This is a genomic window from Rhizobium sp. GN54, assembly GCF_021026345.1.
Lineage (GTDB): Bacteria > Pseudomonadota > Alphaproteobacteria > Rhizobiales > Rhizobiaceae > Mycoplana.
The window spans coordinates 1-110,834 of the sequence record NZ_JAJNCZ010000003.1 but is presented as its reverse complement, the minus strand read 5'-3'; the positions used below and the strand labels follow the sequence as shown (position 1 = coordinate 110,834).

Annotated in this window: 108 protein-coding genes, 2 tRNA genes and 1 pseudogene; 54 read left to right on the top strand and 57 right to left on the bottom strand. The window is 65.9% G+C overall.

Annotated elements, in window-relative coordinates; genetic code table 11:
* Positions 1-200: 200 nt before the first annotated feature.
* Entirely contained in the window at positions 201-452 is a 252-nt protein-coding gene (locus LQK81_RS09835) for a glycine zipper domain-containing protein (RefSeq protein WP_230805847.1), read from the bottom strand.
* A 429-nt stretch (positions 453-881) separates the two neighbouring features.
* Here LQK81_RS09835 and LQK81_RS09830 point away from each other — a divergent pair, with 429 nt between their 5' ends.
* The 4 genes from LQK81_RS09830 to hemA all read left to right on the top strand — a co-directional run bounded on the left by LQK81_RS09830 (position 882) and on the right by hemA (position 6,124).
* Positions 882-1,370 carry a (2Fe-2S)-binding protein gene (locus tag LQK81_RS09830; protein WP_230805845.1) on the top strand — a complete coding sequence of 163 codons (489 nt, stop codon included), beginning with the start codon at positions 882-884 and terminating at the stop codon, positions 1,368-1,370.
* A 134-nt stretch (positions 1,371-1,504) separates the two neighbouring features.
* Entirely contained in the window at positions 1,505-3,856 is a 2,352-nt protein-coding gene (locus LQK81_RS09825; RefSeq protein WP_230805843.1) for a xanthine dehydrogenase family protein molybdopterin-binding subunit, read from the top strand.
* A gap of 13 nt (positions 3,857-3,869) precedes the next feature.
* Positions 3,870-4,664, top strand: a complete 795-nt coding sequence (locus LQK81_RS09820; protein ID WP_230805841.1) for an FAD binding domain-containing protein — start codon at positions 3,870-3,872, stop codon at positions 4,662-4,664.
* A gap of 245 nt (positions 4,665-4,909) precedes the next feature.
* Positions 4,910-6,124 carry a 5-aminolevulinate synthase gene (hemA, locus tag LQK81_RS09815; protein WP_230805839.1) on the top strand — a complete coding sequence of 405 codons (1,215 nt, stop codon included), beginning with the start codon at positions 4,910-4,912 and terminating at the stop codon, positions 6,122-6,124.
* A gap of 40 nt (positions 6,125-6,164) precedes the next feature.
* Here hemA and dxr read toward each other — a convergent pair whose 3' ends face one another.
* Positions 6,165-7,358, bottom strand: a complete 1,194-nt coding sequence (dxr, locus tag LQK81_RS09810) for a 1-deoxy-D-xylulose-5-phosphate reductoisomerase (RefSeq protein WP_230805837.1) — start codon at positions 7,356-7,358, stop codon at positions 6,165-6,167.
* Positions 7,359-7,540: 182 nt separating this feature from the next.
* On the opposite strand from dxr, the gene LQK81_RS09805 reads away from it, so the two are divergent.
* The 3 genes from LQK81_RS09805 (at position 7,541) to greA (ending at position 9,267) form a co-directional block, all read left to right on the top strand.
* On the top strand, positions 7,541-8,257 hold the full coding sequence (locus LQK81_RS09805) for an META domain-containing protein (RefSeq protein WP_230805835.1): 717 nt from the start codon (positions 7,541-7,543) through the stop codon (positions 8,255-8,257).
* Between the two features lie 52 nt (positions 8,258-8,309).
* Positions 8,310-8,696, top strand: a complete 387-nt coding sequence (locus tag LQK81_RS09800; protein WP_230805833.1) for a CAP-Gly domain protein — start codon at positions 8,310-8,312, stop codon at positions 8,694-8,696.
* An 88-nt stretch (positions 8,697-8,784) separates the two neighbouring features.
* Entirely contained in the window at positions 8,785-9,267 is a 483-nt protein-coding gene (greA, locus tag LQK81_RS09795) for a transcription elongation factor GreA (RefSeq protein WP_230805832.1), read from the top strand.
* Positions 9,268-9,311: 44 nt separating this feature from the next.
* Here the strand turns inward: greA and LQK81_RS09790 are convergent.
* Both LQK81_RS09790 and LQK81_RS09785 read right to left on the bottom strand, forming a co-directional pair.
* Positions 9,312-9,388 (bottom strand) — tRNA-Arg (locus LQK81_RS09790).
* Between the two features lie 194 nt (positions 9,389-9,582).
* Positions 9,583-10,743, bottom strand: coding sequence for a M20 aminoacylase family protein (locus tag LQK81_RS09785; protein ID WP_230805829.1), 1,161 nt, complete (start codon positions 10,741-10,743; stop codon positions 9,583-9,585).
* Between the two features lie 164 nt (positions 10,744-10,907).
* Between LQK81_RS09785 and LQK81_RS09780 the strand changes: the two genes are divergently transcribed.
* Complete coding sequence (locus LQK81_RS09780) at positions 10,908-12,002, top strand: D-alanyl-D-alanine carboxypeptidase family protein (RefSeq protein ID WP_269064854.1); 1,095 nt, start codon at positions 10,908-10,910, stop codon at positions 12,000-12,002.
* 107 nt (positions 12,003-12,109) lie between these two features.
* The gene (locus LQK81_RS09775) at positions 12,110-13,300 is read left to right on the top strand and encodes a CobW family GTP-binding protein (RefSeq protein WP_230805827.1); all 1,191 of its coding nucleotides are present in this window, start codon (positions 12,110-12,112) and stop codon (positions 13,298-13,300) included.
* A 39-nt stretch (positions 13,301-13,339) separates the two neighbouring features.
* Here the strand turns inward: LQK81_RS09775 and LQK81_RS09770 are convergent, their stop codons facing one another.
* The 8 genes from LQK81_RS09770 to LQK81_RS09735 form a co-directional block, all read right to left on the bottom strand.
* The gene (locus tag LQK81_RS09770) at positions 13,340-14,380 is read right to left on the bottom strand and encodes a histidine kinase dimerization/phosphoacceptor domain -containing protein (RefSeq protein WP_230805825.1); all 1,041 of its coding nucleotides are present in this window, start codon (positions 14,378-14,380) and stop codon (positions 13,340-13,342) included.
* An 8-nt stretch (positions 14,381-14,388) separates the two neighbouring features.
* Positions 14,389-14,826 carry a response regulator gene (locus LQK81_RS09765; RefSeq protein ID WP_230805823.1) on the bottom strand — a complete coding sequence of 146 codons (438 nt, stop codon included), beginning with the start codon at positions 14,824-14,826 and terminating at the stop codon, positions 14,389-14,391.
* Entirely contained in the window at positions 14,823-16,319 is a 1,497-nt protein-coding gene (locus tag LQK81_RS09760; protein ID WP_230805821.1) for a sensor histidine kinase, read from the bottom strand. The genes LQK81_RS09765 and LQK81_RS09760 overlap by 4 nt, the downstream gene beginning before the upstream one ends.
* Positions 16,320-16,410: 91 nt before the next feature.
* Positions 16,411-16,647, bottom strand: a complete 237-nt coding sequence (locus LQK81_RS09755) for a sulfurtransferase TusA family protein (RefSeq protein ID WP_230805818.1) — start codon at positions 16,645-16,647, stop codon at positions 16,411-16,413.
* Entirely contained in the window at positions 16,644-18,197 is a 1,554-nt protein-coding gene (locus LQK81_RS09750) for a L,D-transpeptidase family protein (protein ID WP_230805817.1), read from the bottom strand. The genes LQK81_RS09755 and LQK81_RS09750 overlap by 4 nt, the downstream gene beginning before the upstream one ends.
* Before the next feature lie 209 nt (positions 18,198-18,406).
* Positions 18,407-19,360: an acetyl-CoA carboxylase carboxyltransferase subunit alpha gene (locus LQK81_RS09745; protein WP_230805815.1), complete on the bottom strand. Its 954-nt coding sequence runs from the start codon at positions 19,358-19,360 to the stop codon at positions 18,407-18,409.
* Between the two features lie 75 nt (positions 19,361-19,435).
* Entirely contained in the window at positions 19,436-20,389 is a 954-nt protein-coding gene (xerD, locus tag LQK81_RS09740; RefSeq protein ID WP_230805813.1) for a site-specific tyrosine recombinase XerD, read from the bottom strand.
* Positions 20,386-20,535: a hypothetical protein gene (locus tag LQK81_RS09735; protein WP_183802892.1), complete on the bottom strand. Its 150-nt coding sequence runs from the start codon at positions 20,533-20,535 to the stop codon at positions 20,386-20,388. Before LQK81_RS09735 ends, xerD begins: the two co-directional genes overlap by 4 nt.
* A 123-nt stretch (positions 20,536-20,658) precedes the next feature.
* Here LQK81_RS09735 and LQK81_RS09730 point away from each other — a divergent pair, with 123 nt between their 5' ends.
* The 3 genes and pseudogenes from LQK81_RS09730 to LQK81_RS09720 all read left to right on the top strand — a co-directional run.
* Entirely contained in the window at positions 20,659-21,243 is a 585-nt protein-coding gene (locus LQK81_RS09730) for a shikimate kinase (protein WP_230805811.1), read from the top strand.
* 9 nt (positions 21,244-21,252) lie between these two features.
* Positions 21,253-22,383, top strand: a complete 1,131-nt coding sequence (aroB, locus tag LQK81_RS09725) for a 3-dehydroquinate synthase (protein WP_230805809.1) — start codon at positions 21,253-21,255, stop codon at positions 22,381-22,383.
* Positions 22,384-22,535: 152 nt separating this feature from the next.
* A pseudogene (locus tag LQK81_RS09720) lies at positions 22,536-23,237 on the top strand (transporter associated domain-containing protein); the annotation flags it as partial.
* Here the strand turns inward: LQK81_RS09720 and LQK81_RS09715 are convergent.
* On the bottom strand, positions 23,238-23,519 hold the full coding sequence (locus LQK81_RS09715; RefSeq protein WP_230805807.1) for a BolA family protein: 282 nt from the start codon (positions 23,517-23,519) through the stop codon (positions 23,238-23,240).
* Positions 23,520-23,630: 111 nt separating this feature from the next.
* Here LQK81_RS09715 and LQK81_RS09710 point away from each other — a divergent pair, with 111 nt between their 5' ends.
* From LQK81_RS09710 to LQK81_RS09695, 4 genes are read left to right on the top strand one after another with little or no spacing between them, the layout of a single operon-like run.
* On the top strand, positions 23,631-24,263 hold the full coding sequence (locus tag LQK81_RS09710; protein ID WP_230806525.1) for a J domain-containing protein: 633 nt from the start codon (positions 23,631-23,633) through the stop codon (positions 24,261-24,263).
* Positions 24,264-24,322: 59 nt separating this feature from the next.
* Complete coding sequence (cobS, locus tag LQK81_RS09705) at positions 24,323-25,321, top strand: cobaltochelatase subunit CobS (RefSeq protein ID WP_230805805.1); 999 nt, start codon at positions 24,323-24,325, stop codon at positions 25,319-25,321.
* 17 nt (positions 25,322-25,338) lie between these two features.
* Positions 25,339-27,240 carry a cobaltochelatase subunit CobT gene (gene cobT, locus LQK81_RS09700; protein ID WP_230805803.1) on the top strand — a complete coding sequence of 634 codons (1,902 nt, stop codon included), beginning with the start codon at positions 25,339-25,341 and terminating at the stop codon, positions 27,238-27,240.
* Between the two features lie 51 nt (positions 27,241-27,291).
* Positions 27,292-28,293: an esterase-like activity of phytase family protein gene (locus tag LQK81_RS09695; protein ID WP_230805801.1), complete on the top strand. Its 1,002-nt coding sequence runs from the start codon at positions 27,292-27,294 to the stop codon at positions 28,291-28,293.
* Positions 28,294-28,340: 47 nt separating this feature from the next.
* Here LQK81_RS09695 and LQK81_RS09690 read toward each other — a convergent pair whose 3' ends face one another.
* Positions 28,341-28,982: a VUT family protein gene (locus LQK81_RS09690; RefSeq protein WP_230805800.1), complete on the bottom strand. Its 642-nt coding sequence runs from the start codon at positions 28,980-28,982 to the stop codon at positions 28,341-28,343.
* A 119-nt stretch (positions 28,983-29,101) separates the two neighbouring features.
* On the bottom strand, positions 29,102-29,386 hold the full coding sequence (gene rpmB, locus LQK81_RS09685) for a 50S ribosomal protein L28 (RefSeq protein ID WP_230805798.1): 285 nt from the start codon (positions 29,384-29,386) through the stop codon (positions 29,102-29,104).
* 281 nt (positions 29,387-29,667) lie between these two features.
* Between rpmB and LQK81_RS09680 the strand changes: the two genes are divergently transcribed.
* Entirely contained in the window at positions 29,668-30,438 is a 771-nt protein-coding gene (locus LQK81_RS09680; protein WP_230805796.1) for a DUF3108 domain-containing protein, read from the top strand.
* A 31-nt stretch (positions 30,439-30,469) separates the two neighbouring features.
* On the top strand, positions 30,470-31,366 hold the full coding sequence (gene yddG / locus LQK81_RS09675; RefSeq protein WP_230806524.1) for an aromatic amino acid exporter YddG: 897 nt from the start codon (positions 30,470-30,472) through the stop codon (positions 31,364-31,366).
* Positions 31,367-31,388: 22 nt separating this feature from the next.
* On the opposite strand, the gene LQK81_RS09670 is transcribed toward yddG, so the two are convergent.
* The gene (locus tag LQK81_RS09670) at positions 31,389-31,811 is read right to left on the bottom strand and encodes a cupin domain-containing protein (protein WP_230805794.1); all 423 of its coding nucleotides are present in this window, start codon (positions 31,809-31,811) and stop codon (positions 31,389-31,391) included.
* Positions 31,811-32,581, bottom strand: a complete 771-nt coding sequence (gene gloB, locus LQK81_RS09665; protein ID WP_230805792.1) for a hydroxyacylglutathione hydrolase — start codon at positions 32,579-32,581, stop codon at positions 31,811-31,813. The genes LQK81_RS09670 and gloB overlap by 1 nt, the downstream gene beginning before the upstream one ends.
* Before the next feature lie 92 nt (positions 32,582-32,673).
* Between gloB and LQK81_RS09660 the strand changes: the two genes are divergently transcribed.
* Both LQK81_RS09660 and LQK81_RS09655 read left to right on the top strand, forming a co-directional pair.
* A complete protein-coding gene (locus LQK81_RS09660) occupies positions 32,674-33,453 on the top strand; it encodes a class I SAM-dependent methyltransferase (protein ID WP_230805790.1) in 780 nt (259 codons plus the stop codon).
* A 61-nt stretch (positions 33,454-33,514) separates the two neighbouring features.
* Positions 33,515-34,450, top strand: a complete 936-nt coding sequence (locus LQK81_RS09655; RefSeq protein WP_230805789.1) for a prephenate/arogenate dehydrogenase family protein — start codon at positions 33,515-33,517, stop codon at positions 34,448-34,450.
* A 6-nt stretch (positions 34,451-34,456) separates the two neighbouring features.
* Here the strand turns inward: LQK81_RS09655 and LQK81_RS09650 are convergent, their stop codons facing one another.
* Entirely contained in the window at positions 34,457-35,452 is a 996-nt protein-coding gene (locus tag LQK81_RS09650) for a DUF2125 domain-containing protein (protein ID WP_230805787.1), read from the bottom strand.
* 94 nt (positions 35,453-35,546) lie between these two features.
* Between LQK81_RS09650 and LQK81_RS09645 the strand changes: the two genes are divergently transcribed.
* A complete protein-coding gene (locus tag LQK81_RS09645; RefSeq protein WP_330166543.1) occupies positions 35,547-36,086 on the top strand; it encodes a gamma-glutamylcyclotransferase in 540 nt (179 codons plus the stop codon).
* Between the two features lie 7 nt (positions 36,087-36,093).
* Here LQK81_RS09645 and LQK81_RS09640 read toward each other — a convergent pair whose 3' ends face one another.
* From LQK81_RS09640 to ftsE, 4 genes are all read right to left on the bottom strand, one after another.
* On the bottom strand, positions 36,094-36,912 hold the full coding sequence (locus LQK81_RS09640) for a lysophospholipid acyltransferase family protein (protein ID WP_230805785.1): 819 nt from the start codon (positions 36,910-36,912) through the stop codon (positions 36,094-36,096).
* 79 nt (positions 36,913-36,991) lie between these two features.
* The gene (locus LQK81_RS09635; RefSeq protein WP_230806522.1) at positions 36,992-37,684 is read right to left on the bottom strand and encodes a YdcF family protein; all 693 of its coding nucleotides are present in this window, start codon (positions 37,682-37,684) and stop codon (positions 36,992-36,994) included.
* Positions 37,685-37,785: 101 nt separating this feature from the next.
* Positions 37,786-38,796, bottom strand: a complete 1,011-nt coding sequence (locus LQK81_RS09630; RefSeq protein ID WP_230805783.1) for a cell division protein FtsX — start codon at positions 38,794-38,796, stop codon at positions 37,786-37,788.
* Positions 38,789-39,457 (bottom strand): cell division ATP-binding protein FtsE, encoded by a 669-nt coding sequence (ftsE, locus tag LQK81_RS09625; protein WP_263811725.1) that lies wholly within the window; start codon positions 39,455-39,457, stop codon positions 38,789-38,791. The genes LQK81_RS09630 and ftsE overlap by 8 nt, the downstream gene beginning before the upstream one ends.
* A gap of 189 nt (positions 39,458-39,646) precedes the next feature.
* Between ftsE and LQK81_RS09620 the strand changes: the two genes are divergently transcribed.
* The 3 genes from LQK81_RS09620 (at position 39,647) to LQK81_RS09610 (ending at position 41,472) form a co-directional block, all read left to right on the top strand.
* Positions 39,647-40,345: a hypothetical protein gene (locus LQK81_RS09620; protein ID WP_230805782.1), complete on the top strand. Its 699-nt coding sequence runs from the start codon at positions 39,647-39,649 to the stop codon at positions 40,343-40,345.
* Positions 40,346-40,409: 64 nt separating this feature from the next.
* On the top strand, positions 40,410-40,955 hold the full coding sequence (hpt, locus tag LQK81_RS09615; protein ID WP_230806520.1) for a hypoxanthine phosphoribosyltransferase: 546 nt from the start codon (positions 40,410-40,412) through the stop codon (positions 40,953-40,955).
* Between the two features lie 157 nt (positions 40,956-41,112).
* Positions 41,113-41,472 carry a response regulator gene (locus LQK81_RS09610; RefSeq protein ID WP_230805780.1) on the top strand — a complete coding sequence of 120 codons (360 nt, stop codon included), beginning with the start codon at positions 41,113-41,115 and terminating at the stop codon, positions 41,470-41,472.
* A 110-nt stretch (positions 41,473-41,582) separates the two neighbouring features.
* Here LQK81_RS09610 and LQK81_RS09605 read toward each other — a convergent pair whose 3' ends face one another.
* From LQK81_RS09605 to argH, 4 genes are all read right to left on the bottom strand, one after another.
* Positions 41,583-44,225 (bottom strand): TIGR02302 family protein, encoded by a 2,643-nt coding sequence (locus LQK81_RS09605; RefSeq protein ID WP_230805778.1) that lies wholly within the window; start codon positions 44,223-44,225, stop codon positions 41,583-41,585.
* A 147-nt stretch (positions 44,226-44,372) separates the two neighbouring features.
* Positions 44,373-45,641 (bottom strand): diaminopimelate decarboxylase, encoded by a 1,269-nt coding sequence (lysA, locus tag LQK81_RS09600; RefSeq protein ID WP_230805776.1) that lies wholly within the window; start codon positions 45,639-45,641, stop codon positions 44,373-44,375.
* 12 nt (positions 45,642-45,653) lie between these two features.
* On the bottom strand, positions 45,654-45,836 hold the full coding sequence (gene lptM / locus LQK81_RS09595; protein ID WP_230805774.1) for an LPS translocon maturation chaperone LptM: 183 nt from the start codon (positions 45,834-45,836) through the stop codon (positions 45,654-45,656).
* 118 nt (positions 45,837-45,954) lie between these two features.
* A complete protein-coding gene (gene argH / locus LQK81_RS09590) occupies positions 45,955-47,358 on the bottom strand; it encodes an argininosuccinate lyase (protein ID WP_230805772.1) in 1,404 nt (467 codons plus the stop codon).
* Positions 47,359-47,383: 25 nt separating this feature from the next.
* Here argH and tlpA point away from each other — a divergent pair, with 25 nt between their 5' ends.
* Positions 47,384-48,061, top strand: coding sequence for a thiol:disulfide interchange protein TlpA (tlpA, locus tag LQK81_RS09585; protein ID WP_230805770.1), 678 nt, complete (start codon positions 47,384-47,386; stop codon positions 48,059-48,061).
* Between the two features lie 3 nt (positions 48,062-48,064).
* Here tlpA and LQK81_RS09580 read toward each other — a convergent pair whose 3' ends face one another.
* The 11 genes from LQK81_RS09580 to LQK81_RS09530 form a co-directional block, all read right to left on the bottom strand.
* Positions 48,065-49,093 (bottom strand): sulfate/molybdate ABC transporter ATP-binding protein, encoded by a 1,029-nt coding sequence (locus LQK81_RS09580; RefSeq protein ID WP_230805768.1) that lies wholly within the window; start codon positions 49,091-49,093, stop codon positions 48,065-48,067.
* Positions 49,090-49,986 carry a sulfate ABC transporter permease subunit CysW gene (cysW, locus tag LQK81_RS09575; protein WP_230805766.1) on the bottom strand — a complete coding sequence of 299 codons (897 nt, stop codon included), beginning with the start codon at positions 49,984-49,986 and terminating at the stop codon, positions 49,090-49,092. Before cysW ends, LQK81_RS09580 begins: the two co-directional genes overlap by 4 nt.
* A gap of 4 nt (positions 49,987-49,990) precedes the next feature.
* Positions 49,991-50,812 carry a sulfate ABC transporter permease subunit CysT gene (gene cysT / locus LQK81_RS09570; RefSeq protein WP_230805764.1) on the bottom strand — a complete coding sequence of 274 codons (822 nt, stop codon included), beginning with the start codon at positions 50,810-50,812 and terminating at the stop codon, positions 49,991-49,993.
* 73 nt (positions 50,813-50,885) lie between these two features.
* Positions 50,886-51,869, bottom strand: coding sequence for a thiosulfate ABC transporter substrate-binding protein CysP (gene cysP / locus LQK81_RS09565; RefSeq protein WP_230805762.1), 984 nt, complete (start codon positions 51,867-51,869; stop codon positions 50,886-50,888).
* A gap of 165 nt (positions 51,870-52,034) precedes the next feature.
* Positions 52,035-52,913, bottom strand: coding sequence for a 3-hydroxybutyryl-CoA dehydrogenase (locus LQK81_RS09560; protein ID WP_230805761.1), 879 nt, complete (start codon positions 52,911-52,913; stop codon positions 52,035-52,037).
* 146 nt (positions 52,914-53,059) lie between these two features.
* On the bottom strand, positions 53,060-53,989 hold the full coding sequence (locus LQK81_RS09555) for an electron transfer flavoprotein subunit alpha/FixB family protein (RefSeq protein WP_230805759.1): 930 nt from the start codon (positions 53,987-53,989) through the stop codon (positions 53,060-53,062).
* 31 nt (positions 53,990-54,020) lie between these two features.
* On the bottom strand, positions 54,021-54,770 hold the full coding sequence (locus LQK81_RS09550; RefSeq protein ID WP_230805757.1) for an electron transfer flavoprotein subunit beta/FixA family protein: 750 nt from the start codon (positions 54,768-54,770) through the stop codon (positions 54,021-54,023).
* Positions 54,771-54,933: 163 nt separating this feature from the next.
* A complete protein-coding gene (locus LQK81_RS09545; protein WP_230805755.1) occupies positions 54,934-55,743 on the bottom strand; it encodes a rhomboid family intramembrane serine protease in 810 nt (269 codons plus the stop codon).
* A 31-nt stretch (positions 55,744-55,774) separates the two neighbouring features.
* On the bottom strand, positions 55,775-56,353 hold the full coding sequence (locus tag LQK81_RS09540; protein ID WP_230805753.1) for a cob(I)yrinic acid a,c-diamide adenosyltransferase: 579 nt from the start codon (positions 56,351-56,353) through the stop codon (positions 55,775-55,777).
* 9 nt (positions 56,354-56,362) lie between these two features.
* Entirely contained in the window at positions 56,363-56,566 is a 204-nt protein-coding gene (locus LQK81_RS09535; protein ID WP_183802778.1) for a twin transmembrane helix small protein, read from the bottom strand.
* Between the two features lie 56 nt (positions 56,567-56,622).
* Entirely contained in the window at positions 56,623-57,468 is an 846-nt protein-coding gene (locus LQK81_RS09530) for an SDR family oxidoreductase (protein WP_230805751.1), read from the bottom strand.
* 107 nt (positions 57,469-57,575) lie between these two features.
* Between LQK81_RS09530 and LQK81_RS09525 the strand changes: the two genes are divergently transcribed.
* Positions 57,576-58,529 (top strand): YihY/virulence factor BrkB family protein, encoded by a 954-nt coding sequence (locus LQK81_RS09525; protein ID WP_230805749.1) that lies wholly within the window; start codon positions 57,576-57,578, stop codon positions 58,527-58,529.
* On the opposite strand, the gene gluQRS is transcribed toward LQK81_RS09525, so the two are convergent.
* Positions 58,461-59,399 (bottom strand): tRNA glutamyl-Q(34) synthetase GluQRS, encoded by a 939-nt coding sequence (gluQRS, locus tag LQK81_RS09520; RefSeq protein ID WP_230805747.1) that lies wholly within the window; start codon positions 59,397-59,399, stop codon positions 58,461-58,463. The two genes, LQK81_RS09525 and gluQRS, sit on opposite strands and share 69 nt — an antisense overlap.
* A gap of 86 nt (positions 59,400-59,485) precedes the next feature.
* On the opposite strand from gluQRS, the gene LQK81_RS09515 reads away from it, so the two are divergent.
* Together LQK81_RS09515 and LQK81_RS09510 are read left to right on the top strand one after the other, a co-directional pair.
* Positions 59,486-60,130, top strand: coding sequence for a DNA-3-methyladenine glycosylase family protein (locus LQK81_RS09515; protein WP_230805745.1), 645 nt, complete (start codon positions 59,486-59,488; stop codon positions 60,128-60,130).
* 122 nt (positions 60,131-60,252) lie between these two features.
* A complete protein-coding gene (locus tag LQK81_RS09510; protein WP_230805742.1) occupies positions 60,253-60,810 on the top strand; it encodes an HNH endonuclease in 558 nt (185 codons plus the stop codon).
* 104 nt (positions 60,811-60,914) lie between these two features.
* On the opposite strand, the gene LQK81_RS09505 is transcribed toward LQK81_RS09510, so the two are convergent.
* Positions 60,915-61,424 (bottom strand): disulfide bond formation protein B, encoded by a 510-nt coding sequence (locus LQK81_RS09505; RefSeq protein ID WP_230805740.1) that lies wholly within the window; start codon positions 61,422-61,424, stop codon positions 60,915-60,917.
* A 16-nt stretch (positions 61,425-61,440) separates the two neighbouring features.
* On the bottom strand, positions 61,441-62,031 hold the full coding sequence (locus LQK81_RS09500) for a YqaA family protein (protein WP_230805738.1): 591 nt from the start codon (positions 62,029-62,031) through the stop codon (positions 61,441-61,443).
* A gap of 231 nt (positions 62,032-62,262) precedes the next feature.
* Here LQK81_RS09500 and LQK81_RS09495 point away from each other — a divergent pair.
* Positions 62,263-62,347, top strand: a tRNA-Leu gene (locus LQK81_RS09495).
* A 195-nt stretch (positions 62,348-62,542) separates the two neighbouring features.
* Here LQK81_RS09495 and LQK81_RS09490 read toward each other — a convergent pair.
* Together LQK81_RS09490 and LQK81_RS09485 are read right to left on the bottom strand one after the other, a co-directional pair.
* Positions 62,543-64,972, bottom strand: a complete 2,430-nt coding sequence (locus LQK81_RS09490; protein WP_230805736.1) for a cadherin-like domain-containing protein — start codon at positions 64,970-64,972, stop codon at positions 62,543-62,545.
* A gap of 478 nt (positions 64,973-65,450) precedes the next feature.
* Positions 65,451-66,785, bottom strand: a complete 1,335-nt coding sequence (locus LQK81_RS09485; protein WP_230805734.1) for a dicarboxylate/amino acid:cation symporter — start codon at positions 66,783-66,785, stop codon at positions 65,451-65,453.
* A gap of 248 nt (positions 66,786-67,033) precedes the next feature.
* Here LQK81_RS09485 and LQK81_RS09480 point away from each other — a divergent pair, with 248 nt between their 5' ends.
* Complete coding sequence (locus LQK81_RS09480) at positions 67,034-68,869, top strand: ATP-binding protein (RefSeq protein WP_230805732.1); 1,836 nt, start codon at positions 67,034-67,036, stop codon at positions 68,867-68,869.
* A complete protein-coding gene (locus LQK81_RS09475; protein ID WP_230805730.1) occupies positions 68,866-70,215 on the top strand; it encodes a sigma-54-dependent transcriptional regulator in 1,350 nt (449 codons plus the stop codon). The genes LQK81_RS09480 and LQK81_RS09475 overlap by 4 nt, the downstream gene beginning before the upstream one ends.
* A 15-nt stretch (positions 70,216-70,230) precedes the next feature.
* Here LQK81_RS09475 and LQK81_RS09470 read toward each other — a convergent pair whose 3' ends face one another.
* The 5 genes from LQK81_RS09470 to LQK81_RS09450 form a co-directional block, all read right to left on the bottom strand.
* Entirely contained in the window at positions 70,231-71,034 is an 804-nt protein-coding gene (locus LQK81_RS09470; RefSeq protein WP_230805728.1) for an ABC transporter permease, read from the bottom strand.
* A gap of 13 nt (positions 71,035-71,047) precedes the next feature.
* Positions 71,048-71,872 (bottom strand): ABC transporter permease, encoded by an 825-nt coding sequence (locus LQK81_RS09465; protein WP_230805726.1) that lies wholly within the window; start codon positions 71,870-71,872, stop codon positions 71,048-71,050.
* A 233-nt stretch (positions 71,873-72,105) separates the two neighbouring features.
* Complete coding sequence (locus LQK81_RS09460) at positions 72,106-73,221, bottom strand: ABC transporter substrate-binding protein (RefSeq protein ID WP_230805724.1); 1,116 nt, start codon at positions 73,219-73,221, stop codon at positions 72,106-72,108.
* A gap of 79 nt (positions 73,222-73,300) precedes the next feature.
* The gene (locus LQK81_RS09455) at positions 73,301-74,374 is read right to left on the bottom strand and encodes an ABC transporter ATP-binding protein (protein ID WP_230805722.1); all 1,074 of its coding nucleotides are present in this window, start codon (positions 74,372-74,374) and stop codon (positions 73,301-73,303) included.
* Positions 74,375-74,484: 110 nt separating this feature from the next.
* Positions 74,485-75,390 (bottom strand): LysR substrate-binding domain-containing protein, encoded by a 906-nt coding sequence (locus tag LQK81_RS09450; protein WP_230805720.1) that lies wholly within the window; start codon positions 75,388-75,390, stop codon positions 74,485-74,487.
* 126 nt (positions 75,391-75,516) lie between these two features.
* Between LQK81_RS09450 and LQK81_RS09445 the strand changes: the two genes are divergently transcribed.
* Both LQK81_RS09445 and LQK81_RS09440 read left to right on the top strand, forming a co-directional pair.
* On the top strand, positions 75,517-77,094 hold the full coding sequence (locus LQK81_RS09445; protein WP_230805718.1) for an amidohydrolase: 1,578 nt from the start codon (positions 75,517-75,519) through the stop codon (positions 77,092-77,094).
* A gap of 19 nt (positions 77,095-77,113) precedes the next feature.
* The gene (locus LQK81_RS09440) at positions 77,114-78,037 is read left to right on the top strand and encodes a dimethylarginine dimethylaminohydrolase family protein (protein WP_230805716.1); all 924 of its coding nucleotides are present in this window, start codon (positions 77,114-77,116) and stop codon (positions 78,035-78,037) included.
* Positions 78,038-78,049: 12 nt separating this feature from the next.
* Here the strand turns inward: LQK81_RS09440 and LQK81_RS09435 are convergent, their stop codons facing one another.
* Complete coding sequence (locus LQK81_RS09435) at positions 78,050-79,264, bottom strand: adenylate/guanylate cyclase domain-containing protein (protein ID WP_230805714.1); 1,215 nt, start codon at positions 79,262-79,264, stop codon at positions 78,050-78,052.
* 113 nt (positions 79,265-79,377) lie between these two features.
* On the opposite strand from LQK81_RS09435, the gene LQK81_RS09430 reads away from it, so the two are divergent.
* Together LQK81_RS09430 and LQK81_RS09425 are read left to right on the top strand one after the other, a co-directional pair.
* Positions 79,378-79,641, top strand: coding sequence for a BON domain-containing protein (locus tag LQK81_RS09430; protein WP_230805712.1), 264 nt, complete (start codon positions 79,378-79,380; stop codon positions 79,639-79,641).
* An 84-nt stretch (positions 79,642-79,725) separates the two neighbouring features.
* Positions 79,726-81,375 (top strand): AMP-binding protein, encoded by a 1,650-nt coding sequence (locus LQK81_RS09425; RefSeq protein ID WP_230805710.1) that lies wholly within the window; start codon positions 79,726-79,728, stop codon positions 81,373-81,375.
* 24 nt (positions 81,376-81,399) lie between these two features.
* Here LQK81_RS09425 and LQK81_RS09420 read toward each other — a convergent pair whose 3' ends face one another.
* The 3 genes from LQK81_RS09420 to secA all read right to left on the bottom strand — a co-directional run bounded on the left by LQK81_RS09420 (position 81,400) and on the right by secA (position 87,003).
* Entirely contained in the window at positions 81,400-82,665 is a 1,266-nt protein-coding gene (locus LQK81_RS09420; RefSeq protein WP_230805709.1) for a GNAT family N-acetyltransferase, read from the bottom strand.
* A 1-nt stretch (position 82,666) separates the two neighbouring features.
* Positions 82,667-84,085 (bottom strand): lipopolysaccharide biosynthesis protein, encoded by a 1,419-nt coding sequence (locus LQK81_RS09415; RefSeq protein WP_230805707.1) that lies wholly within the window; start codon positions 84,083-84,085, stop codon positions 82,667-82,669.
* A 200-nt stretch (positions 84,086-84,285) separates the two neighbouring features.
* Positions 84,286-87,003: a preprotein translocase subunit SecA gene (secA, locus tag LQK81_RS09410; protein WP_230805705.1), complete on the bottom strand. Its 2,718-nt coding sequence runs from the start codon at positions 87,001-87,003 to the stop codon at positions 84,286-84,288.
* Between the two features lie 232 nt (positions 87,004-87,235).
* Here secA and LQK81_RS09405 point away from each other — a divergent pair, with 232 nt between their 5' ends.
* The 6 genes from LQK81_RS09405 (at position 87,236) to LQK81_RS09380 (ending at position 91,418) form a co-directional block, all read left to right on the top strand.
* A complete protein-coding gene (locus LQK81_RS09405; protein WP_230805703.1) occupies positions 87,236-88,150 on the top strand; it encodes a peptidylprolyl isomerase in 915 nt (304 codons plus the stop codon).
* A 55-nt stretch (positions 88,151-88,205) separates the two neighbouring features.
* Positions 88,206-89,447 (top strand): bifunctional glutamate N-acetyltransferase/amino-acid acetyltransferase ArgJ, encoded by a 1,242-nt coding sequence (gene argJ, locus LQK81_RS09400; RefSeq protein WP_230805701.1) that lies wholly within the window; start codon positions 88,206-88,208, stop codon positions 89,445-89,447.
* A 62-nt stretch (positions 89,448-89,509) separates the two neighbouring features.
* Positions 89,510-90,277, top strand: coding sequence for a GNAT family N-acetyltransferase (locus tag LQK81_RS09395; protein ID WP_230805699.1), 768 nt, complete (start codon positions 89,510-89,512; stop codon positions 90,275-90,277).
* On the top strand, positions 90,274-90,690 hold the full coding sequence (mutT, locus tag LQK81_RS09390) for an 8-oxo-dGTP diphosphatase MutT (protein ID WP_230805696.1): 417 nt from the start codon (positions 90,274-90,276) through the stop codon (positions 90,688-90,690). Before LQK81_RS09395 ends, mutT begins: the two co-directional genes overlap by 4 nt.
* A gap of 184 nt (positions 90,691-90,874) precedes the next feature.
* Positions 90,875-91,192 (top strand): hypothetical protein, encoded by a 318-nt coding sequence (locus LQK81_RS09385; protein WP_230805694.1) that lies wholly within the window; start codon positions 90,875-90,877, stop codon positions 91,190-91,192.
* A gap of 58 nt (positions 91,193-91,250) precedes the next feature.
* The gene (locus LQK81_RS09380; protein WP_230805692.1) at positions 91,251-91,418 is read left to right on the top strand and encodes a Flp family type IVb pilin; all 168 of its coding nucleotides are present in this window, start codon (positions 91,251-91,253) and stop codon (positions 91,416-91,418) included.
* 48 nt (positions 91,419-91,466) lie between these two features.
* Here LQK81_RS09380 and LQK81_RS09375 read toward each other — a convergent pair whose 3' ends face one another.
* Positions 91,467-92,342, bottom strand: coding sequence for a class I SAM-dependent methyltransferase (locus LQK81_RS09375; RefSeq protein ID WP_230805690.1), 876 nt, complete (start codon positions 92,340-92,342; stop codon positions 91,467-91,469).
* An 84-nt stretch (positions 92,343-92,426) separates the two neighbouring features.
* On the opposite strand from LQK81_RS09375, the gene LQK81_RS09370 reads away from it, so the two are divergent.
* From LQK81_RS09370 to LQK81_RS09350, 5 genes are read left to right on the top strand one after another with little or no spacing between them, the layout of a single operon-like run.
* Positions 92,427-93,203 (top strand): ComF family protein, encoded by a 777-nt coding sequence (locus tag LQK81_RS09370; protein WP_230805688.1) that lies wholly within the window; start codon positions 92,427-92,429, stop codon positions 93,201-93,203.
* A gap of 41 nt (positions 93,204-93,244) precedes the next feature.
* Positions 93,245-93,502 (top strand): glutaredoxin 3, encoded by a 258-nt coding sequence (gene grxC / locus LQK81_RS09365; protein WP_230805686.1) that lies wholly within the window; start codon positions 93,245-93,247, stop codon positions 93,500-93,502.
* A 12-nt stretch (positions 93,503-93,514) separates the two neighbouring features.
* On the top strand, positions 93,515-94,372 hold the full coding sequence (locus LQK81_RS09360) for a carbon-nitrogen hydrolase family protein (RefSeq protein WP_230805683.1): 858 nt from the start codon (positions 93,515-93,517) through the stop codon (positions 94,370-94,372).
* Positions 94,369-94,797: a DUF1178 family protein gene (locus tag LQK81_RS09355; RefSeq protein WP_230805681.1), complete on the top strand. Its 429-nt coding sequence runs from the start codon at positions 94,369-94,371 to the stop codon at positions 94,795-94,797. The genes LQK81_RS09360 and LQK81_RS09355 overlap by 4 nt, the downstream gene beginning before the upstream one ends.
* A 2-nt stretch (positions 94,798-94,799) precedes the next feature.
* Positions 94,800-95,399 (top strand): DUF3291 domain-containing protein, encoded by a 600-nt coding sequence (locus LQK81_RS09350; RefSeq protein WP_230805680.1) that lies wholly within the window; start codon positions 94,800-94,802, stop codon positions 95,397-95,399.
* 38 nt (positions 95,400-95,437) lie between these two features.
* Here LQK81_RS09350 and ubiG read toward each other — a convergent pair whose 3' ends face one another.
* The 3 genes from ubiG to LQK81_RS09335 all read right to left on the bottom strand — a co-directional run bounded on the left by ubiG (position 95,438) and on the right by LQK81_RS09335 (position 97,735).
* Positions 95,438-96,187, bottom strand: a complete 750-nt coding sequence (ubiG, locus tag LQK81_RS09345) for a bifunctional 2-polyprenyl-6-hydroxyphenol methylase/3-demethylubiquinol 3-O-methyltransferase UbiG (protein ID WP_230805679.1) — start codon at positions 96,185-96,187, stop codon at positions 95,438-95,440.
* A 111-nt stretch (positions 96,188-96,298) separates the two neighbouring features.
* Positions 96,299-96,700 (bottom strand): nuclear transport factor 2 family protein, encoded by a 402-nt coding sequence (locus tag LQK81_RS09340; RefSeq protein WP_230805677.1) that lies wholly within the window; start codon positions 96,698-96,700, stop codon positions 96,299-96,301.
* A 168-nt stretch (positions 96,701-96,868) separates the two neighbouring features.
* Positions 96,869-97,735, bottom strand: a complete 867-nt coding sequence (locus tag LQK81_RS09335; protein ID WP_230806519.1) for a LysR family transcriptional regulator — start codon at positions 97,733-97,735, stop codon at positions 96,869-96,871.
* 98 nt (positions 97,736-97,833) lie between these two features.
* On the opposite strand from LQK81_RS09335, the gene LQK81_RS09330 reads away from it, so the two are divergent.
* The 8 genes from LQK81_RS09330 to clpB all read left to right on the top strand — a co-directional run bounded on the left by LQK81_RS09330 (position 97,834) and on the right by clpB (position 108,359).
* Positions 97,834-98,049: a hypothetical protein gene (locus LQK81_RS09330; RefSeq protein ID WP_230805675.1), complete on the top strand. Its 216-nt coding sequence runs from the start codon at positions 97,834-97,836 to the stop codon at positions 98,047-98,049.
* A 126-nt stretch (positions 98,050-98,175) separates the two neighbouring features.
* Positions 98,176-99,450: an aspartate kinase gene (locus LQK81_RS09325; protein WP_230805673.1), complete on the top strand. Its 1,275-nt coding sequence runs from the start codon at positions 98,176-98,178 to the stop codon at positions 99,448-99,450.
* Positions 99,451-99,521: 71 nt separating this feature from the next.
* A complete protein-coding gene (gene ptsP / locus LQK81_RS09320; protein ID WP_230805672.1) occupies positions 99,522-101,789 on the top strand; it encodes a phosphoenolpyruvate--protein phosphotransferase in 2,268 nt (755 codons plus the stop codon).
* Positions 101,790-101,911: 122 nt separating this feature from the next.
* Positions 101,912-102,994, top strand: a complete 1,083-nt coding sequence (gene prfA / locus LQK81_RS09315; RefSeq protein ID WP_230805670.1) for a peptide chain release factor 1 — start codon at positions 101,912-101,914, stop codon at positions 102,992-102,994.
* 2 nt (positions 102,995-102,996) lie between these two features.
* Positions 102,997-103,860, top strand: a complete 864-nt coding sequence (prmC, locus tag LQK81_RS09310; RefSeq protein ID WP_230805668.1) for a peptide chain release factor N(5)-glutamine methyltransferase — start codon at positions 102,997-102,999, stop codon at positions 103,858-103,860.
* A 346-nt stretch (positions 103,861-104,206) separates the two neighbouring features.
* Positions 104,207-104,872, top strand: coding sequence for a DUF4167 domain-containing protein (locus tag LQK81_RS09305; RefSeq protein WP_230805666.1), 666 nt, complete (start codon positions 104,207-104,209; stop codon positions 104,870-104,872).
* 218 nt (positions 104,873-105,090) lie between these two features.
* Positions 105,091-105,540 (top strand): PACE efflux transporter, encoded by a 450-nt coding sequence (locus tag LQK81_RS09300; RefSeq protein ID WP_230805663.1) that lies wholly within the window; start codon positions 105,091-105,093, stop codon positions 105,538-105,540.
* A 215-nt stretch (positions 105,541-105,755) separates the two neighbouring features.
* Positions 105,756-108,359: an ATP-dependent chaperone ClpB gene (gene clpB / locus LQK81_RS09295; protein ID WP_230805661.1), complete on the top strand. Its 2,604-nt coding sequence runs from the start codon at positions 105,756-105,758 to the stop codon at positions 108,357-108,359.
* A gap of 81 nt (positions 108,360-108,440) precedes the next feature.
* Here the strand turns inward: clpB and LQK81_RS09290 are convergent, their stop codons facing one another.
* Both LQK81_RS09290 and LQK81_RS09285 read right to left on the bottom strand, forming a co-directional pair.
* On the bottom strand, positions 108,441-110,381 hold the full coding sequence (locus LQK81_RS09290; protein WP_230806518.1) for a M23 family metallopeptidase: 1,941 nt from the start codon (positions 110,379-110,381) through the stop codon (positions 108,441-108,443).
* Between the two features lie 93 nt (positions 110,382-110,474).
* Positions 110,475-110,834, bottom strand: a 360-nt coding sequence (locus tag LQK81_RS09285; RefSeq protein WP_230805659.1) for a hypothetical protein, incomplete at its 5' end; no start/stop codon positions are given.

Here is a 110,834-nt window from a genome sequence, read left to right as displayed (position 1 = left end):
AACGACGGTCTGACAGGCCACCCAGGCTCGAATTGACTCTAGCCCGTTAGCATTTCCCTAAGATTAACGGCCGTTCTAGCCCGGGAGCGGAAAAAATTGAAGCGTCTTGCGGATTTCCGTCGCGACCGTTGCATCCATGCAAAAGACCCCGGACGAAGCCGGGGTCTTGTTCAAGGTGCGATGCCGTGTTCCGTTTCGGATCAGCAATCGTCGATGTAGCGGCGGCCGTAGCGATCGCGGTAGTAGCACTGGCCCGGCTGATCGGCGACGTGGCCGATCAGGGCGCCGCCGACGCCGCCGATGGCTGCACCGACGGCCGCGCCGCGGACGTTGCCGGTGACCGCGCCGCCGATGATCGCACCGGTCGCCGCGCCGATGCCGGCGCCTTTCTCCGTCTGCGTGCAGCTGGCGACCGACAGGCCGGCCAGCACGAGCGCAATGGCTTTCTTCATCAAAATCTCTCCAGGGTTGAGCGGGGCACGCAGGCCGCCGCTGTCGCACGTCACTTGAAACCAGCCGCGCCGGCTTGTTCCGCAAGCAATGTCACATTTGCGAACAATAAGGCGGAAAATGGGGAAGTCTATGGGTTTAAAGTATTTTTTTGGCTCGTGAATAAAGCGCGCCGGTCTGCCGTCGTGATTCAATTTTGCGACAGATTTCGCCGAAGGGGAAAAGAAGCGGTTGATCGCAAATTGAAAACGTCGAATGATGCGTTCGCTGCCTGGCTGTGACGTCGAGGGTCGTCGCATGTCAGGGCCGTTCGGAGGTTCGGCGCGCAGCAGGAGGAAATCCGCAGGTGTTTCGGGTAAGCGAATTCGCCGCAAAAGCCGCTTTCGGATCCCGAGTACCTCGCGCGTGCATCGTCACGAGGGAGGAAGCGCATGACGAAGGTTACGATGACGGTCAACGGCCGTCAGGTGAGCGGTGATGTCGAGGATCGCACGCTGCTCGTCCATTTCATTCGCGACAGGCTCGGCCTGACCGGCACGCATGTCGGCTGCGACACGTCCCAATGCGGCGCCTGCGTCGTGCACATGGACGGAAAGTCGATCAAGAGCTGTTCCACCCTGGCGGTCCAGGCCGCCGGATCCTCCGTCACCACGATCGAGGGCCTTGCCCAGGGCGGCGAGCTGCATCCGGTTCAGGCGGCCTTCAAGGCCAATCACGGCCTGCAGTGCGGTTTCTGCACGCCCGGCATGGTGATGGCCGCCGTCGACATGATCAACCGCTATGGCGGCACTCTCGACGAGAAGACGGTCCGGGAAAACCTCGAGGGCAACATCTGTCGCTGCACGGGCTACCACAACATCGTCAAGGCCATTCTCGCCGCCGCTTCGGACATGAGCGCGGGGCGGCAGGCCGCGGAATGATGATTTCTGGGCGAATAGCGAATAGTGAGTAGCGAATGGTTGGAGATGCGCTTCCTGGCGCAACCTGCAAACTGCTCGATCCTATTCGCCATTGGCTATTCGCTACTCGCTGTTCTCTCGGGAGGAGATGACTGATGGGCGTTGAAGGCATTGGCGCACGCGTGGCGCGCAAGGAAGACAAGCGGTTTCTGACCGGCAAGGGCCGGTATACGGACGACATGGTCGTGCCGGGCATGAAATATGCGGCGTTCGTGCGCTCTCCGCACGCGCACGCAAAGATCAGGGGCATCGACAGTTCGGCCGCAGAGGGGATGCCGGGCGTCATCGGCGTGCTGAACGGCCAGCAGATGCTCGACGACGGCATCGGCAACCTGATCTGCGGCTGGATGATCCATTCCAAGGACGGCAGCCCGATGAAGATGGGCGCCTGGCGGCCGCTGGCGCACGAGACGGTGCGCTATGTCGGCGATGCCGTGGCGGTCGTCGTCGCCGACAGTGTCGGCGAGGCACGCGACGCGGCCGAGGCCGTGGTGGTCGACTACGAGGAACTTCCGGCCGTGACCGATGCGGCGACGGCGCTGCGGGGCGGCCAGCCGCAGCTCCATCCCGAGGCCGGCGGCAATCTCATCTACGACTGGGCGATCGGAACCGCCGAGGCCGAGACCGATGCGGCGATCGCAGCGGCCGCCCACGTCACCGAGATGACGATCGTCAACAACCGGCTGGCGCCGAACCCGATGGAGCCTCGCGCCGCGCTCGGGATCTACGACGTCGGCGAGGATCACTATACCTGCTACACGACCAGCCAGAACCCGCATGTGGCCCGTCTGGTGATGAGCGCGTTCTACAATGTCGCGCCGGAGAACAAGCTACGCGTGATCGCGCCGGACGTCGGCGGCGGTTTCGGCTCCAAGATCTTCATCTATCCGGAGGAGATCGTCTGTCTGTGGGCGTCCAGGCGCACCGGCGTGCCGGTGAAGTGGACGTCCGACCGCACCGAGGCCTTCCTGACCGACGCGCACGGTCGCGACCACCTGTCGACGGTGAAGATGGCGTTCGACGGCGACAACCGCATCACGGCGCTGAAGGTCGATACCATCGCCAATTTCGGGGCCTACATGTCGCTGTTCTCGTCGGCCGTGCCGACCTATCTCTATGCGACGCTGCTCTCCGGCCAGTACGCGATCCCGGCGATCCACGCCAATGTCCGGGCGGTCTATACGAATACCGCGCCGGTGGATGCCTATCGCGGTGCCGGGCGGCCGGAGGCGACCTATCTCCTCGAGCGCACGATCGAGACGGCGGCACGCGAACTCGGCGTCTCGCCGGCGGAGTTGCGGCGCAAGAACTTCATCCGCTCCTTCCCCCACCAGACGCCGGTGATCATGAACTACGACGCCGGCGACTACGAGGCCTCGCTGGAGGCGGCGATGAAGGAGGCCGACTGGGCGGGCTTCGGGGCGCGCAAGGCCCAAGCCGAGGGACGCGGCATGAAGCGCGGCATCGGCATGAGCTGCTACATCGAAGCCTGCGGTATCGCGCCGTCGGCTGCGGTCGGATCGCTCGGCGCGGGCGTGGGCCTGTGGGAATCGGCGGAGGTGCGGGTGAACGCCGTCGGCACGATCGAGGTGCTGACCGGCTCGCACAGCCATGGCCAGGGCCATGAGACCACCTTCGCCCAGCTTGTCGCCGACCGTTTCGGCGTACCGATCGACAGCGTCTCGATCGTCCATGGCGACACCGACAAGGTGCAGATGGGCATGGGCACCTACGGTTCGCGCTCGGGTGCGGTCGGCATGTCGGCCATCGTCAAGGCGCTCGACAAGGTCGAGGCCAAGGCGAAGAAGATCGCAGCCCACCTGATGGAGGCCGACGAGAGCGACATCGTCATCGAAAACGGCGAGGCGAAGGTCGCCGGCACCGACAAGACGGTGCCCTGGTTCCAGGTGGCGCTGTCCGCCTACACCGCCCACAACCTTCCGGCCGGCATGGAGCCGGGGCTGAAGGAAGGGGCGTTCTACGATCCGTCGAACTTCACCTTCCCGGCCGGCTGCTACATCTGCGAGGTCGAGATCGATCCGGAAACCGGCAAGACCGAGATCGTCCAGTTCGTCGCGGCCGACGACTTCGGCAACATCATCAATCCGATGATCGTCGAGGGACAGGTCCATGGCGGCATCGCCCAGGGCATCGGCCAGGCGCTGCTCGAGGGCGTGCACTACGATCCGCAGACGGGCCAGCTCCTGACCGCCAGCTACATGGACTATGCGATGCCGCGCGCCGACGACCTGCCGTCGTTCAAGGTCTCGCACCAGAATACGCCGTGCCCCAACAATCCGCTCGGGATCAAGGGCTGCGGCGAGGCGGGCGCCATCGGCTCGCCGCCGGCACTGATGAACGCGATCACGGATGCAATCGGCAACAACGACCTGACCATGCCGGCCACGCCCCAGAAGGTGTGGGCGGCGGCGCATGCGGCGCAGTGAGGGGAGAACGGAGATGTATGAAACCAATTACCATCGCGCGTCCTCGGTCGCAGACGCCGTTCGCCTCAAGGGGGCCTCGGAGGAAAGCAAGTATGTTTCGGGCGGGATGACGCTGATCCCGACGATGAAACAGAGACTGGCGGCCCCCACCGATCTCGTCGATCTCAGGCATGTCGCCGAGATGAAGGGGATCACGGTCTCGGGCGGCAGCGTGCGCATCGGTGCGGCGACGACCCATGCCGAGGTCGCGCAGTCTTCCGACATCAAGGCGGCCTGCCCGGCGCTCGCCCATCTCGCCTCGCTGATCGGCGATCCGCATGTGCGCCACATGGGCACGATCGGCGGCTCCATCGCTAACAACGACCCAGCCGCCGACTATCCCTCGGCCATGCTGGCGCTGGGAGCGACGATCGTGACAGACAGGCGCGAGATCGCCGCGGACGATTTCTTCACCGGCCTGTTCGAAACGGCGCTGGCGGACGACGAGATCGTCGTCGCCGTGACCTTCAGGCCGCCGGAGAGGGCCGGATACTGCAAGTTCCCGAACCCGGCTTCGCGCTATGCGATGACGGGGGTGTTCGTGACCAGGGGAGCGGACGGCGTGCGGGTCGGCGTCACCGGCGCGGGCGCGGACGGCGTGTTCCGTCATGCCGCCATGGAGGCCGCACTTGCCGGCAATTTTTCACCGCAGGCACTTGCCGGCGTGACAACCGATCCGTCCGACCTTCTGTCGGATATCCATGGAAGCGCGGAGTATCGGGCCAACCTCGTCGCCGTTATGGCCCGGCGGGCGGTTGCGGCGGCATGAGGCCTGCCGGCTGCGGCTGACGACACATCGAGGACGGCTCCGGCCGTCCTCGCCTTGCGTGATACTTGACATGCATCAAGCAAGAGTGGTTTCTGCCATTGTAACCTATCTTGGAATGTTTCAAAGGTAGGTGCGGTTTTGCCGCAGTGCCTTTGCGTTGCGGCAGTGGCCTTCGGGGTGTAGTTCGAAGGTGAAGCGGGCGCTATCTCGCCCGGGCATGCCGGGGAACCGGTCTGGAGACACAGATGGACTTTGAGGCTTTCTTCAAGAACGAGTTGGACGGGCTGCACCAGGAAGGCCGCTATCGCGTCTTCGCAGAACTGGAGCGGCAGAGCGGCGGGTTTCCCAAGGCGACGCGCTACACCGGTTCGGGCACGCAGGAAGTCACTGTCTGGTGCTCCAACGACTACCTCGGCATGGGACAGCATCCGAAGGTCACCGAGGCAATGAAGCTTGCGATCGACCAGTGTGGCGCGGGTGCTGGCGGCACCCGCAACATCTCGGGCACGAACCATTATCACGTTCTCCTCGAGCGCGAGCTCGCCGACCTGCACGGCAAGGAGGCAGCCCTGCTGTTCACCTCCGGCTATGTCTCCAACTGGGCCGCGCTCGGCACCCTCTGTTCCAAGATCCCCGGCATCGTCATGTTTTCCGACGCCGGCAACCACGCCTCCATGATCGAAGGCATCCGCCATTCGAAGTGCGAGCGGGTGATCTGGAAGCACAACGACCTGAAGGACCTGGAAGCGAAACTCGCCGCAGCCGATCCCAAGGCGCCGAAGATCATTGCCTTCGAATCGGTCTACTCGATGGATGGCGACATCGCGCCGATCAGGGAAATCTGCGACCTCGCCGACAAATACGGCGCCATGACCTATCTCGACGAGGTGCACGCGGTCGGCATGTACGGCCCGCGCGGCGGCGGAATCGCCGAGCGCGAAGGGCTGATGCACCGCCTGACGGTGATCGAAGGCACGCTCGGCAAGGCCTTCGGCGTCATGGGCGGCTACATCGCCGCCTCCACCGCGCTCTGCGACTTCATCCGCTCGTTTGCCTCGGGCTTCATCTTCACGACCGCGCTGCCGCCGACGCTCGCTGCCGGTGCGCTGGCCTCGATCCGGCACCTGAAGGAAAGCCAGCAGGAACGCTTCGCCCATCAGGAACGCGTCCGCCGGCTGCGCTCGCTGCTCGACCGCAACGGCATTCCGCACCTGCCCAACCCCAGCCATATCGTGCCGGTGATTGTCGGCGATGCCGCCAAGTGCAAGTGGATCTCGGACCTGCTGCTCGACAATTTCGGCATCTACGTGCAGCCGATCAACTATCCGACCGTGCCGAAGAAGACCGAGCGCCTGCGCATCACGCCGACGCCGATGCATTCGGATGCCGACATCGATCATCTGGTCGGTGCGCTGCATTCGCTGTGGTCGCGCTGCGCGCTGGCGCGTGCGGTGGCCTGAGCCCGTTCTCTTCGACCCGAGACCTTGCGATGGCCGCGGCTTACGCGGCCATTTCCTTTTGCGCGACGATCTCTCCGGCACGGCGGCGGGCTTCCGAGTCAGCGGCAAAGACCTCGTCCATAGTCCGGGCGGCGGCGAAGCCCGCCATGTCGTCCATCACCTGTTCTGCGATGTCGGCCATGTTGAGAAAGCCGATGCGGCCGTCGCAGAAGGCGTGGAAGGCTGTTTCCTCGGCCGCGTTCATCACCGCACTCTGCACGCCGCCGCGCTCGAGCGCGGTGCGGGCCAGCCGCAGCGCCGGGAAGCGAACCTCGTCCGGCGCCTCGAAATCGAGGCGCGCGAGCTTTGCGAAATCGAGCCGCTCGACGTTCAGTTCCGGCCGGTCGGGATAGGTGAGCGCATAGCCGATCGCGGTGCGCATGTCCGGGCAGCCGAGCTGCGCCAGCACCGAGCCGTCCCGGTAGCCGACCATCGAATGGACGATCGACTGCGGGTGGACGATCACCTCAATCTGGTCGGGCCGGACGTCGAAGAGATGCTTGGCCTCGATCATCTCCAGCGCCTTGTTGAACATCGAGGCGCTGCCGATCGACACCTTCAGGCCCATCGACCAGTTGGGATGGGCCCGGGCGACGGCGGCGGTGACGCCAGCCATCTGCTCGCGCGACCAGGTGCGGAAGGGCCCTCCGGAGGCCGTCAGCACGATCCGCTCAACGGCGTGGCGCTGGTCGTCCTCCAGCGCCTGGAAGATGGCGCTGTGCTCGCTGTCGACCGGGATCAGCCGCCCGCCGCCTTCGCTCACCGCCTGCACGAAGAGATCGCCGGCGGTGACGAGGCATTCCTTGTTGGCGAGCGCGATATCGGCGCCGCGCCTGGCCGCGGCCAGGGTGGGGCCGAGGCCGGCGGTTCCGACGATCGCCGCCATCACCCAGCCGGAGGGGGCGTCTGCCGCCTCCATCAGCGCGCTGCGGCCGGCGCCGACGGCGATGCCGGTGCCGGCCAGCGCCTGCTTCAGGTCCTCGTAGCGGCCTTCATCGGCAGTCACGGCGAAGCTGGCGCCAAACGTCTTCGCCTGCTCGGCCAGAAGTGCGATGTTGCCGTTGCCGGTCAGGGCCGCCACCTCGAAGGTGTCGCGGCCGCCGAGCTGTCCGATCACGTCGAGGGTGCTGGTGCCGATCGAGCCGGTGGAGCCAAGAATCGTGACGCGGCGTCTGTTTGCCTCGCTGGGTGCCATGATTGTTCCGCGATCTTTTTATTGTCTTGATGAGGCTCTACAGCCGATTGACGCGCGCAACAAGCCATTGATGCGCGCGCGGGCGGTTGCGCTGTTGCGCGCGACGCTTGACGTTTTCATCGGAGCGGCCATAACGTCGCCGCTGGCGATCCGTTCGCCTATGACATTTTTGGAGGATGCCCGTGCGGTTATCTTTGAATGCGCTCGCAGCCCTGCTGCTATCCCTCGGTTCCGCCGCGGCCGCTCTCGCCGCCGATGCGCTGCCGCAGGGCCTGAGCGCGACCTGGGTCGTCGAAGACCTCAACGGCAAGGGCGTCATCGATAACCTGCAGACCACGCTGGAGATCCGCACCGACGGATCCTATGGCGGCAATGGCGGCTGCAATACCTATCGCGGCAACCTCAAGTTCGAGGCCGACGGCACGGTGAGCTTCGCCCCGGCGGCGGCGACCCGCAAGATGTGCGCGCCCGCCGTCATGGACCAGGAACAGAAGTTCTTCGACGCGCTCGGCACGGTGCGCTCCTGGCGGCTGGAGAATGGCCTGCTGCACCTGGCCGACAAGGACGGCGGGCATGCGATGCGGCTGGCCCAGCTGAAGAACACCACCGACATCGTGCTGCAGGTGCCGAACACGATCTCGGTCGACCGACAGACCGTGTCCTACAATTGCGACGGCGACCTGAAGCTGAAGGCGGACTATGTGAACGCCGAATCCGTCGCGCTCGCCATCCTCACCTTCGGCGAGAACTTCGTGATCGCCAGCAACGTGTTGTCGGGCTCCGGCGCCCGCTATGCCGGCGGCCAGTTCGAATGGTGGACGAAGGGCGACGAGGGCACGCTGAGAGACCTGACCAAGGGCGAGGACGCAACCGGCATCACCTGCCGCAAGGCGCCCTGACGCCGGCATCGGGGCCCCTTACCGCGACACGGCCAACTGTGCGGAGAAAGCCATGGTTACATTCAACGTCGGCCAGAAGGTCGTCTGCATCGACGACCGCTTCAAGAACGTCTCGATCGACCAGGGCATCCGCAAGGGCCAAGTCTACACGGTGCGCTGGGTCGGCCACTACCGCCACTATGTCGACGGCGACTTCTACGGCATCAAGCTGATGGAACTCTACCGCGGCAACGACGACGGCCCGGAAGGTTACGGCGCCGTCGACATGCCCTTCCGTGCCACCCGCTTCCGCCCGCTCGTCTCCGATCGCATCAAGTCCATGCTCGGTATCAAAGCGCCCGCGCCGAAGAAGGAGGCGAGGCCGTCTGTGGTTCCGTCGGTGAAGCCGAAACCCAGGGTGACGACGCCGGAGAAGGAGCGCGAGGAGGAGAAGGTTTGAGCGGGACGGTCCGAAAGACAGCGAGCCCTCGTGCCATGGCCTTTTCCGCGAGCCTCGGGGTCACCGAGCGCCGGAAAGGGACAACATCATGAGCGTCGCCTTCGTCAAGGAAGAGAGCGCTGAGACAGCCTCGGAAACCTTGCTTCCCGACCGCCCGGTCTCGCCGCATCCGAACCTCGTGACGGAAGCAGGGCTGAAGGCCCTCGAGATGCAATTGCAGGAGGCGCGCGCCGCCTATGATGCGGCCGGCGCCATCGAGGACGTCAACGAGCGCCGCCGGCAGGCTGCCGGCCCGTTGCGCGACCTGCGCTATCTTCGGGAACGGGTGCGCACGGCCCAGCTCGTCCCTCCTCCGACCTCGAACGAGACCGTCGCCTTCGGCAGCACGGTCACCTTCGTGCGCGACGGCGGCCGGGAACAGACCTATCGCATCGTCGGCGAGGACGAGGCCGACCCCAAAACCGGATCGATCTCCTACGTCTCCCCCGTCGCCCGCGGCCTCGCCGGCAAGAGCGTCGGCGACGTCGTCAGTGTCGGCGAGCAGGAACTGGAAATCGTCGCCATCTCCTGATGAGCGGGGTTGGCGAGCGTCAAGAAGTGGCGGGGGGAGAAGAATGGTGATCCCGCCGCGATTCGAACGCGGGACCCCCAGATTAGGAATCTGGTGCTCTATCCTGCTGAGCTACGGGACCACTGACAGAACCCATACAAAAGCCGGGGCTTGAAGCCAAGTGGTTTTCGGCGTGCGGCGAGGCGCTATTTTTCCGAGGCCGCAAGCCGGCCTCGGTGATGCCGTTGCGTCCGGACGGTCGCGCGCGGCATCGCGAAGATGGCGGCCGTTGGTCCCTGTTGCCTGCCCTGTCCGGCACTGCCGTGCCGCTGCCCGTCAGGACGGAAGCCGGGTCTCGACCAGTTTCACCCAGTAGCTGACGCCGTGAGGGATGGCGTCGTCGTTGAAGTCGTAGGCCGGGTGGTGGAGGCCGGCGGTGTCGCCGTTGCCCATGAAGACGAAGGCGCCGGGGCGAGCCTCGAGCATATAGGCGAAGTCCTCGCCGCCCATCATCGGGTCGATCGCCGCATCGACCTTGCCCTTGCCCGCGATCTCCTCGGCAACAGTCACCGCATGGCCAGTCTCGGTCGCATGGTTGACGACGACGGGGTAGTTGCGCTGGTAGCGCACGGTGATCTCGGCGCCGTGGGCGGCGGCGAGGCCGGCGCAGATCTGGCGGATGCGGGCTTCGGCCTCTTCCCGCACGGGCGTGCTCAGCGTGCGCACCGTGCCCGACAGGGTCGCCGTCTCCGGGATGACGTTATAGGCAAAGCCGGCGTTGAACTTCGTCACCGAGACGACGAGCGAGGCGATCGGGTCGGTGTTGCGCGCCACGATCGTCTGCAGCGCGCCGACGATCTGCGAGCCGAGCACGATGGTGTCGGTGGTGCGGTGCGGCTGGGCGGCATGGCCGCCGCGACCCTTGATGTGGATGTCGAACTCGTCGGTCGCCGCCATGATCGCGCCGATACGGGTGCCGAACTGGCCGACCGGCATGCCCGGCATGTTGTGCATGCCGTAGACTTCCGTGATGCCGAAGCGGTCCATCATGCCGTCCCTGACCATCTCGCGGCCGCCGCCGCCGCCTTCCTCGGCCGGCTGGAAGATGACGGCGACGCTGCCGGCGAAGTTGCGCGTCTCGGCCAGGTACTTCGCCGCGCCCAAAAGCATGGCGGTGTGGCCGTCGTGGCCGCAGGCGTGCATCTTGCCGGCCACGGTCGAGGCCCAGGGCTTGCCGCTCTCCTCGTTGATCGGCAGGGCGTCCATGTCGGCGCGCAGGCCGATCGTGTGGCCGGGGGCCTTGCCCCTGATCAGACCGACCACGCCGGTGCGGCCGATGCCGGTCACGATTTCGTCAACGCGGAACGCCTTCAGCTTGTCGGCGACGAAGGCCGCGGTCTTCTCCACGGCGAACATCGTCTCCGGGTGCTGGTGGATCTGCCGGCGCCAGCCGGCGATCTCGTCCTGAAGTTCTGCGGCGCGGTTCAAAACGGGCATGTGACGTTCCTGTCTCGGTCTGGGCGAGGGGACGGGTCAAGAATCGACCGTCGATTCGCCGTGGGGCTTTGCCATCAGCATGCCATATAGGCTAAATAGGCGGAGCGAACGAGACAACTCCCGAATTTCCGAGGAACAGGCCCTTGCAGAAGACTGGACGGTTCATGCGCCGTGCGACGGCATGCGTTGGAGCAGCGACGGTGCTCGCAGCCACCTTCGTGGCGAATGCGGCGCTCGCCGACAGCGGCCCGCGCCTGCTCGTCGACGTCAACACGCTGAAGGTGATCGAGCACAGGGACGCCTTCCGCAAGTGGTATCCTGCCTCGCTGACCAAGCTGATGACGGCCTATACCGTGTTTCGCGCGATCAAGGCCGGCGAAGTGACCTTCGACACGCCGGTGGTGATGACCAAGAACGCCGCCTCCGAGCCGCCGAGCAAGATGTATTTCAAGCCGGGCCAGGCGATGACGCTCGACAGCGCGCTGAAGATCATGCTGATCAAGTCGGCAAACGACGTGGCGGTCGCCGTCGGCGAAACCGTTGGCGGGTCCGAGCAGGCCTTCATCGCGCGGATGAACGCGGAAGCCGCGCGCATCGGCATGAGTTCGTCGCATTTCATCAATCCGCACGGGCTGCCCGGCAAGGGGCAATACACGACGGCGCGCGACCTCGCCGTGCTCGCGGTGATGCTGAAGCGCGAGTTTCCCCAGTACGCCTCCTATTTTGCCATGGAAGGCTTCACCACCGGAAAGAAGCAATATCCGAACTACAACATGCTGATCGGCCGTTTCGACGGCGCCGACGGCATGAAGACGGGTTTCATCTGCGCCTCCGGCTTCAACCAGGTCTCCTCGGCCACCCGCGGCGGCCGCAGCGTGGTTTCGGTCGTTCTCGGCGAGGAGAGCCTCGGGGCGCGCGCGGACGAATCGGCGCGGATGCTGCAGAAGGGCCTGACGGAACGCGGCGGCGGGCCGACGCTCGGCGGCCTTGCGCCCTATGGCGACACCACCACCGTCGTCGACATCTCCAAGGAGATCTGCAGCAAGCATGCCGCCAAGGTGCGCAGCGAGGGTCGCGACGAGGCGGGCCGCCAGAAGCTGCTCTCTCCCTATATCCACGAGATGAACCGGCCGCCGCGCTACGTCTTCGCCGGCCTGATCGCCGGCGGGGCCGCCAAGGCCGGCGCCACCGAGACGGCGACGGCGGACATTGGCGACGGCGGAAACATTCCGATCCCGGTCCCGCGCCCGACCTTCTAGAGCGCGTGGCGAGTTCCCGCGCTTTGGCCCTTTGATTTTGCGCATGTCGTCGTCGCAAGGACGCTGCACCTCCTTGCGCGGCATGCCTTGAGAAACAGGAATTGCCCATGTCCGCTGCCGATCGCACCGTACCGGTCTCGATCCTGACCGGCTTTCTCGGCGCGGGAAAGACGACCCTGCTGAACCGGCTGCTGAAGCATCCGGACCTGACGGACACGGCCGTCATCATCAACGAGTTCGGCGAGGTGGGGATCGACCATCTCCTGGTCGAACGCTCGGGCGACGGCGTCATCGAGCTTGCCGACGGCTGCTTGTGCTGCACCGTGCGCGGCGAACTCGTCGATACGCTGGCCGACCTGATGGACCGCATGCAGACCGGCAAGATCAGGCCGCTGAAGCGGGTGGTGATCGAGACGACGGGGCTGGCCGACCCCGCGCCGGTGATCCAGGCGGTGATCGGCAATCCGGTGCTGGCGCATTCCTTCCGCCTCGACGGGGTCATCACGCTGGTCGATGCCGTGAACGGGCTTTCGACGCTTGCCGGCCATCCCGAATCGGTCAAGCAGGCCGCCGTTGCCGACCGCCTGGTGCTGACCAAGACGGCGATGGCGGGCGATGTGGCGCTGGGAGCCCTGCGGAAGGCGCTCTCCGATCTCAATCCGCGCGCGGCCGTAATCGAGGCGGACGACCCGCAGGAGACCGGGCCGTCGCTTCTTGCCTGCGGCCTCTACGACCCGCAGACCAAGATCGCCGATGTCGGCCGCTGGCTGAACGACGAGGCGCGGCACGATGGGCACGACCATCATCACCATGATCACGGGCATGACCATGGGCACGATCACGATCACGGGCACCGGCATGAGGGACATGGGGACGAGCCGTATTTCCACCAGCACGCCCACGACGTGAACCGCCACAGCGCCTCCATCCGCTCCTATTCGATCGTCCACGACAGGCCGATCGATCCGATGGCGCTCGACATGTTCGTCGATCTGTTGCGCTCGGCCCATGGCGAAAAGCTGTTGCGGATGAAGGCGATCGTGGCGCTTTCGGACAATCCCGACCGGCCGGTCATCCTGCACGGCGTGCAGGCCATCTTCCATCCGCCCGAGCGCCTTGCCGCCTGGCCGGATCCTAACGACCGGCGCACGCGCATGGTGCTGATCACCGACGGTTTGCCGGAAGCCTTCGTGCGCGACCTGTTCGATGCCTTCGTCGGCCGGCCGCAGATCGACCGGCCCGATCGTGCGGCGCTGGAGGACAATCCGCTGGCGGTTCCGGGCCTGCGGCTTCGCTGACCGGGAAGGTCGGCGCCGGCCGCGATGGATCGGGACGGGCTACGCCTTCCAGGCGACCGCGACGTAGGTGCCGCCGGTCTTGCCGTCGCGATCGTTGACGACGGTGGCGCCGAGGTTCAGCGCCATGGCGTTGATCAGCCGTGTGCCGAGGCCGGTGCCCCTCGGTCCCTGCGCGCGGTCATGGCCGATGCCGTCGTCCTCGACTGAGAGCATCAGCTCGCCCTTGCCGTCTCGTTCCAGCCGGATACGAACCTCGCCGTGCCCGTCGGGATAGGCATATTTCGCGGCATTGGTCAGGAGCTCGATCAGGATGACGCCCAGCGACACCGCCTTGTCGGGGGAGGTCGGTACGCTGGCAAGCTCGGAGCGGATGATCACGCCGGAGGAGAAGCCGCCGGAGCTCTGGAACTCGGCGATGATGGCGCTCAGATACTCGTTGAGGGCGATCGCGCCGACATTGCTGGAGGTATAGAGGCTGCGGTGGACGCCCGCGATTGCCGAGATACGGTTCTGGGTCTCCGCCAGCGCCGTTTTTGTCTCCTCGCTCATCGAAATCTGTATCTGCATGCGGATCATGGCGGATACGAGCGAGAGGCTGTTGGCGATGCGGTGGTTCATCTCCGACAACAGCATTTCGGCCCGCTCCTTGGCGATGACGAGCTGCCGGTCGGCCTCTTCCTTCTGCTGGCGCAGGCGGGCATTTTCGAGCGCCTGTTCGAGGGCGCTGACGAGAAGGGGAAAGAAGTCGTCGGTGGCCGACTTCATCACATAGTCGGCGGCACCGCCCTTCAGGGCGCTGATCGCGACTTCTGCGTCGTTGGAACCGGTCACGTAGAGGATCGGGGTCTTCGTCGTTCGCTCCGCCACCGCTTCCAGGAAGGCCAGTCCGGTCTGGTTCTCGAAATGATGGTCGAGGACGACGGCGGCGAATTCCTCGTTGCCGAACAGGGCGAGCCCTGCGGGGATGGATGGCGCATGGACGACCTCGAAGGCGCTGCGCGCCAGAACCTTGCTCGCGAGCCTGGCGAGGACGGGATCGTCATCGACATACAGGACGCGGGCCTTCGGGCTGGTCGTCATCGAAGCCGTCATGGCACCTGTATCACCGAGAAGAAGAGGCCGAGGTTGCGGATTGCGGTGGCGAAGCCCTCATAGTCCACGGGCTTGGTGATATAGACATTGGCGCCGAGATCGTAGCACTTCTGGATCTCGCGCTCGTCGTCGGTGGTGGTCAGCACCACGACCGGGATGGCGTGCGAGTGCTCGTTGCCCTTGATCTGCTGGAGAATGTCGATGCCCGACATGTCCGGCAGGTTCAGGTCGAGCAGCACCAGCAGGTAGCGGTCGCGGTTGACCAGTCCGTCGCGGTTCTCGCCGAGGACATAGTCCAGCGCCTTGCCGCCGAGGGTGAAGGGGACGATCTCATTGTGGACGCCGGCTCGTCGGATGTTCTTCTCGATGAGGCGCGCATGCCCCTCGTCGTCCTCGATCATGACGATGATGACTTCCTGTCCGCTCGCCTTCATTGATCCATACTCCTGAAAACCTTGGTGAGATCCGTCGGCAGCGACAGGATGAAGGTGCTGCCCTTGCCGAGATCGGATTCGACGGTAACATCGCCCCCCAAATTCCTTATTAACGAGCGCACATGGGCGAGGCCTATGCCTTCGCCCTGCTGGTCCTGTTCGCCGGCGCGGCGAAACAGCTCGAATACCCGCTCGACATCCTGCTGGCCGATACCGCGGCCGTTGTCCCTGACGTCGATCCTGATCCGGCGCGGGCCGTCGGGACGGATGTCGATGTCCAGCTTCAGCGGTCGTCCCGGCATCTTGTACTTTACCGCATTGTCGAAGAGGTTGCCGAAGATCTGCTCCAGCGAGAAGCGGTCGGAGATGATGCTGGTGATGTAGCCGGCCGTGATGTTCGCCTCGCCGCCCGTCTCGGCCAACTGGTGACGCACCGTGCTGGTATTCGCCTCGATCAGGGCCTTCAGGTCGATCCGCTCCGGCTGCAGCTTGCGCCGGCCGTCGCGGGAGATCTTCAGGATCGCGTTGATCAGCGCATCCATCTTCTTCGTCGAGGAGCGGATGAAGCCCATGGCTTCGGGAAGGTCTTCGGAGACGGCAAGGCGCGCCTCGCGGATCTCATCCTCGCCCGGCGTGCGCTCGTCCGCCATCACATAGGCCGATACCGCCTTGATGGACGTGTCCAGCTCGCTGAGAAAGCCCATGATGTTGACCAGCGGCGCCCGCAGGTCGTGGGTGACGATGTAGGCGAAACGCTGGATCTCCTGGTTGGCGCGGATCAGGTCCTCGGTCCGCTCGTTGACGCGCTCCTCCAGGCCGATATTGAGCGCCATGACCTCCTCGCGGGCCCGGGAGAGATCGCGGACATGCTGGAATATCACCAGGATAGCGCCGCCGACGACGAGGAGGATCGCGATGGCGCCGCCGATCGTGACCCATTGCAGGCTGTCGGCGGCCGACAGTTGCTTGCTGACGAGGCCGAGAAGCTGATTGTCGGTGCGCTCGAGGCTTGCGTTGAGGATCTCCCGGATGCGGTCCATGAGCCGGAGGCCGGCATCGGTGGAGAGCAGGGCCAGGGCCTCGTCGTACTTGCCCTGTCGGGTGAGTTCGATGCTTTTGGACAATTCCGCCATCTTGCCGTCGATGGCAGGCTTGAGCTCATCGAGCGTGATGGCGTAGTCCGGGCGAGAGCCGAGATTGTCCTGAAGCGCCTTCCAGCGGGCCGGCAGTTCGTCGATGGCTTCGCTATACGGCTCGAGGTAGGAGGCGTCCCTGGAAAGCAGATAGCCGCGCTCGCCGGTTTCCGCATCCTGGACTGTTGTCAGTATGCCGACGATGGACGCTCTGACAAGCCGGAGCGATGCCGTCTCGTCCGAATACTCACGATTGGCCTGCACGAGCCATAGCGAATAACCGACGATCCCGACAAGCAGCAGGATGCCCAGTCCAAGCATAAGCAGGCTCGAACGCAGGAAGGCGGCAGTTGAAGTCATGCTCTTTCCGAGGTGTTTCCTTCGTCCCGATTAGTACACACCCGTGGCCGGTTCCGAAAGGGGCAGAATCGAGAACCGACAATCGGTGCGGTCAGCCCTTGCGGATCAGGAAACGATGGCCGTCGCCGGTGCGCTCGCTGGATACGAGCACGTGGCCCTTCTCGCTGCAGAAATGCGGAATGTCGATGACCGCGAGGGGATCGGTCGTCTCGATCCAGAGCGTGGCGCCCGAAGGCAACTGTTCCAGTCGCTTGCGCGTCTTCAGCACCGGCAACGGACATTTAAGCCCGCGCAGGTCGTAGACCTCGCCCGGTTCGACGGTGGTCATTGCTTCTTCCAGAATTTCCAGAAGGGCTGCTTCTGCCCGGCGCTCGCATCGGCGGTCGCCGCCGGGGCCGGTTCGGCCTGGGTCGCCTGCTCGTTGGCGCCGGGTTCGGCGGCGGCATTGGCGTCCGCCTGCGCCGGAGCGGCTTGCCTCTGCTCCCGCTGCGTGCCGATGGAGGCGGTGCTGCCTTCGTCGGTGCCGGTCCCGGCCGCACCGGCGGGCGCAGGTTGGGCCGGCGCAGCGGCGGCCGTCGTCGAAGCGGCAGGAGCGGGCGTTTCCGCGGCCGCGTTGCCCCTGCTGGACCAGAGCTTCCAGAAGGGCTTTCTATCGGCTTGCTGCTCCGCCTGCACGGAAGCGACGCCCGGATTGGCAGAAGGCACGGCGACGCCACCTTCGGCGGCCTGCTGTTGTGCGGTCTTCTGTGCGGCGACGTCGTCCGCGAGCTTCTGCAATTCCGCGGTCTTGCGGGCTTCTTCTTCCTGCCTGGCCTTTTCGGCCATCTCGATCTTGCGCTGTGCGGCCTCTTCCGCCCGCTTCTTCTCCGCCTCGATCTCGCGCAGCGACATCAGCTTGCCGGCGTCGATGGAGTTGCCGGTCGGGGCGTAGGCGAGTTCGCGACCCTTGCGCTTGTCGGCGACGATCGCCTTGCGCTGGGCTTCGGACGGCTCCAGCCAGACGGTGCCCTCGTACTTCTTCATCGCCTTGGCATAGGCTGCGGCATAGGTCTTCTCGTAGCCGTTCATCGCCACCTGCAACTGCGACGGCGTCGAGATCGCCGGGCACTGGGCAGCGGCGCCCGAGAATGCCTTTCCGTCCGGCGCCTGCTGGTTGAAGACGTATTTCTGCGCGCAGACGCCCACTTCCGGCGGGCGCTTGGTGACCTGGAAGTGATCGTAGCCGACCTTCAGCATCTTCCAGAACTCGATGTTCGGGTTGTCGCGATGGCGCGCCATGTTTTCCGCGGTCATGCGGAAGGGATAGGCCTGAAGCTGGATCGTCTTCTGGCCGCCCTTGAAGGCGTCGCGGGCAAAGGCGAAGATCTCGACCATCTGCTCGTCGGTCATCGAGTAGCAGCCCGACGACGAGCAGGCGCCGTGGATCATCAGGTTGCTGCCGGAGCGGGCGTTGGCCCGATCATAATTGTTGGGAAAGCCGGTATTGATCGCCAGGTAATACTGGGAATTCGGGTTCATATGCTGGGGGCCGAGCGGGTAGAAGCCTTCCGGCGCCTGCCGGTCGCCTTCCTTCACCTTCGGTCCGAGTTTTCCCGACCACGCGCAGATCTGGTAGCTCTTCATCATCTGGAAACGGTTCGACCGGTCGGCCTTCCAGATTTCCAGGATGCCTTCTTCCTTGAAGATGCGCAGGGTGACCGGCGAATGGCGGTCGATGTTCAGCGAGGCCATCTTGGAGACGACCTGGCCGGAAAGCTGGTACTGCGTCTTGTTGGAAACCTTCCTCACGTCGACGCCGACATTGTCGAGCGTCTCGTTCGTGCAGCCGGCGACGGCCACGGCGAGCAATGAAACAGCGGCGAGTACCTTAAGGCGCATGCGACAGGTCCAATATAACTGTTGGGCAGTCCGTCCACGTCGACAGGGCGGACGCGAAATCATGCTCGTTTATACTTAACCATCCGTAAACGGAAAATCGTCGTGCAACATTCGATCTGTGGATACGCTCCAAACCATCAGAATATGTCCAAGGTTTGGCCGCATTCGCCGACCGCCTTCAGCAGGTCGGCGGATTTTGGCGTCTGCGATCAGAGCTGCCGGCCGATGTCGAGGTAGCGCTGGCGGCGGTCGCGGCGCAACTGCTCGCCCGGCTTTGCGGAAAGATCGCGCAGCGCGTCCGCCACCACGTTGCCGGCGGCTGCGATCACGGCATCCGGATCGCGGTGAGCACCGCCGAGCGGCTCGGGGATGATACCGTCGATCACACCGAGCGCCTTCAGGTCGTCGGCGGTGATCTTCATGTTGCTGGCGGCTTCCTTGGCGCGGGTCGAATCGCGCCACAGGATGGAGGCCGCCCCTTCCGGCGAGATCACGCTGTAGATCGCATGCTGCAGCATGTAGACGCGGTCGCCGGTCGCAATGGCGATCGCGCCGCCGGAGCCGCCTTCACCGAGGATGACCGAGACGATCGGGACGCGCACGTTCAGACACATTTCCGTGGAGCGGGCGATCGCTTCCGCCTGGCCGCGCTCCTCGGCGCCGATGCCGGGATAGGCGCCGGCGGTGTCCACGAGGGTGATGATCGGCAGGCCGAAGCGGTCGGCCAGTTCCATCACCCGGATCGCCTTGCGGTAGCCTTCCGGACGGGCGCTGCCGAAGTTGTGCTTCAGGCGCGATTTCGTGTCGTTGCCCTTTTCCTGGCCGATGATCGCGACGGACTGGCCGCGAAAGCGGCCGAGGCCAGCCTGGATCGCCTCGTCCTCGGCAAACTTCCGGTCGCCGGACAGAGGGGTGAATTCCTCGAACAGCTTGGCCGCGTAGTCGACGAAGTGGGGTCGCTGCGGATGGCGCGCGACCTGCGTCTTCTGCCAGGGGGTCAACTTGGAGTAGATATCGACCATCGCCTCGCGCGAGCGCGCCTCAAGCCGCCCAACCTCGTCCGACGTATCGATGCTCTCGTCCTCTTCGGCGAGTTTTCGCAGTTCGTGGATCTTGCCTTCGAGGTCCGAGATAGGCTTTTCGAAGTCGAGGTAATTGTGCATGAGATGCGTTTCCGATCGTTTGCTCCAACTGTTCCGTCGCGCAAGCTAGAGAGCGACGGCGGCGGAATGGCGGCTCTAATCCGGTTTTTTTGCCTGTTTGGCAAGGGGGTGATGATCCTGCACCAGGCGATGAAGGCGTTCTTCCAGCACATGGGTATAGATCTGCGTGGTCGAAATGTCCGAGTGGCCGAGCAGTTCCTGCACCGCGCGCAGGTCCGCCCCGTTCTGCAGGAGGTGGCTGGCGAAGGCATGGCGGATGACGTGCGGCGAGAGCGTCGAGGCGCGGATGCCCGCCCGCGAGGCCAGCGCCTTGAGGTCGCGGGCGAAGACCTGCCGCGGCAGGTGCCCCCCCTTGCCAGCAGACGGAAACAGGAACGGGCTCTCTTTTGCGTCTTCCTGCCGTTCGCGTTCCTCGGCGAGCCTCGCCCCGTAAGCCTGCAAGGCTGTGATCGCGGAGCGGGAGAGAGGCACCAGCCGCTCCTTGTTGCCCTTGCCCTTCACGACGAGGAAGCGCCCGTCCTGTGCCAGGACCGTGGCGGGCAGCGATACCAGTTCGCTGACGCGCATGCCGGTCGCATAGAGGAGTTCGACGAGCGCATGCATGCGAAGCCGCTGGAGGAGATCGCCACCGGCCGCCGCCGCCTCTTGCGCGGCCAGCTCGACCAGGCGCGTGACGTCGTCGGTCGAGAGCGTCTTCGGCAGCGACCGCTCCTTGCGCGGTGCGTCGAGGATGCCGGTCGGATCGGTGTCGCGCACGCCCTCGGCATAGAGGAACTTGTAGAACTGCCTGAGCGCGGAGAGTTTGCGGGACTGAGACGACGGCTTGAAGCCCTGGCGGGCGAGATGGCCGAGATAGGCGCGCAGATCGTCGGGCTCGGCCTCGACCATGCGCACCTGCCGCTGCAGCAGGAAGGACCGCGCATCCTCGAGATCGCGCTCATAGGAGGCGAGCGTGTTGGCCGCAGCCCCGCGCTCGGCGCTCATCATCTCCAGAAAGGCTTCGATCCGGATCGCCGTACCGTCCATCATGGCTGGGTGTTCACCCGTTCGGAGGGAATGCGGATGGTCACGTCCCGCGGACGCGGCTCGACGAAGGTAACCAGGGCGATCATGATCCCGTAGACGATGCCGGCGACGACCGCGCAGAAGAACAGGAAACGGAAAAGACTAGGCATTGCGCGCTCCGTGGAACCGACTTCCTATATCGCCCTGCGGAAGAGCGAGCGCAAGGCGCGCAAGCACTTGACGCTTCCGGCGCTTTTGCAGATACGGAAAGAAGCAGCAACCGGAATTGCCTGATGATCGGCCTTGTGGAAACCGCCCCTGCGGAGCTTGTGCAGAAAGCGCGTGCGGCGCTCGGCAATCGCAATCTCGTGCTGGTCGGGCTGATGGGCGCGGGGAAATCGGCCATCGGCCGGCTGGTGGCGCAGCAACTGTCGGTGCCGTTCATCGATTCCGACCACGAGATCGAGCGGGTGTCGCGCATGTCGATCTCCGATCTCTTCGCGGCCTATGGCGAGGAGGAGTTCCGGGCGCTGGAGAGCCGGGTGATGAAGCGGCTTCTCAAGAGCGGCCCGCGCGTCGTCTCGACCGGCGGCGGCGCCTTCATCAACGAGCGCACCCGCCGGCACATCAAACGCGGCGGCCTGACGATCTGGCTGAAGGCGGATCTCGACGTCCTGTGGGAGCGGGTGAACAAGCGCGATACGCGTCCGCTCTTGAAGACCGAAAACCCCAGGCAGACGCTGGAAAACCTGATGAACGCCCGCTATCCGATCTATGCGGAGGCGGACCTGACCGTCCAGTCCCGCGACGTGCGCAAGGAACTCGTGGCCGACGAAGTGCTCGCCGCCATCGCCGCGACCGCCGGCAACAAGATATGAAGTGATGCCATGACAGACGCCTCTTCTTCGCCCCGACGCACCGTTCGCGTTGAACTCGGAGATCGCTCCTACGATATCCTGATCGGCCCCGGCCTCATCGCCGCGGCCGGCTCGGAGATCGCCGCCCGGCTGAAGGGGCGGCGCATCGCCGTCGTCACCGACGAGCATGTCGGGCCGATCTATCTCGATCCCTTCATGCGCTCACTCTCCGAAAGCGGGATCGAAGCGGTCTCGCTGGTCCTGCCGGCGGGCGAGAAGACGAAGGGCTTCGAGCACCTGATGGCCGTCTGCGACAGCGTGCTCGGCGCCCGCATCGAGCGCAACGACGCCGTGGTCGCGCTCGGCGGTGGCGTCATCGGCGACCTGACCGGCTTTGCTGCCGGGATCGCGCGGCGCGGCTCGCGCTTCATCCAGGTGCCGACCTCGCTGCTGGCCCAGGTCGATTCCTCGGTCGGCGGCAAGACCGGCATCAATTCGCACCACGGCAAGAACCTGATCGGCGTGTTCCACCAGCCGGACCTGGTGCTCGCCGACACCGACGTGCTCGACACGCTCTCACCGCGCGAGTTCCGCGCCGGCTATGCCGAGGTGGCGAAGTACGGCCTGATCGACAAGCCGGACTTCTTCGCCTGGCTGGAAGCGAACTGGCGCGACATCTTCGCCGGCGGTCCCGCCCGCATCGAGGCGATCGCCACGAGCTGCCAGGCCAAGGCCGACGTGGTGGCTGCCGACGAGCGTGAGAACGGCCTGCGCGCGCTGCTCAACCTCGGGCACACCTTCGGCCATGCGCTCGAGGCCGCGACAGGCTATGACAGCGGCCGCCTCGTCCACGGCGAGGGGGTCTCGATCGGCATGGTGCTGGCGCACCAGTTTTCGGCGCGGATGAACCTTGCGAGCCCGGATGCCGCGCGCCGCGTGGAGGCGCATCTGTCCGAGGTCGGCCTGCCGGTGTCGATGACGCAGATCCCCGGCGACCTGCCGCCGGCGGAGCGGCTGATGGATGCGATCGCCCAGGACAAGAAGGTGAAGTCGGGCAAGCTGACCTTCATCCTGACGCGGGGGATCGGCCAGTCGTTCGTCGCCGACGACTTGCCGGCGTCGGAAGTTCTCTCCTTCCTAAAGGACAAGTATCCGCGATGACGCGACGGCACGGTATCCTGCGGCGGCTATTCGGGTGTCTTGGCCTGGCGGCCTCCGGGGAAGCCGTGCCTGCGCCCGGCGCCGGAGAGGTCCGCGCGATTGCGCCGCCGGCCGGCCGCGAGGCGGTATCCCGGGGGATCGATCGCGAGCGCGGCGCTTTGTCCGACCTCGACGAACTCGAAGTCTCCGACATCATGGTGCACCGCACCGCCATGCGAGGCATCAATGCCGACGAGGCGCCGGAGGCGATCGTGCGCGCCGTTCTCGACAGTCCCTATTCGCGCATGCCGCTCTGGCGCGGCTCCACCGACAACATCGTCGGCGTGATCCATCAGGCGGCGATGCTGCGCGCGCTCGTCGAGGCGGGTGCCGAGGCAGGCGCGATCGATATCGGCAAGGTGGCGGCCAAGCCCTGGTTCGTTCCCGACACCACCGGGCTCAAGGAGCAGTTGAGCGCCTTCTTGCGGCGTGGACGGCACTTCGCCATCGTCGTCGACGAGTATGGCGAGGTGCAGGGGCTGGTGACGATCAGCGACATCCTCGAGGAGATCGCCGGTGACGCCTCCAACGAGCGGGAATTCGGGCTGCAGGGCGTGCGGCAGGAGCCGGACGGCTCGATCGTCGTCGATGGCGGCGTGGCGATTCGCGACCTCAACCGCGCCCTCGACTGGTCGCTGCCGGACGAGGAGGCGACGACGATCGCCGGCCTCGTCATCCACGAATCCAAGCTGATCCCCGAGGAGCGGCAGGCCTTCACCTTCCACGGCAAGCGCTTCATCGTGATGAAACGCGTCAAGAACCGGATCACCCGGCTGCGCATCCGCCCGGTCGAAGGGACAGCGGGCGGCGGCTGACTACCAGCGGACGGGCTCGCCGGGGGCGGCGGCCTCGATCGCCAGCGCGTGCAGGCCGGCGTCGAATTCCTCTTTGACGAGATCGTTGACCATCCGGTGGCGGGCGATGCGGGTCTTGCCGGCAAATTGCGCCGAGACGATGCGGATGCGCATGTGCGTCTCGCCCTCGCCGTCGAATCCGGGCTGGTGGCCGGCATGGAGATGGCTTTCGTTGACCACCTCGAGCCGCTCTGGCGAAAACGCCTCGGTCAACCTATATTCCATCCGGGATTTGATCGTCATCTGCTGCCCTGGGACATTGGGAAACGCGCGGTCTCGCGCACAAAATGATCCCACAAAGCCAGCAACATTCCGCTTTGTCAATTCTTGTTGTGCTCCGTCGCGAGCCCCATAATCGGACCCATGAAACTCGATTCAAAATACTTCGACCGGATACGGACGCGCCGGCGCGTGGAGCGTCCGGAACCCGTCGCGCCGACCTGCCAATGGGACGGCTGCGAGCAGGCGGGCGTGCACCGCGCGCCGGTCGGGCGCAATGCCGAAGGCCAGTTCTTCCTCTTCTGCTTCGAGCACGTGAAGGAGTACAACAAGGGCTACAACTACTTCTCCGGCCTGTCGGACACAGAGATCGCGCGCTACCAGAAGGAAGCGATCACCGGGCATCGCCCGACCTGGACGATGGGCGTGAACAAGACCGGCAAGAGCGGGCCGGTGCACGGCAACGTGCGCTCGGGCACAGCCGGGGCCCACCATCGCATCCGCGATCCTTTCGGCTTCGTCGCCGAGGGGCGGGCGGGCGGCCCGCGCATGCAGCCGCGGGTGCGCAAGCTGAAGACGCTGGAGGGCAAGGCCTTCGACACGCTGGGGTTGCAGGTGAGCGCCACGGCAGACGACATCAAGGCGGCCTACAAGACCCTTGTCAAGAAGCACCACCCCGACGCAAATGGCGGAGACAGGGGATCGGAAGAGCGTTTTCGGGCCGTCATCCAAGCATATCAATTGTTAAAGCAGGCCGGCTTCTGCTAGAGCAGTTCGGCTGCAACAGGACATAGGGCGGATGCGAGGGCGTCTGCTGCGGAGACAGTATGAGCAAGATGGATATCGACATTTCCAACCTCCCGGATACCACGGTATCGGTACGGGAGGTCTTCGGCATCGACACGGATATCCGCGTCCCGGCCTATTCCAAGGCGGATGCCTATGTGCCCGACCTCGATCCGGACTACCTGTTCGACCGCCAGACGACGCTCGCCATCCTCGCCGGCTTCGCCCACAACCGCCGCGTCATGGTCTCCGGTTACCACGGCACCGGCAAGTCGACCCATATCGAGCAGGTCGCAGCCCGCCTCAACTGGCCGTGCGTGCGCGTCAACCTCGACAGCCACGTCAGCCGCATCGATCTCGTCGGCAAGGACGCGATCGTGGTCAAGGACGGCATGCAGGTCACCGAATTCAAGGACGGCATCCTGCCCTGGGCCTACCAGCACAACGTCGCCCTCGTCTTCGACGAGTATGACGCGGGCCGCCCGGACGTGATGTTCGTCATCCAGCGCGTGCTGGAATCCTCCGGCCGCCTGACGCTGCTCGACCAGAGCCGCGTCATCCGCCCGCATCCCGCCTTCCGCCTGTTTGCCACCGCCAATACGGTGGGCCTCGGTGATACGACCGGTCTCTACCACGGCACGCAGCAGATCAACCAGGCACAGATGGACCGCTGGTCGATCGTGACCACGCTGAACTACCTGCCGCACGACAACGAGGTCGATATCGTTGCCGCGAAGGTGAAGACCCTGGCCGCCAGGAAGGACGGGCGCGAGACGATCTCGCGCATGGTCCGCGTCGCCGACCTGACGCGCGCCGCCTTCATCAACGGCGACCTCTCGACCGTGATGAGCCCGCGCACGGTCATCACCTGGGGCGAGAACGCCGAGATCTTCGGCGACCTCGCCTTCGCCTTCCGTGTCACCTTCCTCAACAAGTGCGACGAGCTGGAGCGGGCACTGGTAGCCGAGCACTACCAACGCGCCTTCGGGGTCGAACTGAAGGAGAGCGCCGCCAACATCGTGCTGGAGGCCACGGCCTGACGGCCGGCGGGTGAAAGATGGCTGCTCGCGGTGACAATTCGAGGCCGAGACCCGGCGCCCCGGTCGACGTCGAGCCGTTCCGGCGGGCGCTGACCGGCTGCATCCGCTCGGTCGCGGGCGATGCCGAGATCGAGGTGGTGTTCGCCAACGAGCGCCCCGGGCTGACCGGCGAGCGCATGCGCCTGCCGGAGCTCTCCAAGCGTCCGACGCAGGCGGAGCTTGCCGTCACCCGCGGGCTCGGCGATTCCATGGCATTGCGCAAGGCCTGCCATGATGCCCGCATCCACGCCACCATGTCGCCGCAGGGTGCCGACGCCCGCGCAGTCTTCGACGCGGTCGAGCAGGCGCGCGTCGAAGCGATCGGCTCCAACCGCATGAGCGGCATGGCCGGCAACATCAATTCCATGCTGTCGGAGAAATTTGCCCGCGCCAATTTCGGCGCGATCACCCGCCAGGCGGACGCACCGCTGGAAGAGGCGGTGGCGCTGCTCGTGCGCGAGAAGCTGACCGGGCAGAAGCCACCGGAGAGCGCCGGCAAGGTGCTGGACCTCTGGCGCTCCTTCATCGAGGACAAGGCAGGCTCCGACTTTCCCGATCTCGCCGGCGCCATCAACGACCAGCAGGCCTTTGCCAAGATCGTCCGCCACATGCTTGCGTCCATGAATGTCGCCGAGGACATCGGCGAGGAGGAGAGCGAGCCGGACGACCAGGAGAGCGAGACCGACGAGGACCAGCCGCGCAGCAACGAGGAAGACGAGAACGAGAGCCAGGAAGAAGCCGGCGACGAGGCCGCTCCCGCCGACGAGAACGAGACGGCGCAGGAGCAGATGGAAGACGGCGAGATGGACGGCGCGGAGATTTCCGACGACGAACTCGCCGATGAGGACAACGAGGACAGCGAGACGCCCGGCGAGGTCCGCCGTCCCAGCATCTTCGGGGACTTCAACGAAAAGGTCGACTATTCGGTCTTCACCGAGGAGTTCGACGAGACGATCGCTGCCGAGGAGCTTTGCGACGAGGCTGAGCTTGACCGTCTCCGCGCCTTCCTCGACAAGCAGCTCTCGCATCTGCAGGGCGCCGTCGGCCGCCTCGCCAACCGCCTGCAGCGCCGGCTGATGGCCCAGCAGAATCGCTCCTGGGAATTCGACCTGGAGGAAGGCTACCTCGACTCCGCCCGCCTGCAGCGCATCATCATCGATCCGATGCAGCCGCTCTCCTTCAAGCGGGAGAAGGACACGAATTTCCGCGACACGGTCGTGACGCTCCTGATCGACAATTCCGGCTCGATGCGCGGGCGGCCGATCACGGTGGCTGCGACCTGCGCCGATATCCTGGCGCGCACACTCGAGCGCTGCGGCGTCAAGGTCGAGATCCTCGGCTTCACCACCAAGGCCTGGAAGGGCGGGCAGGCGCGAGAGAAGTGGCTCGCCGGCGGCAAGCCGCAGTCGCCCGGTCGCCTCAACGACCTGCGCCACATCATCTACAAGTCGGCCGATGCGCCCTGGCGCCGGGCCCGGCGCAACCTCGGCCTGATGATGCGCGAGGGGCTGCTGAAGGAGAACATCGACGGCGAGGCGCTAATCTGGGCGCACAACCGGCTGCTCGGCCGACCCGAGCAACGCCGTATCCTGATGATGATCTCCGACGGCGCCCCGGTCGACGATTCCACGCTGTCGGTCAATCCCGGCAACTATCTGGAGCGGCATCTGCGCGCGGTCATCGAGCAGATCGAGACGCGCTCGCCCGTCGAACTGCTGGCGATCGGCATCGGCCACGACGTCACCCGCTACTATCGCCGGGCGGTGACGATCGTCGATGCCGACGAACTCGCAGGCGCCATGACCGAGCAGCTCGCGTCGCTGTTTGCTGACGAGACGACGAGCCGCAGGCGGCCGGGTCCCCTTCGTCGCGCCGGCTGAGGCACAACCGAAACAGGCCGCGCCACGGACGATCCCGGGCAAGGAGAACTGATGACGCGACTGTCCGTCCTCTTTGCCGCAGCGCTTGCCGTGACCGTCGCCGCCGCGCCCGGTTCGGCGACCGACGTGGCGCTGGAGATCGACAGCCGGGCGATCTCGCATTTCGGCGTCGGGTCCACCGCGCGCGCCTTCGGCAAGCTCGAGTTCGTCGGCGGGATCCTGTATTCCTCGCCGAACGCGCTCGTCGGCGCCGTGTCCTCGATCCGGTTCCGCCCCGACCACAAGCATTTCGTCGCCGTGCTCGACACCGGCCACTGGATGACGGGTGCCATCGAGCGGGACGGGGAGGGGGCGCTCTCCGGGCTTGCGGACGTGAAGATCAGTCCGATGCTGAACGCCAGCGGCGAGAACGAGAACATCAAGTATCTCATGGATGCCGAGGGGCTGGCGCTGATGCCGGGGGCGGCGATCGTCTCCTACGAGCAGAACCATCGCGTCGACGTCTATCCCGACCCCGGATTCGAGACATCAGGGCCGAAGGGGAGCTACGCCATCCCCTATCCACGCGGTGAGATCCGCATCAATCGCGGCTTCGAGACGATCGCGGTGGCGCCGGAGGACGGACCGCTTGCGGGCGCGCCGGTCATCGTCGCCGAGCGCAGCCTCGATGCGCAGGGCCATATGATGGCGGCGATCCTCGACGGGCCGCTGAAGGGGACATTTTCGGTCGTGCGCAACGATCCCTACGATGCGACCGACGGCAGCTTCCTGCCGAACGGCGACCTGCTGCTGCTCGAGCGCCGGTTCCGGCTGTCGGACGGGGTTGGCATGCGCATCCGTCGCATCAAGGCCGCGGACATTCGTCCGGGCGCCGTCGTCGACGGCGAGGTCCTGATCGATGCCGACATGAGCCACCAGATCGACAACATGGAAGGCCTGGATATCCTGCAGCTACCGGACGGGGACATCCGCATCATCGTCGTCTCCGACGACAATCACTCGATCCTGCAGCGCAACCTGATGCTGGAATTCCGCCTGACCGGCGGCCTCTGAGAAAGAGAAGGGCCGCCTGTGGTCTCCCGCAGGCAGCAGCCGCGATTTCAGGCGGCAGCCTTGTCGATGCCCGGCATCGGCTTGAGCGTGCTCATCAGTGCGCCGTAGGGAAGCAGCATCACCAGGCCCATCAGCATCTTCACGCCGAAATCGGTGATGGCCCAGGATATCCAGCGCTGGGTCTCGACGGCCAGGAGACCGAGGACGGGCGCGCTCTCGATGGCGAATGGCTCGTTCGGGCCGAAGACGGAGAAGACGGGCGAAAACGCGATCGAGAAGAAGATGATCGTATCCAGCGCCGAACCGATCAGCGAGCCGAGCAGCGGTGCGCGCCACCAGCTCTGGCGGCGCAGCCCGTTGAAGACCGAGATGTCGAGCAACTGGCCGAGCAGGAAGGCTGAGCCGGAGGCGATCGCGATCCGCGGCGAGGCGACGGCGAAGGAGAAGAGCACAGCAACGGCGAAGCCGGCGATCACCACCTTGCGCGCGACCTTCGGTCCGAACTGGCGGTTGGTCAGGTCGGTGACGAGGAAGGCGACGGGATAGCTGAAGGCGCCGAAGGTCAGAATATCGCCGAGGCTGACGCCGAACAGCGTTCCGGGCAGCGGATACTGCACCAGGATATTGGAAGCGACGACGACGAGCGTCATCAGGAGGACATAGGTGAGGGTAATGCGGTTCGCCTGCATTTTTTTATCCTGGGTGATGCCACCAGTTGGCGTTCATAGCGATGTCTGCAAAGCAGAGAGGCCTGCCCGTATCATCGGTCAGGCCTCGCATGCGTGTCTTGAAAAGACGCGCCCGATAATCAGGCGGCGAGCTTCTTGGCGATCTGGCGACGCAGCAGGCGCGCGCGCATGGACAGCTCGTTCTCTTCGGCCTTCATCAGGAAGGCGTCGAGGCCGCCGCGGTGCTCGACCGAGCGGAGCGCCGCTGCGGAAACGCGCAGGCGGAAGCGCTGGCCGAGGCTATCGGAGATCAGCGTGACGTTGCACAGGTTCGGCAGGAACTTGCGCTTGGTCTTGTTGTTGGCGTGGCTGACATTGTTTCCAGACTGGACGCCCTTGCCGGTCAATTCGCAACTACGGGACATGGATGCACCTATTCTTCTTTGGTTTCGGACAATACGATTCCGGCGCCGTGTCCGGCCGCAGTCCGTCTGGCCTTATTGGAAAAGTTGCGGTTCTATAGTCATCCGCGCTGGTGGCGTCAAGCCAAACCTTGGCCCTTTGCCGGAAAACAGTTGCAAACCGCCGTGGTTTGACACCAATAGCCGGACCGGATCCTCTCGTTTCCCAGGTGCCGCGAAGCGACGGCGGCGCAGAATTGCCGCAATGGGATCTATAGTCGATCGGACGAAGGAGCGTTTGGAAGATGGGCTGGAGGACATGGGTCGCAGCGGTGGTGTTGCCGGTGCTGGCCGCGGGCGCGGCCCCCGCGCAGGAAGTCAGTCACGTCACCGACTATAGCATCAGGCTTGCCGGCTTCCCCGTGGCGACCGCAAGCTTCCGCTCGGCGTTCGACGGACGCCGCTACAGCATTTCGGGACGGATGGACTCCGCCGGCCTCGCCGACATCCTGGCCAATACGCACGGCACGACATCGGTCACCGGGGTCCTCTCGGATGGCCGGCTGCGGGCCTCGAAATATTCCATGTCCTACCGCAGCGGCAAGCGCGCCCGGGCGATCGACGTGACGTTCCGCAACGGCAACGTCTCCAGTGCCTCGATCCGCCCCGAGCGGCGGCGCTCGCCGGAGAACTGGGTGCCCGTCCGGGAGCGGGACATGCGCGCGGTCGTCGATCCGATCTCCGGCCTGATCATCCCCGACGGCGGCAATGTCTGCTCCAAGACGCTGCCGATCTTCGACGGCGAGTCGCGCATGGACATCAAGCTGGTCGACAAGGGATCGCGGCCGTTCTCGACGCGCGGCTTCGAGGGCGAGGTCAAAGTCTGCGGCGTGCGCTTCGTGCCGCGCTCGGGCTATCGCAAGGGCCGTCGCGACGTCGAATACCTGCGCCAGCTGACGACGATGGAAATCTGGTTTGCCAAGGCCGACGCGGTCGCGGTATATGCCCCCGTCTATGCCCGGATCCCGACCAAGCTCGGCCCGGTCACGGTATCGGCGACCCGTTTCGGCGGCTGAGCCGCAACAGCGCCATGCGGGGGCAGTGACTGTGAAGTTGAAGGCGACGTTCATCGGCTTTTCGGCGATCCTGATGTGGTCGCTGCTGGCGCTGTTCACCACGGCTTCTGGCCAGATGCCGCCTTTCCAGCTTTCGGCGATCTGCTTTCTGATCGGCAGCCTTCCGGGAATTTGCGTGCTGATCGCCCGGCCGGGACGGCTGAAGCTCCTGCGCCAGCCGGCCAAGGTCTGGATCGTCGGCATCGCCGGCCTGTTCGGCTACCACTTCCTCTATTTCACGGCGCTGCGTAACGCGCCGGCGGTCGAGGCCGGGCTGATCGCCTATCTCTGGCCGCTCTTGATCGTCGTCGGCTCGGCGATGCTGCCGGGCGAGCGGTTGCGCTGGTACCACATTGCAGGAGCGCTTGCGGGGCTGGCCGGGACGGTGCTGATCGTCGCGCGCAACGGGTTGTCGTTCGATGGCGCCTATACGCTCGGCTACGGCGCCGCCTTCCTCTGCGCGTTCACCTGGTCGGGCTATTCGCTTTTGACGCGTCGGTTCGATGCCGTCTCCACCGATGTCGTCACCGGCTTCTGCCTTGCGACCGCGATCCTGTCGCTCGTGTGCCACCTCGCTTTGGAGACGACGGTCTGGCCCGCGACCGGCTTCGAGTGGTTCGCCGTTCTCGGCCTTGGCCTGCTTCCCGTCGGGGCCGCCTTCTATGCCTGGGACTTCGGCGTCAAGAACGGCGATATCCAGATCCTCGGTGCGGCGAGCTATGCCGCGCCGCTCTTGTCCACGCTCAATCTGGTGCTGACCGGCTTTGCCGAGCCGTCCTGGCGCATCGCGCTCGCCTGCGTCCTCGTCACCGGCGGGGCGGTGCTGGCGGCCAAGGACATGGTCCTGCGGCGCAAGCCGGAGCCCGTCACCGATACTGCGGCCGCTTGAGGCGAAAGCGGCGGCTCAGGTCTCAGAGACCGGGCCGCCAGTCCGGCGGCGCCATCTCGAAGGCGTCGAACGAAAAGCCGGGTGCCACGGTGCAGCCGACCAGGGACCAGTCGCCCAGCGGCTCGGCGCATTGCCACCAGCCGGCGGGGACCAGCACCTGCGGCCGTTCGCCGGCCGGAAGATCGTTGCCGAGGACGTGGGAGTTGATGACCTGCCCGTCGCCGGAAATGGAAAGCCGGAGGGGGCCGCCGGCATAGTGGTGCCAGATCTCGACGGCATCGCGCACCCGGTGCCAGTGGGACCGCTCGCCCTTTTCCAGCAGATAGTAGATTGCCGTCGAATGCCCGCGGGCGCCGCCTTCGGTATCGCGGAAGGTCTCGACGTACCATCCTCCCTCCGGATGACGCTGCATGCCGAGCGTGGCGATGATCTCCTTCGGCGCCATCAGAAGCGATCCTTGCGGGCACGGATCTCGGCGAAGACCTCCGCATCGGTCGCGTCCGCCATGCCGAGCACCTTGCGAATGCCGGGATCGGCGGCGCGCAGGAAGGGGTTCGTCTGTTTCTCGAGGCCGATCGTGGTGGGTGCGGTGAAGCGCCCTGCCGCCCGCATGCGCTCGATTTCGCCGGCGCGCGCCTGCAGCGCCGCATTGTCAGGATCGACCGTCAGCGCGAAGCGGGCGTTGGAGAGGGTGTATTCGTGACCGAAATAGACCGTGGTCTCTTCCGGAAGGGCCGCAAGCTTCGACAGGGATTGCCACATCTGCGCCGGCGTTCCCTCGAACAGGCGGCCGCAGCCGAGCGCAAACAGCGTGTCTGCGGCAAAGAGCAGCCCGTCGTCGGGCAGGTGGTAGCAGACATGGCCGGCGGTGTGCCCCGGCGTCCAGATGACCTCGATGGCATGCCCGGCGAGGTCGAAGCGGTCGCCATCGTCCACCGCACGGTCGATGCCGGGGATCCTGTCGCGCTCGCGGGCCGGTCCGACGATCTCGACGCCGAACCTAGCCTTGAGGCTTTGGTTCGCCTCCACGTGGTCGGTGTGGTGGTGCGTGGTGAGGACATGCGTCAGCGTCCACCCGCGCCGGGCAAGGGCGTCGAGGATCGGCTTTTCCTCCGGCGCATCGATGCTGGCGGTCGTGCCGGATTCCGGATCGTGGAGCAGCACCCCGAAATTGTCGCTCCGGCATCCGAAGAGTTCGATGTCGAATGATGTCATGGCATATTCCTTCCGGCGCGGAGAACGGGTGTGCGAGCGAATCTAGCGGCCCGGGCCTTGAAGTCCATCGCCCGGTGGCTAACATCTCGCCGATGCACGCAGATATTGTCGATCTTCGCGAATTTTACCACTCACCTCTCGGCCATCTCGCAGAGCACTCGATCACGATGGCGTTGGCCTCGATCTGGGCCCGCCTTCCCGAGGAGCGCCTCGTGGGGCTGGGCTATGCCGTGCCCTATCTCGACCGGTTCCGGGAGGATACGGAGCGCACCTTCGCCTTCATGCCGGCGGGGCAGGGGGCGGTGAACTGGCCGCTCGGGGAGGCTTCGGCGACGGCGCTCGTCTTCGACGAGGAACTGCCGCTGCCCGATTCGTCGATCGACCGGATCCTGATGGTGCATTCGCTGGAATTCGCCGAGAATCCGCGCGAGACGATGAAGGAACTCTGGCGCGTGCTGGCGCCCGGGGGGCGCCTGATCATCGTGGTGCCGAACCGGCGCGGCGTCTGGGCACGCATGGAGCACACGCCGTTCGGTTCGGGCCGGCCCTATTCGCGCAGCCAGCTGACCCATCTGTTGCGCGAGACCAACTTCACCCCCGGCGCGAGCGCCGAGGCGCTGCTGTTTCCGCCGTCGAAGCACCGTGCCGTCCACAAGCTGCGCAGTGCCTTCGAGCGGCTCGGGCGAAGGCTGTGGCCGATGTTCTCCGGCGTGCTCGTGGTCGAGGCGCAGAAGCGCCTCTATCAGGGCCTGCCGGTGGCCGCCCGCGCCTCGCGGCGCGTCTTCGTCCCTGTCCTGGCGCCTTCAGGCGTCCCCTCGACACGGACGACGCCGCGGCTCCGGCCCCTCGACAATCCGGCGCAGCGCCGGTAATGGCTGGCGCGACCACCCCCGCCCACCAGGGGGCTTCTGATCTCGCACAAGGGGCGCAGGCATGTCGGTTCAACAGTTTGACAGGATCGCGCTGATCGGCATCGGCCTCATCGGCTCCTCCATCGCCCGCGCGGTGAAGGAGCAGGGGCTGGCGGGATCGGTGGCGATCTCCAGCCGCAGCGAGGACACGCTGCGCCGGGCGAAGGAACTGGAGCTGGGGACCGACTACCACCTCGACGCGGCCGAGGCGGTGCGCGACGCCGACCTCGTCATCGTCTCCGTTCCGGTCGGCGCGTCCGGCAGCGTCGCCCGACAGATCGCGCCCAATCTCAAAGCCGGCGCGATCCTCACCGATGTCGGTTCCACCAAGGCATCCGTCGTGGCGCAGATGCTGCCGCATGTGCCCAAGGGCGTGCACTTCATTCCCGGCCACCCGCTCGCCGGCACCGAGCATTCCGGACCGGACGCAGGCTTTGCCGACCTTTTCCGCGGGCGCTGGTGCATCCTCACGCCCGTGCACGGCACAGACAAGGCGGCGAAGAAGAAGCTCTCGACGTTCTGGGAAACGCTCGGCTCGAAGGTGGACGAGATGGACACCGAGCATCACGACAAGGTGCTGGCGATCGTCTCGCATCTGCCGCATATCATCGCCTACAACATCGTCGGCACGGCCGATGACCTGGAGACGGTGACGGAATCGGAAGTCATCAAGTATTCGGCATCGGGCTTTCGCGACTTCACCCGGCTCGCCGCCTCCGACCCGACCATGTGGCGCGACGTCTGCCTGCACAACAAGGACGCGATTCTCGAGATGCTGGCGCGTTTTTCCGAAGATCTCGCCTATCTGCAGCGGGCGATCCGCTGGGGCGACGGTGAGAAGCTGTTCGACCTCTTCACCCGCACCCGGGCCATCCGCCGCTCGATCATCGATGCCGGCCAGGATACGGAGGCTGCGAACTTCGGCCGGCCGGTGGCGCCGCCGGACAAGCCGTCCTGACCTGCCTCAGAGGGGCGGAATGGCCGCGATCGGGATGAAGCCGAGATAGACGACGCCGTCGTCGACCTTGAGCCTCACGCTGGCATCGTCGCTGCCGCCCGACAGGGCGCGGATCGTCTCCGTGACGCTGTTGGCCGTGTCGGCAATCTCGGGATACGCCCGCTTGACGAGGTCGCGCACGGTGTCGATCCCGTTCACCTTCAGTTCGAAGCGGCCGGAGAGCAGGCCCTCGCCGTCGAACGCGTAGCGCCCGGAAAGCACCGCGGTCTTGCCGTTGCCGAAATCGAGGCCGAAACGGCGCAACTCCCCCTTCGTGCCGCGAGGGACATCGTCCGGCGGCCCGCTCGCAAGCCAGCCGGCGGCGTCCTCGATCGACAGGTCCAGCGTCGCATCGAAGGTCGGAACCGCGGTGTCGGCCACCGTCAGGTCGAGGCCGTCCAGTGACAGGGCAGCGTCCAGCGCATCGCCGTTTTCGCGCGTGTGCATCTCGCCGTGGCGCACCGTGAAGGTCAGACCGGTTCGACCCATTCCCGGCGTGAAGGTGCCTTTCAGCGCGTCATAGGCGACAGAGACACGTTCCAGGCCCGCCTTCTCCGCCACCACGCTGGCATGAAGCAGGTCCCAGTCGGCAATCAGCGACATCTCGGGCGCGACGCGGATCTGCGCGGGGCCGTCGAGTTCCAGGATCGCATGCCCGGGGCGATAGACCTGGGCTGCCGAGCGCAGCGCACCGAAGCTTGCAGAGGTGCCGGTACGGCTGTCGTCGAGGCCGAGGGAATCGCAGAAAACGCCGATGCGGAAGGGATAGCCCCGCACGTCGAGCCCGGTACAGGCCACGGCGACGGAGGCGTCGGAGAGCTGCCCCCGGACGATGGCCTTGAGCCGGTCGGCGCCGTAGAACCAGGCGGCGGTATAGAGTGCGACGAAGGCTGCCACGCCCACGCCCAGAAGCCAAAATCTGCGGGCGCTGCGGGAGGTCGCCGCGCCGTTCGTCGAAGTCATGCCGTTCTCCGTTCTGGCGAAAGGGCCGGGAGTTGTCTAGATTGTGCCCTCGCGGGTAATTGCGGCGGCATTCAGGTAGTTACGGGCAGGCACGGTGGACAGCAACGAATTTTGGGTCTTCGGTTACGGCTCCCTGATGTGGAATCCGGGGTTCGAGGTGGAGGAGAGCCGGCCTGCCCGTCTGCACGGCTTCCGCCGCTCGCTGTGCGTGCGCTCCTGGGTCCATCGCGGCACGCCCGACCATCCGGGCCTCGTGCTCGGGCTGGACCGGGGCGGCTCATGCCGGGGCATGGCCTTCCGCGTGGCGCCGGATCGATGGGGAGCGGTGGTCGACTATCTGCGCGAGCGCGAACTGGTCACCCATGTCTACAAGGAACGCACCCTGCCTGTCACCCTCGGCGACGGGCTGCGCAAGCCGGCTCTCGCCTATGTGATCGACCGGGCGCACCACCAGTATGCCGGCGCCCTGTCCGTCGAGGAGGCGGCGATCGCCGTCAGCACGGCAAAGGGCAAGTCCGGGCCGAACACCGATTATGTGACCAACACGCTGACCCACCTGCGGGAGATGGGCATTCGCGACCATTGGCTGGAAGACGTCGGGCGTTCCGTCGAACGACTCGTCAACGGCGGCTGAGAAACGGCTATTGTCGCTCTTTGAGGTGACCGGCGTCAGAGCCGCGCGCGCGCAGTTCGGCCACGCGCTGCGCTGCGGTGGGGGGAAGCGTCAGGTGCGGATTGGCATCGACCGTTTCCAGGAGAAGCTTGTCGCTCGCCGTCTCCATCACGTCGATCAGGTGGGCGAGGAAGGCGTCGGGGTCCATGCCGGCGGGGATCGGCGGCAGGATGCGGACCTTGAAATGGCCGGGATAACGCAGGAACTTGCGCCGCGGCCAGAACAGGCCGGGATGCATGACGACCGGAAGCACCGGCACCTGCAGGTCTCGGTAGAGCCTTGCGATGCCATACTTGTATTCGGGCGGGGCGCCGGGGGGGCGGCGCGTGCCTTCCGGATAGATGATCAGCTGGCGGCCGCTCTGCATTTCGGCCTTGGCCCGCTCCATCACCGCCGCCATCACCCGGCCGCGCGCGCCCCGGTCGACGGGAACCATGCGCTGCTTGAGGATGTACCAGCCGAACAGGGGAATCCAGGTCAGCTCGCGCTTGAGAATGTAGAAGGGGTCGTCCTGCCACGGCAGCAGCGCATAGGCGTCCCAGAAGGACTGGTGCTTCGGCGCGAAGATGTAGCCCTGGCCCTTGGGGATGTTCTCCAGCCCCTCGATCTCGAAGGTCGTGCCGACGATCTTGTCGAACAGCCAGTGATTGCTGCGCGCCCAGTTCTTGGCGATGCCGTAGGCCTTCTTGCGCGGCAGCAGGAAATAGACCGGCGTGAGCACGATCATCTGAAGGATCAGATTGAGGTAGAAGGCCAGGTTGAACAGGATGGAACGCACGACGATCATCAGGCGGAAGCTCTCCTCGGAAGGTCAGCCTGACTACACGATAATTCCGGCGCCGGAAACCGGGTCTGGAGCGAAGCGCTCAGTTCTCCGGAAGCAAGGTTGCGTGGGCCGGCTCGTCGCGCCGCAGGCCACTCGCCGTCCGCGCGCCCACGAAGTCGCGGGCGACCGCTACTGAATACTTGACGTATTCCGACAGCATCGCCTTCATCACCTGGGGTTCGCCGAGCCAGCTGCCGTTCTTCAGGTCGGAATTGATGACGGGATAGGACAGGAACTCGGTTTCCTTGTCGCTGCGTCTCAGTTCGAGCAGGCTGCGCGGCATGTGGTAGTTGTTGGTCACCACCAGGACCCGGCGGTAGCCGTGGTCGCTGATCCACCGTGCCGTCTCGTTGGCATTGCCGATCGTATCCATCGCGTCGTAGCCGATGTCGACGCAGCAGTCGAACAGCGAGGATGAGGACTGGGTGAACTTGCGGATCTGGTTGCCGGAGGTGGCCGGGTTGGCGCCGGAGATCAGCAGGCGCTTGCCGGCGCCTTCCTGCAGGAGGCCGATCGCCTGGTCGATGCGCTGGAAGCCGCCCGTCAGCACGACGATCGCGTCGGCACGGGGATGGTTCGGCGCCTCGAGCGAGGCGACGGTATCGGCGAAATAGAGGAAACCGCCGACCATCACGCCGGAAACGATCAGGAGCAGGAAGAGGAACAGCCGTACGAAACGACGAACAGGACGGATCCGCCAGCGTCCCGCTGGAGGCGTACCATCCTTCGACATCAGGTTCCGCGACTCGTCCATTGCGACCATGATTCTTCTTCATATCGTGCGATTGCGGCAAGGACGAGTCCGCTGCGGCACAATGGCGCGCCGGCAGTGGCTCAGGCCTCGGGCAATCCGTCCGTTCTGGCCGGATCGGAGCGGATCCGGTCGATCTCGAAAATCGTGCGCATGACCGTGAAACGGGCCGTCAGCGTCGTCAGCAGCGCGATCACGATCATGGTCGCGGCAATGCCAAGATAGCCGCCGGCGCCGACCGAGAAGGTCCCGAACAGGGCGGTCGCCTGGTCGCTTTGCGGCGTTGCGAGCGAGCGTCCCTGCCAGTAGCCGGCGATCGCGAAGACGAGGGCGGCCAGGGCGCCGCCGGCGAACGAGCCCTTCAGGCTGATCTTGAGGAAATGCTTCTGGAACTCGGTGGCGACGAAACCCGCCTCGGCGCCGACGAAATGCAGCACCTCGATGATGTGGCGGTTGCCGGACAGCGCGCCGCGCGTGGCGAAGACGACGGTCAGCACCATGGCGGAGAACACGAGAATCAGCACGCCGGTGCCGATCAACGCCGTGGTTTCGGCCATCGCGACGAGCCGGTTCACCCAGGTGCGATGGTCGTCGAGGAAGGCCTGCGGGATCTTCTCGGAGAGCGCCTGCCGCAGGGCTACGAAATCCGGCGGATTGCGCTCATCGATGGTGATCACTACCAGGCGCGGCACCGGCAGTTCGTCGAGGTCCAGGCCCTCGCCGAGCCAGGGCTCCAGCAGTCGCGCGGTCGCGGCGCGATCGACGATCTGGCCGTCGCGGGTTCCGGCGAAGGTGAGTGCCAGATCGCGGGCTTCGGCCAGGGCCGCTTCCATGTCCAGGTTGTCGTCCGGCTTGATCTGGATCGTGATCTCCCGGGAGATCTCGCTCTGCCAGCTTGCCGCAGTGGCCCGCACCATGCTGACGGCGCCATAGGTCAGGCAGGCGAGAAAAGCCATGATGGCGATGACGCACATCAGCGCATTGCCCGAGACGTTGGAGGGCGGAACGATCGGAGCGGTCGGCCGGACGCGCATTTCCGGGCGTTTCTGCTGGCCGCGCTCCTGCGGTTCTGGCTGCGTTGCGGGCTCACTCATAGATGTCGAGCCGCCCTTGCGAGAGGATCATGCGACGCGCGTCGACCTGATCCATCAGGGAGAGGTCGTGCGTGGCGATGACGACGGCCGTGCCGAGGCGGTTCAATTCGAGGAACAGGCTCAGAAGCCGCCGCGCCATCGGCGGATCGACGTTGCCGGTCGGTTCGTCGGCGAGCAGAAGCTCGGGCCGGTCGATCAGCGCGCGCGCGATGGCGGCGCGCTGCTTTTCCCCGCCGGAGAGCACCGGCGGCAACACGTTGATCCGCTCGCCGAGGCCCACCCATTTCAGCAGATCGATCACGTCGGCGCGGTAGGAAAGCTCGTCCTTGCCGCGCACGCGCAGCGGCAGCGCCACGTTCTCATAGGTCGTCAGGTGCTCCAGAAGGCGGAAGTCCTGGAAGACGATGCCGATCCGGCGGCGCAGCATCGGCAGTTCTTCGCGAGGAATGGTGGCGATGTTGCGGTCGAAGGTGCGGATGAGGCCCCTGGTCGGCTGCAGCGACAGGAAGAGCAGCCGCAAGAGCGTCGACTTGCCGGCGCCGGACGGGCCGGTGAGGAACTGGAAGGAGCGGCGCGGAATGTCAAAGGTCAGGTCGCGGAGCACTTCCGGACCCATCCCGTATCGCAGGCCGACATTCTCGAAGTGTATCAATGGGGCAATCCGGTTCTCGTCTCAGCGCGTGCCGCGTACCTTCTCTTGCAGGCTCGCCGATGGCACGAAATCAAGGCCCATCCAAGGCCGGTTTCCGAAGCATTAACCAGTATGGTTTACGGTTCGTAAGGATTCGGATCAATGCCCGACTTTTTACGGGTGGTCCGTCGCTGGACGAAAACGGCAAGGAGCACCGCCATGAGCGCATTCGGCGCACGGCGCGACAAGGGCGCCCCGATCGACCTGCTGCCGCCGGAACCGGGAAAACGCAGGCGAGAGGCCGCTGTACGGCGGCCGTCCCCCGAGATCGTCGATGCGGATTTCGTTGTCCTGCCCGATCGCGGCAAGGCGGCACGGGCGCCGGCGAAAAACGACAATCGCCTGCAGGAGGGTGCGGACGGCGCCGCCGTTGCGATCATGGTCGCCATCGGCAGGTTTGCGCTCGCCGCTGTCGTGGCTTCGGCGCAACTCGTGGAGCGCGGCCTGCAGCGCCTGCCGGCTCGCGCCTTCGGCACGGTCGTCACTGCCGGCGTTGCCGGCGCCTTCTTCTTCGCCGGCGGGCTTTCGGCGCTCGCGACCGTCTTTTCGGGCGGCGGCGCGGAGGCGGGGCTGAAGGTCGCAGGCGTCGCGTCCTCGCTGGACGATCGCGACGGGATGAAGGTGCTCTCGGTCTACGGCGCCGTCGAGAACCGGTCGCTCAAGGCACACCCGCTGCCGGCCATCATCGTCGACGTCATCGTGGGCGGCAGGACCGTGGCCCGCCACCGGATCGAGACGGCTTCGGCTCGCATGGCGCCGGGGGCGACGCGCCCGTTTTCGCTGAAGATCCCACACAAGGGCACGAGCCTGCCGAAAGTCGCGGTTTCGCTCGTGCCCGAGGATGCGCTCCGGCGATGAGTGTGCTATGCGGCGGGCAGAGGCGGCAGCTGCCGCCAGTCACAACGGCCGGAGCCAGATGCAGATGCAAGTCGTGCGCGGAAAGAAGATCGAGACCCTCTACAGCCCGGACCAGATCGCCCAGCGCAATGCGGAGATGGCCGAGCAGATCAAGGCAGGGCCGACCAGGGACCTTCTGGTCATCTCGATCCTCAAGGGGTCCTTCATCTTCGCGGCGGACCTGATCCGTGCCATGCACGCGACCGGGCTTGCACCCGAGGTGGAGTTCATCACGCTTTCGAGCTACGGCAAGGGCACGACCTCGCAGGGCGTGAAGATCGTCAAGGACATCGACAGCGACGTGCACGGGCGCGACATCCTGCTGATCGACGACATCCTCGAATCCGGTCGCACGCTGAAGTTCGCCAAGGAACTGCTCCTGGAACGCGGCGCCCATCGCGTCACCATCGCCGTGCTGCTCGACAAGCGCGTCAAGCGCCAGACCGATCTCGAGGCCGATTACGTGGGCTTCGAATGTCCCGATCACTTCGTCGTGGGCTACGGCATGGACGTCGCCTATGCGTTCCGGGAACTGCCGTTCGTCGGCGTGGTCACGGGCGACGCCGAGTAAATTCGTCCCGGTCCGGCACAGGCCCCCCGCGCTTTCTCCGTCCGACGTTTACCGATCGCAAACGAAACTCTGATCTTTTCTGGGCCAGGCGGCGGTATCGGCCGCGCGCCTTGCGCATTTTCGGACAGGGTCGGATGGACGGCCCGAAGGGGACACCATGGCGAGAATTCTGATCACCGAAGACGAGGATTCGCTGCGCATCTTCGTGGCGCGGGCGCTGCGGCTCGACGGCCACGAGACGGTGGAGGCCGCCGACGGCGCCCAGGGGCTCGACACTCTTTCGGAGGGCGGCTTCGACCTGCTCCTGTCCGACATCCGCATGCCTGTCATGGACGGCATCGAGCTTGCCCACAAGGCCGCGCTGGCTCATCCGCAGCTCAAGATCCTGCTGATGACCGGCTATGCGGAGCAGCGCGAGCGGGCCGAGGATCTCGCCGATAAGATCGTCGACGTCGTGGCGAAGCCGTTCAGCCTGCCGGATATCCGCACCGCGGTGGCACGCGCGCTGGCAGCCTGACGCCGGGCCCGTCGATTCAGGCCGTCTGACACGGGAAACGACGGCGTCTCGGGGCGCGAGCGCGCCCACCGGACGGCCGAAGCTCACGACCCCGGACGCGGACCTGACGATCACTCGATCCCCAGAAGCCGTTCCAGATAGTTGCGCTCGATCGTCTGCGTGTTGCCGATGCCGAGGCGACGGCGGATCTCTTCCAGAATCTCGCGGGCGCGTTGGATGTCGATCTCTTCCGGAACACGCGTGCGGCCGTCGTAGTCCGGCCCTTCGGCATTGTTCGGACGCTCGCGGCCGAGCGGATCGCGGCCGTTGCGGCCCATCTGCGGCTGGCCTTGACCCTCGCCGCCCTGCTGACCCATCGCCTGCATCTGGTTCATCATGTCCTGGGCGCCCTGGCGCAGGGCCTCGAGCGCACGCCCCTGGCTGCCGACGGCGGCCTCGCCTTCACCTTCGCCGAGCGCTTCGGAGGCACCTTCCATCTCGCGGCCGGCCTCGCCGAAGCCCTTGCCGGGTTCGATGCCCATCTCCTGCAGGCTCTTCTGCAACTGCCCGAGCTGTTCGCCGAGGGCTTCCTGCTGCGCTTTCAGATCCTTCAGCGCCTGGCGCAACTGCTCCTCGGTCATCTGGTCGGTGGGCGACTGGCCCTGCTGTTGCTGCTGCTCGCCCTGACCCTGGTCGCCGGGCTGCTGGTCGAACATCTCGTCGCCCGGCATCGGGTCGCCGCGCTGCATGCGGTCGCGCAATGCCTGGTCGAAGTTGAAGGTCTGGTCCATCAGCTTCTGCTGTTCCTGCATCAGCTTGCCGAGCTTGTCCATCTGCTGGCGCATGGCGTCGGATTGCTGGCCCTGCTGCTGTTGCTGCGGCCGGCCGGCCTGGAGATTGTTCATCATCCGCTGCAGTTCCGACAGCATCTGCCGGGCCTGGTCCTTCGCGCCGGAGCGGGCGAGGTTCTCGATCTGGTCCATCATCCGCTCGAGATCCTGCTGGCGCAGCATCTGGCCCTGCTGCGCGTTCTGCTGCATCTGGCCGTTCTTCTGCGCCTGGCGCGCCAGTTCCTGCATGTAGGCCTGCATCGCCTCGCGCAGTTCCTGCATCAGCTTGGCGATCTCCTCGTCGGGGGCATTGCGTTCCAGCGCTTCTGACAGCGCCTGCTGGGCCTCGCGCAGGCGCCGGTCGGCCAGCGACAGGTTGCCGTCCTCGATGCCGAGAGCGATCTCCCAGAGATAGTCGGCGGTCCCGCGCAACTGATCGTCGTTGCGGGCGAGCTTCATGCGCTCCTGCGCGGAATTGATCAGCAGGAAGTGCGTCGGGTTGGGGATCGTTTCCTCCGGCCGCAGCATCAAGGCTTCGTTGAGCATCACGGCGCGCGGCAACTGGTTGGCGTCCAGCGCAAAGGTCTGCCGTTCCTCGGCGACCGCGCCGGCAAGCGGCTCGAAGAAGACCTTGGCCGGCAGCACCATTTCCTGCGGCTGGCTGCGACCCTCCTGGCCGACGGCGTCGCGGGCGACGAGGGTGATGCGCACGCGCTTTCCGGCCATCGGGTGTTCGCTGAGATTGCGGCTGGTCGTGCCCTTGGCTTCGCGGGCGTTGCGGCGCGGCAGGTCGAGCTTGTACTCCGGCGCCGGATAGAGCGGACGGGCGTCGGCTGCCGGCTCTTCCACCGGAACGATCTCCGCATGGGCCTGCTGGATGCCGTAGTCGTCCTGGGCGATGAAGCTGATCTCGAGCGCGGAGGCCACCGTCTTGCGGGGCAATCCGTCGAAGGCGATCTCGGGCACGTGGTCGGGGATGATGTCGAAGGCCCATTCCTGGCCGGCGAGCGAGAGCGTGCCGTCCTTGACGATCTGGTAGCGCATCGTCTGCGGGCCGCCTGGCGGCGCCGGCGGAACGGGGGGCGTATCGGCCTTCGGCGGGCTGCCGGCGGCGGACTGCTGGTCCGGCTCGTCCGTCTTCGGCTCCTCCGGCCGGATCGCCGTCGCTGCCTCGCCGGTCGGCGTGTAAGTGACGCCGTCGGTTGCCTCGCCGCCGGTGACGCGTACCGTGAGTTCGCTGAACTGCGGCACGCGCAGCCGTCCCTGCACGGGCTCGGAGGTTCCCGTCAGGAACATCGGTGCGCGGCCGGTATGCGGGGGCGGGGTGACCCAGGCGTCGATGCGCACATCGGGTCGGTCGTCGGCCGGCTGGTGGAAGGTGACGACATCGGACAGCAGGCCGGCGCGGTTCGAATAGGAAAAGGCAAAGGCGACGGCGACGAGGAGCACGGGGATGGCGCGCAGGCCGTTGCGGTCGTGGCGGGCGATGTCCGGCCGGGGCGTGCCGGCCTGCAGCGCACCGATGGTGCGGGCCATTCGCGCGCGGTGTTCGCGCCACAGCGCCTCGGCCACCGCCCCGCCGCCGGCCGGCCTGTCGGCCTGCACCTGGATCGCCTGGTGGACGAGGCCGTTGCGCTCTTCCAGCATCCGATCGGCCTGGTCGACCTTCGGCCAGATGGCAAGTCGCAGGCGGACGGCGAGCGCCACGAAGCCAGCGGCAAAGGCTGCCAGCGTCGCGACGTGCAGCCAGGCGGATACGTGGCGGAAATAACCGAACCAGGTGAGGGCGAGGAAGCTTGCGACGAGCAGCGCCAGCGGCAGCAGCTTCGGCAGCAGGCTCTCGGCGAACAGGACGACGCGCGCCACCGCGCGCTTGCGGTTCAACCGGGCGGCAAGCCGTCCGCCTGCGGGATTGCCGGAGGGCTGGGGCGCGTCTTCGTGCATCGTCCTCGCTTCGCGTGTCTTGCTATCTCGCCTGGGCCGCTGCGGCCGTCGAACTCAAGCGGAGGATAACACCCTTTGTGGCGAAGACGAGGGTGAACGCGAAAACGTGATCGTATTCCCCCCGGCCGTTCACGTCTTCGGCCGACCTCAGGAGAGCCAGGCGGGGACGGAGTCGAGCCCGATCAGGTCCTCGTAGCTCGTGCGCGGGCGGATGACGTGGAATTCCCCGCCCTTCACCAGAACCTCGGGCACGAGCAGGCGCGAATTGTAGGTGCCGGCCTGGACCGCGCCATAGGCGCCCCCGGAGCCTACGGCGATGAGGTCGCCCGGCTTCGGCATCGCCATTTCCCGGTCCAGCGCCAGATAGTCGCCGGTCTCGCAGACCGGACCGACGACGTCGGCGCGGATGCGCGGCGCGCTGGCGGCGGAGAGGACGACGGGCTGGATCTCGTGCCAGGCCTCGTAGAGCGTCGGCCGGATCAGGTCGTTCATGGCGCCGTCGACGATGACGAAGGTCTTTTCGCCGCCATCCTTCACGTAGATCACCTCGGTGACGAGGATGCCGGCATTGCCGACGATCAGTCGGCCGGGTTCGGTGACGATCCGGCAGTCGAGGCCCTTGAGCTCGTTCTTGACGATCTCGGCATAGGCGTCCGGCAGCGGCGGCGGGGAATTGTCGCTCCTGTAGGGGATGCCGAGGCCGCCGCCGACGTCGACATGGTCGATCGCATGGCCGTCTGCGCGCAGCGTCTGCACCAGCTCCCGAAGCAGTTTGAAGGCGTCCTCGAACGGCTGCAGTTCAGTGATCTGGCTGCCGATATGCATGTCGATGCCGGTCACCTTGATGCCGGGAAGCGTTGCGGCGCGGGCATAGACCGCGCGCGCGCTTTCCCAGGAGATGCCGAACTTGTTCTCCTTCTTGCCCGTCGAGATCTTGGCATGGGTGCGGGCGTCGACGTCGGGGTTGATGCGGAAGGACACGTGCGCCTGCTTGCCGGCCTTGACGGCGCGAGCGTTCAGCACTTCGAGTTCCGGTTCGGATTCGACATTGAAGCAGTAGATGCCGGCCTCGATGCCGAGGTCCATCTCGCGCGCGGTCTTGCCGACGCCGGAGAACATGATGCGGCTTGCCGGGACGCCGGCTGCGAGCGCGCGGCGCAGTTCACCTTCCGAGACGACGTCCATGCCGGCGCCGAGGCGTGCCAGCGTCTTCAGGACCGCCTGGTTGGAATTGGCCTTCATGGCGTAGCAGACAAGCGCATCGACGCCGTCGAAGGCCTTGGAGAACACCTTGAAATGGCGCTCCAGCGTGGCCGTCGAGTAGCAATAGAAGGGCGTTCCCACCGCCTTGGCGATGTCCGGAACGGGAACGTCCTCGGCATAAAGGACGCCGTCGCGATATTCGAAATGGTTCACGTGCCTGTTCCGTCAGAGGAGCGGGTCGAGCAGGAAGGGCCTGTCCTCGACCGGCTGTTTCTTGCCATCCGTGCCAGCGGCGTTACTGGACGTCACCCCCGGCCGGTCAAGATCGCCCTTGCGGCCGCAGGCCGAAATCACCGTCGCCGAGAGAACGAGGACGAGGGCGAGCCTGGCAATGGATTTCAGTGTCATGCGGTTTCGCGGCTCCGGATGGGTCTCGATCAGATGCAATCCTCTTAGCAGACTCCGCGGGCGGTTGTGCACCCTGATTCTGCTGATGATTCATGCAAGGGATTTGATCCGCCGGCCCTCAGTTGCGCGCGCGCCACCAGGCGATCTGCTGACGGACGTTCTCCGGTGCGGTGCCGCCGAAGGAAGTCCGGCTGGCCACCGACGCCTCGACCGTCAGCACGCCGTAGACCTTGTCGGTGATCGCCGGGTTGATCGCCTGCAGGTCTTGCAGCGAAAGCTCGGCCAGATCGCAGCCCTTCTGCTCGGCAAGCGCCACCGCGCGGCCGGTGACGTGATGGGCGTCGCGGAAGGGAAGACCCGCCTCGCGCACGAGCCAGTCGGCAAGATCGGTGGCGGTCGAATATCCCGAGCCGGCGGCGGCCTTCATCCGGTCGGCGCGCACAGTCATGTCGCGAACCATGCCGGTCATGGCGGCAAGGGCAAGCTCGAGGCTTTCGGCGGCGTCGAAGACCTGTTCCTTGTCTTCCTGCATATCCTTGGAATAGGCGAGCGGCAGGCCCTTCATCACGGTCAGGAGCGCGACCAGCGAGCCGTTGATGCGGCCGGTCTTGGCGCGTACGAGCTCGGCCGCATCCGGGTTCTTCTTCTGCGGCATGATCGAGGAGCCGGTGGAGAACGCGTCGGAGAGCCGGATGAAGCCGAATTGCGGCGTCGACCAGATGACGATCTCCTCGGCCAGCCGTGACAGGTGCGTGGCGGCGATCGCCGCGATCGAGAGGAATTCCAGCGCGAAGTCGCGGTCGGAGACCGTATCGATCGAATTGCGGGTCGGTTCGCGGAAGCCGAGCGCCTTTGCCGTCATGTGGCGGTCGATCGGAAAGCCGGTACCGGCGAGCGCTGCCGCACCGATCGGGCTTTCGTCCAGGTGTTCGATGGCGTGGCGCACGCGCTGCCGGTCGCGGCCGAACATCTCGACATAGGCCATGCAGTGATGGCCGAAGGTCACCGGCTGGGCGGTCTGCAGGTGGGTGAAGCCGGGCATGACGGTGTCGGCGTGCTCCTCGGCGCGATCGAGGAAGGCCGCGATCAGGGCCGAGAGCATCCTTTCCGTCTTCTGCAGTTCCTCCTTGACCCAGAGGCGGAAATCGAGCGCCACCTGGTCGTTGCGCGAGCGCGCCGTGTGCAGGCGGCCGGCCGCCGGGCCGACGAGAGCGGCGAGCCGGGCCTCGACGTTCATGTGGATGTCTTCGAGCTTGCGGGAGAACGCGAAGGTGCCGTCCTCGATCTCCTTCAGGATCGTCTCCAGGCCGGCAACGATCTGGTTCTTGTCCTCCGCCGAAATGATGCCCTGATGGGCCAGCATGGTCGCATGCGCCATCGAGCCGCGGATGTCTTGTGCATAGAGCTTCTTGTCGAAGTCGATCGAGGCATTTATCTCCTCCATGATCGCATCCGGGCCGGATGCGAAGCGGCCACCCCACATCTGGTTCGAGGACTGGGTCTCAGATTTTGCGTCAGCCATGGGGTTGCCTATCCTGGAGAGTGAAATGACAGTCGAGAAGAAGCCGGGCCGCCCGGCCGTCAAGCTGATCGCGCTGGCCGCGCTTGCCGGCATCCTTGCCGGTGCGGCAGCGGTATACGTGATGGAGAGCCGGTCTGGCAATGGCGGCGCCACGGTGGCCGGCGGCGGTCAATGCCCCATGGCGGGCGACAAGGCGGCGACGCTGGCGCCGTTCTTCACCGGACAGGTGGCTGCGATGATGGCAGCCGATGATCCCCGGCCCTTGCCGCAGCTTGCCTTCAACGGTCCGGACGGACAGCCGCGCGCGATCGCCGATTTCGCCGGCAAGACGCTGCTCGTCAACCTGTGGGCGACCTGGTGCGTGCCCTGCCGCGAGGAGATGCCGGCGCTGAACGCGCTGCAGAAGGAGCTCGGCAGTGACCGCTTCGAGGTCGTGGCGATCAACATCGACACGGGCACCGACGAAAAGCCGAAGGCTTTCCTCGACGAGACCGGTGTGCATGATCTCGGCTACTACCGCGACAGTTCCATGGGCGTCTTCAATGCGCTGAAGAAGGAAGGGCTCGCCTTCGGCCTGCCGGTGACGCTGCTGATGGACGACAAGGGCTGCCTCGTCGCCGCGATGAACGGCCCGGCCGCCTGGGACAGCGAGGACGCCAAGGCGCTGATCCGGGCAGCCGTGCCGGCCACGCCGGGCTCCTGACGCTCAGCTCCGGCCGCTCGCATAGACCCGCGGCCTGCGGATGTCGATGAAGCCGGCCTCGCCCTTGCGATGCGGGAATTCCGGCGCTGTGTCGAATTCGATCGACTGGCCGCCGGTGGTCTTGGCCAGCACGCGGCGCGAATCCGGCCTGTCGAGCACGCGCACGATCTGGGCGGGAACGCCCTGGCCGTCCTCCCGCCAGGCGACGTCGGCGGGGCGGAACAGCACCTCGGCTGAGCCGTCCGCAAGGCCGGCTGCGTCGAATTCCACGTCCTGCACATAGGCTTTGCCGTTGCGCACGGTCGCCGGCAGCGCATTGGCATCGCCTAGGAAGCGCATGACGAAGGCATCGTGCGGGCTGCGGCAGACGTCCTCCGGCGTGCCCTGCTGCACGATCCGGCCCTTGTCGAGGATGACGACGCGGTCGGCGAGGTCGAGCGCCTCTTCCTGGTCGTGGGTAACGAACAGCGTGGTGATGCCGAGATCGTCGTGGATCTTGCGCAGCCAGCGGCGCAGGTCGCGGCGGACATTGGCGTCGAGCGCGCCGAAGGGCTCGTCGAGAAGAAGCACGCGCGGATCGACTGCGAGCGCGCGGGCGAGCGCCACGCGCTGGCGCTGGCCGCCGGAGATCTGGCCGGGGAAGCGCTCGCCGAGGCCGGAGAGCTGCACCAGGTCGAGCAGTTCCCGGACGCGCTCGCGGATGGCCTCGCCGGACCGCTTGACCTTCGAGACCTTCATGCCGAAGGCGATGTTCTCGGCCACGGTCATGTGGGGAAAGAGCGCATAGTGCTGGAAGACGAAGCCGACGCCGCGGTCGCGCACCGGGATGTCGGTGGCGTCCTCGTCGCCGAAATAGATCTGGCCGCCATCGGCATATTCGAGGCCGGCGACCATGCGCAGGATCGTCGTCTTGCCCGATCCGGAAGGGCCGAGCAGGGCGACGAGTTCGCCGCTTTCGATCTCCAGCGAGACGCCGTGCACGGCACGGAACGTGTCGAAGGTCTTGACCACGTTGTCGAGGCTGATTTTCAAGGCTTGACCTCCGAAAGGCTATCGTTGCCGGCAAGCGAGGCCGGGCGGTTGCGCCGGCCCGCGCCCTGCCGCTCCAGCACCACCTTGACGACCAGGGTGATGATCGCGAGCGTGGCCAGGATGGAAGCGGCGGCGAAGGCGCCGACGGCATCATAGTCGTGATAGAGAAGTTCGATGTGAAGCGGCAGCGTGTTGGTCTGGCCGCGGATGTTGCCCGAGACGACCGAGACGGCCCCGAATTCGCCCATCACGCGCGAATTGCAGAGCACCACGCCGTAGAGCAGCGCCCATTTGATGTTGGGCAGCGTCACCGTCAGGAAGGTGCGCCAGCCGCTGGCGCCGAGCGATGTCGCCGCCTCCTCGAGGTCGCGTCCCTGCGCCTGCATCAGCGGGATCAGTTCGCGCGCGACGAAGGGGGCGGTGACGAACATGCTGGCCAGCACGATGCCCGGCAGGGCGAACATGATCTTCAGGTCGGCCGCCTCCAGCGCCGGGCCGAACAGGCCCTGCAGGCCGTAGACGAAGAGATAGGACACGCCGGCGACGATCGGGGACACGGAGAAGGGGATCTCGATGAGGATCAGCAGCAGCCGTCGGCCGGGGAAATCGTGCTTGGTGATCGCCCAGGCGGCGGCGATGCCGAAGGCGGTGTTGATCGGCACGGCGATCAGCGCCGTCAGCACGGTCAGCATGATCGCGTGGCGGGTATCGGGCTCGGCGATCGCCGCGGCAAAGTAGGGCAGGCCCTTGGAGACGGCGTGGACGCCGATCACCGCGAGCGGGGCCACGATGATGACGGCGACGAAGAACAGGACGACGGCCAACAGCGTCCGGCGGAAGACCGGAGCGTCGCCGATGCGCGGCGGGCGGCGGTGAGACTGGAGTTTCGTCATCGGTTCAGTTTCTCACCGTGTAGCGAAGCGCACGGGCCTGCATGATGTTGGTGACGGCCAGCATGACGAAGGCGGCGATGAGCATGACCGAGGCGATCGCGGCAGAGGCCGGATAGTCGTATTCCTCCAGCCGGATGAAGGCCAGGAGGGCCGTGATCTCCGTCTCGAACGGCTGGTTGCCGGCGATGAAGATGATGGCGCCGAATTCGCCGAGGCTGCGGGCGAAGGACAAGGACACGCCGGCGAGAAGGGCAGGGGTGAGCAGCGGCAGGACGACGCGGGCGAAGATCGAAAGATCGCTTCCGCCGAGCGTCTGGGCCGCCTCTTCCAGTGCCGGGTCCAGTTCCTCCAGCACGGGCTGGACGGTGCGGACGACGAAGGGCAGGCTGGTGAAGGCCATTGCGATCATGATGCCGAGGGGCGTGTAGGCGACCTTGATGCCGAGGGCGGAGAGCGGCCCGCCGAACCAGCCGTTGACGGCGAACAGTGTCGTCAGCGAAATGCCGGCAACGGCGGTCGGCAGCGCGAAGGGCAGGTCGACCAGGGCGTCGATGATACGCCGCCCTGGAAAGCGGTAGCGCACCAGCACCCAGGCCAGCGCCATTCCGAAGACGACATTGAACAGGGTTGCCGCCAGCGCGCAGGAGACGGTGACCACATAGCTCGCCACGGCGCGGTCGGAGGTGACGATGCGCCAGTAGTCGGCGGGACCGAGGCTCGCCGCCTTGAAGACGAGCGCGATCAGCGGCAACACGATGATGATCGCCGCATAGACCAGCGTGATCCCGAGGGAGAGTGGCAGGCCGGGCAGAACGCGCCGTTTCACTAAACTCGTCCTTTCGCAAACGAAGGACCGGCGGGTTTTCGCCCGCCGGTCCCAAACGGTTCTCGCCGGTGTCTTAGCGGCTGCCGTAGATCGTGTCGAGAACTCCGCCTTCGGCGAAGTGTTCCTTGGAGACCTGCGGCCAGCCGCCGAAGACATCCTCGACCTTCACCAGGCGGATTTCCGGGAACTGGTCCTTGAACTGGGCGGCGACCTTCTCGTCGAGCACGCGATGGCCGAATTCGGCGGCGACCGTCTGGCCCTCCGGCGAATAGAGGAAGTCGAGATAGGACTTGGCCAGTTCCTGGGTACCGTGCTTCTCGGCGACCTTGTCGACGACGGCGACGGGGAACTCGGCGAGCAGGCTCACCGAAGGAACGACCTGCTCGAACTTGTCGGCGCCGTATTCCTTGGCGATGGCCTTGGTCTCGGCCTCGAAGGTGATGATGACGTCGCCGATCTCGCGTTCGACGAAGGTGGTCGTGGCGGCGCGGCCGCCGGTGTCGAAGACCGGCACGTTGTCGAAGATCCTGGTGACGAATTCCTTCACCTTGGCCTCGTCGCCGCCGAACTTCTCCTTCGCATAGGCGAAGGCCGCCAGGTAGGTGTAGCGGGCGTTGCCGGAGGTCTTGGGGTTAGGGAAGACCACCTTGACGTCGTCACGGGCGAGGTCGTCCCAGTCCTTCACGTTCTTCGGGTTGCCGGCGCGGACGAGGAAGGAGGGGAAGGAGTAGAAGGGCGAGGCGTTGTTCGGGAACTTCGCCTGCCAGTCCTCGGCGACGAAGCCGTTCTTGACGAGGAAATCGATGTCGGTGACCTGGTTGAAGGTCACGACGTCGGCCTCCAGGCCCTCGACGATCGCGCGGGCCTGCTTGGAGGTGCCGCCATGCGACTGATCGATGGTGACGCCGGGGTTCTGGTCGATGAAGGCCTCGTTCTCGGCGGCGAAGAGCTCGCGGGCGACGTCATAGGAGGCATTGAGGAGCTTGTCGGCGGCGCTTGCCGAGAGCGGAGCGGCAAGCGCAGCGAGCGCTGCGCCGATCAGGAGGAGGCGTTTCATGGGGGGATCTCCGGAGTGCATGTGCGTTGTCTTTCCGGCAACCTAGCCGGGACACGCAACGCTTCCGAGAAATCAGCCACCAATGACGGATGAAAGCGGCGAAAATCTTTGCGCCGGGAGGCCCCGGGCGAGAATGGCACCTGCTTCCTCCCGTCGTTCGAGGGGTCAGCGCGTGGGGACGGGGATTTCGCCGCGATAGTCGTAGAAGCCGCGGCCGGACTTGCGGCCGAGCCAGCCGGCCTCGACATATTTCACCAGCAGCGGGCAGGGGCGGTACTTCGAATCCGCCAGTCCCTCGTAGAGCACCTGCATGATCGACAGGCAGGTGTCGAGGCCGATGAAATCGGCCAGCTGCAGCGGTCCCATCGGATGATTGGCGCCGAGCTTCATCGCGGTGTCGATCGCGTCGACCGTGCCGACGCCCTCGTAGAGCGTGTAGATCGCCTCGTTGATCATCGGCAAGAGGATACGGTTGACGATGAAGGCGGGGAAATCCTCGGCGACGGTCACCGTTTTGTCGAGGGTGGCGACGAATGCCTTGGCGGTGGCGAAGGTGTCTTCCTCGGTGGCGATGCCGCGCACGAGTTCCACGAGCTTCATCACCGGCACCGGGTTCATGAAGTGGATGCCCATGAAGCGTTCGGCGCGATCGGTGGCCGAGGCGAGCCGCGTGATGGACAGGGAGGAGGTGTTGGTGGCGAGGATCGCGTCGGACTTCAGGACCGGACAGACCTGGCCGTAGATCTTGCGCTTGACCGTCTCGTCCTCCGTCGCCGCCTCGATGACGAGGTCGGCCTGCGAGAGGTCGTTGACGTCGCTGGAACCCTTGATGAGCGACAGCGCGCCCTTGCGTTCCTCTTCGGTCATCTTGCCGGAGGAGACCTGCCGGGCAAGGTTGCCGTGGATCGTGGCAAGACCGGCCTCGATGCGCTCCATCGACAGGTCGTAGAGCTGGACCTTGTAGCCGGCGACGGCGCAGACATGGGCGATGCCGCAGCCCATCTGGCCTGCACCAACAATACCGACGTTCCTGATCGTGCTCATCTTTCCGCCCACCGCTTCAGTCCGAAGACCTGCCCCAGAACAAAGAAAAACCGGGCCGACATCTGCCGGTCCGGTGAAGTGATAAAGGGGCGCGGCGATTTTATCCAGCGATTATTCGTCGCGCCGGGCGCCCCGGGATCGCATTCTCAGAGCGCCTTCTGCAACTCCGGCAGGGCCTCGAAGAGGTCTGCGACGAGGCCGTAGTCGGCGACCTGGAAGATCGGGGCCTCCTCGTCCTTGTTGATGGCGACGATGACCTTCGAATCCTTCATGCCGGCGAGGTGCTGGATGGCGCCGGAGATGCCGCAGGCGATGTAGAGCTGCGGGGCGACGACCTTGCCGGTCTGGCCGACCTGCCAGTCGTTCGGAGCGTAGCCGGCATCGACCGCCGCACGCGAGGCGCCGACGGCGGCACCGAGCTTGTCGGCGACGGGAAGGATCACTTCCTTGAACTTCTCCGCCGAGCCGAGCGCGCGTCCGCCCGAGATGATGACCTTGGCGGACGTCAGTTCGGGACGGTCGGACGACGACAGCGCATCGCCGACATGGGTGGACAGGCCCGGATCGGCGGCCGCGGCGACCGTCTCGACGGACGCAGAACCGCCCTCGGAGGCGGCGGCGAAGGAGGCCGTGCGAACGGTGACGACCTTCTTCGCATCGCTCGACTGCACCGTCTGGATGGCGTTGCCGGCATAGATCGGCCGCTTGAAGGTGTCGGGGGCGACGACCTCGATGATCTCGGAGACCTGGGTGACGTCGAGAAGCGCTGCGACGCGCGGCATGACGTTCTTGCCGACCGAGGTCGCGGCGGCGACGATCGTGTCGTAGTTGCCGGCGAGCGAAACGATCAGGGCGGCGAGCGGTTCGGCGAGGTTGTGTTCCAGCGAGGCGTCCTCGGCGACGAGGACCTTGGAGACGCCGGCAAGCTTCGCCGCCTGTTCGGCGGCAGCCTTGGCGCCGGCACCGGCGACGAGCACGTGCACGTCGGAACCGATCTTGGTGGCCGCCGTCAGCGCCTTGGCGGTCTGGTCGGAAAGGTGGGCGTTGTCGTGGTCAGCCAGAAGAAGAATGGCCATGGTGTAAACTCCTAGATCTTCCGGTTTCCGGTCAAAGCACGCCGGCTTCGGTCTTCAGCTTCTCGACCAGCTCGGCCACGCTCTTGACCTTGACGCCGGCCTTGCGGCCCGACGGTTCCTCGGTCTTCAGCACCTTGAGGCGCGGGGCGGTATCGACGCCGAAATCGGCCGGGGCCTTCTTGTCGAGCGGCTTCTTCTTCGCCTTCATGATGTTCGGCAGCGAGGCGTAGCGCGGCTCGTTCAGGCGCAGGTCGGTGGTGACCACCGCGGGAAGCTTGATCTCGATCGTCTGCAGGCCGCCGTCGACCTCGCGGGTCACCTTGGCCTTGCCGTCGCCGATCTCAACCTTGGAGGCGAACGTGCCCTGGGCCCAACCCAAGAGCGCCGACAGCATCTGGCCGGTCTGGTTCGAATCGTCGTCGATCGCCTGCTTGCCGACGATGATCAGGCCCGGCTGTTCGGCCTCGGCCACGCCTTTCAGGATCTTGGCGACGGCGAGCGGCTCGACGGCGTCTTCCGTCTCGACCAGAACGGCGCGGTCAGCGCCCATGGCGAGCGCGGTGCGCAGCGTTTCCTCGGCCTTGGCCGGACCGATCGAGACGACGACCACTTCCTCGGCCTTGCCGGCCTCCTTCAGGCGCAGCGCCTCCTCGACGGAGATCTCGTCGAACGGGTTCATCGACATCTTCACATTCGCAAGCTCGACGCCCGTGCCATCCGCCTTCACGCGGATCTTCACGTTGTAGTCGACAACCCGCTTCACGGGGACCAGGATCTTCATGGCTTCTCCTTCCAATGTCCGGGTGGGAAATTGCGCCATCCGGGCGCGGTCCGATGGTCGGTTGGCGACATCGATACGCGTTTTTTCCCCAAGTTCAATTCTTTCGGCAGGCTCCTCGGCCGAATTCATTTGCATATTTTTGACGTTGACGTCAACGTCAATATCATCCACGCGAGCCGCTGGCGAAATCACCGGCCCCAGCGAAGGGGCGGGGCGTTTGGCGGGTCTCGGACGCGCCGTCTCCGGCGGGCGTTGCTTCCTTATGTCGCACCGCCTTCGGTGTCACGACGGTGCGATCGAACAGCGGCACGCCGCGCCGGCGGAAGAACACCACGAACACGGCGCCGGCGAGAATGCCTCCGACATGGGCGCCCCAGGAAATGCCGCCCTGCGGATCGAGGAAGAGCATGTAGAATTGCTGGCCGATCCACAGCAGCAGCGGAACGACGGCGGGCAGCGGCAGCGGGATGCGGAAGAAGACGAGGACCCAGACGCGGACCTTCGGGTGCAGCAGCAGGTAGGCTGCGACCACCCCCGAGACCGCGCCTGACGCGCCGATCAGCGGCGCCTCTGATGCCGGCTGGAACAGGCCGTGGACGAGCGCGCCGGCGGCCGCGCAGGCGAGATAGAAGACGAGGAAGCGGAAATGCCCCAGCGCATCCTCGACATTGTCGCCGAACACCCAGAGGAACAGCATGTTCGTCGCCAGATGCAGAAAGTCGGTGTGGATGAAGGCATAGGTGATGTAGGTCGCATCCTCCGGCACCAGCACCAGGGCCGGCTCGAGGTCGGCATAGCCGAAGACGACGGCGGGGATGTAGCCGAGGCCGACGACGGTTTCGTCCGAAAAGACCTGGCTGGCGGCGAGCCCGGCGACGATCCAGACGGCGACGTTCACCAGGATCAGGCCGATCGTGACATACTGCACCTTGATGTATTTCAGGGAGTTCGCATCGTGCAGCGGTATGAACATGAACGTCCTTTCGTTTCGGATGCGCCGCCCGTCACCTGTTCTGTCCCGGAACCCACAGCACGTCCAGGGCGCCCTTGTCGTTCGCCCAGCGGGCGGCGACGAAAAGGAAGTCCGACAGGCGGTTGATATAGGCGATCGCCTCCTTCGAGACGGTCTCTCCCTCCCGTTCGGCCAGTTCGACGATCCGCCGCTCGGCGCGGCGCGCCACGGTGCGGGCGACGTGGAGGGCGGCCGCCAGCGGGGAGCCGCCGGGCAGCACGAAGGAGCGCAGCGGGGAAAGTTCGGCATTGAGCCTGTCGATCTCGGCCTCGAGCCTGTCGACCTGGCTCTGGACGATGCGTAGCGGTTCATAGGCGGGCTTCTCGCCGGTCTCGGGCGTGGCGAGGTCGGCCCCCAGGTCGAACAGGTCGTTCTGGATGCGCATCAGCATCCTGTCGAGTTCGGTCACGGTCGCTGCGTGCTGGCGCGCCGTCCCGATCAGCGCGTTCGTCTCATCCACGTCGCCATAGGCGCCGACACGGGCGTCATGCTTCTTTCGGCGCGCGCCGGAAACCAGGCCGGTCGTGCCGTCGTCGCCGGTGCGGGTGTAGATCTTGTTCAGCTTGACCATGACGGCCCCCTATGACGGCCGGCCGCCGCCGGTCACCCACAGCGTCAGCATGATGAGGATGAGGGCGACCGCCTGCAGCAGGATGCGCATCTGCATCAGCTTGTTGGACTTGTTGCCGCTGCCGCCCTTGAGCATGTTGGCGAGGCCACGGATCAGGACGATCGCGACAAGGCCCATGACGATGAGGGTGAGGTAGGTCAGGAAAGTAGACATGCATCAAGATTCCGATGTTCGAAGGGTAATGTCCAGAGACTGTTTCGGCGGCTCATTCATCCCAGCCGTCCGATGATGCGGTAGAAGAGCGAGGCGGGCAGCAGCTTCTTCAGCAGCGCTCCCTTTTTGGCAGGCGAGGTGACGATGTAATGCGGGCGCGGCGCGCGCGCGTTCAGGGCGTGCCGAAGGACGCTGTAGACGGCGTCCGGGCCGAGCTTGCCGCGCGCCGGGGCGCTTTCTCCGCGCAGTCGCCGCATCTGCCTCCGATATTCCTCCGCGTGAACCGAGCCCTCGAGGTCGATGTTTTTCTCGATATGGGCAATCGCATTGGCGGTGAAGCGCGATTCGATCGGGCCGGGCTCGATCAGGCTGACATGGACACCGGAGCCGGCCAGTTCCATGCGCAGCGTTAGCGACAGGCCCTCGAGCGCGAACTTGGAGGCATTGTAGGCGCCGCGCCAGCGATAGGGCACGAGACCGAGGATGGACGAGCACTGCACGATCCGGCCGTGGCCCTGGCTGCGCATGGCGGGGATGAGGCGGCGGGTCAGGTCGTGCCAGCCGAAGACGTTGGTCTCGAACTGCCGGCGCAATGCCTCGACCGGCAGGTCCTCCACGGCGCCGGCCTGGCCATAGGCACCGTTGTTGAACAGGGCGTCGATCTGACCGCCGGTGCGTGCGAGCACGGTATCGGCGAGCGCTGCGATCGAGGCCGGGTCGGTGTAGTCCATGATCAGCGCCTCGATGCCGTCCGCCTCCAGCGGGGCGCGATCGGCCTCCTTGCGCACCGTGGCGAACACCCGCCAGCCGTCGGCCTTCAGCGCCCGGGCGCAATGGGCGCCGATCCCGGAGGAACACCCGGTGACGATGATCGTTCTTGTTCTGGGAACGGGATCGGCCATGCGATTTCCTGTACAAATTCCGTTTCGTTTCCCATATTCACCGGGCGCTGGCAATCGCGCCAACAGGACCCGCCTCGATGGAGAGGCGGCAGACGAAGGGGAGGGACATGCCGACCGCTCTACGCCTCCTCTACAAGGTCGTGTTCGACGCGATCTGGCATTTCACCGAGGACGACGGCTGGGCCATGGCGAGCCACGTCGCGCTGTCGACGCTCCTGGCCGTCTTTCCCTTCCTGATCTTCGGCACAGCACTCGGCTCCTTTCTCGGGGCCGACCAGTTCGCCGACACCGCCGTCCACCTGATCTTCGACACCTGGCCGGCGTCGATCGCGGACCCGATATCTCGCGAGGTCGTGGCGGTGCTGACGATCCCGCGCGGCGGGCTCGCGACGATCTCCGTGCTGGCCGCCGCCTATTTCGCCTCCAACGGCGTCGAGGCGCTGCGGGTGTCGTTGAACCGCGCCTACCGGGTGGCGGAGACGCGTTGGTGGTATGTCACGCGCCTCGCCAGCCTCGGCTTCGTGGTCCTCGGGGTGGTGGCGCTGGCGGCGATCAGCATCGTGCTGGTGGCAGCGCCGCTCGCCGTGCGCGCCACAGATCAGTGGATCCCCTGGCTCGGCTACGTCTATTCGCTGGTGCTGGAGTGGGGCATCTTCGGAACGCTGGTGGTGCTGTTCGTCGGCCTCCTGATCGCCCATCTCTGGCTGCCCGCCGGCCACCGCCGCATCGCCGACGTGCTGCCCGGGATCATCCTGACGCTCGTCGCCTGGACCGTCGGCGCCTATCTGTTCGCCTCCTACCTCGCGGCGTTCTCCACCTATGTGAAGACCTATGCGGGCCTGGCGTCGATCATGATCGCGCTGGTGTTTCTCTATATCATCGGCGTGATCTTCATCCTCGGCGCGGAGATCAACGCAGCGCTCCTGAAATACCGGGTCAAGCACGTGATCCTCGATCGCCTGCGCGGCCGGAAGCCGGTGCTGCGGGACAGCTCAGCCGAGGAGCAGCCCATCGAGGACGAGGCCATCGCGCGCGAACAGCAGGCGCAGGTCCGGCGGTGACAGACCCTTCTCCCGATAGGCCGCGATCCCCGTATCCCTGTTGCTCTTCGACAGCTTCCGGCCATCCTCTCCCAGCACCAGGCCGTGGTGGTGGTAGGACGGCTCCGGCAGGTCGAGCAGGACCTGCAGCAGGCGGTGGACGGCGGTGGCGTGGAAGAGGTCCTGGCCGCGCACCACATGGGTCACGCCCTGCAGGGCATCGTCCAGCGTCACCGAAAGATGGTAGCTCGACGGCGCGTCGGGCCGCGACAGGATCATGTCGCCCCAGCGCTCTGGGTGGGCGGCGATCGATCCCGTCTGCCCTTGCGGGCCGCATCCGGTATCGTCCCACGTGAGCGCACGGCCCGCCAGCCGGTCGCCGGCCGCCGCGATAGCGGCAGCCATGTCGAGGCGCCAGGCGTGCTGCCGGCCTTCGGCGATCCAGCGCCGGGCGACCGCGCGGTCCAGCTTGCGTTCCTCCGTCGGATAGCAGGGCGCGCCGTCGGGATCGCGCGGCCAGGCTCTGCCAGCGGCCTCGCATGCCGCCACCTGCTCGCGCACCTCGCCGCGGCTCAGGAAGGAGGGATAGGCAAGGCCGCGATCGATCAGGTCCTTGAGCGCCTGCTGGTAGAACGAGAAATGCTCCGACTGGCGGCGCACCGGCTGCTCCCAGTCGAGGCCCAGCCAGCGCAGGTCGCGGTAGATCGCCTCTTCATATTCTGGCCGGCAACGCGCGATATCGATATCCTCGATCCTGAGCAGGAACCGTCCGCCGTTCGCCGCGGCCAGGCCGTAGTTGAGAAGGGCCGAATAGGCATGGCCGAGATGCAGGAGCCCGTTGGGGCTCGGCGCGAAACGCAGAACGGCTTGCTTTGGCAAGGGTGAATCCATCAGATGCTCATGCACGAAATGGACGTCGCGGCCAATGGGCAGCCTGTCCGGGCGGGCGAAAGATCGACATCGGGAACGGCATGCAGTTGCACATGATCAGATCGGAGGCGGACGTCTCCGCCGGGCTCGTCAACCTGGCGCTCCTCGACGCGCGCCTGTTTGCCGTGATCGACAAGGCCGGTCCGGTGCCGCTCAGGCTGCACGATCCCGGCTATCGCGGCCTTGCCGGCATCATCGTCTCGCAGATGGTCTCGCGGGCGAGCGCGGATGCGATCTGGCGCAAGCTGGAGACGATCGCCGGCGAGATCACGCCGCACCATATTCTCGGGCTCAGCGAGGCGGACAACCGGGCCGCCGGCCTCTCGCGCGCCAAGGCCGAGACGCTGAGGCGTGTCGCCGAGGCCGTGGACCGCGGCGACGTCGACCTTGATGCGGTCTGCCACCTGGACGCGGTTTCGGCGATCCGGGCGCTGACGGCGATCAAGGGGGTTGGCCGGTGGACAGCGGAGGTCTACCTTCTCTTCTGCGCCGGCCATCCCGACATCTTCCCGTCCGGCGACGTGGCACTGCAGAACGCGGTCGGCCATGCGCTCGGCCTTCCCGTCCGTCCGTCTGCCGCCGAACTCGAGCAGATCGCCGAGATGTGGTCGCCCTGGCGCGGCGTCTCGGCGCGGCTTTTCTGGGCCTATTATGCCCGCCAGATGCGCCGCGACGGCGCGCCGCTGGCGTGAGGCTTTCACGACAGGGTTGCAAAGGGTTAAATCCGCATCGCGCATTTTCTTTCCGGCTTCACAATGCTGTAACAACGGGCCTAATATAGAGGTGCAGATGCCGAATCGGTCAGGAGAATCACTTGACGATTTCAGTTTCACCACAGGCCCTGCCGGCGCTCGTCCTGAACGCTGACTACAGGCCGCTGAGTTACTATCCCTTGTCGCTCTGGTCCTGGCAGGACGCGATCAAGGCGGTTTTTCTCGACCGTGTGAACATCATCGCGGAATACGAACACTCGGTCTCTTCGCCGAGCTTCACCATGCGGCTGCCGAGCGTCGTCAGCCTGAAGACCTATGTGCAGCCTTCGCGCCATCCCGCCTTCACGCGGTTCAACGTGTTCCTGCGCGACCGGTTCGAATGCCAGTATTGCGGCTCGCCTGATGATCTGACCTTCGACCATGTCGTTCCGCGCGCGCATGGCGGCGAGACGACCTGGTGCAACGTCGTCGCGGCCTGCTCGCCCTGCAACCTGCGCAAGGGCAGCAAGCTGCCGAAGCAGGCGGGCATGTTCCCCCACCAGCGGCCCTACCAGCCGACGGTGCAGGACCTGCACAACAACGGCCGCCTCTTCCCGCCGAACTACCTGCACGAAAGCTGGATGGACTATCTCTACTGGGACGTCGAACTGCAGCCTTGAGGCGGCACTGTTCCCGGTGGGCCGAAATCCGGTGCCGCTATGGCGCCGGCAAGGCGGCATGAGGCGCAAGAGCGATATGCCGCGGCGCCGTTCGGATCTCCGGCTTATCTCTTCGCGCGCAGGCCGGCGAAAGCAATTGCCGCCAGGATGAGGCTTGCGATCACGTTCCAGCCGGCGAAGGACAGGCCGAGGTAACGGAACGAGGCTTCGGTGCAGGACGGCGGCTTCTTGGCGTCGAGGTCGCCGAGCAGGTCGCCGGCACTCGGCGAAATGCCCTGGGCCGACGTCGCGCAGCTCGACGGACCTTCCCAGAAGCCCCACTCGGCGCCCGCATGATAGACGCCCATGCCGGCGCCGACGAGCATCATCACGCCCCCGACAAGCAGCAGCCCCCGCGTCAGCCATGGCGGGCCGCCGAACGCAGCCGAAAGGGCCGCCAGCACGGCGACCGGAATGCCGTAGTAATAGGGCAGCCGCTGCAGCAGGCAGAGCGCACAGGGGATATAGCCGCCGATATGCTCGAAGCCGAGCGCGCCGCCGACGGTTGCGGCCATGCCTATGGCGAGGAGAACGGCGAAGGGCAGGGAGGGTTGATGTCTGAGGGCGGCGGGCATGGCGGGCATTCCTGGTTCAAGCGGCGACGTAACGGTAGGCGACATAGAGTGCGATCAGCAGGCCGGCGCCGACGCCTGCAATCAGCCCCAGTTGCTTGTCGATGAAGTCGCGGATCGGCGCGCCATAGCGGCGAAGCAGCCAGGCAAGGAAGAAGAAGCGCGCACCGCGGGCGACGATGGCGGTGATGATGAACAGGCCGAGATTGATGTTGACGGCGCCTGCGAGGATGGTCACGACCTTGATCGGCGGCAGGTGGGTCAGGCCGGAGGTGATGAGCAGCAGCACCAGGGCCTCGTAGCCGACCGAGGCGCGCAACTGGTCGAAGGCTTCGAGCTTTCCGTAGAACTCGAGCACGGGCTTGGCCACCGCCTCGAAGGCGTAGTGTCCGAGATACCAGCCCGCGATGCCGCCGAGCACGGAGGCGACGGTCGCAATCAGCGCATAGCGCCAGAGCCGCTCGGGACGGGCAAGCCCCATCGGCAGAAACAACACGTCGGCGGGGATCAGAAAGACGGAGCTTTCCACGAAGGCGATGACGGCAAGCCAGGCTTCGGCCGACTTGCGTGCGGCGAGCGACATGGTCCAGTCGTAGAGGCGTCGGAGCATGAATGGGTTCCGGTTCAAGGGGTTGCATCTTTTTAACAGCTCCGCCCCTGTTGTAAATGTCACTGCGGCCGCACTATGGCCGGAGCGGCCGTGTGCCGCAGAGAACTGTGGACCCGTCGTCGCGACATTGCCGTTCACCGTCAGGCTCCGCGGACCCGCGCATCGGCGGTTCTGGCGACTTGCGCGCCGGCTCGCCGCCGTGGTAGACGCCTCTCTGTCACCTGCTGCAATGCCCCATTGGCGGAACTGGTAGACGCGCTCGACTCAAAATCGAGTTCCGAAAGGAGTGCTGGTTCGATTCCGGCATGGGGCACCAGCGGCGATCTCTTTGATTTTGCACATGTCGTCGTCGCAAAACCGCTGCACACTTTTGCGCGACATGCGTAGCATTGATTTTTTTGAATTTCCGGCTTCCAGCAGCCGAGCCATCCAGCCGAACGCGAAGTCGCGGCCGGATGACGACGGTTTTGATTGGGCGGCCGGCAGCGATCTGCCGCCGGCGCAGGCAACCTCAGAGGATGAAATCGCCCTTGGTCAGGCCGATGATGCCGGTCAGTTCGATCTGGAAGTCGGCGCGGTGGTCGCGGTCGGTGTCGCCGTAGACGATGGTGCGGTCGTTCTTCGTGCCCTTCTCGTCGAAGGTGCGGAAGATCAGTTCGCCAGCCTTGCCGGTGAAGTCGTTCGCGCCGCGCCAGACGAAATCCTGGTCGCCGGAGCGCGTGCTGTTGGCGTCGATCTGCGACAGGTCGAGCTTGTCCCGGGCGTGGACGAAGTCGGTGACGGTGTCGCGCTTCTCGTTGCCGAGACCCGTATCCTTTGTCGAGGTGAAGACGAAGGTATCGCGGCCGGAGCCGCCGGTCAGGGTGTCGACGCCGGAGCCACCTGTCAGTCGGTCATTGCCGGAGCCACCGGTCAGGCGGTCGTTGCCGGAGCCGCCGATGAGGCGGTCGTTGCCGGCGCCGCCCGAGAGGATGTCGCTGCCCCCCCTGCCGTAGAGAACGTCGTTGCCACTCTTACCGTAAAGGGCGTCCTTGCCCGAGGAGCCGTTGAGCTTGTCGTTGCCGGAAGTGCCGTGTTTCGCTTCCATCACGTCGGTCACGGCGACCTTGAAGCTCTGCCAGTCCTCGTGCTTCGTGCCGATCGAGGGGTCGTCGAGGCGCACGGTGACGTTCAGCGCGGGGTTGGTCTCGTAGTCGAGCTTGGCCCCCTTCTTCAGCCACAGCGCGCCGTTCTTGATCTCGAACAGCTTCGCATCGCTGCCGGCGAGCGACAGCTTGTTGTTGCCGCCGTCGGGATCGGAGATCTCCAGCGTCGCCACCTTGCGCGCCGAGGCGGTCGAGGCATCCTCGGCGATCTTCCGCAAGGTCTGCGTGGCGACGAGCTCCGGTGCGTCGTTGACCGGGGTGACGGCAAGGCTGAAGGTCCGGGCGACCGGGGTCGAGCGGTCCTCGTTGCCGTCTTCGACGGAGACCTTGAAGGAGGCCTTGGTCGATTCGGCACCCGAGTGGACGAAGCTGACCTTGCCGGCGACGAGCTCGGCGCCGGTGAAGCTGGTCGCGGTCTTGCCGTTCACCTGGATCTTGCCGTTCGAGGCGGCGGAGACGGTGAAGCGGACGCCCGCGGCGCTGTCGTCGGGATCGGAGAAGTTCAGGTCGGCAGTCGTGACCCTGTAGCTGCCGCCCTCTTTTACCGTGGCCTTGAGATCGCCGGTGAGCGTCGGCGCGTCGTTGACCGGGGTGACGGTGAGGTTGAAGGTGCCGGCGACCGGGGTCGATCCGTCCTCGTTGCCGTCCTCGACGGAGACCTTGAAGGAGGCCTTGGTCGTTTCTGAGCCGGAATGGACGAAGGTGACCTTGCCGGCGACGAGCTCGGCGCCGGTGAAGCTGGTCGCGGCCTTGCCGTTCACCTGCACCGTGCCGTTCGAGGCGGCGGAGACGGTGAAGCGGACGCCCGCGGCATCGTCATCGGGGTCGGAGAAGTTGAGATCGGCGGTGGTGATCGTGTAGCTGCCGCCTTCCTTCACCGTTGCCTTCAGGTCGCCGGTGAGCGTCGGCGCGTCGTTGACCGGGGTGACGGCGAGGTTGAAGGTGCCGGCCACCGGGGTCGAGCCGTCCTCGTTGCCGTCTTCGACGGAGACCTTGAAGGAGGCCTTGGTCGTTTCCGAGCCGGAATGGACGAAGGTGACCTTGCCGCTCGCGAGTTCGGCGCCGGTGAAGCTGGTCGCGGCCTTGCCGTTCACATGGACCGTGCCGTTCGAAGCGGCGGAGACGGTGAAGCGGACATCCGAGGGGCCGTCGTCGGGATCGGAGAAGTTGAGGTCGGCGGTGGTGATCGTGTAGCTGCCGCCCTCCTTCACCGTCGCCGTCAGGTCGCCCGTGAGCGTCGGCGGCACGGGGACGCCCGCCACGACGATATCGTCGATGACGAAGGCGATATCGGGCGCGCCGTCCGGCTGGACGATGCGAAACGTGTCGATCGACTGCCAGAATTTGCCCTGCAGCGTTACCGTCGTGTTGACGAAGTCCGTGACCGTGAAGTCCTGGTGGCCAACCTCCACCCCGTCGGCATAACCGACCACACGGACGGTGTCGGAGAAGACATCGTTCTCGGCTTCTCCCATGCCGTAATTGTCGATCTGGAAGCTCTTGAGCCAGAACTTCTCGCCATCGGTGGCGGCAAACTCCGCTGCAGCGACTGTCCCGAATGTGCCGAGGACACGAAGACCGTAGTCGTTCGAATTCACGAGGATGGATTCTTCCGGATCGCTGATGACATCGAGAAACTCGGTGACGGGCGAGCCGACATTGCCGTCCTCGTCCAGCAGTCTGATCGTCCAGTTCCCGATCGTTCGCTCGCTGCCGCCGAGGCTCGAGGTATTATCGCCGTCCGTGTCGTCCGTAAGCGAGATGTCGTCGAAAATAAGGGACTCCGGTGTGGCCATGATGCGACGTCTCCTCAAGGGTCGGGGCGGGTTGATCGGGGCGGCGCGGTCGGGGGACCGAAGCCTGCACTTGCTGTCGTCCCGGCTTGCGGATGACGCCGCGCCTGTCGCGGCGACTGTGCGGGATGCCGGACGTTCTCTCTCCACCTAGGGTTATACGCAGGGACTGTCCGGAAACGAACACAGCCAATGGGCGAAAACCCCTCTCCCTCACCACTGCCTATGAAGTGGGTGGGATGACCTACCCATGAGGTACACCGGCGGCGGAAGGGGAGGGGACGGGCTATGGCAAAGGCCGTAGACGGCTGCCTTGGTCAGTGATGACGCACCCTTGCGTTGCGTCCAATGCGTTAGCCGCGTGATTCCTGTGCGCGGCGTCCAAGCCGATGCGGAGCCGTGACGGTGCAGAAACGACGAATGGCCCGCCGCGGGTGCGGCGAGCCATTCACGGAGACTGCGGTCTCTTCCCTGGGAGGAATTACTCTGCGGGCTGGAGCGCGCCGGTGGGCTGCAACAGGCCGTTGCCGCTGCGTCCGCCCAGGGCGCTGTCGAGCTTTTCGACGTCGAGCTCGTTTTCCCAGCGGGCCACGACGATGGTGGCGACGGCGTTGCCGACGAAGTTCGTCAGCGCGCGGCATTCCGACATGAAGCGGTCGATGCCGAGGATCAGCGCCATGCCGGCGACCGGGACGGCGGGGACGACGGAGAGCGTCGCCGCCAGCGTGATGAAGCCCGCGCCGGTGATGCCCGCAGCCCCCTTGGAACTCAGCATGGCGACGAGAAGCAGCAGGATCTGGTCGGCATAGGAAAGCTGGATGTCGACGGCCTGCGCGATGAAGAGCGCCGCCAGCGTCATGTAGATGTTGGTGCCGTCGAGATTGAAGGAATAGCCGGTGGGGATGACGAGGCCGACGACCGAGCGCTTGCAGCCGGCGGCTTCCATCTTCTGCATCAGCCCCGGCAGGGCGGCTTCGGAGGAGGAAGTGCCGAGCACGAGCAGCAGTTCCTCCTTGATGTAGCGGATCAGCGCCACGATCGAGAAGCCGTTGTAGCGGGCCACTGCGCCGAGCACGATGAAGACGAAGAGCAGCGAGGTGATGTAGAAGGTGGCGATCAGGAAGGCGAGGTTGGCGATAGAGCCGATGCCGTACTTGCCGATGGTGAAGGCCATGGCGCCGAAGGCGCCGATCGGGGCTGCCTTCATCAGGATGGCGACGAGGCGGAAGATCGGCGCGGTCAGCGCGTTCAGGAAGTCGGTGACCGGCCTGCCCTTCTCGCCGACCATGCCGAGCGCGACGCCGAACAGCACGGAGAAGAACAGCACCTGCAGGATGTCGCCCTCGGCAAAGGCGCCGACGATCGTCTGCGGGATGATGTTCATCAGGAAGCCGGTGATGGTGCTTTCATGCGCCTTGGTGGCGTAGGTGGACACAGCACTCGCATCGAGCGAGGCCGGATCGATGTGCATGCCGGCGCCCGGCTGGACGACGTTGGCGACCAGCATGCCGATCGCCAGGGCGAGCGTCGAGAAGGTCAGGAAGTAGATCATCGCCTTGCCAGCGACCCGGCCGACCTTCTTCAGGTCGGACATGCCGGCAATGCCTGTCGCCACGGTCAGGAAGATCACCGGTGCGATGATCATCTTGACGAGACGGATGAAGGCATCGCCGAGCGGCTTCAGCGAGGCGCCGAGGTCGGGAGAATAATGGCCGAGCAGGATGCCGGCGGCGATCGCCACCAGAACCTGGAAGTAAAGATGCCGGTAGAAAGGCAGGGTCTCGCGCTTGATCGCGCCATCAGTCGAAATCTGCATGTCATCCTCCGTTGTGCCCCAACCGGAATCCGGCCTCCCGGGGCGTACAGTTATGTCGGGGAATGGGTCAGCAAGCGTCGTGCCAGTTTCCGGATTTCGGTATAACATATTGAAATAATGTCGTTTTATAAGAGGGTTGGCGAACTTGGCGATACTCATTTGTGCGATATTCCGCACGTTCTATCTTGCCTGTCGTGCGTTCTAATGCACATAGTAGCCGGATGGATCGGATTGCGCCTGCGACACTCATGACCGGTTCCCCGGTCGGCCGGCTCCGCCTCGCCTGGGCGGCATTCGCCGCTATATCGGCCCTGCTCGTCGCGGCCGCGCTGGTCGCTGCCGGCATCTATGGCCGCGCCAGCGCGCTGTCCGCCCTGGAAGGGCAGGGCCTGACTGATGCCAATATCAAGGTCGCCCTTCTGCGGGCCGTGCTGGAACGCCCGCGGGCGGTGCCGCTGCTGCTGTCACTGGACCGCGACGTGCAGGACGCGCTGGCGCAGCCGACGCCCGGGAACCGCGACCGCCTCAACCGCAAACTGGAGCAGCTCGTCCAGGCCAGCAGCGCCTCGGTCATCTACGTGACCGATGCCAGCGGGCTGGCGATCGCCTCGAGCAATTGGCAGGAGCCGGACAGTTTCGTCGGCAACAACTATGCCTTCCGGTCCTATTTCACCCGTGGGATGGCGGAGGGGAAGGCGGAGCATTTCGCGCTCGGCACGGTTAGCAAGCGGCCCGGGCTCTACATTTCCGAACGCGTGGGCGATGCGGCCGCCCCGCAGGGCGTCGTCGTCGTCAAGATGGAGTTCGACGGGCTGGAGCGGGAGTGGTCGGACGCCCGGCGCCCCGTCTACGTCGTCGACGACAACGACGTCGTCCTGATCACCAGCATTCCGTCGTGGCGGTTCATGACGACGCGGGCAATTCCTGCCGACAGTCTTGCGACGATCCGCGAAAGCCTCCAGTTCGGCGATGCTCCGCTCGTTCCGCTGCCGATCGCCGAGCGGCGCACGGTCGGTCCCTACAGCGAGATCATCACGGCGGTCCTGCCCGGCGGTGGCAGTGCCGACTACTTGCGGATCCTCGTACCGGCCGCATCGACACCCTGGCGGCTGGGCTATCTCGTGCCGATGCAGCCAACGGTCGCCGCTGCCGTCCGGGAAGCGCGGATGATGGCGCTTCTGACGCTGGTGCCGCTGCTTGCGGCCGCCGCCTTCTGGCTCCGGCGCCGCCAGAAGGGACTTGCCGCGATCGCGGCTGCGGAAGAGGCGCGGTATGCGCTGGAACAGCGGGTGGAGGAGCGGACCGCCGACCTCAGCCACGCGCGCGACCGGTTGCAGGCGGAGATCGCCGAGCACCGGTCGACCGAGACGCGGCTGCAGGCGGTACAGCAGGAGCTGGTGCAGGCCAACAGGCTGGCGATCCTGGGGCAGGTGGCTGCTGGCGTGGCGCATGAAATCAACCAGCCGGTCGCGACCATCCGCGCCTATGCCGACAACGCCAAGGTCTTCCTCTCACGGCAGCAGGCCGGCACGGCGATCGAGAACCTCGACCAGATCGCCGGCCTGACGGAGCGCATCGGCGCGATCACCGACGACCTGAAGGCGCTGGCGCGAAAGGGCAGGACCGGAGCCGAACCGGTGAACCTGCGGGAGGCGATCGCGGGTGCGGTGGAGCTTCTCAGGAGCCGCTTTACCGGCAGCCTCGAAGCGCTCCGCATCGATCCGTCCGCGCAAGGGCTGCTCGTTCTCGGAAACCGGCTGCGGCTGGAGCAGGTGTTCATCAACCTCTTCCAGAACGCGCTGGAGGCCGTATCCGATTGCTCCGACCCGATCGTGTCGGTGTCGATCAAGGTAGAGGACGACATGGTCGCGGTTTCCGTCGCCGACAACGGGCCCGGCATCGCGCCGCAGGTGATGGCGGAGCTGTTCTCGCCCTTCAACTCGTCGAAGGAGAGGGGCCTTGGGCTCGGGCTCGTGATCTCCAAGGACATCGTGGCCGACTATGGCGGCCGGATCGAGGTCCGGACCGGACCGGACGGCACCTGCTTCACCGTTCATCTCAAGCCTGCGGGAGAAAACCCATGACGATCCCGGTGCATCTCGTCGACGACGACCGGGACCTGCTGCGGGCGACGGCACAGACGCTGCAGCTCGCCGGTTTCGACATCACGACCTTCACCTCGGGCCGGGAGGCGATCGCGGCGCTGGATGAGGATTTCCCCGGCGTCGTCGTCTCGGACATCCGCATGCCCGGCATGGACGGGCTGGAGCTCTTTGCGCAGATCCAGGGGCTCGACGCGGAAATCCCGGTGGTGCTGGTGACGGGCCATGGCGACATCGCGATGGCAGTCAAGGCGATCAAGGACGGGGTCTACGACTTCGTCACCAAGCCGTTCGCCACCGACCGGCTGATCCAGTCCGTCCGGCGGGCGGCGGAGAAGCGGTCGCTGGTGATGGAGAACCGCAGGCTGCGCGCCGCGGCGCGCGACGTGGAAGGCGACCTGCCGCTGATCGGCCAGTCGCGTGCCATGCTGCGCCTGCGTGACATGCTGCGGCAGATCGCCGATACGGATGTTGACGTGCTCGTCACCGGCGAGACCGGCACCGGCAAGGAGGTGGTGGCGACGCTGCTGCACCGCTGGAGCCGGCGGGCGAAGGGCCATTTCGTGGCGCTGAACTGCGGCGCGCTGCCCGAGCAGGTGATCGAGAGCGAACTCTTCGGCCACGAACCCGGCGCCTTCACCGGTGCGCAGAAGAAGCGCATCGGCCGCATCGAGCATTCGAGCGGCGGCACGCTCTTCCTCGACGAGATCGAAAGCATGCCGCCGGAGAGCCAGGTGAGGATGCTGCGGGTGCTGGAGATGCGCGAGGTGACCCCGCTCGGCACGAACGAGGTGCGGCCGGTGGACCTGCGCGTGGTCGCCGCCGCCAAGGTCGATCTCGGCGACCCCGCGCAGCGCGGGGACTTTCGCGAGGACCTCTACTACCGGCTCAACGTGGTCAGCCTCGCCATTCCGCCGCTGCGCGAGCGGCGGGACGACGTGCCCCTGCTGTTCGGCTATTTTGCCGAACGGGCGGCAAAGCGCTTCGGCCGCGACCTGCCGCAGCTTTCGGCCGCCGTCAGCCGGCATCTGTCGGAGCATGCCTGGCCCGGCAACGTGCGCGAGCTGTCGCATTTCGCCGAGCGCATCGTGCTCGGGATGCAGCCGGAGGAGGTGTCCGGTGCGGGGAAGGCAGCGGCGGCCGAAGCAGTGCCGCTGCCGGAACGGCTGGAGCGCTTCGAGGCGGAGATCATACGGGAAACGCTGAGATCGCACGGGGGCGACGTGCAGCAGTCGCTTGCGGCCCTCGGCGTGCCGCGCAAGACTTTCTACGACAAGCTGCAGCGTCACGGCATCGTCCGGAGCGACTACGCCGGCAAGAAGGGCTGAGCGGCCGGCCCGGTGCTATTGCCGCTTCGCCGCCAGCGCCGTGATCGCAGTCTTGCCGAGGATCACGGCGATCACGACGACGATCAGCACCACCGAGATCGCGGCGATTGCCGGGTCGATATTGTCGCGCAGGCCCATCCACATCATCCGCGGCAGGGTGACGGCGTTGACCGAGGTGATGAACAGGGTCACGCCGATCTCTTCCCAGGACAGCACGAAGGCGAGGAAGAAGGCGGTCAGCAGGCCGAAGCGGATGTTGGGGACGATCACCCGGAAGATGCGCTGGAAGACGCCGGCGCCGAAGCCGCGGGCGGCGAGGTCGATGCGGCGGTCCACCTGGGCCAGCGCCACCATGATCAGGACGACGGCGAAGGGCACGATCATCACCGAATGCGCCAGCGCCACACCGAGCGTGGTGTCGTAGCCGACGAGGCCGTTGAGGCGGGAGAGCGACGTCAGGAAGAAGTAGAGCGTGATCGCCGAGACGACCGGCGGAGCCACCATCGGCATCAGCACGAAGCCGATCAGGAGGCTTGCGATCCAGGGGCGGTACATCCACAGGCCGAGGCTGAAGGCGAGCGCCAGTGCCGTCGAGATCGTAGCGCTCAGGAGCGCGATGCGGACCGACAGCAGGGTGGCCTGAAGCCAGGCCGGGTTGTCGACGAGCGCCTGGTAGTGGCGCAGCGACCAGTTGCCGCTCGGCATGGTCAGGAACCGGGCGGGCGTGAAGGATACGGGGACCACGGCAAAGAGCGGCAGCAGCAGGAAGATCGCCACGAAGGCTGCGAGGACGAGGGCGAGGGGGCCGGGCTTGTACATGGGACGACCTCGCTCAGCTCAACATGCTCTTCGGACGGGCATAGCGCATCAACAGGCCGAGCAGCAGCCCGACGACCACCATCATCAACACGCTGATCGCCGCTCCAAGTCCCCAGTTCGGGCTCTGGAAGATACGCAGGTAGATCAGCTCCGCCGCCATGACCGACCGGCCGCCGCCCAGGATCGCCGGCGTGATGAAGAAGCCGAGCGAGAAGACGAAGACGATGATGGCGGCGCCGAGGACGCCCGGGGCGGTCATCGGCAGGAACACCTGCCAGAAGGTGCGGGTGCGCGAGGCGCCCATGCCGCGGGCGGCGAGCAGCACGCGCTCGTCGAGACTGCGCATGGCCGAGGCGATCGGGAAGACGGCGAAGGGAATGAGGAAATGCGTCATGCCGAGGATGACGCCGAATTCGTTGCGCACCAGCGTCAAGGGTTCGGAGATCACCCCGAGCTGTGTCAGCCAGGTGTTGATCAGTCCGCGATTGGAGAGCAGGGCCACCCAGCCGAAGGCGCGCGTCAGCACCGAGATCCAGAAGGGAATGAGGATGCAGACTTCGGCGGCCAGCCGCTGGCCGGGCGTGCCCCGCACCCAGACGAGCGCGATTGCATAGGCGGCGACCACCGCAAAGACGGTGACGAAGAGGCAGATGCGGAAGGTGCGCAGGAAAACGGAGAGGATCAGTTCGTCGGTCAGGGCGTTCGCGTAGTTCTGCAGGCCCGGTTCGGGCAGCGTGAAGCTCCAGCTGACGACACCGAGAAACGGCACGACATAGGCGGCCGCGAGGAAGAGCAGGAGCGGACCGACGAGCAGGGCTGGCTTCAGGATGTTACGCATTGTCTGTTCCGTTTTCGCAGGCTTCCGTATTTCAACGAGGTCCCGGCGCTTCCCCCCTCATCCGGCCCTTTGGGCCACCTTCTCCCCGGTGGGAGAAGAGGGAGATCGTGGCGCGGCGCCTTCCCCTTCTCCCCACCGGGGAGAAGGTGGCCGAAGGCCGGATGAGGGGGCCTTCGGACAGGATCAGGCGTTTCCGGAGATGCCCACCCTGGCGGATGGGCCGCGCCCTCCGATCAGGCCGAGATCACCTTGGTATAGGCGTCGAGGGCGGGGCCGTAGTTGGTTTCGTACCAGGCCATGTCGAGGGGGATCTGCTTGGACATGTTGGCCGGATCCACCGGGTTGAGGCGCGCCTGCTCGGGATTGAGCAGGGCGTCGGCCGCCGGGTTGGCCGGACCCTGGCCGAGCATGTCGAACATGATCACCTGCTTTTCGGGAACCTGCGCGGAAGCGATGAACTTCATCGCGTTTTCCTTGCCGCCCGGATTGCCCTTGATCACGCCCATGGCACCCGGCGAGATCAGGCCCTGATCCCAGACGAACTTGATCGTATCGCCGGAATCCTTCTCGATCAGGCTGGCGCGGGTAGACCAGATCAGCGCCATCGAGGCTTCGCCGTTCAGGAGCACCGACTGGCTTTCCGAGCCGCCGCCCCAGAAGGAGACGATGTTGTCCTTGAAGTCGGCGATCTTCTTGTGGGCGCGGTCGAGGTCGAGCGGGTAGAGCTTGTCGGCGGGGACGCCGTCGGCGAGCAGCGCCGCTTCCCACATGCCTGCACCCCACTTGTAGAGCGAGCGCTTGCCGGGGAACTTCTCCACGTCGAAGAAATCGGCCATGCCCGTCGGCACCTTGTCGCCGAACTTCGAGGCGTCGTAGGCGATGATGTAGGAGAAGAAGTAGGAGGAAGCGGCATATTCCCAGCCGAAGCCCGGGCGCATCTTGGCCTTGTCGACGATCGTATAGTCGATCGGTTCCATCATGCCCTTCTTGCCGAGCGCTTCTGCCGAGAAGGGATCGATGTCGACGATGTCCCAGGTGGGCGAGCCGCTTTCGAACTGCGCCTGGACCGCACCCTCCGTCGGGCCGGAGCCGTCCTGCTTGACGGTGATGCCGGTCTCCTCCTTAAAGGGCGCGCCGTAGGCCTTGTCGTAGGCCGTTCCCGCATCGCCGCCCCAGTTGACGAAGACGAGTTCGTCGGCGGCGGCCATGGCGCCCTTGGCCTTCAGCGCGGCCGGCGCGCCGACGATCAGGAACGCGGCGATCTGGGCGAAGCGGCGGCGCGATAGCTCCCCTCGCGCGACCTTCTTCTCCAGGATTTCAAGGCAATCTTTCTCGAAACGGTCAGTCATGTTGTTCACCTCATATTGTTATGATTGGCATGCTTGATTTCGATCGTCCGGATTTCGCCTGAGCGAGCCCGCCAGGCTCCTAGAGGAAGTAGCCCTGCTCCTCCTTCCAGCTGACCCAGGCGTGACTGCCCGGAACGAGGTTCGGCGTCGCGGCGTGCGTCGGCGTTTCCAGCACCAGCGAGGGGCCGGCGTCCACGCGCGCGGCGAAGCGGGTCATCGGTCCGAGATAGGTGACGGTCTCGATCATCACCGGCAGCGCGTTGCCGGCGGCCGGGCGCTCGGCGGAAAGCGCCATGTGCTCGGGGCGGATCGCGAGGTGGGCGGTGGGCGCGCCGGCGGCGCTGGCGATGCGGATCTGCTGCTCGCCGCAGCGGGCCACCGCGCCGTTGCCGTTCATGGCGGCGCCGGCCAGCGGCAGGATGTTGATGTCGCCCAGGAACTCGGCGACGAAGCGGTTGGCGGGGCGCTCGTAGATGTCGCGAGGGCTTGCCACCTGCTGCAGTTTGCCCTGGTTGAAGATCGCGACCCGGGTCGACAGCGCCAGCGCCTCCGACTGGTCGTGGGTGACGAAGACGAAGGTCGTTCCGGTCTCCTGGTGGAGACGCCGGACCTCGTCCTGCATGGAGCCGCGCAGGTTCTTGTCGAGCGCCGAGAAGGGTTCGTCGAGCAGGAGCACGGAAGGGCCGAAGACCAACGCGCGCGCCAGCGCCACGCGCTGCTGCTGGCCGCCGGAGAGATCGGCGGGCCGCTTCTTCTCGTGGCCGCGCAGGCCGACGCGATCGATCATGTCGTCGACGCGGGACTGGATCTCCGCTCCCGGCCGTCCCTGGATCTGCAAGGGAAAGGCGATGTTCTTCTCCACCGACATGTGGGGAAAGAGCGCGTAGCCCTGGAAGACCATGCCGAAGGCGCGCTTTTCCGCCGGAAGGCGGGTGATGTCGGCGCCGTCCTTGAACAGCGTGCCGGATGTCGGCCTGTCGAAGCCGGCGAGGATCATCAGGAAAGTTGTCTTGCCGGAACCGGACGGCCCAAGAAGCGTGAGGAACTCACCGCGGCCGATCGTCAGGGAGATATCGTCGAGGGCGTGGAAGTCACCATAGGCCCTGCCAATTCCCTGAGCGGTCAGTTCAGCCGCCTGCTTCGCGATCTGCATTAGCCGTCCCTCTTTGCGTGAAGACAGTACGAAGCAAGCCCGGCGAGCACAAACAAATTATTTTAGTCCGCTCGGCAAATGGAATTCACCAAAGGAGGCTCGCCTCGCAGTTATACGGCCATCGGCCCTGCGTCATTTTTCATCACCTCTTCCCGGAGCCAGTCGGCAAAGGCGTTGACCGAGGACGTGTCCGCCTTGGCGTCGGAGACGACCAGATAGTAGGCGTTGTTCGACTTGATCTTGATGTCGAACGGGCGGACGAGCATGCCATTGGCCATGGCGCCCCGGCAGATGAATTCGTCGCCCATCGCCACCCCTTGCGCCGACATCGCGGCCGAATAGACGAGGTTCATGTCGGAGAAGGTGATGCCGCTTCGCGAAAGCGCGGGGTCGACGCCGGCGACCGTCAGCCAGTTCTCCCAGTCGGCGTCGTCGACGAGGTGCAGCAGGCAGGCTCTCTGCAGGTCGGCGGGATCGGTGAGGCTCGTCACCTTGTTCAGCAGGACCGGGCTGCACAGCGGCGTGAAGTCCACCTCCTTCAGGAGTTCCACCTGCATGTCGGGCCAGTAGCCGGTGCCGAAGGCGATGAAGACGTCGACGTCCGGGTTGCTCACGTCGTCCAGCCGGTGCGGGGTCTGGATCGTCAGCCGGACGTCGGGGTGCGCCTCGCGGAAATCGGAGATCCTGGCGCACAGCCAGCTCGAGGCGAAGCCGGGGGTGCAGCAGACGTTGATGGTGCCGCTCACGCCCCGGCTGGCGTGGCGGGCGGCCGAGCCCGAAATGGTGTTCAGGGCGCGACGGACGTCGAGCGCGTAGCCCATGCCCTGCTCGGTCAGCTCGATCCGCGTTCCGACCCGGTTCAGGAGCTGGAAGCCGAGGTCGCGCTCCAGCAGCCGCAACTGGTGGCTGACGGCGCTGCGGGTCAGGTTGAGCTCGTCGGCGGCCTTCCAGACGGAGCCGTGGCGGGCGAAGCTGTCGAGTGCCCTCAGGGATTGCGTCGAGGGAAGATGTCTCATGCCGCCGGCTCCATGTCGCCGTTCAATTCGTGAGCAAAGGTGAACGGAATTTGTCGATCGTTGGAAGATATTTCACTTTTTCGGAATTTCGAAGTGCGTTGTAGTGGCCGGCGCAAGGAGAACGACATGCCCCGCTCTGCCGCCCAGTCCCACGCGCTCGATCATCTGGATGCCATGCGTGGCGAACTCTCGGGCTGGACCGCGACGATCTTCGATTTCGGCGAGACCGCATGGCGTGAATATCGCTCGGCCGAGTGGTACGTGCGCACTCTTCGCGCCCATGGCTTCTCCGTCGAGGAGGGGTCCGCCGGCATGCCGACGGCCTTTGCCGCCACGTGGTCGAACGGGCCGGGTCCCTCGATCGGCCTCTATGCCGAATACGACGCCGTGCCCGGAAACTGCCAGGCGGCAGCGACGAACCGGATGCCGCGCGACGGGCTGTCGGTCCATGCCGGCGGTCACACCGATCCGCATTCGGGCCTCGGGATCGCCGGCCTCGGCGGGCTGTTGGCGACGAAGGCGGCGATGGAGCGATACGGCATCGGCGGGACGCTGCGCTTCACCGGCGAGCCGGCGGAGAAAGTGCGCGGGTCCAAGCCGATCCATGCGGCGAAGGGGTATTATGACGGGCTGGATGCGATCCTGTCCTTCCATCCGTTCTACATGCTGCCGATGTGCAACACGGTGCGCTGGGACACGCATTGCGGCGCGGCCTACTCGATGATCTACCGCTTCGTCTGCGACGAGCCGGAGGCGTGGCTACGCGAGGCGCATGACGGCGCGCCGATCCCGCAGTCGCATTCGGCCGTACGAGCGCCGGGGGCGAACGACGCGCTGATGACGATGTACCAGTCGTCCAAGGCCCTGCGCGATTCCATGCTGCCGCATCAGGGAGGCTGGTCGATCAGCGAGGCGATCCTGACGGCCGGACAGGCGACGGCGGACAACCTTCCGGCCGGGCTCGCCGAGATCCAGTACATGATGCGCGTGCCGACCGTCGCCATGGCCGAGCAGGTGACGGCGGTGCTCGACAGAAATGCGCAGGCCGCTGCCGACATGACCGGCTGCCGCTTCGAACGACACTGGGTGTGCAAGTCGCGCCCCGGTCTCGCCAACCATGCGATGGCCGGCCTCGTCTGGGAGGTGATGCAGGACGTGGGCGCGCCGGGCTTCGGCGAGGAGGCCCGCAGCGTGGCGCGTGCGATCCAGAAAAATTGCGGCCTCGAGCCCATGGATCGACCGTTCATCGATGAACTGGAGCAGTTGATTGCGCCGCAGGAGGCGGAGGCGATCCTGCGGCGCGACCTGCCGCCGTCGCAGCGCAATTCGACGTCGGACGACTATACCGACATGTCCTGGCATGCGCCGCTCGCCCGCTTCTATGTCGCCCGTCCGGCGCTGCGGGCGCCTGCCGGATATCGCTATCCGGCCTGGGTGATGAATGCGCTGGGCGGCATTCCCGCGACGATCGACCCGATGGTGACGACTGCCGCCAAGATCCTCGCAAGTTCCGCCCTGCGGCTGCTGGAGGACGAGGCGGCGCGAAAGGCGGCGATGGACGAGTTCCGGGAGCGCACCGGCGGCGGGGTCGGCGGCAGCAGGTGGATCGCGCCGCTTTGCGACTACGACCCGCCGACCGGCTTCCGCTGGCCCGAATATGTCACCACGCCGCGCGGCCGCGACTGGTGGATCCCTTCCCTTTGAACGCCTGGAGAAAACGACGATGACGGCACTGTTCAACGAACCCTTTTCCCTTCAGCGGCGCAATCTCAAGGGCGGCACGGAACGCCTGAAGAACTGGGGCTTCCGCAACGAGATCGACAGGCTGACCGACGTGCTGCTCGGCTCGCCGGCCTATCTTAGGCACATGGCGACATCGTCGCTGTCGCGCAAGCACCTGCGTGAGAACCCCTGCAACATCCAGGTGGCGCAGGCGCAGCACAAGGAACTCGTTTCAGCCTACGAGCATTTCGGCGTCCGCATCCATTGGCACGAGCCGACGCCGGAACTGCCGATGCAGGTCTATTCGCGCGATTCCTCTGTCATGACACCCTATGGTGCGATCATCACCGCGATGTCCCAGCCCTGGCGGCGCGGCGAGAATTATGCGGCGATCCGCACCTATGAGAAGCTGGGCGTGCCCATCTACGACATGGTGACGGCTGGCACCTTCGAAGGCGGCGATTTCAATGTGATCGAGGACGGGGTGGTGCTGATCGGCTGCGGTGGCGCGCGCACCAACGAGGACGGCGCCCGCCAGGTCAAGGACTGGTTCGACAAGGAGGGCTGGGAGACGCGGCTCGCCTTCATCGACGAGTACTACGTGCATATCGACCTGATGGTCGTGCCGATCGCCGAGAAGCTGACGGCCGTCTGCCTCGACTGCACCGATCCGGCGATCGTCACCTGGCTGAAGGACAAGGGCCACGACATCGTCAACGTGCCGTTCCCCGACACGATGGCGCTCGGCTGCAACTTCATGTCGCTCGGCAATGCCAAGATCATCGCGCCGACCTCGAGCAAGGTGCTGATCGAGCAGCTCAAGGCGCGGGGCTTCGAGGTTGCGGCCGTCGACACGGCGGAAATCTCCAAGACGGGCGGCGGCATCCATTGCATGGCGCAGGCGCTTCGTCGCGAGGCCGCCTGAGCCGCAGCGCGGCTATCGCCTCTCCGGATCGATCGTGAAGAGTTCGGTTGCGCGGCCGACGCCGCGCAGCGCGTAGCGGCCGAGCGACACCATCTCGGCGATGCGGTCGTCCGGACACGCCTCCACGAATTCGCGCGACATCAGGACGTCCCTGTCGACCGAGGTGCAGAGCTGCGAGATGCGGCTCACCTGATTGACCGCCGGGCCGACCACGGTGAAATCCAGGCGCGTCTGGCTGCCGATGTTGCCGTAGAGCACCTCGCCGACATGGAGGCCGAGATAGACCTCGGTCGCAGGCATGGCCGCGGCCATGCGCCGGGCATTGAGCGCGCCGAGGTTCCTGTGCACGGTGCGTTCGGTATCGAGTGCCGCCACGCAGTCCGCATGACGGTCGCCGGAGCGGAAGATCGCGAGCACGCCGTCGCCGATCAGCTTCAGCACGCTGCCGCCGTGGTCGTGGATCGCGTCGATGACGAGCCCGGCATAGTCGTTCAGGAAGGGGATGATCTGTTCGGGCTCGGTGCGGTCGGAGATGCTGGTGTAGTTGTGCAGGTCGGAGAACCAGATCACGGCGTCGATCTTCTCCACCGCGCCGCGGCTGATCTGCCCGCTCACCACCTTCCGTCCCGCGTCGCGGCCGAGATAGACGTCGGCGAGCGTGCCGATGATCCTGATCGACGACACGCTTTTGATCGCGAGCGCCAGCGTCGGCACCAGATAGCGCAGGGCGCGAAGGGCGCTTTCGCTGAATCCTTGCGGATCGCGGGTCGTCCAGCTCGAGAACAAGGCGTCCATCTCGCCCACGCGGCCGTTCTCGGTGAAGCGGTGGATCATGGCGATATAGTCGGTGTGCCCGGCCTCCCGCAGCTCGCGCATGTTCGAGAAGTCCGTCGGTGCCCCGCGCAGGAAGGGGCGGTGGATCTCGTCGATGTCCCCCGTCATCAGGTGATAGAAGACCGAGGCGCGCCAGGATTCGAGCGCGCTGCCCTCGGTGCTCGCCTCATATTCGCGGACGGCGTCGGGCACGGGACCGGTGCTCTCCCAATGGAACGCCCGGCCCTCGAAGTCCGGATGCAGGGTATCGATGATCGCAAGGACGCGGTCGATCGGAAGGCCCCTGGCGTTGCAGCGTTCGCAGAAGCCGGTGATGAGGTCCGCCTCGTCGGTGCCCCGATAGCCCTCCTGCGATAGCCAGAGGTTGATGTCGTGCAGGTCGCGATCGTCCATGGGATGTCAACAAAAGCGAGTGATAGATCCTTGACTATGCAGGATTACAGGAAAAATCACCATTGCATATCGATTGGCCGGCGGCCCATGGTTGAGAACCTCAGGAGGGGGAAATGGTCTTCAAGGAAGGGACGTTTCACGGTGAAATCCCCGAGCATTTCGACGGCCCGCATCCGGCCGTGCTGGAAACGGCGGTGGCGGACGCGCTCGCCGCTGCCGGCACGGTCGACCCTTCCGATATTGCCGTGACCTGCGAAAACGGCGTGGTCTACCTGACGGGGCGCGTCGGCTCGGCGGAGGAGATCGCCCGCGCGATCGATATCGCCCACTCGGTGGCGGGCGTGCGCGCGGTCAAATCCAGGCTCGCCGCCGGTTGAGCCCGGCCCTTCATCGTAGCGGGAGCATTGCGGCAGGTCCTTGCGAAATGCTAGTGCAATGCAGCGAGGAGGCTGCGTTGCACCATGCTTGCAGAACGCACGACATATGAGGCGCTCTATAGCGACTTTCGCTGGGAGATCCCCGAGCGGTTCAACATCGGCACGGCGGTCGCCGACCAATGGGCCGCGCGCGAGCCTGATCGCGTCTGTCTCCAGCATTTCTGTCCCGACGGCCATCATCAGAGCCTGACCTACGGCGCGCTTGCCGGACGCTCGTCCGCTTTCGCCGCCGGACTTGCGGCAAGCGGCGTGCGCCGGGGGGATCGGGTCGCGATCCTTCTGCCGCAGGGCTTCGAGACGGTGATCGCCCATGTTGCGCTCTACAAGCTTGGCGCGATCGCGTTGCCGCTGGCGCTTCTGTTCGGCGCGGAGGCGCTGGAGTTCCGGCTGCGGGATGCCGGCGTCAGGGCGATCGTCACCAACACCTTCGGCCGCGAACGGCTGGCCGGCATCCGGGACCGGCTCGAAGAGCTCTCATTGGTGATTTTGATCGACGGTGAGAACGTGGAGGGCACTGTTTCTTTCGAGGCCCTTGAGGCTGCAGGAGGGGCGTTCACGCCGGTCGACAGCAGCCCGGACGATCCGGCGCTGATGATCTACACCTCCGGCACCACCGGGCCGCCGAAGGGGGCGCTGCACGGGCACCGCGTGCTTCTCGGCCACGTGCCCGGCTTCCAGATGCACCACGAGTTCCTGCCGCAGCCCGGCGACCGGATCTGGACGCCGGCGGACTGGGCCTGGGCCGGCGGCCTGCTCAATGCGCTTTTGCCGGCGCTTCTGCTGGGCGTTCCCGTCGTCTCCTCGCCGGGACAGAAATTCGATCCGCACATGGCCTACCGGATCATGGCGGAGATGGACGTTCGCAACGCCTTCATCCCGCCGACTGCACTGCGGCTGATGAAGAGCGTGGAGGAACCGCTGAAGCGCTACCGGCTCAACCTGCGGACAATCGGCACCGCAGGCGAATCGCTCGGGCGGGAAACCTGGGATTGGGTGCGCCGGACACTCGGCATCACGATCAACGAGTTCTACGGCCAGACGGAATGCAACATCGTCATCGGCTCGATCGGCAGTCTCGGGGTGTCGCGTCCCGGGCCGATCGGCAAGGCCGTGCCCGGCCACACCGTCGCCATCATCGATGCCGAGGGGCACACGCTGCCGCCGGGCAGCGCCGGCCAGATCGCCGTCCGCCGGCCGGATCCGGTGATGTTCCTCGGCTACTGGAACAACGAGGCGGCGACGGAGAAGAAGTTCGTCGGCGACTGGATGACGACCGGCGATCTCGGGCGGATGGACGCGGAGGGCTATATCACCTTCATCGGCCGCGACGACGACGTCATCACCTCGTCCGGATACCGCATCGGCCCGAGCGAGGTGGAGGATTGCCTGGCCGGCCATCCGGCCGTCCAGCTTGCCGCCGTCGTCGGCAAGCCGGATCCAGTGCGCACCGAGATCGTCAAGGCTTATGTGATGCTGCGACAGGGGATCCCGGCGAGCGAGGCGCTTGCGGCCGAGATCGGCGCCTGGGTGAAGATGCGGCTGTCGATGCACGAATATCCGCGGGAGGTCGCCTTCGTGGACAGCCTGCCGCTGACGACGTCCGGCAAGGTCATCCGCCGCTTCCTGCGCGAGCGCGCCGTGGCGGAGGCGCAGGCGGCCACCGCCGGCGCCTGAGGTGCCTGAGACCTGCCGCGCGCCTCAGCGCTTGGCGAGCGCGCGGATCTTGTCACGCAGCATGCGGGCCACGTTGCGGGTGTTGCGGTAGAGGTGCAATTGCGTGGCGACCTGGCGGACGTCGCGGTCGCCGTTCTGCTGTAGGCCGATGACGAGCGTTCCCATCTCCTCGCGCTCCTCCCAGAACCGGCTCATCACCGGATGGTCCGGCACGGCGCAACTGTCGGAGCGGACGATGTTGGCATCGTCGAGATGCCATTCCGTCAACTGCGCCACCAGCAGCTTGCCGGGCGAGAAGCGGGCGAAGGCCTCGTCATAGGCCGTCTTCCACGTATAGGCCTCGCCGCCGGCGAGGAAGACGATCATCGAGGCGATCGCCTTGCCGTCGAGGTCCAGCGTATGGATGCGCACGCTGTCGGTCTCGGCGAGGTTGGTGATCGCCTCCCGGGCAAAGGCGGCACGGTAGCGGTCGTTGATCATCGCCGTGCGGCCGCGTCCCTTCCAGCCGGCCGCCTCCAGCAGCAGGAACTGCTCCATCCGAAGGCGGACTTCCGAAGGCTGGCGGGCAACGTGGTAGGAGAGTTCGCCCGTCTCCTCGAGCTTACGCCACTGGCGCTGCAGTTCGCGGAAGTGCTGCGCCGAGATCGCCTGCTTCAGGTAGGTCGGCCCGTCCTGCAGGCTTTCGAGCATGGGCCGCACATAGGTGTTTGCGATCGTCAGCGGCAGGTTGCGGCCGATGGCGACGGCGCGGGCCAGCGCCGCGAAAGCGCCGTTCAGCCGCAGGTCGGGCAGGACCAGAACCGGCGGCAGGCCGTTTCCGGGCCGCGCCAGCGCCTCGAGGAGGTTGTCGATGGTCTCGGCCGCGTCCTCGGTATCGACAAGCGGAGTGCCCAGCGGTCCGAACGGGTTCGACCAGCCGCGGATGATCGCCGTGCCCATGGAGAAGCCGGGTCGTTCGACCGAGAACGGCATCAGGAAGCGGATGCGGCTGCGCCGCTCGTCCTCGTCCCGGATCAGGGAGAGGCGGACGGTGCGATCCTCGAGCCGGGGCATGGCGGGCGCGAGGAAGCGGCCGGTGAAGAAGACGTTCGGCTCCAGTGCCCGGTTGGCGAGGTAGTCGAGTTCCTGCTGCAACTCGTAGCCGGCCATCGCCGGATAGAGGGAAAGTGACCGTCCGGGCCGGCCGACGGCGATGCGGTGCTCGGCCGGCGGCGCCTGCGGTGCGGCCAGATGGGACGCGCCCTGCGGTGCCCCAACGCCCTCGCTGCCGGATCCATTGATGAAGGTCATGTCAGTCTGCCTTGTCGTGGCGTGTCGCGGCGCTGATCGGCGCGGCGAACGCGAAAATGGTGATGCCCAGCATGCGGCGGACGGCGGCGAAGAGCAGGGCTGCCTCGAGCGCCATGGCGCCAGCCGTCGCGACGGCGGCGCCGTCGATGCCGAAGGGCGGGATGAGGGCGATGTTGAGGCCGATGTTGGCGGCGAGCGCAACCGCATAGAGCCACATGCACAGCTTCTGCTGGCCGGCCATGGTCAGGAGCACCTCGCCGGGGCCGACGGCGGCCTTGGCGAGGATGCCGGCCAGCAGGATCACCATGACGCCGTAGCCGGCGGTAAAGGCCGGCCCGAACAGGGACAGCAGGAAATCGCCCACGAGCAGTACGGCGAGGCCGACGGCCAGCGACGGCCAGAAGCTCCAGCGGACGGTCTCGCCGGCAAAATGCGCCAGCCCGGTGCGGTCGCCCTGCCCGTAGAGGGCGGAAAAGCGCGGTGCTGCGGCTGCCTTGACGGAAAAGAGGACGAAGTGGACGAGCGCCATGGTCTTGGCGGCGGCGTAGTAGATCGCGACGCTCTCCGGATCGAGGACCAGTCCGACCACGATGACGTCGGAATTGGTCAGCAGGAAGCCGAAGCCCTCGATCAGGAAGATCGGCAGGGCCACCCGGATCCAGAGGCCGAATTCGAGGCGGCGCGGCCCGTCCAGATAGGCGCGGCGAAGCCTTTGGCCGACATTGAAGAACTGCACGACCGAGGTGAGGTAGGTGGCCGCCAGGGCCGCGGCCATGGCGGTGACCGCCGTATGCGGCGCGCCGAGGAGAACGGCCGCGACGAGGAAGACGAGAATGAGCAGCGGACGGACGAGGTAGGTCGGGCTCAGCGCCACGACGGCCCAGCTGTGCGCGCGCGCCGTGCCCTCCAGCACATCGCCGAGCGCGATCATCGGCAGGCAGAAGATGCCGAGATAGACGGGCACCACGTAGTAGCTCTCCAGGTGCGCGGAGAACAGCCACAGGCCAAGCAGGCCGGCCAGCGCCAGCAGGGTGGAGGATAGGATCGAGAACGTGTGGGCCGCAGCCGTCAGTCCACGGATCTCCGCATGGGCGCCGTGGGCGCTGTATTGCGGCAGGAAGCGCACGACGGTGGAATGGAAGCCGAGGCAGGAGAGATTGCCGAAGATGACGACGAGGACCCAGACGAAGACGAAGATGCCGTATTCGAACTCGCCCATCATGCGGGCCATGATGATCTGGGAGACGAACGCGATCGCAGCGCTGGCGACGCGGATGACGAAGGCGATCAGCGCCATGCGCTGGGCGAGATTGTGCGGATCGTCGCCGGCAAGGATCTCGCCGAGACGGCGCGTCAACGGGGCCACCTTGCGGCGCAGACCGTTTGGCAGCAGTTTTTCTGCCGACTGAATCACCGCCATGAACACAGCTACCCGGACAATCACGCAATACGCACGCGGCAGTCTTGCCAGATCAGGGTTAACAAAGCGTGGGCGGGGTTTGCCAGGAGCGGCGGGTGCGGGCGCGCCGGGCTTCGGTCGCAGGGGATCCCGTCCGCCCCCGGAAACGACGATGCCGCCCGAAGGCGGCATCGCTCAACGCTCATATCGGCCGACCAGGATCAGGCCTGCTCGAATACGCCGTGGCAATGCTTGTATTTCTTGCCCGAGCCGCAGGGGCAGGGTTCGTTGCGGGCGACCTTGCCCCAGGTGGCGGGGTCCTGCGGGTCGCGGTCCTCCGGGTTGACGCCGACGGCCATGAAACCGCCTTCGCCAAAATCGTCCTCGCCGGTGGTGCCGTCGATGTGATGGCCCTCCATGACGGGCAAGGCGGGGGCCGGAGCCTCGGCCGCCTCACGGACGAGCTCGACGCGCATCAGTTGCGCGGTGACCGTCTGGCGCAGGTTCGCCAGAAGCGCCTGGAACAGCTCGAAGGCCTCGCCCTTGTATTCCTGCAGCGGGTCGCGCTGGGCATAGCCGCGGAACCCGATGACGGAACGCAGGTGGTCGAGATTGACGATGTGCTCGCGCCAGAGATGGTCGATGGTCTGCAGCACCACGGACTTCTCGACATAGGCCATGATCTGCGGGCCGAAGCGCTCGGTGCGCTCGGCGGCGGCCTGGTCGGCAGCAGTCCGGACACGCTCGAGGATATCGGCCTCGTCGATGCCTTCCTCGGCCGCCCACTGTTCGACCGGCAGGTCGAGATTGAGGTACTGGCCGACGCCGTTCTTCAGGCCGGCGACGTCCCACTGCTCGGCATAGGCGTTTTCGGGAATGTGCAGCTTGACGAGGTTCTCGATCACCTCGTGGCGCATGTCCTCGACGATCTCGGTGATGCTCTCGGCATCCATCAGTTCGAGCCGCTGCTCGAAGATGACCTTGCGCTGATCGTTCAGCACGTCGTCGTATTTCAGGAGATTCTTGCGGATGTCGAAGTTGCGCGCCTCGACCTTCTTCTGCGCCCGCTCCAGTGCCTTGTTGATCCAGGGGTGGACGATCGCCTCGCCTTCCTTGAGGCCCAGCTTCTGCAGCATGCCGTCCATGCGGTCGGAGCCGAAGATGCGCATCAGATCGTCCTGAAGCGACAGGTAGAACTTGGAGCGTCCGGGATCGCCCTGGCGGCCGGAACGGCCGCGCAGCTGGTTGTCGATGCGCCGGCTTTCATGGCGTTCCGTCGCAAGGACGAAGAGGCCCCCGGCGGCGAGCGCCTTTTCCTTGAGCTGCTTCACTTCCTCGGTGATCGCCTGCTTCCGGGCCTCGCGCTCGGGACCGGCCTCCATGTCGGCGAGCTCACGCTCCAGCCGCATTTCGAGGTTGCCGCCGAGCTGGATGTCGGTGCCGCGGCCGGCCATGTTGGTGGCGATGGTGACGGCGCCGGGCACGCCGGCCTGGCTGACGATATAGGCTTCCTGCTCGTGGTAGCGGGCGTTGAGGACCTGGAAGTCCTTGACGCCGGTCATCTTCAGGCGCTCGGCGAGATATTCCGACTTCTCGATCGAGGTCGTGCCGACCAGGATCGGCTGGCCGCGCCTCTGCGCGTCCTTGATCTCCTCGATGATCGCCTTGTACTTCTCCTCGACGGTCCGGTAGACCTCGTCGTCCTCGTCCTTGCGCTGGATCGGCAGGTTGGTCGGGACCTCGACGACCTCGAGGCCGTAGATGTTGCCGAATTCCTCGGCTTCCGTCGCCGCCGTGCCGGTCATGCCGCCAAGCTTTTCGTACATGCGGAAGTAGTTCTGGAAAGTGATCGAGGCGAGCGTCTGGTTCTCGGGCTGGATCTGCACCTTTTCCTTGGCTTCCAGCGCCTGGTGCTGGCCTTCCGAATAACGGCGGCCGGGCATCATGCGGCCGGTGAACTCGTCGATGATGACAATCTCGCCGTTGCGGACGATGTAGTCCTTGTCGCGGGTGAAGAGCTTGTGGGCCTTCAGCGCGTTGTTAATGTGATGGACGATCGCGACGTTCTCGACGTCGTAGAGCGATTCGCCCTTCAGCAGCCCGGCCTCGCGCAGCAGGTTCTCGAGCTTCTCGGTGCCGACTTCGGAGAAGTTCGCCGAACGCTGCTTCTCGTCGATCTCGTAGTCTTCCTCCGACAGCATCGGGATGAAGGCGTCGATGGTGATGTAGAGATCGGAACGGTCGTCGAGGGGGCCGGAAATGATCAGCGGCGTGCGCGCCTCGTCGACGAGGATGGAGTCGACTTCGTCGACGATCGCGTAGAAGTGGCCGCGCTGGACCATCTGGCCCCGATCGTACTTCATGTTGTCGCGGAGATAGTCGAAGCCAAGCTCGTTGTTGGTGGCGTAGGTGATGTCGCAGGCATAGGCCTCGCGGCGCTGGTCGTCGTCGAGGCCGTGGACGATGACGCCGGTCGACAGGCCGAGGAAGCCGTAGATCTTGCTCATCATGCCCGCATCGCGCGTGGCCAGGTAGTCGTTGACGGTGACGACGTGGACGCCTTTGCCGGCAAGCGCGTTGAGATAGACCGGCAGGGTGGCTACCAGCGTCTTGCCTTCGCCGGTCTTCATTTCGGAGATCGACTTCTCGTGCAGGATCATGCCGCCGATCAGCTGGACGTCGAAGGGGCGAAGCCCGAGCGCGCGGACCGCGGCCTCGCGTGCAACGGCAAAGGCGGGTACGAGCAGGTCGTCCAGCGTCTTTCCTTCGGCAAGCTCCTTACGGAACTCCGCCGTCTTTGCGGCCAGTTGCTCGTCGGAAAGCGCCTTTGTCTCGGCTTCGAGGGCATTGATGGCGGCGACCCTGTCCTTGTAGGAGCGGACGCGGCGCTCGTTTGACGAGCCGAACAGTTTGCGGGCGAGACCGCCGAGGCTGACCATCAGGATGGTCCTTTCTTCTCTGTCGCAGGCGTTTCGGGGCGCCAACGATGATGCGTGCAAAGCCGTGAAACGCCCGGAAACGTTCTGGACGCGGGATTGCGTGACAGATAAGAGGGGGGTCGAATGATGTCAACGGCGCAATCGGTTACACAACGGCCACATTCCAGTGCTGTTCAACCGGGGGAGAGCCGGTTTCGCATCGAAGTTGGCCGACTGTGAAAGGTTTATGAGAATGTTCAAGTACAGCAAGCTCGCCGCGGTGGCGCTCATCGCGATTGCGGCTGCCCACGGTGCCGCCTTTGCTCAGGACGCCTCCGATCCGGTCGTGGCCAAGGTCGGCGGCGCGGAAGTCCGCCAGTCCGAGATCGACCTCGCCATCGCAGGCCTCGATCCGCAACTTGCAAACCTGCCGCCGGAACAGAAGACGGTCGCCGCCCTTTCCGCCATCATCGATGTCAAGCTGCTCGCCGCCGATGCCAGCAAGGAGGGGCTGGAGAATGACACGACCTTCAAGCAGCGCGTCGCGTTCCTGACCGAGCGCGAGTTGCACAACGCCTACTTCAAGAAGCATGTGGTCGATGCGATCACGCCGGAAGAGGTCAAGGCGCGCTACGAGACGGAAATCGCCGCGATCGAGCCGCAGGAAGAGGTCAAGGCCCGCCACATCCTGGTGAAGACCGAGCAGGAGGCGAAGGACGTGATCGCCGCGCTCGACGGCGGCAAGGACTTTGCCGAACTCGCCAAGGAGAAGTCGACCGACGCCGCGTCCGAAGGCGGCGACCTCGGCTACTTCACCAAGGGCCGCATGGTTCCGGAATTCGAGACGGCAGCCTTCGCGCTGGAGAAGGGCGCCTACACCAAGGAGCCGGTGAAGAGCCAGTTCGGCTATCACGTGATCCTCGTGGAGGACAAGCGCACGCAGGCGCCGCCTCCGCTGGAACAGGTTGAGCCGCAGGTGCGCCAGCTGATCATGCGCGACAAGTACGTCGCCCTGCTGGAAGCCGCCAAGGGCGCGGCCACCGTCGAGATCGAGGATCCGGCGCTGAAGACCGCCTATGATCAGATCAACAATCCCCAGCAGGTTTCGCCCGACCAGCCGGCGGCCCCCGGGCAGCCCGCCGCTCCCGAGCAGCCGGCGCAGCAGTAAGCCTTGATCCGGGCCCGCCCTCGTGGCGGGCCGTCTCGCATTTGCAGGAAACGCCATGTCCGGTCCCGTCTCTCCGCTTGCCCCGAAGTCCTTTGCCGACATGCCGCCGGTGCGCGGCGTGCGCATGGCGACCGCCGCCGCCGGCATCAAGTACAAGGACCGAACCGACGTGCTGATGATGATCTTCGACACGCCGGCGACGGTCGCAGGCGTGTTCACGCGGTCGAAGTGCCCCTCGGCGCCCGTCGATTTCTGCCGGGACAACCTTGCCGGCGGCAAGGCCCGGGCCGTGGTCGTCAACTCGGGCAATGCGAATGCGTTCACCGGTCGCAAAGGCCGTGAATCGACGGCGATGACGGCGGCGGCCGCTGCCAGGGCCGCCGGCTGCAGCGAAGGCGAGGTGTTCCTCGCCTCCACCGGCGTCATCGGCGAACCGCTGGACGCCACCAAGTTTTCCGGCGTGCTCGACGGGCTTGCGGCTACGGCGCGCGAGGATTTCTGGTTCGAGGCGGCCAAGGCGATCATGACCACGGACACCTATCCCAAGGTCGCGACGCGGGCGGCCCGCATCGGCGACGTCGAGGTGCGGATCAACGGCATGGCCAAGGGGGCGGGCATGATCGCGCCGGACATGGCGACGATGCTCTCCTTCGTCGTCACCGACGCCGACATTCCGGCCGCCACCCTGCAGACGCTCCTTTCCGAAGGCGTCGAGCCGACCTTCAATGCCGTGACCGTCGACAGCGACACGTCCACGTCCGACACGCTCTTGCTGTTTGCCACCGGTGCCGCGGCTGCGGATGGCCAGAAGCCGGTTTCCGGCCCGGCCGACCCCGCGCTCGCAGCCTTCAGGGCAGCGCTCGACGATCTCCTGAAGGATCTGGCGCTGCAGGTCGTTCGCGACGGCGAGGGCGCGCGCAAGATGGTGGCGATCACCGTCGAGGGTGCCGAGAGCGACGCCGCCGCCAAGAAGATCGCGCTGTCGATCGCCAATTCGCCTTTGGTGAAGACTGCCGTCGCCGGCGAGGACGCCAACTGGGGCCGCGTGGTGATGGCCGTCGGCAAGTCCGGCGAAATGGCAGACCGCGACCGCCTGGCGATCTGGTTCGGCGACGTCCGCGTTGCCGTCGACGGCGAGCGCGATCCGGGCTACTTGGAAGAGGCCGCCTCCGCCGTGATGAAGGAAGAGGATATCGCCATTCGCGTCGATATCGGGCTCGGGTCCGGCAAGGCGACCGTGTGGACGTGCGACCTCACCAAGGCGTATGTCGAGATCAATGGCGACTATCGCAGCTGATGTCCGGGACCAAGTCTGCCGTGACCGACCCCGCCATCCGCACTTTCAGGGAGCAAAACGCCATGGCTGACCTGGCAAGCGTCCGTCGGCTGGAAGCCGTCGGTTTCCGCGCCTGGCCGGCGGCGTCGACCCAGTATGACGGCAGCTGGCTGATCCGCCTGAATGCCGGCCATCCCTCCAAACGGCTGAACTCCGTCAATCCGCTCGATCCTTCCGACGTGCGGGACCTCTCCGTCCGCGTCGAGAAGGCGGCCAAGCGCTTTTCCGACTATGGCCGGCCGCTGTTGATACGGCAGACACCGCTGACCCCGCCGTCGCTCGTCGAGATGATGGACGAGGCGGGCTGGTCGCATGCCGGGGAGACGGCGGTGATGCTCGTCGACCTGGCGGAGCCGGTGGCTCCGGAAAGCGCCGACGGCGTGGAGCATGTGCCGAGCCGCGACGTCGGCCGCTTCGTCGATGCACGGATCCGCGTCTCCGGTGACGATCCCGGGCTGAAGCCGGGGCTGACGGAAATCGTCAACGCGATCAGCCCGGAAGCAGGGCTGTTCATCTTCGAGAAGCCGGATTTCGGGCCGACCGCCGTTGCGCTCGCCGTGCACGACAACGACCTTGCCGGCATCCTGCAGCTTGCCGTGGCACCGGACATGCGCGGCCGCGGCATCGCCACCTCGATCCTGAACTCCGCCATGCGCTGGGCGAGGCTTCGCGGCGCCAGGCGCGCCTGGGTGCAGGCCGAAATCGAAAACGAGGGTGCGGCGCACCTCTACCGCACGGCCGGTTTTCGCGAGGTCTATCGCTACGTCTACCGCGGACCGGTGGCGCCATGACCGGGAACGCCCCCCGCGGAATCCTGCTCGTCGCCGCGTGCGCGCTGATAGACGCCGACGGGCGCGTTCTCCTGGCGCAGCGCCCGGAGGGCAAGTCGCTCGCCGGACTGTGGGAGTTTCCGGGCGGCAAGGTCGAGCCGGGAGAAACGCCCGAGGAGACGCTGATCCGCGAGCTGGACGAGGAACTCGGCATCTCCACCAAGGTCGCCTGCCTGGCGCCGCTGACCTTTGCCAGCCACACCTATGATGATTTCCACCTGCTGATGCCGCTCTATGTCTGCCGCCGGTTCGAGGGGACCGCACATGGCCGCGAGGGGCAGGCGTTGAAGTGGGTCAAGCCGAAGACGCTTCGGGACTATCCGATGCCGCCGGCGGACGAACCGCTGATCCCCTACCTGATGGATCTGCTGTAAAAAGGCGGCCCATCTTTCCCGTATCGGGCCATTCATTAATCGATCGTTTATCTCCCTCGTTCAGGATAAGGCCCTGCCGTCGTGCTCCGGCGCCTCCTCGGCGCGTGGACGTCGCGGCATCGTGAGCGGCTGTCCTGCGAAAGAGGCAGGCGGCGACAAAGACGCCCATCGAGAGATTGCGAAAATGCGGGACGACGAATTCTGGCAAGCAGTTCAGGACAAGGAACTGACGACGGTATCTGGCAATGGCCGGATCGGCGTCCTCAACCTTGCGCTTCTGTTCGGCACGGCTGCGATCGCGCTTGCGCTGGTGCTGGCGCCGGTCCTGTCATCCAGGACGAACACGCGCATCATGGCCCAGACACCAGGCGAATTCGACATGATGTCGACCGGCTCGGTGCCCATGCGCGGCGAAGGCAAACGCTACACCGTTCGCCGGAGCGTCCTTCAGGAAATGCCCGGCGCCGTCTGCATCGTCGGCGAGGGTACGAATGGCTGCTGAGGTCGCGCCCGAAGCAACGGTCGCCCCGGATCCGGCAAGAGATTGAAGCGAGGTTGTCATGCGTCTGCTCAGAGCTTTCCTGCTGGACCGTAGCGGCGCCACCGCTGTCGAGTACGGCCTCATCGCCGTGATGATATCGGTCGCGGTCGTCGGCGGCCTCAGGGCGTTTACCGGCGAACTGAACAATACCTTCACGATCGTCGGAGACAGCCTCGAGACTCCGTGAGCCGCAGCTACCCTCGCGTAACCGACGCGCCGTGGAGGGTGGCGGGCGTCAGCCTGTCGTCTTCGCCTTCAGCGCATCCGCAAGCCGCACCTTCGCCGAGCCCGGCTTCAACGGCTTCTGCTGGCTCTCGTGCGGCGCCCAGCCCGACAGATAGATGATCGAGAAGGTCGCGCGGATCCGCCCGTCGGGATCGGAGTAGCGCTCGGCATAGAGTTCGGCCGCACGCAGGAAGAAGGCGCGCGTCAGCGGCTTGCGGCTGCGGGCGGAGAGCGGGTTGGACATCCCCATAGCGCGCAGATCCTTCATCAGGGGAAAGATCGAATCGTAGCGGACGGTGTAGGTTTCCTTGTCGGTGACGGGCAGGGCGAAGCCGGCGCGCTGAAGCAGCGCGCCGATGTCGCGGATGTCGGCGAAGGGAATGACGCGCGGGCTGGCCCCGCCCGTCATCTCGACCTCCGCCTGGAGAAGCACTTCGCGCAGTTCCTGCAGCGTGTCGCTGCCGGGGATGGCGGCGAGGAACAGCCCGTCCGGCCTGAGCGCGCGGCGGACCTGCACGAAGACGCCCGGCGTGTCGTTGGTCAGGTGCAGCGACAGCGGGGAGACGGCGAGGTTGATCGAGCCCGGTGCAAGCGGCAATTGCTCCAGCGGTGCGGTGAGCAAGGTGTCGCCGGGTGCGGCAAAGCGGGGATCGGTCTCGATCCGCGCCATCCGTCCGATCTTGCCGGTGCGCTCGAGCGCTCTGGCGACCAGGCCGGAATAGCCGTGGATCTCGACTGCCTCGTCGAACTGCCGCTCGACGACGGCGAGCCGCTCGGACAGTTCTTCGGCGGCGACCTTCAGGAGGAAATCGACCGGCTCCGGCGACGCGCCGATTGCGCGCAGCCTGTTCTTTTCAACCAGGGCTTGATCGAAGATCGCTTCCAAGGAACACTTCCCGTCGTTCGGTACGCTTTTCTGCAGGGCGGGCCCGCCGTGCAATGGCGTCATGGAGATGGGAATGTCAACCGCATGACGCAATTGGGCCTCGCCAGGTTTCGTGACGCCGTGCTGCAAGGGGGGCGCGGTGCGGCGGCGGCAGCGCTCGCGTTCGTCTATCCGCCGTGCTGTCCGGGATGCCAGGTGCTGCTCGGGCGGCACGCCGGTCTCTGCGCCCGCTGCTGGTCGTCGCTGCGCTTCATCGAGCGACCCTATTGCGAGGTGCTCGGCGTTCCCTTTTCGCATGATCTCGGCAGCGGCATCCTGAGTGCGGATGCGATCGCCAACCCACCGCCCTTTTCCCGCCTGCGCTCCGCGGTGGTGCATGACGGCCTCGCCCGCACGCTGGTGCACAACCTCAAATACCGTGACCGCACGGACCTGGCGCCAATGATGGCCGGCTGGATGGTCAGGGCGGGCGACGGCCTCCTGGCCGAATGCGATGCGATCGTGCCCGTGCCGCTCCATCGCTACAGGCTGCTCGCCCGCAAGTTCAACCAGGCGTCGGAGCTGGCGCGGGCGATCGCCCGGCAGACCGGAAAACCGCTCGTCCTCGGCGCGCTCAGGCGCACGCGGCGGACACGGCAACAGATAGGGCTCGGCGCGAATGCGCGCCGGGACAACGTGAAGGGCGCCTTTTCCCTGGCAGGCGAGGGACGGGCAGAGCTTTTCGGCAAGCGCGTGCTTCTCGTCGACGACGTCTACACGACCGGAGCCACGGTCGCTGCCGCCGCCCGGGCGCTCAAGCGCGGCGGTGCGGCGGATGTCTGCGTGCTGACCTTTGCAAGGGCCCTTGCGGACCATATATGAAAAGGTGAAAACCAGTTCAGTGCCTATGGAGATTGCATAGCATGGCCTCGATCGACATCTACACGCGACAGTTCTGCGGCTATTGCGCCGCCGCCAAGAAGCTCCTGGAAACCAAGGGTGTCGCCTTCAACGAATTCGATGCGACCTATGCGCCCGATCTCCGCCAGGAGATGATCAAGCGGGCCAACGGCCGCAACACCTTCCCGCAGATCTTCATCGACGGAAAGCATGTCGGTGGCTGCGACGACCTGCACGCGCTGGAGCGCGCCGGAAAGCTCGATCCGCTGCTGGCTGCCTGAGGAGCAAGGCCGATGTCCGTGAGAATTGCCGCCGTCCAGATGTGCTCCGGAACAGACCCCGAGGCCAATGCCGAGGCGATGGCGCGGCTGGTGCGCCAGGCCGCAGGCGATGGCGCGACCTATATCCAGACCCCGGAAATGACGGGCGCGGTGCAGCGCGACCGGAACGGGCTGAAGGCCGTGCTCAGGGGCGAGGCGGACGACCTCATCATCCGCACGGCCGCAGACCTTGCCGCCGAACTCGACGTGTTCGTGCATGTCGGCTCGACGGCGATCGCGCGGGAAGACGGCAAGATCGCCAATCGCGGTTTCCTGTTTGCCCCCGGCGGCAGGCGGGTCTGCAGCTACGACAAGATCCACATGTTCGACGTCGACCTGGACAACGGCGAGAGCTGGCGCGAGAGCGCGGCCTACACGCCCGGCAACGTCGCGAAGGTGGCGCAGCTGCCGTTCGGCAAGCTCGGCTTTGCGATCTGCTACGACGTGCGCTTCCCTGAGCTTTTCAAGGCCGAGGCCCAGGCCGGCGCCGAGATTATCTCCGTGCCGGCGGCCTTCACGCGCCAGACCGGCGAGGCGCACTGGGAAACGCTGCTGCGCGCGCGCGCCATCGAGAACGGGGTCTATATCGTCGCAGCCGCCCAGGCGGGCCTTCACCAGGACGGGCGCGAGACGTTCGGCCATTCGATCATCGTCGATCCCTGGGGCCGCGTCCTGGCGGCCGCCGGCGGCAGCGGGGAGGCGGTGATTGTCGCCGACATCGACGTGGCGGCAGTCAAGGCCGCCCGCGACCGGATCCCGAACCTGAAAAACGGCCGCCCGTTTTCCGTGGAGGAGGTTGCCCTTCCGGCGAAGGGAGGCGTTGCCGCGTGATCCGCTACGACATCGTCTGTGACAACGCCCATGAATTCGAGGGCTGGTTCGGCTCGTCGGAAGACTTCGACCGGCAGCGGGAGCGCTCGCTCGTCAGCTGTCCGACCTGCGGCTCGCCGCGGGTGACGAAGCGCCTGATGGCGCCGTCCGTCTCGACCGCCCGCAAGAAGGAGGAGCGGCGGCATGCCGTCATGACGGCGCACAACCAGGAGATGGTGGGCAAACTGCGCGAACTGGTCACCGCGATCCGCGCCAATGCCGAGGACGTCGGCGAGCGTTTCCCCGAAGAGGCGCGCAAGATCCATTATGGCGAGGCCGAGCAGCGCGGGCTCATCGGCAAGGCGACGGCGCAGGAGGCGCGCGAACTGATCGAGGAGGGCGTGGAGATCGCACCATTGCCCGTTCTTCCCGACGAGACGAACTGAGGATGCCTGCGGACGGTTCGAAGGGCGCGCGTCATCATCTGGCGATGTACAATTTCGGACTGCACGTTGCCGACTACGAAAGTCCTGCAGTGGAGGGATTTCGCCTGCGGGAGGCGGCCAATTTCAGGGCGGCCGAGCTTGCCGAAGGCTTCATCGCTCGATCGGGCTATGCCGGTGTCGACGGTCCCGAAAGCTGGGGTCCGCAGACCTTCCCGCGCTTCATCGAGGGCAGCGGATACGAAAGCGGACCGTCCTCGCTGTCGCTATGGCGTGACATCGAAACGCTCATGGCCTTTTCCTACAGCGGCGTGCATGCAAATGCGCTCAAGCATGCCCGCAACTGGAACCGCAAGCAGGCGTGGCCCGCGCTCGTGCTCTGGTGGGTGGAGGCGGGATCGTGTCCGCAATGGGCGGATGGCGTGACCCGGCTCGAGCATCTGCATGACAACGGTGCGAGCGCACACGCCTTCACCTTCAAGGAATCCTACGATCCCGCGGGCACACCTTCCACGATCGACCGGGCGCGCGTGCGCCGCGTGGTCGAAGCCAACGCGGCCGGGCAGGCGCATCTGCTGGCGCATGTTCGGTCACTGAGTGTGTAGGGCCGGCCGTACGATGTCGGCCGCTTGCGGCTGAAGCGTCAGGCCTTGGGCCGGCGCGCGACCAGCATGTAGTTGACGTCCATGTCCTTTGACAGGTTCCACTGGTTGGACAGCGGGCTAAAGAAGACGCCGGTGCGGTCGGTGACGGTCAGGCCGGATGCTGTCAGCGGCTTTTCGATCTCTTCCGGGCGGACCAGCTTCTCGTACTGATGGGTGCCCTTCGGCAGCCAGCGCAGGACGTTCTCGGCTGCGAAGATGGCGAGGGCGGCCGCCTTCAGGGTGCGGTTGATGGTGGCGACGAACATCATGCCGCCGGGGCGGACCATCGATGCGCAGGTGGCGATGAAGAAATCGACGTCGGCGACGTGCTCGACCACTTCCATGTTCAGTACGATATCGAAGCTCTCTCCGGCCGCGGCCAGCGCCTCGGCCGTCACGGCGCGGTAGTCCACTTCGACGCCGGAGCCGGCGGCATGGGTTTTGGCGATGCCGATGTTCTTTTCCGAGGCGTCGGCGCCGACGACTGTTGCGCCCATGCGGGCCATCGGTTCCGACAGAAGGCCGCCGCCGCAGCCGATGTCGAGCACGCGCAGGCCCTCCAGCGGACGATGTGATTTCGGGTCGCGGCCGAAATGCTCCGAGGCGAGGTCGCGGATATAGCTGAGGCGGACCGGATTGAACTTGTGCAGCGGGCGGAACTTTCCGGTCGGATCCCACCATTCCGCGGCCATCGCCGAAAACCGGTCGACTTCGGCCTGGTCGATGGTCGTGCGCGCTGCCTCGGTCATGGGAAACTCCTTGTTGCCTGCGCCTTTGAAGTCGGACGAACGGGCGGGGAAGTCAAGGGCCGCCCTCCGCGCCGCCGGCCGGCGGGGCGACACCTGCGGTTCTGCGCCATCCTATCGAGCTTCGGGCATGTCGGCGTGCCGGTGCACGAGCTGCCATTGGCCGTTGGTGCGGCGAAATATCTCGGTCACGCGCAGGCGCATCTGCACGGGCTCGGGCGTGCCCTTCAGGCGGACCGAGGCGTTCTGGTAGCCGACCCAGTAGCCGACCTTGGCGTCGTGTCCCATCTGGATGATCTCGATATCGCTTTCGCCGCCGGGACAGAAGGCCGTGGCGTCATCGACATAGCGAGCCAGCACCCGCTCGGCCCCTTCGACCACGACGCCCTTGGGATGGAAGAAGCTGGCGGGGAAATCGACCGAAGCGATCCGTTCGAGCGGAGCTGCATCGCCGTTGACATAGGCGCGCGCCACTTCCTTGCGTTTCTGGATGAAGGCGTGGAAATCGTCGGACATGGATAGGAACTCCGTTCGGGTCGCGTCCTGCCGGCGCGACGACCAAACCGGATGCCGGTCGTCCCGTGCCGCTCGAATGGCGCATTCTTGACCGATCCGGCTGCCGTTGCAACCATGCAGGCGCCGGTCTCCCGACGCCGAGCTGCGTCCGGCGCCATGGCCGTGCGACTAACCGGAGGGGGCGGGCTGGAAGGCGGTGCGGACCACATTGGCCATGCTGTCAACGGCCGGGCTGGAGCGGCGGGGATTGCGCTTCAGCACGACACGCGAGGAATCGACCGGCGGGAAACCGTCCTCGCGCGTCAGCTCCCGGCAGGAGGCGGGGATGTTGCCGCGCGCCAGCGGCGCGATCGCAAGTCCGGCCGCGACCGCCGTCTTCAGCCCGCCGCAGGTGTCGCAACTGAACGCCTCGCGATAGGGAATGGCATGCTGCCGGAGCGAGGGGATCGCGAAATCGCGATACCAGCCGGAATTCCGATAGACGGCGATCGGCACCGGGCGCAGCAGATGGATATCGTGGGCGCGCGAGGTGACCCATACGGTCGGGTCGATGCAGAGGACCTCGCCCGACATCGATCCACGCCAGTCGAAGACGACGATGATGTCGAGTTCGTCGCTCTCCAGCGCCGATATCAGCTGGACGGAATGGCCGCACCGGACCGTCACCTCGGCAGCCGGGTGGCATTCGGCGAAGGCGGCGAGCGCCCTCGGCAAGACCGTCTGGGTGTATTCCTCGGGAATGCCGACCCTCACGGGTCCGTCCAGCGGGCTGGCGCGCATGGCCGAGGTCGTCTCGTCGATCAGGCCGACGATGCGTTGAGCATAGGGGACGAGCCGTTCGCCATCCGGCGACAGCGTCACGCCGCGGGGGCCGCGCTCGAAGAGGGGCGCGCGGACGATATCCTCGAGCCGTTTGACCTGCATGCTGATGGCGGACTGGGTCCGCCCCAGCGCGTCGGCCGCACGCGTGACGTTGCCCGTCTCGGCGATCACGAGGAAGGTCCGCAGCAGTTCACTTTCGAGCGCCAGCGACATCGTCACGCCATCGATATTTCTGATGGCTGGTATCGTATCTATTTGTTTGTAAAATGTCGAGCGGCCGCGGACGATTGCCCCGAAGAACGGAGGGCGCAATGTCCAGGATGACGGCGTGGCGGGCGTGCAGGAAGGCGGTGCGGCTGTGGCTCGAAAGGCACCGGCAGCGGGCTGCGGAACGCCGCGCGCTCGCGCTCTTGCGGGCGCGCGGCGACAAGCGGCTTCTCGGCGAGGCTGGTGTCATCGGTTGCCATGCCGATGATCACGCAGCGCTGCCGGACATTGGCGGCGACAGGTCCCGCCGACCCGGATGAGCGCCGCCCGCGGTGCCGGTTCCGCAAGGCCGGGTCTCGCCATTGCGCCCCGCCCCCTCTTCCGCTAAGAGACCCCCGCGAATTCCCGCGCGCGTCCGCGCGACCCACCAGTACCGGTAGACAGATATGGCACGCATCGTGATGAAATTCGGCGGGACCTCCGTCGCTGACCTGGACCGCATCCACAATGTGGCGCGCCACGTCAAACGCGAGGCCGATGCCGGCCACGAGGTCGCCGTCGTTGTCTCGGCCATGTCGGGTAAGACCAATGAGCTGGTCGGCTGGGTGCAGGGCATGCCGAAGGCGACGGGTGCCAACTCTCCCCTCTACGACGCGCGCGAATATGACGCCATCGTCGCCTCCGGCGAACAGGTGACGTCCGGCCTTTTGGCCATCGCGCTGCAGTCGATGGGCATCAACGCCCGCTCGTGGCAGGGCTGGCAGATCCCGATCAAGACGGACAACGCCCATGGCGCGGCCCGGATCATGGACATCGACGGCGACGAGATCGTCCGCCGCATGGGCGAGGGCCAGGTCGCCGTCGTCGCCGGCTTCCAGGGGCTCGGTCCCGACAACCGCATCGCGACGCTCGGCCGCGGCGGCTCGGATACCTCGGCGGTGGCGATCGCGGCCGCCGTGAAGGCGGACCGTTGCGACATCTATACCGACGTCGACGGCGTCTACACGACCGACCCGCGCATCGAGCCGAAGGCGCGGCGGCTGAAGAAGATCGCCTTCGAGGAAATGCTGGAAATGGCTTCGCTGGGCGCCAAGGTGCTGCAGGTGCGCTCGGTCGAGCTCGCCATGGTGCACAAGGTGCGCACCTTCGTGCGTTCGTCCTTCGAGGATCCCGATGCGCCGGGCATGGGCGATCTTTTGAACCCGCCCGGCACGCTGATTTGTGATGAGGAAGAGATCGTGGAACAGGAAGTCGTAACCGGCATCGCCTATGCCAAGGATGAAGCGCAGATTTCGCTCAGGCGCGTCGCCGATCGCCCGGGCGTCTCGGCTGCGATCTTCGGCCCGCTGGCCGAGGCCCATATCAACGTCGACATGATCGTCCAGAACACCTCCGAGGACGGTTCGAAGACCGACATGACCTTCACCGTGCCGTCGGGCGACGTCGAAAAGGCGCTCAAGGTGCTCGAAGGCGCCAAGGAAAAGGTCGGCTTCGACGTGATCCAGCACGAGACGGGTCTGGTCAAGGTCTCCGTCATCGGCATCGGCATGCGCAGCCATGCGGGCGTCGCCGCCTCCGCCTTCCACGCGCTCGCCGAAAAGGGCATCAACATCAAGGCGATCACCACCTCGGAAATCAAGATATCCATCCTGATCGACGGCCCCTATGCAGAACTCGCGGTGCGGACTTTGCATTCCGTCTACGGGCTCGATAAGAAGTAATCGACCGGATTCGTCGGGCGCCCCGCCCGACCGGATGGCCCGGGTGGTTCATTTTCGGGAGACGCCACGCGATGAGAGACCTCTCCGCGGGTCCGCGCGTACTTCTCAAGCGGCTGCGCGAGCTGATGGCGGAGCCGCTTGAGCCACAGGAACGCCTGGACCAGATCGTGCGCCAGATCGCGCAGAACATGGTCGCGGAAGTGTGCTCCGTCTACGTGCTGCGCTCCGACGGGGTGCTGGAACTCTACGCCACCGAGGGCCTCAATCCGGGCGCCGTCCACCTGGCGCAACTGAAGATGGGGCAGGGCCTCGTCGGCACCATCGCCGCCTCCGCCCAGCCGCTCAACCTGTCCGACGCCCAGTCCCACCCGGCGTTCCGCTATCTCCCGGAAACGGGCGAGGAAATCTACCATTCCTTCCTCGGCGTGCCGATCCTCCGGACCGGCCGCGCGCTCGGCGTTCTCGTCGTGCAGAACAAGGCGAGCCGCACCTATCGCGAGGACGAGCTCGAGGCGCTGGAAACGACCGCCATGGTCATTGCCGAGATGGTGGCGACCGGTGAACTGAAGAAGCTGACGAAGCCCGGGCTGGAACTGGACCTGTCGCGGCCGGTCTCGATCGACGGCGCCAGCTTCGGCGAAGGCATCGGGCTTGGCTATGTCGTCCTGCACGAGCCGCGCATCGTCGTCACCAACCTGCTCAACGAGGATTCCGAGCACGAGCTGGGGCGGCTGGCGGAAGCGCTCGGATCCCTGCGCATTTCGATCGACGACATGCTGTCGCGCCGCGACGTGCCGGTCGAGGGCGAGCACCGCGAAGTGCTGGAGACCTACCGCATGTTCGCCCACGACCGCGGCTGGGTGCGCAAGCTGGAGGAGGCGATCCGCAACGGCCTGACCGCGGAAGCGGCGGTGGAGCGGGTGCAGAGCGAAACGAAGGCGCGGATGATCCGGCTGACGGATCCCTATCTGCGCGAGCGCATGCACGACCTCGACGACCTCGCCAATCGCCTGCTCCGGCAATTGACCGGCTACGGCGCGAAGCTCTCGGCGAGCAGCTTCCCCGGGGATGCCATCGTCGTCGCCCGCGCCATGGGGGCTGCCGAACTGCTCGACTACCCGCGCGAGAACGTCCGCGGCCTGGTGCTGGAAGAGGGGGCGGTGACGAGCCATGTGGTGATCGTCGCCCGCGCCATGGGGATCCCCGTGGTCGGGCAGGCGACCGGCGCCGTGGCACTCGCCGAAAACGGCGATGCGATCATCATCGACGGCGACGAGGCCAAGGTGCACCTGCGTCCTGTCCAGGACCTGCAGCGCGCCTATGCAGAAAAGGTGCGGCTCAGGGCGCGCCGGCAGGCGCAGTATCGCGCGCTCGTCGCGGTCGATCCGGTGACCAGGGATGGCAAGAAGATCAACCTGCAGATGAATGCCGGCCTGCTCGTCGATTTGCCGCATCTGGCGGAATCGGGTGCGCTCGGTATCGGCCTGTTCCGGACCGAGCTGCAGTTCATGATCGCCTCGACCATGCCCAGGGCGGAAGAGCAGGAAGCCTTCTACCGCAGCGTCCTGAAGCAAGCGGCGGGCCGGCCGGTCACGTTCCGGACGCTGGACATCGGCGGCGACAAGGTCGTTCCCTATTTCCGTGGTGCCGACGAGGAGAACCCTGCGCTCGGCTGGCGCGCGATCCGGCTTTCGCTGGACCGGCCCGGCCTGCTGCGGACCCAGCTGAGGGCGATGCTGAACGCCGCGGCAGGCGGCGAGCTGCGGCTGATGCTGCCCATGGTCACCGAGGTGGCCGAGCTTCGCGAGGCGCGCGGCCTGCTCCAGAAGGAGATCGAGCGGCAGTCGAAGGTCGGCGAACAACTGCCGAAGAAGCTGCAGTTCGGGGCGATGCTGGAAGTGCCGGCGCTGCTCTGGCAGCTCGACGAGCTGATGGCGGAGGTCGATTTCGTCTCGGTCGGCTCCAACGACCTGTTCCAGTTCACGATGGCGGTCGATCGCGGCAATGCGCGCGTCTCGGACCGATTCGACATCCTCGGCCGGCCGTTCCTGCGCGTGCTGCGCGATATCGTGCGGGCGGGCGAGCGCAACGCGACGCCGGTGACGTTGTGCGGGGAGATGGCGAGCAAGCCGATCTCGGCGATGGCGCTGCTCGGCATCGGCTTCCGTTCGGTATCGATGTCGGCGACGGCACTCGGCCCGGTCAAGGCGATGCTGCTCAGCCTGGAGGTGGACGCGCTGTCGGCCACTCTCGACGAGGCACTGAACGACATGCGGCCGACGCGGACCGTGCGGCAGATCCTGACGGATTTCGCCGCCGAGAACGGCATCCAGCTGTAGCGGCCGGCCATTGCGATCGGCACGCTTGCGGGCGTGCGGGGATCGCCTGATCATCAACATCCGCGCGCGACACGGGGCCTTGCGCCCTGCGACGCGCGGGCGGAAAATCTTGGAGTGCGACGGTGGCGAAGCTTCCGGTTGAAAAGATGCGCGAGCTGGAGCGCCGCTTCGGCGAGATCGAGGCGCGCATGTCCGCAGGTCCCGATTCGGAGACCTATGTGCGGCTGGCGTCCGAATATTCGGAACTGCAGCCCGTGGTGACGAAGATCCGCGAGTACCAGAAGGCGCAGGGCGAGATCGCCGATCTGGAGGCCATGCTTTCCGACAGGGGCACGGACCGGGAGATGCGCGACCTCGCCGAGATGGAACTGCCGGACCTGAAGGAACGGGTCGAAAGGCTGGAGGAGGACATGCAGATCCTGCTCCTGCCGAAGGATGCCGCCGACGAGAAGAGCGCCATCCTGGAAATCCGTGCCGGCACCGGCGGTTCGGAAGCCGCGCTGTTTGCCGGCGATCTCTTTCGCATGTACGAGCGCTTCGCCTCCGCCAACAACTGGAAGGTGGAGGTGCTCTCGGCAAGCGAGGGCGAGGCCGGCGGATACAAGGAAATCATCGCTACCATTTCGGGCCGCGGCGTGTTTGCCAAGCTGAAGTTCGAAAGCGGCGTGCACCGCGTGCAGCGCGTGCCGGAAACGGAAGCGGGTGGCCGCATCCATACCTCTGCCGCCACCGTCGCCGTCCTTCCGGAAGCCGAGGACATTGATATCGAGATCCGACCGGAAGACATCCGCATCGACACGATGCGTTCGTCGGGCGCCGGCGGCCAGCACGTGAACACGACCGATTCGGCCGTGCGCATTACGCACCTGCCGACCGGGCTCGTCGTCACGAGCTCCGAAAAGTCGCAGCACCAGAACCGGGCAAAGGCGATGCAGGTGCTGCGGTCGCGGCTCTACGACATGGAGCGCCAGCGCGCCGAAAGCGAACGCTCGGCCGACCGAAAGAGCCAGGTCGGTTCCGGCGACCGTTCCGAGCGTATCCGCACCTACAATTTCCCGCAGGGGCGCGTCACCGACCACCGCATCAACCTGACGCTCTACAAGCTCGACCGGATGATGGAAGGCGAGATCGACGAGGTGGTGGACGCGCTCGTCGCCGATTATCAGGCCGGCCAACTGGCGCAGCTTTCTGAACAGCGGGGCTGAAGATGGGCGCCGTCACGCTGGCCGATGCATTGACCCGGGCCAGGCGTAGGCTGTCGGACGGGGGCATCGAGGACGCGGCGCGCGAGGCCCGGCTGCTGGTCGGCGGGCTCCTCGGTCTGGCGCCGGCTGCGCTCATCTCGCAGGAGGCGCGGGTGCTGACCGGCGAGGAAGCGGCCCTGATCGAGGGCGCACTCGCGCGGCGGCTCGACCGGGAACCGGTCTACCGGATCCTCGGACAACGGCCGTTCTTCGGCCTGATCCTGACGCTGTCGCCGGACACGTTGGAACCGCGGCCAGACACGGAGATCCTGGTCGAGCGGCTGATACCCCTTGCCCGGGACGTCGTCGCCGCGAAAGGCGAATGCCGCCTGCTCGATCTCGGCACGGGAACCGGCGCCATCTGCCTGGCGCTGATCGAGGCGGTGGCGGGCGTGCACGGCACCGGAACGGACATTTCGGCCGGCGCCCTTGAAACCGCCCGCCGGAACGCCCACCTCAATGGTCTGTCGGACCGGTTCGAGACAATTGAGAGCGACTGGTTTGCCGCCGTAGGTGGTCGATACGACATCATCGTCTCAAACCCGCCCTATATCCGCTCCACGGTCGTGGAGGATCTTGCCGAAGAGGTGAGACGCTTCGACCCGCGGCGGGCATTGGACGGCGGAGAAGACGGGCTGGATGCCTATCGCAGGATTGCCGAAGGCGCGCTTCCCCACCTTAATGAGGGGGGCGCGGTCGCCTTCGAGATCGGGTTCGACCAGAAGGAAGCCGTGACCGAACTCATGGCCGGCAAGGGATTTCGCCTCGTCGAGGCGGCCAGCGATCTCGGCGGAAACGATCGCGTCCTGGTTTTTGCCGTCGCTTGAGGTCCGGCTGTTGCTGCAAATGCACAGTTTCCTGCGCCACTGCGAAGAGGTTGCAAAGAAAAGGCTTGGAATCAGCGGGGAAGCGGGATAGGTTGCCCCTACGCACCGGGCAAGGTCATGGGAACAGACAAGATCTGCATATGACCGACGCGAAGCTTCCTCTCAAAGAAGAGTTGCTGGGGTTAAAGGCTGCTCTGTGCGGGTACCTGTCAATTTGACGTTTTGCGGCGACAGGACCACGGAAGAGCGTGGTGTGTTCTCCGACGAAATTCGCCCAGGTCGACGCTAGCGACCGGGCGGTGCAGAAACTCGATCATCAAGACTAGAGAGTTCAGGTGAGTGAAATATGAGGCCAGGACAGCAAAACAAGCGCGGCCGCGGGCGTAACAACAACAATAACAACAACAACAACAATAACAACAATTTCCGCAAGGGCGGCAATCCGCTGACCCGGACCTATGACAGTTCCGGACCGGACGTGAAGATCAGGGGCACGGCGCAGACGATCGCCGAGAAGTATGCGGCCCTTGCGCGCGATGCCCAGAGTTCGGGCGACCGCGTCATCGCGGAGAACTACCTCCAGCATGCCGAGCACTACAATCGCATTATCCTGTCGGCCCAGCAGCAGATGCAGGATCGCCAGCAGCGCGACGACCGCCAGGACGCGAACGACCGCGACGGTTTCGACCGCGAGCAGGACGACATGGACTATGCTGGCGACGATGCGCCGGCCGTCACGATCGCAGCATCCCCGGCGCCCGCGCCGGCCGCTGCCCCGGTTGCGGCAGAAGACGCCCAGGAACCGGTGATGGACGGAACCGGTCCGCAGCCGATCATCGAGGGCACGCCGGCGGAAGTCTCGATGGAAGAAGAGGCATCCGCCCGCCAGCCCTCGCGCCGCCGCAGTGCCCCGCGCCAGCGCCGTCCGCGTCGTGGCGAGGCAGCGCAGGCCGGCGACGCGCCGGCCGAAGGCGGCGACGGTCCGGTTCTGGAAGCCACGGCTTCGGAGTGAGCAGCGCATCCTTTTCCTTCGGGAACGGGAACGCAGGCCATGTCCTTCGCATGAAATGACGAAAACCGCCTGCAACGGCCGTTGCAGGCGGTTTCTGTTTGAGACGGGAAGCTTCTTGTCTCCCGGGCGGGGCACCTGATAGGGATGCCGCAAGAGGACGACCTCGCCGCAGGTCCTTAAAACCCGGGACGACCCGGACATTGCCGTGAGCATCGAGCATGCGCTCCACACCCGACCGCATCAGGCACGCGATCAGCTTCGAGCTGATCGGTCTGGCGCTGATCACCCCGCTCGGAGCCTGGGCCTTCGGCTTTCCGATGGTCGAGATCGGTGTGATCGGCGTTGCAAGCGCCACGATCGCCACGGCCTGGAACTACGTCTACAATCTCGGTTTCGACCATGCGCTGCACCGCCTGACTGGCGGAACGTGGAAAACGATACCCGTCCGCGTGCTGCACGCCCTGCTGTTCGAGGCCGGGCTGGTGGCGGTGCTGATGCCGCTGATCGCATGGTATCTGGAGATCGGCCTGCTGCAGGCCCTGCTGATGGACCTGTCCTTCTCGCTCTTCTACCTGGTCTACGCTTTCGCCTTCAACTGGGCCTATGACCGTATCTTCCCGTTGCCGGGCTGGCCGGAGGCGCAGGAGGCGGGCGGGCCTGACCGATAGGGTGCCGGTGCCGTCGCGGCACACCAAATAGTTCGCATCGGCACGGGGCTGCCTCCCTTTAATTCCTTTCCCGCCTCACCATATTTCGAACGAAGCGATTGATGCGGTGCAATGCCGTGGCATGTCGCCGATGACAGGCTCGCCGTACGGGGGCCTGATCCTGAATCGTCGACCGGTGCCGAAACGGGCCGGGAGAGTTATGGAGGTAGTTTTTAATGAACATCGAAAAATATTCCGAGCGCGTGCGCGGCTTCTTGCAATCCGCGCAGACCAAGGCGCTTGCCGACGGCAATCCGCAATTTACGCCCGAACACGTCCTGAAGGTTCTGCTCGACGACGAGCAGGGCATGGCATCCTCGCTGATCGAGCGCGCCGGCGGCAACGCCCGGGAAGCGCTGCGGGCGACCGAGGCAGCCCTTGCCAAGCTTCCGAAGGTGACCGGCGGCAACGGCTCGCTGTCTCTGACCCAGCCGCTCGCGCGTGTTTTCGCGACCGCCGAGGATGCGGCGAAGAAGGCTGGCGACAGCTTCGTCACGGTCGAGCGCCTGCTTCTGGCGCTGGCGATCGAGAAGGCGGCCGCGACCGCGGACATCCTTGCCAAGGCCGGCGTCTCGCCGCAGGCACTGAACCAGGTCATCAACGACCTGCGCAAGGGGCGGACGGCGGATTCGGCCAATGCCGAGCAGGGCTTCGACGCGCTGAAGAAATATGCGCGCGACCTGACGGCCGAGGCCCGCGAAGGCCGGCTCGATCCGGTGATCGGCCGCGACGACGAGATCCGCCGCGCCATTCAGGTCCTGTCCCGCCGCACCAAGAACAATCCCGTGCTGATCGGCGAACCCGGCGTCGGCAAGACCGCGATCGCCGAAGGGCTGGCGCTGCGCATCGTCAATGGCGACGTGCCGGAGAGCCTGAAGGACAAGCGCCTGATGGCGCTCGACATGGGCGCGCTGATCGCCGGTGCCAAGTATCGCGGCGAGTTCGAGGAGCGGCTGAAGGCCGTCCTCAACGAGGTTCAGGCCGAAAACGGAGAGATCATCCTGTTCATCGACGAGATGCACACCCTCGTCGGCGCCGGCAAGGCGGACGGGGCGATGGACGCGTCCAATCTCCTCAAGCCGGCCCTGGCCCGCGGCGAACTGCACTGCGTCGGTGCGACCACGCTCGACGAGTACCGCAAGCATGTCGAGAAGGACCCGGCCCTTGCCCGCAGATTCCAGCCGGTCTTCGTCGAGGAGCCGACCGTGGAGGACACGATCTCGATCCTGCGCGGGCTGAAGGAAAAGTACGAGCAGCACCACAAGGTGCGGATCTCCGATTCCGCGCTGGTCTCGGCCGCGACGCTGTCGAACCGCTATATCACCGACCGCTTCCTCCCCGACAAGGCGATCGACCTGATGGACGAGGCGGCCGCGCGGCTGCGCATGCAGGTGGATTCCAAGCCCGAGGAACTCGACGAACTCGACCGGCGCATCATTCAGCTCAAGATCGAGCGCGAGGCGCTGAAGAAGGAAACCGACCGTTCCTCGCAGGACCGGCTGGAAAAGCTCGAGCTCGACCTCGCCTCGCTGGAAGAGGAAGCCGCCGCGCTGACGGCCCGCTGGCAGGCGGAGAAGAGCAAGCTCGGCCACGCCGCCGACCTGAAGAAGCAGCTCGACGAAGCCCGCAACGAACTGGCGATCGTCCAGCGCAAGGGCGAATTCCAGCGTGCCGGCGAACTGACCTACAGCGTCATCCCGCTGCTCGAGAAGGAGCTGGAGGAGGCCGAAAGCCAGGACAAGGGCAATGTCGACCCGATGGTGCAGGAGGTGGTGACCGCCGACAACATCGCGCAGGTGGTCTCCCGCTGGACCGGCATTCCGGTGGACAGGATGCTGGAAGGCGAGCGCGACAAGCTGCTGCGCATGGAGGACGAACTCGCCAAGTCCGTCGTCGGCCAGGGCGACGCCGTGCAGGCGGTCTCGCGTGCGGTGCGCCGTGCCCGGGCAGGCCTTCAGGATCCGAACCGGCCGATCGGCTCGTTCATCTTCCTCGGCCCCACCGGCGTCGGCAAGACCGAGCTGACCAAGGCGCTGGCCCGCTTCCTCTTCGACGACGAGACGGCGATCGTGCGCATGGACATGTCGGAATACATGGAGAAGCACTCCGTGGCCCGGCTGATCGGCGCGCCTCCCGGCTATGTCGGCTATGAGGAGGGCGGTTCGCTGACCGAGGCGATCCGTCGCCGGCCGTACCAGGTCGTCCTGTTCGACGAGATCGAGAAGGCGCATCCGGATGTGTTCAACGTGCTCCTGCAGGTGCTCGACGACGGGCGGCTGACGGACGGACAGGGCCGCACGGTCGACTTCCGCAACACGCTGATCATCATGACCTCGAACCTCGGCGCCGAGTACCTGACCCAGCTCGGCGAGGGCGACGACAGCGAGAAGGTGCGCGACGAGGTGATGGCGGTGGTGCGCGGGCACTTCCGTCCCGAGTTCCTCAACCGCGTCGACGAGATCATCCTGTTTCACCGGCTGCGGCGGCAGGAGATGGGCGCGATCGTCGACATCCAGCTCGCACGCGTGCGCAAGCTGCTCGCCGACCGCAAGATCACGCTGGAGCTGGATGAGGAAGCGACGCACTGGCTGGCCGAGAAGGGCTACGATCCGGTCTATGGCGCCCGGCCGCTGAAGCGGGCGATCCAGAAGTACCTGCAGGATCCGCTCGCCGAGAAGATCCTTTCGGACGAGGTTCCGGACGGGGCAACCGTGCGGGTGACCTCGGGGTCGGACCGGCTGCTGTTCCACACGGTCAGCAGCAAGAACCAGGCCGCCTGACGCGATCTTTCGAGATCCGGTGAGAACGAAAAGAGGCGCGCGGACCGCAAGGACCGCGCGCCTCGCCGTTCGGGCGGTCGATTATCGCTTGGCGGCGACTTCCGAAGCGTCGTCCTCTCGGCCGAGGAGGTCGTCGATGCGCTTGCGCTCCAGCTGGAACTGGGCGAGGGCCTCGCCATCGAGCGACTTGCCGCCGGGCAGGCGGATCTTCAGAGCGTCGACCTTGTTGCCATTGACGATCAGTTCGTAGTGCAGGTGCGGGCCGGTGGACAGGCCGGTGGTGCCGACGAAGCCGATCACCTGGCCCTGGCGGACCTTGACGCCGGGCTTGATGCCCTTGGCAATTGCGCTCTGGTGGTTGTAGGAGGAGACGTAGCCGTTGGCGTGACGGATCAGCGTCTGGTTACCGTAGCCGCCGGAATCCCATCCGGCCTTCTCGACGGTGCCGTTGCCGGCAGCGATGATCGGCGTGCCGCGCGGCGCCGACCAGTCGACGCCGGTGTGCATGCGTGAGAACCCCAGGATGGGGTGGCGGCGCATGCCGAAGCCGGAGCGGAACCGCCCGTTCGGAACCGGATTGCGGAGCAGGAACTGGCGAATGCTCTTGCCGTCCTGGTCGTAGTAGTCGATCGAGTCGTCGTCCGGGTCCTGGAAACGATAGACGCGCGTCTCGGTGTCGCCGAACCTGGCGTCGAGAAACAGAAGCTCGGAATCCTCGCTTGCGACGCCGGTGTCGTCGGCGACCGAGAAGAAGGCCTCAAGCGTATCGTTCGGGCGCAGCTGCGCCTGGAAGTCGACATTGCTCGCCAGGATACGCACCACCTGGGCGGTCATGTCCTTGCTCATCCCGTAGGACAGGGCGGCACGGTAGATGCCGTCATAGACCCGGGGCATGTCGCGCCCGGACGCCATCACCTGCCGGTTCTCGCCGTCGAAGGCGGTGGCGACGGCAGCGAGCGGCGGCGGCTCCATGCCCGGAATGAAACGGCCCTTGTCGTCGAGCGCCACGGTCGTCACGTGGCGGCCACCGGAATAGACCGAGGCGCGCACGATGTCGGCTTGCTTGCCCCGCTGCATCACACAGATGCGCAGAACGTCGCCCTGGGCGAGTTCGTCGCCGTCCAAGACGCCCTTCAGATAGGTTGAGAGATCCTCGGCCTGGGCTTTGGTGTAGCCGGCACCCGTCATCACGCCGACGATGTCCTGCGCGCGGCGAACCGGGATCACGTCGTCGGCATATTCGGGATCGTCGGCGGAGCGCGTGTCGAAATCCGAAACGCTCATGTTCTCCTCGACGACACGGGCCGTCAGCCCCTGCAGCAGGTCGAGGTCGCCGGTGTCGGAGGCAAAGCGCTGGGGGTCGACGTAGTAGAGCGATGCGATCTGGGTGCTCCCGTCGGTGAGCGCCGAGCCGTTGGTGCGAACGTTCTCCTCGACCTCATCGGCCGACATCTGGTCGGCGAAGGCGAGCGCCGAGCCGCCGGTCGGGAACGCGCCGCTCTTCAGCGCGACCTCGGATTCCACCTCGGAGCCATAGATCGTGCCCGTGCGCGAGACCGGCTGGTCGTCCTTGTCGCCGTCCGAGAAGATCGCGAGCGGATCGAAGGGTGGATAGTCGTCGCCTGAGGTGTGGCTGGCGGCCAGCGCCATGGTGACATGGGCGAAAGGCTTGCGCCGGACCACTTCCTTCTCGCCGTCGTGGATCATGGTCGAAACGTCCATGATCTTCTTGTCGGCCGGCTTGGCGACGACGTTGGGCTCCAGGATGCGCTGGCCGCGCTTGACCGTGTTCTCGGGGTGAGGGGGGTGGTCCTGGGGCTCGAGTGCGGCATAGGCCTCGGCCGGAATTGCCAGCTGCTGGCGGCCGTCGAGGGCTGCAAACAGCGCCACGCCCATGAGGATTGAAGAGGTGATGCCGGTAAGGAACGTGCCCGAAAGCCAGCGCAGCGAAATCTCGCGGCGGTCGGGGGCGCGCCGGCCGTCCGCCACCAGTGGCGGCTCGTTGCCGAGCGTGCGGATCATGTTCCTGTCGGTCGTCGTCATGCCGGTCGGTTTGTCCCGTGTCGTTGCGTCGCCGTTCAGCGGCTCGAAGATGTACGTGTTGTGGCGTCAAAGTCAAATCAGCGCGCGACCGGCTGTGAACAGCGAGCGTTCCGCCTGCCGGCTCGTATCTCCCATCACGCGTGCGCGACGCATGTGACCGTTGAGACGACGCCATTGTGAAAAATTGAGGGCAGATCGCCGAATTCGGGCCGTAAATCGGGGGGAGAATGTTTTTACCGGGCCGAAAGCGCTGGAAATCCGGCAAACCGATATGGCCGCGGCCGGAATTTTCAAAAAACTGTCAAAATCCCTGTTGACTTGTTTTGTATGTGGTCTTAGAAACCGGCTCACCAACGAGGGCGGCGGCGCTGCTGGCGACCGACGAACTCGCTCTGAGGTTTCCGCAGGACGCTGATGGGTTTTGACCGGTGT

Excerpts from the sequence above, each read along its gene's own strand:
- LQK81_RS09300 (WP_230805663.1), top strand. The coding sequence starts at position 105,091 with ATGCGCTCCACACCCGACCGCATCAGGCACGCGATCAGCTTCGAGCTG.
- argH (WP_230805772.1), bottom strand. The coding sequence starts at position 47,358 with ATGGCTGACGCAAAATCTGAGACCCAGTCCTCGAACCAGATGTGGGGT.
- LQK81_RS09550 (WP_230805757.1), bottom strand. The coding sequence starts at position 54,770 with ATGAAGATCCTGGTCCCCGTGAAGCGGGTTGTCGACTACAACGTGAAG.
- greA (WP_230805832.1), top strand. The coding sequence starts at position 8,785 with ATGAGCGTCGCCTTCGTCAAGGAAGAGAGCGCTGAGACAGCCTCGGAA.
- LQK81_RS09620 (WP_230805782.1), top strand. The coding sequence starts at position 39,647 with ATGAGCGCATTCGGCGCACGGCGCGACAAGGGCGCCCCGATCGACCTG.
- LQK81_RS09490 (WP_230805736.1), bottom strand. The coding sequence starts at position 64,972 with ATGGCCACACCGGAGTCCCTTATTTTCGACGACATCTCGCTTACGGAC.
- LQK81_RS09440 (WP_230805716.1), top strand. The coding sequence starts at position 77,114 with ATGACGGCACTGTTCAACGAACCCTTTTCCCTTCAGCGGCGCAATCTC.
- LQK81_RS09430 (WP_230805712.1), top strand. The coding sequence starts at position 79,378 with ATGGTCTTCAAGGAAGGGACGTTTCACGGTGAAATCCCCGAGCATTTC.
- LQK81_RS09800 (WP_230805833.1), top strand. The coding sequence starts at position 8,310 with ATGGTTACATTCAACGTCGGCCAGAAGGTCGTCTGCATCGACGACCGC.
- LQK81_RS09465 (WP_230805726.1), bottom strand. The coding sequence starts at position 71,872 with ATGCGTAACATCCTGAAGCCAGCCCTGCTCGTCGGTCCGCTCCTGCTC.
- LQK81_RS09775 (WP_230805827.1), top strand. The coding sequence starts at position 12,110 with ATGTCCGCTGCCGATCGCACCGTACCGGTCTCGATCCTGACCGGCTTT.
- LQK81_RS09670 (WP_230805794.1), bottom strand. The coding sequence starts at position 31,811 with ATGGCGCCGAAGGAGATCATCGCCACGCTCGGCATGCAGCGTCATCCG.
- LQK81_RS09765 (WP_230805823.1), bottom strand. The coding sequence starts at position 14,826 with ATGAAGGCGAGCGGACAGGAAGTCATCATCGTCATGATCGAGGACGAC.
- aroB (WP_230805809.1), top strand. The coding sequence starts at position 21,253 with ATGACAGACGCCTCTTCTTCGCCCCGACGCACCGTTCGCGTTGAACTC.
- LQK81_RS09425 (WP_230805710.1), top strand. The coding sequence starts at position 79,726 with ATGCTTGCAGAACGCACGACATATGAGGCGCTCTATAGCGACTTTCGC.
- cysW (WP_230805766.1), bottom strand. The coding sequence starts at position 49,986 with ATGACGAAACTCCAGTCTCACCGCCGCCCGCCGCGCATCGGCGACGCT.
- LQK81_RS09785 (WP_230805829.1), bottom strand. The coding sequence starts at position 10,743 with ATGCCCGTTTTGAACCGCGCCGCAGAACTTCAGGACGAGATCGCCGGC.
- mutT (WP_230805696.1), top strand. The coding sequence starts at position 90,274 with ATGACCGGGAACGCCCCCCGCGGAATCCTGCTCGTCGCCGCGTGCGCG.
- LQK81_RS09640 (WP_230805785.1), bottom strand. The coding sequence starts at position 36,912 with ATGATCGTCGTGCGTTCCATCCTGTTCAACCTGGCCTTCTACCTCAAT.
- LQK81_RS09445 (WP_230805718.1), top strand. The coding sequence starts at position 75,517 with ATGCCCCGCTCTGCCGCCCAGTCCCACGCGCTCGATCATCTGGATGCC.
- LQK81_RS09690 (WP_230805800.1), bottom strand. The coding sequence starts at position 28,982 with ATGCAGGCGAACCGCATTACCCTCACCTATGTCCTCCTGATGACGCTC.
- LQK81_RS09715 (WP_230805807.1), bottom strand. The coding sequence starts at position 23,519 with ATGACGATCAAATCCCGGATGGAATATAGGTTGACCGAGGCGTTTTCG.
- LQK81_RS09350 (WP_230805680.1), top strand. The coding sequence starts at position 94,800 with ATGCCTGCGGACGGTTCGAAGGGCGCGCGTCATCATCTGGCGATGTAC.
- LQK81_RS09500 (WP_230805738.1), bottom strand. The coding sequence starts at position 62,031 with ATGCTCCGACGCCTCTACGACTGGACCATGTCGCTCGCCGCACGCAAG.
- cysP (WP_230805762.1), bottom strand. The coding sequence starts at position 51,869 with ATGAAACGCCTCCTCCTGATCGGCGCAGCGCTCGCTGCGCTTGCCGCT.
- hpt (WP_230806520.1), top strand. The coding sequence starts at position 40,410 with ATGCAAGTCGTGCGCGGAAAGAAGATCGAGACCCTCTACAGCCCGGAC.
- LQK81_RS09480 (WP_230805732.1), top strand. The coding sequence starts at position 67,034 with ATGACCGGTTCCCCGGTCGGCCGGCTCCGCCTCGCCTGGGCGGCATTC.
- LQK81_RS09825 (WP_230805843.1), top strand. The coding sequence starts at position 1,505 with ATGGGCGTTGAAGGCATTGGCGCACGCGTGGCGCGCAAGGAAGACAAG.
- LQK81_RS09540 (WP_230805753.1), bottom strand. The coding sequence starts at position 56,353 with ATGGTCAAGCTGAACAAGATCTACACCCGCACCGGCGACGACGGCACG.
- LQK81_RS09660 (WP_230805790.1), top strand. The coding sequence starts at position 32,674 with ATGCACGCAGATATTGTCGATCTTCGCGAATTTTACCACTCACCTCTC.
- ubiG (WP_230805679.1), bottom strand. The coding sequence starts at position 96,187 with ATGACCGAGGCAGCGCGCACGACCATCGACCAGGCCGAAGTCGACCGG.
- LQK81_RS09525 (WP_230805749.1), top strand. The coding sequence starts at position 57,576 with ATGCCGACCGCTCTACGCCTCCTCTACAAGGTCGTGTTCGACGCGATC.
- dxr (WP_230805837.1), bottom strand. The coding sequence starts at position 7,358 with ATGGCACCCAGCGAGGCAAACAGACGCCGCGTCACGATTCTTGGCTCC.
- LQK81_RS09435 (WP_230805714.1), bottom strand. The coding sequence starts at position 79,264 with ATGGACGATCGCGACCTGCACGACATCAACCTCTGGCTATCGCAGGAG.
- prmC (WP_230805668.1), top strand. The coding sequence starts at position 102,997 with ATGGGCGCCGTCACGCTGGCCGATGCATTGACCCGGGCCAGGCGTAGG.
- LQK81_RS09760 (WP_230805821.1), bottom strand. The coding sequence starts at position 16,319 with ATGACTTCAACTGCCGCCTTCCTGCGTTCGAGCCTGCTTATGCTTGGA.
- LQK81_RS09830 (WP_230805845.1), top strand. The coding sequence starts at position 882 with ATGACGAAGGTTACGATGACGGTCAACGGCCGTCAGGTGAGCGGTGAT.
- LQK81_RS09545 (WP_230805755.1), bottom strand. The coding sequence starts at position 55,743 with ATGTTCATACCGCTGCACGATGCGAACTCCCTGAAATACATCAAGGTG.
- LQK81_RS09535 (WP_183802778.1), bottom strand. The coding sequence starts at position 56,566 with ATGTCTACTTTCCTGACCTACCTCACCCTCATCGTCATGGGCCTTGTC.
- cobT (WP_230805803.1), top strand. The coding sequence starts at position 25,339 with ATGGCTGCTCGCGGTGACAATTCGAGGCCGAGACCCGGCGCCCCGGTC.
- LQK81_RS09555 (WP_230805759.1), bottom strand. The coding sequence starts at position 53,989 with ATGGCCATTCTTCTTCTGGCTGACCACGACAACGCCCACCTTTCCGAC.
- LQK81_RS09630 (WP_230805783.1), bottom strand. The coding sequence starts at position 38,796 with ATGAGTGAGCCCGCAACGCAGCCAGAACCGCAGGAGCGCGGCCAGCAG.
- LQK81_RS09455 (WP_230805722.1), bottom strand. The coding sequence starts at position 74,374 with ATGCAGATCGCGAAGCAGGCGGCTGAACTGACCGCTCAGGGAATTGGC.
- LQK81_RS09835 (WP_230805847.1), bottom strand. The coding sequence starts at position 452 with ATGAAGAAAGCCATTGCGCTCGTGCTGGCCGGCCTGTCGGTCGCCAGC.
- xerD (WP_230805813.1), bottom strand. The coding sequence starts at position 20,389 with ATGATGGACGGTACGGCGATCCGGATCGAAGCCTTTCTGGAGATGATG.
- LQK81_RS09475 (WP_230805730.1), top strand. The coding sequence starts at position 68,866 with ATGACGATCCCGGTGCATCTCGTCGACGACGACCGGGACCTGCTGCGG.
- secA (WP_230805705.1), bottom strand. The coding sequence starts at position 87,003 with ATGGTCAGCCTCGGCGGTCTCGCCCGCAAACTGTTCGGCTCGTCAAAC.
- hemA (WP_230805839.1), top strand. The coding sequence starts at position 4,910 with ATGGACTTTGAGGCTTTCTTCAAGAACGAGTTGGACGGGCTGCACCAG.
- LQK81_RS09610 (WP_230805780.1), top strand. The coding sequence starts at position 41,113 with ATGGCGAGAATTCTGATCACCGAAGACGAGGATTCGCTGCGCATCTTC.
- LQK81_RS09415 (WP_230805707.1), bottom strand. The coding sequence starts at position 84,085 with ATGGCGGTGATTCAGTCGGCAGAAAAACTGCTGCCAAACGGTCTGCGC.
- LQK81_RS09560 (WP_230805761.1), bottom strand. The coding sequence starts at position 52,913 with ATGAGCACGATCAGGAACGTCGGTATTGTTGGTGCAGGCCAGATGGGC.
- grxC (WP_230805686.1), top strand. The coding sequence starts at position 93,245 with ATGGCCTCGATCGACATCTACACGCGACAGTTCTGCGGCTATTGCGCC.
- LQK81_RS09305 (WP_230805666.1), top strand. The coding sequence starts at position 104,207 with ATGAGGCCAGGACAGCAAAACAAGCGCGGCCGCGGGCGTAACAACAAC.
- LQK81_RS09755 (WP_230805818.1), bottom strand. The coding sequence starts at position 16,647 with ATGACCACCGTCGAACCGGGCGAGGTCTACGACCTGCGCGGGCTTAAA.
- LQK81_RS09485 (WP_230805734.1), bottom strand. The coding sequence starts at position 66,785 with ATGCAGATTTCGACTGATGGCGCGATCAAGCGCGAGACCCTGCCTTTC.
- LQK81_RS09530 (WP_230805751.1), bottom strand. The coding sequence starts at position 57,468 with ATGGCCGATCCCGTTCCCAGAACAAGAACGATCATCGTCACCGGGTGT.
- LQK81_RS09745 (WP_230805815.1), bottom strand. The coding sequence starts at position 19,360 with ATGCACAATTACCTCGACTTCGAAAAGCCTATCTCGGACCTCGAAGGC.
- LQK81_RS09290 (WP_230806518.1), bottom strand. The coding sequence starts at position 110,381 with ATGATCCGCACGCTCGGCAACGAGCCGCCACTGGTGGCGGACGGCCGG.
- ptsP (WP_230805672.1), top strand. The coding sequence starts at position 99,522 with ATGAGAGACCTCTCCGCGGGTCCGCGCGTACTTCTCAAGCGGCTGCGC.
- cobS (WP_230805805.1), top strand. The coding sequence starts at position 24,323 with ATGAGCAAGATGGATATCGACATTTCCAACCTCCCGGATACCACGGTA.
- LQK81_RS09330 (WP_230805675.1), top strand. The coding sequence starts at position 97,834 with ATGTCCAGGATGACGGCGTGGCGGGCGTGCAGGAAGGCGGTGCGGCTG.
- LQK81_RS09505 (WP_230805740.1), bottom strand. The coding sequence starts at position 61,424 with ATGCCCGCCGCCCTCAGACATCAACCCTCCCTGCCCTTCGCCGTTCTC.
- LQK81_RS09460 (WP_230805724.1), bottom strand. The coding sequence starts at position 73,221 with ATGACTGACCGTTTCGAGAAAGATTGCCTTGAAATCCTGGAGAAGAAG.
- LQK81_RS09820 (WP_230805841.1), top strand. The coding sequence starts at position 3,870 with ATGTATGAAACCAATTACCATCGCGCGTCCTCGGTCGCAGACGCCGTT.
- gluQRS (WP_230805747.1), bottom strand. The coding sequence starts at position 59,399 with ATGGATTCACCCTTGCCAAAGCAAGCCGTTCTGCGTTTCGCGCCGAGC.
- LQK81_RS09680 (WP_230805796.1), top strand. The coding sequence starts at position 29,668 with ATGGGCTGGAGGACATGGGTCGCAGCGGTGGTGTTGCCGGTGCTGGCC.
- rpmB (WP_230805798.1), bottom strand. The coding sequence starts at position 29,386 with ATGTCCCGTAGTTGCGAATTGACCGGCAAGGGCGTCCAGTCTGGAAAC.
- LQK81_RS09770 (WP_230805825.1), bottom strand. The coding sequence starts at position 14,380 with ATGACGACCAGCCCGAAGGCCCGCGTCCTGTATGTCGATGACGATCCC.
- LQK81_RS09635 (WP_230806522.1), bottom strand. The coding sequence starts at position 37,684 with ATGTCGAAGGATGGTACGCCTCCAGCGGGACGCTGGCGGATCCGTCCT.
- LQK81_RS09735 (WP_183802892.1), bottom strand. The coding sequence starts at position 20,535 with ATGCCTAGTCTTTTCCGTTTCCTGTTCTTCTGCGCGGTCGTCGCCGGC.
- LQK81_RS09370 (WP_230805688.1), top strand. The coding sequence starts at position 92,427 with ATGACGCAATTGGGCCTCGCCAGGTTTCGTGACGCCGTGCTGCAAGGG.
- LQK81_RS09335 (WP_230806519.1), bottom strand. The coding sequence starts at position 97,735 with ATGTCGCTGGCGCTCGAAAGTGAACTGCTGCGGACCTTCCTCGTGATC.
- LQK81_RS09450 (WP_230805720.1), bottom strand. The coding sequence starts at position 75,390 with ATGAGACATCTTCCCTCGACGCAATCCCTGAGGGCACTCGACAGCTTC.
- LQK81_RS09695 (WP_230805801.1), top strand. The coding sequence starts at position 27,292 with ATGACGCGACTGTCCGTCCTCTTTGCCGCAGCGCTTGCCGTGACCGTC.
- argJ (WP_230805701.1), top strand. The coding sequence starts at position 88,206 with ATGTCCGGTCCCGTCTCTCCGCTTGCCCCGAAGTCCTTTGCCGACATG.
- gloB (WP_230805792.1), bottom strand. The coding sequence starts at position 32,581 with ATGACATCATTCGACATCGAACTCTTCGGATGCCGGAGCGACAATTTC.
- LQK81_RS09325 (WP_230805673.1), top strand. The coding sequence starts at position 98,176 with ATGGCACGCATCGTGATGAAATTCGGCGGGACCTCCGTCGCTGACCTG.
- LQK81_RS09420 (WP_230805709.1), bottom strand. The coding sequence starts at position 82,665 with ATGACCTTCATCAATGGATCCGGCAGCGAGGGCGTTGGGGCACCGCAG.
- LQK81_RS09385 (WP_230805694.1), top strand. The coding sequence starts at position 90,875 with ATGCGGGACGACGAATTCTGGCAAGCAGTTCAGGACAAGGAACTGACG.
- LQK81_RS09780 (WP_269064854.1), top strand. The coding sequence starts at position 10,908 with ATGCGCCGTGCGACGGCATGCGTTGGAGCAGCGACGGTGCTCGCAGCC.
- LQK81_RS09655 (WP_230805789.1), top strand. The coding sequence starts at position 33,515 with ATGTCGGTTCAACAGTTTGACAGGATCGCGCTGATCGGCATCGGCCTC.
- LQK81_RS09395 (WP_230805699.1), top strand. The coding sequence starts at position 89,510 with ATGGCTGACCTGGCAAGCGTCCGTCGGCTGGAAGCCGTCGGTTTCCGC.
- LQK81_RS09750 (WP_230805817.1), bottom strand. The coding sequence starts at position 18,197 with ATGCGCCTTAAGGTACTCGCCGCTGTTTCATTGCTCGCCGTGGCCGTC.
- LQK81_RS09605 (WP_230805778.1), bottom strand. The coding sequence starts at position 44,225 with ATGCACGAAGACGCGCCCCAGCCCTCCGGCAATCCCGCAGGCGGACGG.
- LQK81_RS09380 (WP_230805692.1), top strand. The coding sequence starts at position 91,251 with ATGCGTCTGCTCAGAGCTTTCCTGCTGGACCGTAGCGGCGCCACCGCT.
- LQK81_RS09340 (WP_230805677.1), bottom strand. The coding sequence starts at position 96,700 with ATGTCCGACGATTTCCACGCCTTCATCCAGAAACGCAAGGAAGTGGCG.
- lptM (WP_230805774.1), bottom strand. The coding sequence starts at position 45,836 with ATGACACTGAAATCCATTGCCAGGCTCGCCCTCGTCCTCGTTCTCTCG.
- LQK81_RS09730 (WP_230805811.1), top strand. The coding sequence starts at position 20,659 with ATGATCGGCCTTGTGGAAACCGCCCCTGCGGAGCTTGTGCAGAAAGCG.
- LQK81_RS09470 (WP_230805728.1), bottom strand. The coding sequence starts at position 71,034 with ATGTACAAGCCCGGCCCCCTCGCCCTCGTCCTCGCAGCCTTCGTGGCG.
- tlpA (WP_230805770.1), top strand. The coding sequence starts at position 47,384 with ATGACAGTCGAGAAGAAGCCGGGCCGCCCGGCCGTCAAGCTGATCGCG.
- LQK81_RS09405 (WP_230805703.1), top strand. The coding sequence starts at position 87,236 with ATGTTCAAGTACAGCAAGCTCGCCGCGGTGGCGCTCATCGCGATTGCG.
- LQK81_RS09650 (WP_230805787.1), bottom strand. The coding sequence starts at position 35,452 with ATGACTTCGACGAACGGCGCGGCGACCTCCCGCAGCGCCCGCAGATTT.
- LQK81_RS09360 (WP_230805683.1), top strand. The coding sequence starts at position 93,515 with ATGTCCGTGAGAATTGCCGCCGTCCAGATGTGCTCCGGAACAGACCCC.
- clpB (WP_230805661.1), top strand. The coding sequence starts at position 105,756 with ATGAACATCGAAAAATATTCCGAGCGCGTGCGCGGCTTCTTGCAATCC.